Source organism: Microvirga brassicacearum (genome assembly GCF_008757455.1).
GTDB lineage: Bacteria > Pseudomonadota > Alphaproteobacteria > Rhizobiales > Beijerinckiaceae > Microvirga > Microvirga brassicacearum.
The window spans coordinates 1-111,936 of record NZ_VCMV01000002.1; the positions used below are offsets into that span (position 1 = coordinate 1).

Consider the following 111,936-nt stretch of genomic DNA (forward strand, 5'->3'; position numbering starts at 1 on the left):
CGTTTGAACCTTCAGGGCATTGAGATAGGCGGAGGCCCACCAGGAGACATCCTGCGCCTTCAGCGTCTTCATCATGCCCGACCAGCGGTTGATGCGCTCCTCCAGGCTCATGTGGAGAGCGACGTTGATGGCCTCGGCCACCTCGAACTTGTCGTTGGGATTGACGATCAGCGCGTCGGTGAGCTGCTGCGCGGCTCCGGCGAACTTTGAGAGGATCAGCACGCCCGGATCGGCGGGGTCCTGGGCGGCCACGTATTCCTTCGCAACCAGGTTCATGCCGTCACGGATCGGCGTGACCAGACCGACTTTCGCCAGGCGATAAAGCCCCGCCAGAACCGGCCGTGGGTAGGTGCTCGTCACATAGTGGATCGGCACCCATCCGGGTTCGCCCAGCGACCCGTTGATCCGTCCCAGCGTATCGTTCACGGCGCGGCTGAGGGTGGCGTATTCGGGGACTTCGCTTCGGCTCGTCGGCGCGATCTGCAGATAGGTGACGCGGCCGCGCTGATCCGGATTGCTCACCAGAAACCGTTCGAAGGATTCCATGCGCTCGGGGATGCCCTTGGAATAATCGAGCCGGTCGACCCCGATGATGAGCTGGCGCGAGCCGAGGCTCGCCATGGTCTGTCGCACCAGCCGATGGGTGCTGGACCGCTCGGCCGCCGCCTCAAATCGCGCAAGATCGATCCCGATCGGAAACCCCTTGATCCGTGTGCGGCGCTCTCCGAGTTCGAGCATATCGCCTTTGACGATGCTCGCGCCGACTTCCTGAAGCAGGCCACGCCTGACATTGTCCGCATCGCGCTCCGTGTGCACGCCCACGAGATCGTAGGACATGACCGCGCGCAGCAACTGCGTGCTGCCGGGGAGGGTGGCGAAGACCTCCGGCGCTGGCCAGGGAATGTGGTGAAAATAGCCGATCCGATTCGTGATCCCCAGCGCGCGCAATTCCGCCGCCAGGGGGATCAGGTGATAATCGTGAACCCAGATGAGGTCGTCGGGTCGGACAAGGCGCGCGAGCGCTGCCGCAAAGGTCCGATTGACCCGCAGATATCCGGCGTAATCGGAGCGCGAGAAATCGGCGAGCCCGATCCGGTAATGCATGGTGGGCCATAGGGCCCGGTTGGCGAAACCGCTGTAATATTCCTGGCGATCAATGGAGGTGAGGTCCATCAGGGCGTATTGTATCCGCCCCTTATCGACGATCCGCGGATGGGTTGCCGGTTGCGCCGCCACTTTGCCGCTCCACCCGAACCAGAGGCCCGGATAGGCCTCAAAGGCCTCGCGCAGGGCGACCGCCAATCCCCCAGCGACTCCTTTGGAATCCGGGACGGCTACGCGATTGGAAACGACCACCAGTCGTGACAATGACATTCTCCTTTCTGCTCCGTTGGTTTCAACCCAGCGCAGCAAAGGCGAAGGCCGGACGGAACCGAGCGGAGTTCATCGGGACCGGGGACGCGTGGGTGTTCCATGGGAGGCGCTAACCTCCGCGTGAGTCGGCTCCTTCACAAATCAATGGCCGCACACCCGAATGCAATTGCCTCGGTATTCCGCCGGCCCGGATTGCGCAGCAATCAGTGCGCTGCCGGGCAATCCCGCAGCCAAGGCGTCGGTGGTAGCGATTGCAATGAAAAGACGCATGTCATCTCAAAATAGAACAGCCGAGCCCAAACGACAATGTTCCGCCTCGTTATTCGAGGTGAGATATAACGTTCAAGAATGTCCGCGGCAGGATCCGGGACGGCACGGAAGCCGTCCCGGAGAGAACCTGTCGGATCAGATGCCCCAATAATACGGGGTCTTCCAGTAATCGTGAAGCTCGCGCTCCCGATCGCGATCCGACCAGCGATAGTCATCCTCGCGATAGAAGGTGGGCGCACCACGGAGCTGGTCTTCGGTGATATCCGTGCGATAGCCGCCGAGCGAGGGATCGTAGTCAAGCTTGTTCCAAGGGATCGTGTGTTCCTCTTCGCCGATCCCGAGGAAACCGCCGAACGACATGACCGCGTAGGTGACCCGGCCGCTCATCTTCTCGATCATGAGACGCCTGATCGAGCCGATATGCTCGCCATTGGGGCCATAGACGCTTGTACCCTCGACGCGATCGCTTCCGATCATGGGATCGCCCGTCATCACTCCCGGAGCACTATGTGTCATGGTTCTATCTCTCCTTCTCTGTCGCTCACCACATCTCCGCCGCGTGTGAGGCAGCGGCGCCGCAGGCTTGCCGGATCAACGTCACGCCGATACGCCGGTTCCAGGCAAGGCCGGGCCGTTCCGGCGCCGGCTGGCGAGTTCGCGTGCAGTGCGGTAGAAATTCGCGCTTGATAATCGCGGCCGTCGCACGGGCGGCACCATACGGGAATGCCGGCTGGCGGAGAGGTTGAGCGATGAGCGGGGCGACCGAAGACGATCTCATCGACTGGGTGCTGCAATACGCGACCGCGCATGACGAGCTCGATTCGCTGCTCTCGGGGCTGAGCGAACGCCTGCTGGAAGCGGATTTTCCGCTGTTGCGCGCAAGCATCTCGCTTCCGACCATCGATCCAAGCGCGCGCGCCGTCGCCCATGTGTGGTGGCGCGGCAAGGGTGTGGCGACCGAGCATTTGCCGCATACGCAGCAACAGGCCGAGCGGTTCCAGCGCAGCGTCATCTTCGACTTGCAAAGTCGGAATATCACCATGGCGCGCTTCCGGCTCGATGCGGGAGAAGGCGTGTCGCAGTTCGACCTCCTGCACGAGATGAAGTCCGAGGGTGCGACGGATTACCTGTTGCGGCTGGTGCCTTTTGGCGGCGAGCAGGTGGCGCTCAGCGGCGTCGCGCTTTCGGTCGCAACCGACCAGGAAGGCGGGTTCACCGACACACAATGCAACCTGGTCAACCGCATTGTTCCCGCGCTGGGGCTCGCGGCCTATCGCATCAGCATCGCGCGGATCGCCGCGGATGCCTTGAGCGTCTATCTGGGCCCGCAAACGGGGCGCCGTGTGCTGGCGGGCAAGATCCGGCGCGGCGAGGGCGAGCGGATCGCGGCTGCCATTCTCAACGCGGATCTCAAAGGCTTTACCAATCTGACGGAGCGCGAAGATGCACTGCAGGTGGTCGGATGGCTGAACGAGCATTTCGAGGCGATCGGCAACGCGGTGACCGAGCGCGGCGGCGAGATTCTCAAGTTCATGGGCGACGGCCTGTTGGCGGTGTTTCCGGTGAGCGACCCCGATGCGCGTCCCTGCCTCATCTGCGAACAGGCGCTGCAGGCGGCCCAGGAGGCGATCGCCGCAAACGCCGAACTCAATCGTATGCGAATCGCCAGGGGCGAACCTGATCTGGATGTGGATGTGGTGCTGCATTTCGGGGAAGTGGTCTACGGCAATGTGGGCGCGACGCGCAGGCTCGATTTCACGGTGATCGGACGCGCCGTGAACGAGACGAGCCGCATGGAACCGCTCTGTGATCTGCTCGACGTGAACCTTGTGATGTCGGAGGCGTTCGCGCAGCGCTGCAGCCGGAGGACCGTGGAGGCGGGCACGTTTCAACTCCGCGGGATCGCGGGCGACCGCCTCATTTATCGCGTAGCGTGAAACGAAGCCCCGACCGGAATTGGCATCGAGGAGAGGCGTGGATGGGACGGCGCAAGCTCTGGCGGTGGCTGGTCGCGACGGCGATCGTGCTGGCGTCGATTTATCTCCTCGTCGCGTATCTGCTGTTGCCGAGGCTCTGGCTCCATTACGAGCACCAGCCTGATCTGGCGCAGCGGCCGATGGTCACCCGGACACCGCAGGACATCCCGGGAGATCCGATCAATGTGGGACTCGTCGGATCGAAGGAGGATGTGATCCGTTCATTCGCGGCCGCGAAGTGGGATCCGGCCGACGCCATCACGTTGCGCAGCAGCGTCGAGATCGGAGCCAGCGTTCTCCTGGATCGCCCATATCTGGAAGCACCCGTCAGCACGCTGTTGTTCGAGGGCCGGCGGCAGGATCTCGCATTCGAGATGCCGGTAGGCGACAGCGCCGACCGCCGCCATCACATCCGGCTCTGGCTGGTGCTTCAAAGCGGCGCCGAAGGAAGGCCCGTATGGCTCGGCTCGGCGAGTTTCGATCAAGGCGTCGGCCTGAGCCACGACACCGGGCAGATCACCCATCATATTGCGCCCGACGTGGATGCCGACCGGGATCTTGTGATCCGTGACCTCTCGAACGCCGGAATGCTCGTGTCGACCTATCAAGTGTCGGGCGTCGGGCCCACAGTGAATGGTCATAACGGTGGCGGTGATCGCTATTATACCGACGGCGAGGTGACGATTGGCGTCATCAGCCCGAATGCCAGTCTGGTGAGCGCCCCGCCGACGATGCTGTCCAATCCCGCCGCTACAATTTTCAAGCAGAACGTCTGGTCGCTCGGGCTGAAGCTGCGGGATCTTTTGCGAGGGCCGAACGCGAAGTGAAGGGTGACTCGACGCGCGTTCTATCCCGCCTTGTCGGATGCAAGCGACTTGTTGCGTTCGGCGTGATGGGTGTCCAAGGTCCCGAACTGAGTCATCACGTATACGAGCACGCTCGACGTCCAGCCGAACGTGAACAAGCCAGACACGGCGATGATTGGCCCGAGCTGGCGCCAGCTCGGAGGCAACCTCACGACCCCCTCGCCAAGCGTCGTGTAGGTTTCAGCCGCAAAGAAGGCGGCCGATGAGAGATCCGGAATGAGGTTGAGCCAATAAATCGGCAGCGCCCATACCACCACCTCGATCAGATGCACGGCGACCAGTTGGGCAACGACGGTGCCGAAGAGGAGATTGACGCGCCAATGGGGCGTCGCCGTCGTCACATGCACCCATCGCCCTGAAAAATATCGCGAGATCCGCCGGATGCCGGCCCCGTGAATGAAGACGACCACCACCAGAATGGCGACGCCGAGCACGACCTGGAACAGATCGAGCGACGTATAGACCACCTCGACGGGCAGTTGGGCTAATGGATCGGGCGGGATCATATTGTCCTAATCTCTTGGCTCCACCCGCACCCGATGTGCCGCCCTCCATTCTGCGCCGGACGGGCACTTGAGGATCGGCCACGAAGCGACGCGCCATTCTGTGCAGTTCTGCTGGCTGGCAAGTGTCTGACGTCTTGATGAAGTTTTCGTTGACGGCTCCCGTCAAGGAGGGCGATCGCCGGCCGGCGGCGTGCTTTTCCTTGCCACGATTGAAGCGTAAACTCCGCGCGCATTCCGAACACCGGGGAGGTTATCATGTTCCCTCGTACAGCGTGTGGAGTGACCGGTCTCGACCGGGCGGTGATCGGGGCGGTTGTCATCGCGAGCGTGTGTGTGATCGCGAAGCCCGCTCTTGGACAGGGGCCCGCTCCTGGACAGGAGAGCGCACCCAAGACCGAGGTGGCCCCGTTCCACCATGGCCTTCACGCTGCCCCTTCGGCAGCACCGACCGCTTATGAGGACGCCACTCCGCCGCTGTTCGAGAATCTGGGGCGGCACGGCTGGAAGGTGACGACCCGCACCCCCGAGGCGCAGGCCTTTTTTGATCAGGGCCTTCGCCTTGCCTACGGTTTCAATCACGGCGAGGCACGACGGGCTTTCCGGCAGGCGCAGCGGCTCGATCCGTCCTGCGCCATGTGCTTCTGGGGTGAAGCGTTCGTGCTCGGGCCCAACATCAACGTGCCGATGGATCCGGCCGCGAATGCGCCCGCGCTTGCGGCCCTCCGACAGGCCGAGGCGCTTGCAGGGAACGCCACCGACAAGGAACAGGCGTTGATCGCAGCGCTGGCGAAGCGCTACGCGGCCGATCCTAGTGCGGAGAGGGCGGCGCTCGACAAGGCTTGGGCGGATGCCCTGGGCGAAGTCGCCAAGCGGTTCCCGGACGATATCGAACTTGCCGTGCTTCACGCCGAGGCGATGATGGACACGCAGCCGTGGGATTATTGGGAGGATGGTGGCAGACGGGCGAAGGGCCACGCCCAGGAGATCGTCGCCGAACTCGAGCGCGCGATGACGCAAAACCCGGAACACCCGGGCGCCATTCACCTCTATATCCACGCCGTCGAGGCATCCGATCGGCCTGAACGGGCACAGCCCGGGGCCGACAGGCTTGCGGCATTGATACCCGGCGCCGGTCATATCGTGCACATGCCGAGCCATATCTATTACCGGGTCGGGCGCTATCTCGATGCGCTCGAAGCCAACAAGGCGGCGGTGGCGGCGGACGAATCCTATATCGCGACGGTCGGTCCGACCGGGCCCTATCCGCTCGCCTATTATCCGCACAACGTGCACTTCCTGCTCGCAACCGCACAACTGGCGGGGGATTCAAAGACCGCGCTGGAAGCGGCCGCCAAGCTGCAACGCATCGTGACGGCGGATGCTGCGAATGCCGTCCCGATGGTCCAACCCGATATGGCGGCGCCGTATTGGGCGAATGCGATGTTCGGGACGCCGGACACCGTCCTGTCGCTCCCGGCTCCGGACAATGCACCCACCTACGTCAAGGCCATGCGCCACTACGCGCGCGGAGCCGCGCTCGTCTCGAAAGGGCGGACGGATGAGGTGCAGGCGGAGATTTCCGCGATCGAGTCCCTTGCCAGCGCCGAGGATCTCGCCAAGGCTGCCGCTGCCGGCATTCCCGGCCCGGAGGTGCTGACGATCGCGCGCGAGGTCCTGACCGGTCGGATGGCGATGGCGCGGGGCGATCCGGGCGCGGCGATCCCCGCCTTCGAACGGGCTGCCGTTCTGCAGGAATCTCTCGCCTACATGGAGCCGCCCTACTGGTATTATCCGGTGCGGCAATCTCTCGGGGCCGCACTGCTCATGACCGGGCGGCTCGACGAGGCCGAGCAGGCTTTCCAGGCAGCGCTGAAGCGGGCCCCCAATAGCGGCTGGGCATTGTTCGGGCTGATGGAGGTCGCCAAGGCGCGCGGCGACACCGCAGGCCGGCAGGAGGCGGAGGCTCTTCTGACCAAAGTGTGGATCGGCGACCGCAGCGTCCTCGATCTGAAGCGATTCTGACGGGGGCTCCGGTCCGAGGGGACAGGTGATGTACGTCGTGATCCGGAAGTTCAACAACATGCGGTCGGTAGCCGAGGCCGCCCGCCGTGCGGAGAGCGGGATCGGCCAGGTGCTGAAGGCCGCTCCCGGCTTCCGGGGGTATTACGTTTTCGATGGCGGTGGCGGGGTCGGCGGCTCCGTCACGTTCTTCGAGGACAGGCAGACGGCCATCGATGCCAACGAGAAAGCGATGGTCTGGCTGAAAGCAAGCCTTGCCGATCTCATCGATGGGGAGCCGGAAATCACCCTCGGCGAGGTGTTGGTCGCCATGACCCCTGAGGGGTGATCGAGGCTTCCGTCCGCTCCAACATCGTCTCCACGCAAAGACGGGTCGATATGTTCGGCGCGCTGATGCATGATGCGCTCACCAGCTTGAGTGTTGTCCCAGAGCACGATGCCGAAAAATCTGAAGCGGTTCTCGGGTGACATCATGCTCCAGGCGATGGAGACCCCGGCACGATGACCGATTACCCCCCTCTCACCCTCCATGTTCCCGAACCCGCCGTCCGGCCCGGTGGTCATCCGGATTTTTCGAACGTCCCGATCCCTGAGGCGGGCTCCGTGGACCGCCCCGAGGTGGATGCGGACCCGGCCAGCATGCGCAAGCTCGCCTATTCGATCATCCGGGTCTTGAACCGCGACGGAGAGGCGGTGGGTCCCTGGGCCGGCAGCCTGAGCGACGACGAGCTTCTTCAGGGCCTACGGGACATGATGACCCTGCGCGCCTTCGATGCGCGCATGCAGATGGCGCAGAGGCAGGGCAAGACCTCGTTCTACATGCAGCATATGGGCGAAGAAGGCGTCAGTTGCGCCTTTCAAAAGGCATTGCTGCCGGGCGACATGAACTTTCCGACTTATCGGCAGGCCGGGCTGCTGATTGCTTCGGGTTATCCGCTCGTCGACATGATGTGCCAGATCTATTCCAACGAACGCGATCCGCTGAAGGGCCGGCAATTGCCGGTTCTGTATTCGGCAAAGGAGAACGGCTTCTTCTCGATTTCCGGCAATCTTGCGACCCAGTATATTCAGGCGGTCGGGTGGGCGATGGCCTCGGCGATCAAGAACGACACCAAGATCGCCGCCGCCTGGATCGGCGACGGGTCCACGGCCGAATCCGATTTTCACGCCGCGCTCGTTTTCGCCTCCACCTACAAGGCGCCGGTGGTGCTGAACATCGTCAACAATCAATGGGCGATCTCGACTTTTCAGGGCATCGCGCGCGGCGGGTCGGGCACGTTCGCGGCGCGCGGTCTCGGTTTCGGGCTGCCGGCCCTGCGCGTCGACGGCAATGATTTTCTCGCCGTGCACGCAGTCGCCAAATGGGCGGCCGAGCGGGCGCGGCGCAATCTCGGCGCCACCATGATCGAATACGTGACCTACCGCGTCGGGGCCCATTCGAGTTCCGACGATCCATCCGCCTATCGCCCCAAGACCGAATCCGACGCCTGGCCGCTCGGCGATCCGATCATCCGTCTCAAGAACCATCTCATCGTGCGCGGCGTCTGGTCCGAGGAGCGTCACAAGCAATCCGAGGCCGAAGTGCTCGACACGGTGATCACCGCCCAGAAGGAAGCCGAGCGGCACGGCACGCTGCATGCGGGCGGCAGGCCGTCGGCGCGAGACATGTTCGAGGGCGTCTATGCCGAGATGCCACCGCATCTGCGCCGGCAGCGTCAGCAGGCGGGAGTCTGAGGATGCCGCGCAAGACGATGATCGAGGCCATCCGCGATGGCATGGACGTGATGATGGAGCGCGACGACAATGTCGTGGTGTTCGGCGAAGACGTGGGTTTCTTCGGTGGCGTCTTTCGCGCCACGCAAGGGTTGCAGGCGAAGTACGGAAAAAGCCGCTGTTTCGATGCGCCGATCAGCGAACTCGGGATTGTCGGTTCGGCCGTCGGCATGGCAGCTTATGGCCTTCGCCCCTGCGTCGAGATCCAGTTCGCCGATTACATGTATCCGGCCTATGACCAGATCGTCTCCGAGGCGGCGCGCATGCGCTATCGTTCGAACGGCCAGTTCACCTGTCCCATGGTGGTGCGGATGCCGACGGGCGGCGGGATTTTCGGGGGGCAGACGCACAGCCAAAGCCCCGAAGCGCTCTTCACGCACGTGGCCGGTTTGAAGACGGTCATGCCCTCCAACCCGAGCGACGCGAAGGGCTTGTTGATCTCCGCCATCGAGGATCCCGATCCCGTCATCTTTCTCGAACCCAAGCGCCTCTATAACGGCCCTTTCGATGGTCATCATGAACGGCCGGTGACGCCATGGTCGAAACACGAACTCGGCGAAGTTGCCGACGGCTATTACACGATTCCTCTCGGCAAGGCGGCCATTCGGCGCGTGGGTTCGGCCATCACGGTGCTTGCCTACGGCACCATGGTTTATGTCGCTGAAGCCGCTGCGAACGAGACCGGAATCGACGCGGAGATCATCGATCTGCGTTCACTCGTGCCGCTCGACATCGAGGCCATCGAGGCATCCGTGCGCAAGACCGGTCGATGCATCGTCGTGCATGAAGCGACGCTGACATCGGGCTTTGGCGCGGAGTTGTCGGCCCTCGTGCAGGAAACATGTTTCTACCACCTCGAAGCGCCGGTCGCCCGCGTGGCGGGCTGGGACACGCCTTATCCCCACGCACAGGAATGGGACTACTTCCCCGGTCCGTCCCGCGTGGGTCAGGCACTGCTGAATGCGATGGAGCCGTGATGTGGCCGAACATGTGATCAGACTTCCTGACGTTGGCGAAGGTGTTGCCGAGGCTGAACTTGTCGAGTGGCACGTGAAGGTCGGCGACCTCGTGCGCGAGGACGCGATTCTCGGCGCAGTGATGACCGACAAGGCAACGGTGGAAATCCCGTCGCCGGTCGAAGGCAAGGTGCTGTGGCTGGGCGCCAATGTCGGCGACGTCGTCGCGGTCGGCTCGAATCTCGTTCGCCTGGATGTGGTTGGGGAGGAGGGGGAGGGCGCCGCCGTCGCGCCCGCGCCCGCAGCCGTGCCTTCGCCCAAGCCCAAGATTGTTGCAACAGCGCCTGAACCGGCTCCAGTTGCACCACCGGCTCCTGCCACCGAGCGCGCCGCGCCGAGCAGACCGCCATTGCGGCAAGCCCTCGGCGGTGGGGCCCCGCGGGCCGAGGGTGAGAAGCCTCTCGCCGCGCCGGCTGTGCGCCTTCGGGCGCGCGAGGCCGGCATCGACCTGCGTCAGGTTGTGGGCACAGGCCCTGCGGGCCGCATCACCCACGAAGACCTCGATGCGGTTTTCGCCAAAGGTCCTGAAGGTGCGCGAGTGCATGTTCGACAGGCGCGGACCGCGGTGGAGGACATCAAGGTCGTCGGCATGCGTCGCCGCATCGCCGAGAAGATGTCGGCGGCAAGGAGCATTCCCCACATCACCTATGTGGAAGAGATCGACGTCACAGCCGTCGAGGAACTTCGCGCAGCGCTCAACGCAGGCAAGCGCCAGGACCAACCACGGTTATCCTTCCTGCCGTTTCTGATGCGCGCGATGGTTCGCGCCATCGACGAGCAGCCGAATCTCAATGCGCATTTCGACGACGAGGCGGGGATCATCCATCAGCACGCGGGTGTGCATATCGGCATTGCGGCGCAGACACCCACGGGGCTGATGGTACCGGTGGTCAAGCACGCCGAAGCGCTCGACCTCTGGGGAATGGGCGCGGAACTGAACCGGCTCGCCGAAGCCGCTAAAGCCGGCGTCGCAACACGCGAGGAGCTTACCGGTTCGACCATCACCATCACGTCGCTCGGCGCGATGGGCGGTGTGGTGACGACGCCGATCATCAACCACCCGGAGGTCGCCATCGTCGGCGTCAACAAGATGATGACGCGGCCCGTTTGGGATGGCGCGACTTTCATCCCGCGGAAGATGATGAACCTGTCGTCGAGCTTCGACCACCGGGTCATCGATGGCTGGGATGCGGCGGTCTTCATTCAACGCATCAAGACACTGCTCGAAACTCCCGCCATGATCTTCATCGAAAGCTGATCCCATGAAAGAGATCTCCTGCAAGCTTCTGGTGATCGGCGCCGGGCCGGGCGGATATACCTGCGCGATCCGGGCGGGCCAGCTCGGATTCGATACAGTCATCGTGGAGGCGAAGAAGGCGGGCGGCACCTGCCTTAATGTCGGCTGCATTCCATCGAAGGCGCTGATTCATGCCGCCGAGGAATTCGACGCCCTCGCGCATATGGTCAATGGCGGCAGCCCGCTTGGGATTTCCGCGCAAAGCCCGACCCTCGACCTCGCGAAGACCATCGCGTGGAAGGACGGCATCGTCGGGCGCCTCAACAGCGGCGTCGCCGGATTGCTCAAGAAGGCCGGCGTCAAGGTCATCGTCGGCTGGGCGACATTTCGTGACGGCAAGACGGTGGAAGTGGCGACGGAACTCGGGCCGCAGGTAGTGCGCGCCGAACAGGTGGTCATCGCGACCGGCTCGGAAGCCGTCACGTTGCCGTTCCTGCCTTTCGGCGAACGGGTCATCTCCTCAACCGGTGCATTGGCGCTGACGGAGGTCCCTGAAAAGCTCGTGGTGGTGGGCGGCGGCTATATTGGCCTCGAACTCGGAACGGCATTTGCGAAGATGGGCTCCAAGGTGACGGTGGCCGAGGCGCAATCTCGGATTCTGCCGCAATACGACGCCGAGCTGACCCGGCCCGTCTCGAAGCGGCTGCGTGAACTCGGCATCGAGGTTCTGACCGGCGCCAAGGCCAAGGGATTGAAGCGCGACGGTCTTTCTGTCGAGACCGAGGCGGGGAACGAAACGACGCTTGCGGCGGATAAGATCCTCGTGACTGTCGGGCGTCGACCCTTGACTGCGGGCTGGGGGCTTGAGGACATCGATCTGACCATGGACGGTCCGTTCATCCGCATCGACGAGCAATGCCGCACCTCGATGCGCGGCGTCTTTGCCATCGGCGACGTGACGGGCGAGCCGATGCTGGCCCACCGGGCGATGGCGCAGGGCGAGATGGTGGCCGAGATCATCGCCGGCAAGAAACGCATCTGGGACAAGATCAGCATTCCGGCCGTGTGCTTCACCGATCCCGAAATCGTCACCGTGGGGCTGTCGCCGGATGAGGCGCGGGCGACGGGGATTGAAATCACCACCGGGCAGTTTCCATTCCAGGCCAATGGCCGCGCCATGACATTGGGCAACGAGTCAGGGTTCATCCGCGTCGTCGCCCGGGCGGACAACCATGTGCTGTTGGGACTTCAGGGCGTAGGCGCGGGCGTCGCCGAACTGTCGGCGGCTTTCAGCCTGGCGCTGGAAATGGGCGCTCGGTTGGAGGACGTGGCCGCGACGATTCACGCCCATCCGACCCAAAGCGAAGCTTTTCTCGAAGCAGCGCTCGGTGCGCTCGGCCACGCGATTCACATTTGAGGCGGTGCCTCGGAGCAATGTCCTTCCGCGTGGGTGGAAATTCCGGATTAGTCGGCCGCAAAACCGTGCTGAACGGGGGAAATGCGTCCTCCGGCTGGTTCCGCGATCCGCGAATTCTTGTAGACATGGTGGGGAGCAGGTTGCGTATCGCTCGAAGCGCCCCGCCGCGGCGATTGAAGTGCCCACGGCGCGGGCGTTTCTTCTTGGACCGAGTGTTGGCAGGGGCCGGTCACCGGCTGGATTGCCGCTGTGCTTGCCCCCGGCAGCGATAGCCGACGAAGCATTGGCCGCTATCGGCGGTAGGCACCCAGGCCGGCTCCGTCGTCTCGCCCCGCCCGCAAAACCCGCTGCCGCTCACATAGCGATCGTAGGTGTAAGGCCCGGTATTCAACACCACGCCACCACCTGCCTTCACGAGGGCGCTGGCTTGGGCGCAATTCATCGCCGTGGTGATCGGTCGATTTTGCGCGCCGACGCCGGTCGAAACCAGCATCGCCAGAAGAATCCAGATTGTTTTCATCGCTTCTCACGCACCGTGCCGTGGCGGGCTTGCCGCCGTTTATTCTAGGGCTCGATCCGGCGAAGTGGATACGCTGCCGCCGCTTGAATGCCGCGGCAGCGCTCGAGATCAGGATTTCACGAAGGCGAGCAGGTCGGCGTTGAGTTGATCCTTGTGCGTGTCGGTCAGCCCGTGAGGGGCGCCGGGATAGTTTTTCAGCGTGGCGTTCGGCACCAGCTTCAAAGACTTGTGGGCCGAGGCAGCGATCGGCACGATCTGGTCGTCGTCGCCGTGGATGATCAGCGTCGGAATATCGAATTTCTTCAGGTCTTCGGTGAAGTCCGTCTCCGAGAACGCCTTGATGCAATCGAGTTGGTTCTTGTGGCCCGATTGCAGTCCCTGAAACCAGAACGCATCCCTCATGCCCTGGGTCGCCTTGTTGTTGGGACGATTGGCGTTGAAGAAGGCAGCGCTGACGTCCTGGTAGAATTGCGAACGGTCGGCGATGACGCCGGCGCGGATTCCGTCGAAGGCCGCAATCGGCTGACCCTCCGGATTGGTTTCCGTCTTGACCATCAGCGGCGGCACCGCCGAAACCAGCGCCGCCTTGGCCAGACGCTTGGTCCCGTGGCGACCGATATAGCGTGCGACTTCGCCGCCGCCGGTCGAGAAGCCGATCAGCACGGCGTCTTTCAGGTCGAGGGTTTCGAACAGCATCGCGAGATCATCCGCGTAGGTATCCATGTCGTTGCCGTGCCACGGCTGACTCGACCTTCCATGTCCGCGACGGTCATGCGCGATGGCGCGATAGCCGTTCGATGCCAAATGAAGCATCTGCGCTTCCCAGCTATCGGCATTGAGCGGCCAGCCGTGGCTGAACACGACCGGCTGTCCGGTGCCCCAATCCTTGTAATAGATTTCCGTGCCGTCCCGGGTGGTGAAAGTGCTCATGCGATGGCTTCCTTCTGTAGCATCTGGTGAATCGGAGTTGCGCGCGATTGCTGCCGGCACGGATCAGGCTCTGCCGATCAAAACTCCTCGATGCGATGCGGGTAACGATCGAACCGCAAAGATCGGTTTTAAACAAACACGATCCGATCTGCCGACCATTGCGTGACAGACGCGTGACGGTGCCAGCGTGGTGCGCGCAAGACAATCGGTGGGAATGCGATGATGATTTTGCGCTGATGCAATGAAAGCCCCGTAGCAAGCAGCGGTCAGCGTCCTATCTTGAGATCAACGCGCGGGCGGTGTTGCCCAGCGAAGGAAGTTCGCCATGCAGAACGGCATCCATCACGTCACGGCCATCGCGGGTCCGGCCCATCGCAACCTCAATTTTTACACCCGGGCGCTCGGACTTCGCCTCGTCAAGAAAACTGTCAATTTCGACGACCCGAGCACTTACCATCTCTATTACGGAGACGAGGCGGGCCAGCCCGGCACCATTCTGACGTTTTTCCCGTGGGAGCACGCTGCGCCGGGTCGAGTCGGTATCGGCGAGACGCAGGAGACGATGTTTCGTATCCCCGAGAGTGCGGTCGGCTTCTGGACGCACCGCTTCCTCGAGAAGGGCGTGCCGCATGAGGCGCCGGAGAAACGGTTCGGCGAGACGGTGCTCACCTTCAAGGATCCGGATGGGATGAGGCTGGCGCTGGTGGCGGTGCCCGGCATCGAAGGGGAGTCGGCCTGGAACGGCGGCGACGTTCCGGTGGAACACGCCATCCGTGGCCTCCACGGCGTTTCGCTGCTGGTGGCCGATGCGGCTCCCACAGGCGCGATCCTCACGAATGTCCTCGGATTCAAGGAGATCGCGCGCGATGGCTCGGTGGTTCGCTTCAAAGCGGATGGCACCGCCGTTGGCGGGATCGTCGACGTGCGGGGGGCGGGCGGTTTTCTTGCAGGGCGGTCCGGCGCCGGCACCGTGCATCACATTGCGTTCCGCGCCAAAGATGACGCGGCGCAGGCCGCAATGGTCGCGAAGCTTGCGCGGGATCACGGCATTACGGCGACGGAACAGAAGAACCGCGACTACTTCCGCGCCGTCTATTTCCGTGAGCCGGGTGGGTTGTTGTTCGAGATCGCCACCGACGATCCGGGCTTTGCTATCGATGAGCCGGCGACCTCGCTGGGAGCATCCCTGAAGCTTCCACGCTTCCTGGAGCCGCGCCGAAAAGACATCGAGGCCATTCTTCCGGCGCTACCCTGATGGTCCGACCGTCCCGCTGCCGATCAGCGGGACGGTCGCCTTGCCGCGTTTCAATTGGTGGCGAAGCAGTAGAACAGACCTGCGCCGCCGGTCCCTTTCAGCGCATCCTGGCTGCAGCCGCCGCGCGAGGGATGGGACGAGTTCCACGATTTTGCCGACGGTTGTTCGCCGGTGCCCATGCGGTCGTGATGGCCCATCATGACCGCGCCCTCGGTGCCGCTCTTCGTCCAGTTGCCACAGGTTTGATCCTGGGCTCCGGCAAAAGCGGTCCCGTCCGGTTGCGAGCCTGTCAGGATGTCGTGAGTATTGGGCGTGTCGCCGCCGCCTTTCACCACCTCACCTTTCTCGGTGAGCGCGGTCTGCTTGCTGATGGCGTTGGTGCCGTGGAGCTCCGCCACGTCCTTCGCAATCACGACGCCCTTGGCGTTCTGCCAGGGTCCCGTGCCAATCCGGTCGCGCGCATTGACGGCGGTCGCGCCGCCCACACTTTGAGTCGAGAGATAGGCGCGCCAGGTCTTCGTACCGGCGCCTGCTGCCTGTGCGAGCGTCTGACAGTGACGATCGGCTCCCTCGAGCCCACCGAGATCGGCACCTTTGCCGGATCCGACGCTGGTGACGAAGAACGTCATGTTGGCTGGCGCGGCTGTCTGTTGGGCGGAGGCGGGCAGCGGCAACAGGGAAATCATCCCGATCGAGGCGCCCAACATAAGCATGCGAGTCATTCTCACTTCACCCTCCCGATAATTGCTGTGTGTTGAAACGCAAAACCAGACAGGTTGCAGCCTAGTTGAAGGGGAAGCGGGAGGTGATTGAAAACTTTGTGATCAGGAACTTCGTCCCGACCGGGATCGGCTAAGGTCGGGGCGCCTCGTCAGCGGGTGTTGTGCCGCAACCCCGCGGTCGTGAATCCGCCATCGACGCTGATGGTCTGGCCGGTGACGTAGCTCGCCTTGGAGCCATCGAGAAGAAAGATCGCCGCGCCGGCGATCTCGGCTGGCTGGCCGTAGCGGTTGAGGGGCACGGCGCGCAACCATTCGGCGCGCGACTCCGCCGTGTGCATCTCACGCACCAGCGGCGTCTCAATGGGGCCGGGTGCGACCGCATTGACGCGGATTCCCGCCGCGGCGAGTTCCACGGCCATGACCTGGGTCATGTTGATCACGCCGGCTTTGGATGAGCCGTAAGCGACGCGCCCTGAATTGCCGCGTATTCCGGACACGGAGGCCATGTTGACGATCGACCCGCCGCCATGCGCCTGCATGTGGCGCGCAACCTCGCGGGAGACGATGAAGCTGCCGATCAGATTGACCTCAAGGATCTTCCGGAACAAGGCCGCGCTCGTATCCATCGCCGGAATATCGCTTCCGATGCCGGCGGAATTCACCAGGCCGGTGATCGGCCCGAATTCTTCGGCACAGCGCGCGATGGTCCGCGCAACGGCCTCCTCGTCGGCGACGTCCAGTGTCTCGTAACGGACCCGGTCCGGTGCTTGGCGAAAGGAATCCCGGCATCGATCGAGACTTTGTGGGTCGCGATCGGCGATGATCGCGCGCCAGCCTTCGTTGAGCGCGGCCTCGACAATGGCCAGACCGATGCCGGAAGCGCCGCCCGTGACCAGAATTGTCTGCTGTTCCGACATGATGGTGCTTCCCTTATTGTCCGGTGGATTGTTGGGCTGGCACTTCCGCGCCCTTGGCTTCGAGCGGCAGGCAGCCCCGAGCCTCGAGCTCTGCCCGTACGGCCAGCTTGGTGATTTTGCCGTAGCCCGATTTCGGCAGGGCGTCCCAGAAGAAGACCCGTTTGGGCAGCTTGTAGCGGGAAACCTTGCCGTCCATCCACGTGAGAAGATCCCGCTCGTCCAGCCGCGCATCGGGCCGCAACACGCAGACGGCGATGCCGACTTCGCCCCAGGTTCGGTCCGGCACGCCGAGGATCGCGACCTCGGCCACCGCCGGGTGCGTGAGCATCTTCTCCTCGATTTCGCGCGGATAGACGTTGGAGCCGCCGGAGATATACATGTCGGAGGCGCGGCCGGTGATGTAGAGAAAGCCTTCCTCGTCCATGTGACCGAGATCGCCGGTGCGAAACCAGCCGTCCCGGAAAGCTTTCGCGTTGGCCTCGGGGTTGTCGTAATAGCCGGCAAACACCGCCGGACCGCAGACGCATATCTCGCCGGTCTCATCGGGCTGCAATTCGCGCCCCGCATTATCCTGAATCGAGACCTGCATTCCCGTGCGCTCAAACCCGCAGGTGCCGATCTTCACCGCGTCGCCGTCCTCTGGGTCGTGAAGTGCTGCGGGAAGCACCGTGATGTTGCCGGTGACTTCGCCGAGGCCGAAATACTGCACCAGCACTTTCCCCAATTTCTTCAGCGCGTGTTTCTGATCCTCCCGGTACATCGGCGCGCCGGCATAGATGACGTAGCGCAGGGACGAATGATCGTGCGCATCGACGGAGGGATGTTCAGTCAGCAGCTTCACGATCGTCGGCACGGTGAACATGTTGGTGATGCGCCAGCGCTCCACGAGCGCCCAAACCTCGTCGGCATCGAACCGGTCGCTCGTGAGCAGGACCGTCTTCACCCCGCGCGCCGTCTGCACCAGTTGATGAACGCCGGCGCCGTGGGAAAGCGGGGCAACCACCAGAGACGCATCCGCCTGGGTGGTGCCCGGCATGAGATCGCAGAGGTGGCTGGTGATGACGAAAGCAAGCTGCCCGTGTGTGAGGATCGCCGCCTTAGGCCGGCCCGTCGTGCCGGAGGTAAAGAAGAACCAACAGGGATCGTCGTGTTCCACCGGCGCGACCGCGACGGATTCTCCGAGGTGGCGCTCCACCAGCGCCTCGTAATCGTCGCCGAAGGCGGACGGCCCGATCGAGATCACCAACCGGAGGTCGGGCACGGCTTCACGCACCGCGGCGGCGTGCTCCGGAAAATCGTGCTGGCATATCATGACGGAAGCACCGCTCGCGGAGGCGAGATAGGCGACTTCGCCCGGCGTCTGGCGGAAATTCGTCGGCACCCACACCGCGCCGAGCCGGAAGCACGCGAACATCGACTCGAACATCTGGTTGCAATTTTTGGATTGAACCAGCACCCGGTCGCCTTTCGCGACCCCGCGTTCGGCCAGCGCCGACGCCATTGCGTCGATGCGGCGGTCGAGTTCGGCCCAGGTCCAGGTCGAGTCGCCCCACACAAATGCAATTTCCTGGCCGTATCGGCGGGCGGCCTGACGGACCAGATGCGAGAGGTTCATGACCCGCTTGGGAATGACGTTCATGATCTCGCCCCTGCATGCATGTCCAAATCCGTGGGTCGCGGAACAAACATTTTTCGCAACTTTTCCTCGATGCGCGCGACTTCGCGCTGCAGATGACGGGCCAATTCCGGCTGACGCTCGGGGCCGACGCGACTATCGATGGCCGCAAGGCTGAGGGCGCCCGCAATCCTGCCGTCGGGAAATCGGAACACGGCCCCGACCCCCCAGGAACTCGCGACGATCCGGCCTGGATTGAGCGCAAATCCACGCTGACGGGTTTTGGCGACGTCCTGGCGGATCTGATCCGCGCCATAGGCGGGATAGTGCGTCGTCATGACGGTGCGGTTGGCTGCCAGCACCGCTTCCATTTCCTCATCCGGCAATGCGGAGAGGATCGCAAGCGAGCCGGCGCCGATGCCGAGGGGATGTTGCAGACCGGCCTGCAGAGCGTGCGTGCGGACCGGGTAGGTGCCTTCCTCGCGATAGAGGCAGACCGAGAAGTTGTCCCGGCGCACCGAAAGGAAACTCGAATCCATCGTTGCCTCGGAGAGCGCGCGCAGGCTCTCCATGGAGAGTTCGAGCAATCCGTGCCGCCGCGAGGCGAGGACGCCGAGCACGAAGGCTTCGTCGCCAAGATAGTAACGGCGGGATCGCGGATCCTGCTCGACGAGGCGAGCGCGCATCAACGCCACCAGCAGCCGTCTCGCGGTCGGCTTGTTGAGACCGCTTTCCTCGACGATTTCGCTGAGGGCCAGGCCGTTCTCAGCGTCGCGCCCGACGAGTGCCAGCAGTCGCAAAGCGCGATCGACGCTCTGGGACCCCGAAAGCTCGCTGATGGAGGGCAGCTTGCCGTGCATGAATCGTCTCAACAGAGGTCCAGAATACGGACCGGTCTCGAATGCGTAACGCAGGCTAGTTGGACCGGCGCCGTATTGCAATGGATCGACGAGTGTGTATCCTCCCAGCTGTCCGCGATCAGAAAAATCTATAATGTGGACCTTCATCCTCTCCGATTCGTCGGGGACGTGAAGTCGGTGGAGGAAGCGAAACCACGGCGGCGTCACTCGCCCTGATGGCCGTCTGTTGCGGCCGGCGAGCGCTGGCGTCATGTTCGCCTTCCAGCGGAACTGGCGGGTCGTGCGGGTTCGCGCACGGCAAAATTTCTGAAAGAGTGCCGCTTGAAAAGCGACAGGCTGGATCTCGTCCAGCAGTGGCGTAACCACCGCCACAACCCGGAGACCAGGATACATGGCTGCTGGAATTGATGATCTCGCCCCGCTGTCCAGCGCGATCGAGCCTGACATGATCCGGACGGGCTCGCGCCTGCTCAGGCCTGTCGAGGCCATATCGGCGCTGCTCCTGTCGATCATCATCGTTCTTCTGCTGATGGGCGTGACATCGCGCTACGTCTTCTCGATCCCCGTCGTGTGGATCGACGAAGTGGCGTCGATCTGCTTCTTGTGGCTCGCCATGCTGGGCTCCGCCATTGCCCTCGACCGCAACGAACATCTTCGGCTCACCATCTTCCTGGGAATGTTCCCAAAAAACCTTCAGGGTTTCGTCCAGACGCTCGCGCTTCTCCTGATCGCCACCTTCCTGCTCGTCATGATGGAGCCCTCGGTCGATTATGTCATGGAGGAATGGTTCGTCACCTCGGCGGCCCTGAACATCCCGAACAGTTTCCGGGTTTCGGCAATCGCCTTCGGCATCTTCCTGATGTTCGCCATTGTCGTCTCCTACGCGATCCGCACCTCGACCGTGCGGGATCTCGTGATGAGCACTGCGTTGCTTGCCGCCATCGGAGCCCTATGCTGGCTCCTGTCTCCCACCCTGCTCGGCTGGGGCAATTACAACATCCTGATCTTCCTCGTCGGGTTCGTGGTCGTGTGCCTCGTCCTCGGTGTTCCGATCGCGTTCTGCTTCGGCGTCGGCACCATGTGCTTCCTCGCCTTCGCGACACATGTCCCGATCTTCGTCATGATCGGGCGCATGGATGAGGGGATGTCGAGCATCATCCTGCTATCGGTCCCGATCTTCGTGATGCTCGGCTGCGTGCTCGATGCGACCGGCATGGGCAAGGCGATCGTCGATTTCATGGCCTCGATGCTCGGTCACGTGCGCGCCGGCATGTCCTACGTTCTTCTCGGCTCGCTTTTCCTCGTGTCGGGCATTTCCGGTTCCAAGGTCTCCGACATGGCAACCGTCGCACCGGCGCTCTTCCCCGAAATGAAACGGCGCGGGCATAAGCCGAAGGAGATGATCGCGCTCCTGTCGACCGGGGCCGCCATGGCCGATACGGTGCCGCCGAGCATCGTTCTGATCGTGCTTGGCTCGGTCGCCGGGGTCTCGATCGCAGGCCTCTTCACCAGCGGCTTCGTGGTCGCCATGGTGCTGCTTGCAGCGCTGGCGGTTCTCGCGCGCTGGAAAGCCGGCAGCGAGGATCTCACAGGCGTGCGCCGTGCCTCGTTTCGGGTCATCCGCAATGCCGCGCTCATCGCAGCGCCTGCCCTCGTCCTGCCCTTCATCATCCGCAGCGCGGTGGGCGGCGGCGTCGCGACGGCCACCGAGGTGTCGACGATCGCGGTGCTCTATTCCATCGTCATCGGCATTGTCCTCTATGGCGGAATTTCCTGGCGGAAATTCTACGCGATGCTCGTCGAGACGGCGGCGCTCAGCGGCGCCATCCTGATGATCCTCGGCACCGCGCTCGCCATGGCATGGGCGCTGACCCAGACGGGTTTCGCCCAACAGCTCGCGACCCTGATGATCAACATGCCGGGCGGCTGGATCAGCTACATGGCGGTCACCATCGTGGTCTTCATGACGCTGGGCTGCGTTCTGGAAGGATTGCCGGCGATCGTTCTGATGGCGCCGATCATGTTTCCCATCGCCAAGAACCTCGGCATCAATGACATTCACTATTCCATGGTGGTCGTGACGGCGATGAATATCGGCCTGATGACGCCGCCCATCGGAATTGGCTTCTACATCGCGTGCAAGATCGGCAACGTGTCGCCCGACGAGGCCATGGGAGCGATCTGGCCTTATCTTCTGGCGCTGATCGTGGGCCTCATCTTTATCGCGGCGATCCCTGCGATTTCGACAGCCTTTGTGTGATAGGAAGGGCAAACCGCGTCGCGGGCTCAGCCCGAGACGATAAACCTTGATCGCGCTGGGAGCGTGGGCAAGGATGGGCGCACTTCGGCAGCGACGCAGGTTGCCAGGAATTCAAGAGACGTTCTGGCGGCGATGGCGGAAGCGCACATACGACGGCAGGAGAAAAACAAACCATGGGAGAGAAACAGATGAAGATTTCACGTCGGTCGATGCTTCAGGTCACCGCGTCCGCGGCACTGGTCAGCGGGTTCGGCGCTCGCGCGCAGACGGCTGAGTTCACCTACAAATACGCCAACAACCTGCCGGCCGCGCACCCGATGAACCTGCGCGCCACCGAAGCTGCGGAAAAGATCAAGAAGGAGACTGGTGGCCGGGTCGTCATCCAGATCTTCCCCAACAACCAGCTCGGCTCCGACACCGACATGCTGAGTCAGGTTCGCTCGGGCGGCGTCGAATTTTTTACGCTCTCGCCGCTCATCCTGTCCACGCTCGTGCCGAACGCGTCGCTCAGCGGCATCGGGTTCGCATTCCCCAATTACGACGCGGTCTGGAAGGCGATGGACGGGGAACTCGGGGCCTATGTTCGCGGCCAGATCGGCAAGGCCAACCTCGTCGTCATGGACAAGATCTGGGATAACGGGTTCCGCCAGATCACGAGCTCCAACAAGCCGATTCAGACGCCGGCCGACCTCAAGGGCTTCAAGATCCGCGTGCCCGTCAGTCCGCTCTGGACGTCCATGTTCACCGCCTTCGAATCCGCTCCGGCCAGCATCAACTTTGCGGAAGTCTACACCGCGTTGCAGACGAAAGTGGTGGACGGACAGGAAAACCCGCTCGCCATCATCTCCACGGCAAAACTCTTCGAGGTGCAGAAATACTGCTCGATGACGAACCACATGTGGGACGGATTCTGGTTCCTCGCCAACCGTCGTGCGTGGGAACGCCTGCCGGAAGATCTCCGCGCCATCGTCGCCCGGAACCTCAACGAGGCGGGCGTCGCCGAGCGCGCCGACGTGGCGAAGCTCAATGCGGGGCTGAAGGACGAGTTGGTCGCCAAGGGAATGATCTTCAACGAGCCGCAAGCCGCCCCGTTCCGCGAGGCATTGCGCAAGGCCGGTTTCTATGCGGACTGGAAGAAGAAGTACGGCGACGAAGCCTGGGCCATTCTCGAGAAGGCCGTCGGCAGCTCCTTGAGCTGACCAACCCCGCCCTCCCGGCGATGCGGCGTGCGGCTGCATCGCCGGGACGACCTCTGCGCCGTGGGCCGGCAGAGATCTAGGACACGATATGGTCGATCGACTGAAGGGGAAAACCGGCATCGTTTTCGGCGCGGGTTCCTCGGGACCTGGCTGGGGCAACGGCAAGGCCGCGGCGGTGGCCTATGCCCGCGAAGGCGCACAGGTCGCCTGCATCGACCTTGTGGCCGCGGCGGCGCAGGAGACCGCGGATATCATCGCCGGGGAGGGCGGCGTCGCCATCGCGATTGCGGCTGATGTGACTGATACGGGATTGGTCGCCAACGCGGTCAAGGAGTGCGTGGCCAGGTTCGGTCGCGTCGATATCCTGCACAACAATGTCGGTGTCACGCATATGGGCGGACCCATTGAATTGTCCGACGAACAGTTCGAAGCATCGCTCGCCCTGAACATCGGCCCGATCTATCGCACGGCGAAGGCCGTGATCCCGCACATGCTGGAACAGGGCGGCGGCGCCATCGTCAATATCTCGTCGCTCGCCGCCATTCGCTGGACCGGCTATCCCTATTTTGCCTATTACGCCACGAAAGCAGCGGTCAATCAGGCGACCGTAGCGCTTGCAATGCAATATGCGCGGCAGGGCATCCGTGCCAATTGCATCATGCCGGGGCTTATCGATACGCCGCTGATCTACAAGCAGATCTCAGGGCAGTATGCGTCTGTGGAAGAGATGGTGGCCGCCCGCAACGCGGCGGTTCCGGTCGGCCGGATGGGAACCGCATGGGACGTCGCCCACGCGGCGGTGTTTCTCGCCTCCGATGAGGCCCAGTTCGTGACCGGCATATGCCTGCCTGTCGATGGCGGTCAAAGTTGCGCGGTGGCGGAGTTTCGCTGAAATCGGAGCGCACGGGCGCTAAGGAGAACAGAATGGCATTCGCCACCACGAGCGATGGCGTGAAACTCTTCTATGAGAGCGCCGGCCAGGGGACGCCGATCGTCTTCGTCCACGAGTTCGGCGGCAATCATTGGAGCTGGGAACCGCAACTGAACTATTTCTCCCGGCGCCAGCGATGCGTGACATACGCAGCGCGCGGATATGCGCCCTCGGACATTCCCGATGATGTGGAGAAATATTCGCAAGCACGCGCCGCCGCCGACATCGTCGCCGTGATGGATGCGGCGGGGCTCGGCAAGGCTCATCTCGTCGGTCTCTCCATGGGCGCGTTCGCGTGCCTTCACGCCGCCATGCGATTCCCTGAGCGGGTTCTGTCGGCCGTTGTTGCCGGGATCGGCTACGGATCGGAGAAAAAACACGAAGCGTATTTCCGCGCCAACGCACAACAGGTCGCCGACGCCATTCAGCAACGCGGCGCGGAGAGCTTCGCCAAGACCTATGCGGAGAGCGCTTCGCGCGTGCAGTTTCAGGACAAGGATCCGCGCGGCTGGGCTCTTTTCGCGGAGCGGCTTTCACGCCATTCGAGCCTCGGTGCGGCCAACACCATGCGAGGTGTCCAGATGCGCAGACCCTCGCTCTACGATCTCGAAGCCGAATTGTCAGCGCTCGCTGCACCATTGCTGGTCGTATGCGGCGACGAGGACGATCACAGTCTTCTGCCGGGCATTTTCCTGAAACGCGTCGTGCCGCGTTCGGGTCTGTCGGTGTTGCCGAAATCCGGCCACACCCTCAACCTTGAAGAACCCGAGATGTTCAACCGCCTCGTCGCCGAGTTCATCGCGCAGGTCGAAGCCGGGCGCTGGGGGCCGCGCGACCCGCGTTCCAACCCGGCCGAGATCATGCGCGCGGATTGAACGGACGGAGGGGGATTGTGAGGCAAATTCGTCACCCAGGTCCGGTCGCGGCAACACGCACGAGCGCGATTGCCGATGCGCCGATTCACCTTCGCTTCACGCTTCAACCGGGCGATAGGGTGGATGCGGGGATTGCCAAGGGGTTCGCCGCCGCCGGCTGTCTTGGCGGAGTCGTCGCCTTCGATTCAGGCAGTTGCGATCCGTTTCAATTCGTCATCCCAGCCGTCTCGCGCGATGGCGCCCATGCGGCGTGGTACAGCGACGTCTTCTCGCCCGAGGGGGCGGTGGAGATGAAGCAATGCGTCGGGATCGTGGGCGATCGGGACGGCAAACCCTTCCTCCATTGTCATGGCATGTGGCAGACATCGGATGGTTTGCGGATGGGCCACATGCTCGCGCCAACTTGCGTCGTGGCTCAACCCATTGTCGTGACGGGGCTCGGGTTCGCGCACGCGACTTTCAGCGCCACCTATGACGCGGAGACGCATTTTACGCTGTTCGAGCCTGTGGCTGCGGGCGCGCAAGCTCCCAGCCCGCCGACTTCCTCACTGCTCGTCAGGGTGAGACCCAACGAAGACGTGTGCCTCGCGCTCGAGTCGCTCTGCACCTCTCATGGGATCGCGAGCGCGAACGTCTTCGGGATCGGCAGCCTGAACGAGGTGTATTTCGCCGACGGGCGGCAAATGCACTCCCACGCCACCGAGCTTCTCATCCGTCAAGGACGTGTGACGAGCGTGGATGGCGCGCCGCGCGCCCGTCTCGAGATCGCGGTGGTCGACATGGAAGGGAACATCAGCGAGGGCGAGATCCGGCGCGGCGACAATCCGGTCTGCGTCACCTTCGAACTGGTGATTGAGCCGCTCGCGCTTTTTCCCTGAAGCGCCTGTCCCCGAAGGCGCTTGCGAACCTTCCGCCCGCCGGAAACGGTCCGCCCAGAAGCTTTGCCGAACGCGCATAGGTCATATGCACTGACCTTTATTCCGCAATGCAGCAAATGCTGTAGGATGGCTGCCAAGAATAAGAACTGGAAGCGCTCGGGATCCTCGTGTCCAACACGCCAGGAGAAACCCAATGTCCATCGCCAACCCGGTCGCAGCGCATTTCGAAGCGCCTGCTGCCTCTCCTCGTCCGGCATTTTCGCTGCTTCGGCGATTCATCGCCGGCATCGCGGATGCGATCAGCGTCGCCAACCAGCGCAGGGCCCATCGCGAGATCGGCCGCTTCGTGGCGCGCAACGGCGGCCTGCTCACCGATGACGTCGAGCGCCAGATCGGCAACCGCTTCGGTCAGGGCTGAACCGCCGTCCGTCTCCGCCTAAGATACTCCCCCGCACGGCTCGTCACCAAGACCAGGCTCCTCCATGTTGATGTCCATCCTTATGAACAGGGTTCGCGCGTGGCTCGCGTATCGCGAAACGGTCTTTCAGCTTGAGCGCCTGGACGAACGTGACCTGTCGGATCTCGGCATCGGTCGTCGTGATATCAGGCGCCTCGCCCGCGAGGCGACAAAAGCCGCCCGGGGCAAGCCGGGCAAGGCTGTCGGCAAAATAGCGACCCAGGAATCCTGAGACGCGCGCCGTTTATCGGCCGAGGTTCTGCATCTGCGCGGCGGCATAGCGCGTGCCGGCAGCAGAGCCCGGCGGGATGATGGTGTCGATGCGCGCCAAGTCCCCGGCGGTGAGCGTCACCTGCAGCGCACCCACATTCTCGTCGAGATAGCGGCGCCGTTTTGTTCCGGGAATCGGCACGATGTCGTCGCCCTGCGCCAAAACCCAGGCGAGCGCGAGTTGCGCCGGCGTGCAGCCCTTGTCTTTCGCCATGGCTCCGATTTCGCGCACCAGATCGAGATTTTTCTGGAAATTCTCACCCTGGAAACGCGGCGTCGTGCGGCGATAATCGCCTTCCTCGAGATCATCGATGCTTTTGATTTGCCCGGTGAGGAAGCCCCGTCCGAGGGGAGAGTAGGGCACGAAGCCGATCCCGAGTTCCCGCACGGTCGGCAAGAGCTCGTCTTCCGGATCGCGGCTCCAGAGCGAATACTCCGTCTGCAACGCCGCGATGGGATGGACCGCATGTGCCCGGCGAATGGTCTGCGGCCCGGCCTCGGAGAGGCCCAGATGCCGCACCTTGCCTTCGCGCACGAGATCCGCCATCGCCCCAACGGTATCCTCGATGGGCGTATTGGGATCGACCCGATGCTGGTAATAGAGGTCGATGGTCTCGATCCCGAGCCGCTGCAAGCTCGCCTCGCACGCCCGCCGGACATAAGTCGGCGTGCCGTCGATCCCCAGATGCGTGCCATCCGGCGCGCGCACATTGCCGAATTTGGTGGCGATGGTGACTGCATCGCGCTTCCCGCGAATAGCACGGCCGACGAGTTCTTCGTTGCGGCCGACACCATACATATCGGCCGTATCCAGAAACGTCACGCCGAGATCGATCGCCCGATGCAACGTGGCAATCGCCTCGTCCTCGTCGCGCCCCCCATAAAAATCCGACATGCCCATGCAGCCGAGGCCGATCGCGGAGACTTCGAGATTTCCAAGGTGGCGTCGTTGCATGGTCAAACTCCTGCGTGCGTTCATATCGCGGCGGACATCGCTACCGTCGGTCAACAGAACTGGGGCTCAAGCGGATGAAGTCGAGCCCCCGCTTCGACGCTTCCGCCGAAGGCAGCAGAATTCTTGGCCAGATAGGGCGGGAGTTGAATTTTACAGGCTCCGGCCGAAATCATACTCGTCAAGCGGGTGAGGTTCGGCTCCCCACGTGGGCTGCTTCGCGTTCGGGAGGGGAGGACACCGTTACATGGTTTTCTCGCGATCGAGCAGAATTCTGATTCTCATCGTTCTTTTATCCGGCTGTGACTTCCCGCGGGATGCTGCGGGATCGCTTGATCGAATCCGCTCGACGGGGGTGGTCCGCATCGGTTTCAGCCAGCGTGAGCCTTGGGTCATCAAGGCGAGTGGCGAGGTTGGGGGGATCGAGCCGCGCCTGATCCGCGCTTGGGCTGCAAAGCTTGGCGCGCGCATCGAGTGGGTCGAAGGCGCCGAGACTGTCCTGATTGACGCGTTGCATCACCGCCAACTCGACGTCGCAATCGGCGGCTTCGTGGACGACTCGCCGTGGGAAAAGCACGTCGGCATGAGCCAACCCTTTGCGCATGCGGCAGTCGTCATTGCCAAGCCGCGCGATGGGAATGGCCAATCGCCCACGCAAAATGCGGCAGGGCAGATCGTGGGCTACCCTGGGACCCGCCCCGACTTCGCCGGGCTCGTTGCTGATGCGGGCGCGATACCGATCCTCGCGCAGGGGCAGCGGCCTGGCGCCGTCGCCGCTTACGACTTCGAGCTCGATCGGACCGGCCTTCAATCCGCGGGTACTATCCTCTCGCGAGAACGCCATGTGATGACCGTGGCCCCCGGGGAGAATGCGCTGCTGCTCTCGCTCGATCGGTTTCTGGCATCCGCTGCCGATCAGGCTCTCGTCGGAGGAAGCGGCCTGTGAAGCCAGTCGATCCCTTCGAGTTTCCGCCGGAGCAGATGGCGGCCTACAAGCGGGCACGGCGGCTCGAATATTTCACGCTGGTCTATATCGGCTCGGCTGCGCTGTTTCTCTACCTCACGATGGGAAATTCGCAGGCGATGCGCACGAGTTGGCTCGAGGACATGATCAGTCTCGTGCCGGCGCTGGCATTCCTGATCACGACCCGCGTCGCCAGATTGCCTGCCCGGTCTGGCTTTCCCTACGGCTTCCACTCGGCAATCTCAATCGGCCATCTCACCGCCTCGCTCGCGCTTTTGGTCATGGGTCTTTTTCTCCTCGGCGAGGCTGTCCTCACGCTTGCCACCGGCGAGCGGCCCAGCATCGGCGGGTTCACTATTTTTGGCCACACCGTCTGGGCCGGCTGGCCGATGCTCGCGGCTCTCGCCTACACGGGAATTCCTTCGTTTTTTCTCGGGCGGGCCAAAGCCCGACTGGCGCCGCAGATCAACGACAAGATTCTGCACGCCGACGCCGATATGATGAAGGCCGATTGGATGTTCGAATGCGCGACGGCGATCGGCGTGGTTGGAATCGGATTTGGCTTCTGGTGGATGGACGGAGCGGCTGCGGCCATCGTCTCAGCCAACATCGTGCGCGATGGAATCGTCAACCTGTCTGCCGCCGTCGCGGATCTGATCGACGAGGCGCCGCGAAAGACAACGGATCGCACACAGGTTGAACCTGTGCCGCAGGAGCTCGCCCGTTATCTCGAGTCCTTTCCCTGGGTCGAAAAAGCCGAGGTGAGGATGCGGGACGAAGGGCATGTTCTCGTCGGCGAGGCATTCATCGTGCCCCGCAGGACAGACGATCTCGTCGACAAGATCGCCGACCTGACCGAAAAAGCGAAGTCCTACCACTGGCGCATTCGCGACCTCGTGGTGATGCCGGTGACACATGCCGAATTGAGCGGAATCGATAAGGGCATGAAGTCGAATTCAGCGCCTCACGCGGGCCTGGACCCCGCGACATTCAGATGATTTCGCGCACAGTATCCGAGGCAATCGTCAGCGCGATCCGGCCGGCATTGGGCGTACCGCTCGCCAGCGATTGAGCGAGCTTGGCCGCTTGCTTGAGCGTCACCTTGGGCGGCATCGGCGGCTCGTGCGGGTCAACGAGCGCTTCGACCAGGACTGGCCCCGGTGTGGCGAGCGCCTGTCGCAGAACTTCGCTGCAGCTTGCCGGATCATCGATCCTGAAGCTCGCCACCCCGAAGCCCTCCGCCACGGTCGCAAAATCGATCGGCTGAAGGTCGCAGACATATTCCGGGTTTCCGAGGAAGACCATCTGTTCCCATTTGATCTGGCCAAGCGTGTTGTTCTTGATGACGATGATTTTCACGTCGAGTTTGTACTTCACGGCCGTTGCCAGTTCGCAGATCAGCATCGACAGGCCGCCGTCGCCGATGAAGCAGACGGCCTGTCGGCCGGGATAAGCGATCGCCGCAGCATTGGCATACGGCAAGGCGCAGGCCATGGTCGCGAGATTGCCCGAGCACGAGAACATCATGCTGCCCCTTATGTCGATATGGCGCGCGGCCCACGTCGTGATCGTTCCGGAATCGGTCGCGATGATCGCGTCATCGGAGAGAAGCTTGTTCAGTTCGTGCGCAACCACCTGCGGCTTCATTGGCATGTCGGTGCGCGTGCCCCGTTCTGTCATCAGCGCGCGCCATTCCTGCATTCCCGCCTGCGCCGTCTCCAGGAACGAGCGATCCTGATGATAATCGAGCTTTGGCAGGAGCATCTGGAGCACGCGGGCGGCAGCGCCGACGAGCGCCGCATCGACCGGGTAGCGTAGTGAAACCCGTTTTGCGTCGAGTTCGATCTGGACGCACTTCGCCTTGCCGGGCTTGGGATAATACTCGATATACGGAAAGCTCGAGCCGATGATGAGCAGCGTATCGCAGCCTTCCAGCGCCTCCTGGGATGGTGTTGTGCCGAGCAGGCCGATGCCGCCGGTCGTGGAAGGATGATCGTCGGGCAGAACGCCTTTGCCGAGGAGCGGCTTTATCACCGGCGCGCCGAGCCGTTCGGCAATCGCTTCGACCTCCACCCGCGCTCCGAGCGCGCCACGTCCGGCCAGGACCGCAATCTTGCGTCCTTCGTTCAGGATCGCGGCTGCGCGAGCGAGCTGATCGTCCGTCGGCACATGCGCGCCCTCCGCCATCAGATCGGAGATATGGTGGGCGACATTGCGCTCCGAACGGCTGTCGGATTTCAAAGACTGCGACTGGAGGTCGACCGGCATGGTGACATGCGCAACGCCCCGGTAGGCCAGTGCGGTTCGACATGCCAGCCCGACGGAGTTCTCCACGTGGGTCGGGCTCATGATGCGCGTGTTGTAGACGCAGACATCCGCGAACAACTTGTCGAGTTCGACATCCTGCTGCGTGTGCGTGTTGATCAGGTCATGGAATTGCAATCCGGTGATCGCGAGCACCGGCTGACCGTCGAGCTTGGCGTCATAGAGACCGTTGAGCAGGTGGATACCGCCGGGACCGGAGGTCGCGAGGCAGACGCCGAGCCGGCCCGTCCACTTGGCATACGCACAGGCCATGAACGCGGCCGCTTCCTCGTGCCGGACTTGCACGAAGCGGATCCTGTCCTGTTTCTGCCGCAGCGACTCAATGATGCCGTTGATGCCGTCGCCGGGAATGCCGAAGATCGTGTCGACGCCCCAATCCATCAGAGTGTCGACGAGAACGTCGGATGCGGTGGTGGCCATCGGTATCGTCCTCGTCCATGTGCCGACCGGTGTGCCTGTCAGGTCCGAGTCCTCAGGGAATCGTTGTGACGCAAGGCACCGGTTCAACAAACGCCGACGGCTGAACGTTCCAGGCCGATTCCGCTACGGCCGAGTTCCCAACAATGCCGCCCCGGCGGAAGCGCATGGGAGATCGAAATCAGAGATGCGCCTGGTGTAGCTTTATGGCGAGCCGGGCTGTCAGCGCCCGACCGACCTCTTCAATGCGGACAACGCGCTCCGCTCGCGGCTCAGCATATGAGGGCAGGGCGCAAGCGGTGAAGCTGAGATCGGCCTAAACGCCCTCACACCCCAGCCGCTTCAATGTCTCATCGACCCAGGGCTTGGAAACACGGCCTTCCTGGGTCGCCGCCATGATCTTTGCCTCAGCGTCCTGCTTGGCGCACGCGTCTCGGTAGACCTTCGTGGTGTCGTCGAAGGGCACGCAGAGCAGGCCATCGTCGTCGCCAAGAATCAAATCGCCGGGTTCGACGACCATGCCGTCAATTGCGATTGGAACGTTGATTTCGCCGGGTCCGTCCTTGTAAGGGCCACGATGCGTGACGCCCGCAGCGAAGACCGGAAATTTTCCGATACGGATGGCGCCGTAGTCGCGCACGGCGCCGTTGATCACAATTCCGCTCAAGCCGATTTTCTCCGCATGAGCGAGCATGAGTTCGCCGATGATCGCATTGGTCAGGTCGCCGCCGGCATCCACCACGATGACGTCGCCCGGTTCGGCGATTTGCAGGGCCTTGTGGACCATCAGATTATCGCCGGGGCGGGTGCGCACCGTCAGGGCCGGTCCTGCAAGAATGCCTTCGGCGTGAAGTGGACGCAGCCGTGGCCCAGCAGCCGTGATGCGCGACATGACATCGCTTACGTTCGCGACGGGCAGCTCCCTAAACTGACGCACAACCTCTGCGCCGACCTTGCGGCTGCGCGGCAGAACTCTGAATCCGATGGTCACTCTATTCCTCCTCTTTGGCATGAAATAATGTTGGCGCGGGGCCGCGGTTACAAAGCGGCGCGCTTCGCGATCGTTATCCCGCGGCGTATGTGGCGGCCTGGAATTGTGGGTTCGCGACGCTTCTGAGATCGGGCCCATCACCGTCAAGGACACTGATGATGTGGTGCGCGGCGGTCTCCGCCATCGCCCGGATGGCTCCCTTCGCGGCACCCCCCGTGTGCGGCGTCACGATGATGTTGGGCAGCGCCCACAGGGGATTGTCTTTCGCAGGGGGTTCCGTCGCGAAGCTATCGAGGCCGGCGCCTGCGATGATTCCCGTCCGCAAAGCCTCGACCAGCGCTATTTCGTCCACGATGCCTCCGCGTGCGGTATTCACGAAAAACGATGTCGGCTGCATGCGGGCAAGACGCTCGGCGTTGATCAAGTGACGCGTTTCGTCCGTCAGCGGGCAATGCAGGCTGACGATGTCCGAGGTCGCCAAGACTGCGTCGAGGTCGGTTTCCCGCTGCACGCCCGCCGGTAGTTCGGTGGTGTAGGGATCGAAGACGACGACGCTCATGCCGAGGGCCCGGGCAATGGTTGCAACTTCTTTGCCAATGGCGCCGAACCCAACGAGGCCCAGCTTCGCGCCACAAAGATCCCTGCCGATGTAGCTCGCCTTTGGCCACGCGCCGCCTTTCACCGCACGATCAAGCGGAACAATGTCCTTCAAGAGTGCGATCGAAAGCGCGATGGTGTGCTCAGCAACCGAGCGTGCGTTGGCGCCCAAGGCGCGAAGGACCGGAATCCCTCGCCGGGCGGCTGCGGCGAGATCGATATTGTCGACCCCGGTGCCATGCTTGGCGATGACCCTCAGGCGCGGCGATGCGCCGATGACCGCCTCGTCGACCTTTCCCTGACGGACAATGAGCCCCTCGATCTGAAGGTCTGCCGCGAGCTTGGCGATGGCGTCCGAAGAGGCGTAAGGCTCACAATAATGGGTCTCGAGGTTGTGCATCTTCAGAGTTGCGACGGCTTCTTCCGCCAGGGCTGATCCGGTGACCAGCACCGCGCGTGCAGGCCCCGGCTGCGCGTCGTGTTTCGGCTGAAATTCCCCAGGTCGAGTTCCCAGCACTTTTTTCTCCCACGTCAAACATATGCGGCGCGGACCAATCGTCGGCCCGATTCGCTGAACAAACAAAAAGGAGCCGTGCGACGAAATCTTCGTGCGTCGCGGCATGCTTTGACAGAAGCACATTTCTCTAGTATTTCATAGTAAGAAATGCCGTTACATAGAGTGAAACGCATGGCGAGAGCCGCGCTTGACATCGAGGCGAGAGAAGGCGGAGGCGTCATTGCCGTCGAACGCGCTTTGGCTGTGCTCGACGTATTCACGGTGGGTGACCAGTCGCTAGCGCTGGCGGAACTCGCGCGACGAGTCGCGCTCTCCAAACCGACCGTATTGAGGCTCGCAAAATCACTCGCGCGAAGCGGTTATTTGGTTCGGAACGACGACACCACCTGGCGTCTCGGACCGAAGCTCGCCCGATTGGGAATGCTGTACCAGAGCGGCTTTCAGATCGGTGATTATGTCCAGCCGCTTCTTCGACGCCTTAGCCAGGCGACCGGGGAGAGTGCAGCCTTCTACGTGCGTGAAGCCGACATGCGCGTCTGCCTGTTTCGCGTCGACTCACCGCAATCGATCGGGCACCACGCGCGAACCGGAGACATGCTGCCGCTCAACCGTGGCGCCCCCGGACACGTCCTGCTCGCTTTTGGCGGGCAACAAGGCGATCTCTATGAAAAGATCCGCCAAGACTTCGCCTATGCGACGTATGGCGAGCGCGATCCGGAAGTCAGCAGTCTCGCATGTCCGGTGTTTCGCATCGGCCAGCAACTCGTCGGCGTGCTCGCTGTCACCGGCCCCACGAGCCGGTTCGATGAAGCGGCCGTGGCGCGGCATCTGGAACCGTTGAAAACAATCGCCAATGAACTCACGCGTCAGCTCGGCGGAAAGACCGACAACCAGAATTCGACCCACAGGCCGCCAATCGACGCGCGCAGAGCGCCAGCCTGAGGGCGAATAGCCAGATCGTAATGATCGAGAAGGAGAGGAAACAGTGTTGAAGATTCTAAAAACGCTTTGCATCGGCGCACTTGCTGCGACCGTCACCGCGGGCACGGCTCAGGCTGAATGGCCCAAGGACCGTCCGATCGAAATCATCGTGGCATTCGCGCCGGGCGGGAGCACCGATGTGATGGCGCGCGCCATGCAGCCATATCTCGAGAAGGAGCTTGGCGCGAAGATCGTGATCATCAACAAGCCCGGTGCGTCGGGTGAGATCGCATATACACAGCTCTCGCAAGCAAAGCCGGACGGCTACACGTTCTCTTTCATCAACACGCCCGGCTATCTGTCGATGCAGGTTCAGCGCAAGCTGCGTTACGACCCGAAAAGCATTCAGGCGGTGGCGCGCATCGTTGACGATCCGACCGCCTTCGTCGTTCGCGAAGATGCGCCGTTCAAGTCTCTGAAGGAACTGGTTGCCCATGCCAAGGCCAACCCGAAAGCTGTCTCGGTCGGCAGCTCGGGCGTCGGCACCGACGATCATCTCGCGACGATCCTGCTGGAGCAGGCGGCCGGCGTGTCGCTGACCCACGTGCCGTTTCCAGGAGCAGGCGAGACAAGAACCGCACTTCTCGGCAATCACATCACGGTCGGTGGCTTGAATGTCAGCGAATTCGCGGGTGGTGACACGACGAATATCCGACCCCTCGTGCAATTTAGCGACAAGCGGGCGGCAGAAGCCCCCAATGTTCCGACGGCGCAAGAGCAGGGCTTCGATGTCGTCATGAGCTCCGAGCGCGGCCTTGCAGCCCACCGCGATGTTCCAGCCGATATCCGCACGAAGTTTTCGGACGCGGTGAAGCGCGTCGTCGATGATCCGCAGTTCAAAGAGCAGGCCAAGAAGCTTGCCTTGCCGCTGGCGTATCTGTCGGGCGAAGATTGGGAAAAGCAGATGCCCAAGCGCCTGCAATCCTTCCAGGAAATCTGGAACAAGACACCCTGGGTGCAATGATGGCTGTCCGCTCGACGTTCGGGCGGACCGGTAACCACCCTGACATTCTCGCGGGTCTGGTTTTCATCGTCGTGGGAGCGCTCGGCCTGTGGGCCGGGCGCGACCTGAGGGTGGGAGCGGCGGCAATGATGGGGCCGGGTTACCTTCCGCTGATTATTTCCTCGCTGATCGTTTTTATCGGTCTCATCGTGACCATCATGGGACTCGTGCGCGACAACGAGCGCCTGGACGTCATACGGCTTCGTCCTCTTCTGATCATCCTCGTGGCGGTCGCTGGATTCGCCTATGCGGCAGAATCGCTGGGCTTCATCCTCGCGGCAATCTGGCTGATCGGCGTCGGCAGCATGGCGGATCGCGAGACGCGTCTGCGCGAGGTTGCTGCCTCCATCGTGGTGCTGACGACCTTTGGCATCCTCGTTTTTATTGTGGGACTTGGTGTCCAGATGAAGTTGGGACCGTTCTGATGGAGTTTCTCGATTCCCTCATCCTTGGGTTTAGCACGGCTGCCACCCCGACCAATCTTCTTTTCTGCCTGATGGGTGCTCTGCTTGGGACACTCATCGGCGTGCTCCCGGGCATCGGCCCGACCGCGACCCTCGCAATCCTCCTGCCGATCACGTTCTTCCTGCCGCCCTTGGCCGCGCTGATCATGCTCGCGGGCATTTTCTACGGCGCGCAGTACGGCGGTTCGACGACGGCTATCCTGGTGAATTTGCCTGGCGAGGCATCCTCTGTCGTCACGGCCATCGACGGTTATCAAATGGCAAAGCAGGGCAGGGCAGGGGCGGCTCTCGCCGTCGCGGCTCTGGGATCGTTCTTTGCAGGCACGGTCTCGACGCTCGGGCTTGCCATTGCCGGGCCGGCGCTTGCCACGCTTGCCCTATCGTTCGGTCCTGCCGAGTATTTCTCGCTGACGATTTTTGGCCTGCTCTGCGCAACTGTGCTGGCGAGCGGCTCGGTCATCAAGGCCATTGCGATGATCTGCATCGGCCTGCTTCTCGGAATGGTCGGCACGGACGTCAATAGCGGCTCGGAGCGGCTCACATTCGGTGCAACCGAGCTCTTTGACGGTGTTGAGTTTGTCGTCATCGCCGTTGGCTTGTTCGGAATTGCCGAAATCATCGTCAATCTCGAGACGCCTGAATTGCGTGGTTTGATCGCGGCGAAAATCAGCCGCCTCTGGCCCACCCGCGATGACTTTCGGAGGGCGTGGCCCGCGGTCCTTCGCGGCACCGGGCTTGGAACCTTCCTAGGCATTCTTCCCGGAGGTGGCGCGACGCTCAGCGCGTTCAGCGCCTACACGCTCGAGAAGAAAGTTTCCCGCGACCCGCGCAGGTTCGGCAAAGGCGCAATCGAAGGTGTCGCAGGGCCGGAGGCTGCGAACAATGCCGGTGCTCAATCGTCGTTCATCCCTCTCCTGACGCTCGGAATTCCATCGAACGCGGTCATGGCCATGTTGCTCGGAGCCATGACGATCCACGGCATTACTCCGGGTCCGGCGGTGATTCAAAATCAACCGGAACTCTTCTGGGGTCTGGTCGCCAGCATGTGGATCGGCAACGCCATGTTGCTCGTCATCAATCTGCCCCTCATCGGATTGTGGGTGCGCCTGCTGACGGTGCCGTATCGGCTTCTCTATCCGGCTATTCTCCTGTTCTGCTGTGTCGGCGTCTACAGCGTGAGCAATCGTGCGTTTGACGTTGCGCTGGCTGTCGGCTTTGGCTTTCTGGGTTATCTCTTCCGCAAGGCAAAATGTGAGCCGGGCCCGTTATTGCTCGGATTCGTCCTTGGCCCGCTCCTGGAGACGAACCTGCGACGAGCCCTGTTGATCTCGCAGGGAGATCCGAGCGTCTTCATTCAAAGACCGATCAGCCTTGCGCTCCTCGTCGCGGCACTCGGATTGCTCGTCCTGATGGTCGTGCCAGCCGTCCGCAAAACGCGCGAAGAAGCGTTTGTCGACGAGGAATCGTAAAGCACCCGGCGAATGTTCGGCACGATCGTTATGTCGCTGAGCGCTCAGGCTATGTCGGAGCCCTCAGAAATCACATGCTGGGTCCTGAGGCGGGCGGTTCGATTTTGTTCACGCCAGGCGTCATGAATTCCTCAAGCACTCTGTCCATTGGCGCGGTGGCCTCGTGATGGCGAACGGATGGCATGGGGTCCGCGCGGCGTTGTCGGAAGCCAACTATCGCACCTTCACGATCGGCAACGCCTTTTCGCTTATCGGCACATGGGTTCAGCGGCTTGCCCTCGGCTGGGTCGTATGGGAACTCACGCGATCGGGAGCGTGGCTCGGTGCGGTCGCCTTCGCCGACCTCTTCCCCATGGTCTTCGTCACGCCCTTTGCGGGCGCCCTGGCCGATCGTGTAGACAGGCTTCGGGTCACAAGGATCAGTCAGGCGTTGCTGATGGCTCAGGCTGGCCTGCTGGCCGTTTTCAGCGCGCTCGGCATGCTCTCGCCGGAGTTGATCCTGGCGCTTGCTTTGGTCGGCGGTGTGATAACGGCGTTCAACCAACCGTTCAGGATGGCGCTTCTCCCCAGCCTAGTCGATCGCTCCCACCTCGTCAGTGCCGTGGCGGTCAATTCCATCGTGTTCAATACGGCACGGTTCATCGGACCGGCGATTGCGGGCCTTGCCATTGCGTGGGGAAGTGTAACCCTTGCGTTCGTCCTCAACTTCGTCACCTTTGCGGCCTTCTCGGTGGCCCTCGCGCGAATTCGCCTCGTGAGAATCGAGCAGCTGCCCTCTGCGAATCCCGGTTTGATGAAATCCGTCGTGGAAGGTTGCCGCTATGCCGCCCGACATGCCGGCCTTGGCGCCATGCTTTTGACCTTGGCCGTGATCTCGCTATGCATTCGTCCGGTCCTCGAGCTGATGCCGAGCTACGCCGGCTTGTTCGACTCGGACGCGATGAAATTTGCCGTCATGACCTCCGTCATCGGCCTTGGATCCTTGATCGGCGCAATCCGCTTAAGCCGGTTGAACAACCCTCGCATTCTTGCCAGAATGGCGCTTTCCAACGGCCTGCTCATGGGCGCGGCTCTGCTGGTGGCCGCAGGCACGCAGTACGAATGGCTGGCTCTCGTCGCCCTGCTCGCATTAGGCTACGGCATGGTCGTGAGCGGGATCGCCAATCAAACGGTGATCCAGCTTGTCGTGCCGGATCACCTGCGAGGCCGCGTTCTCTCGCTCCACAGCATGATCTTCCGCGGCGCACCGGCGCTTGGGGCACTTGCAATCGGAGCTGCGTCCGATTTCATGAGCCTGCGCTGGCCGCTCGCAGTTGGGGCAGTCCTGACTTTTGTCTTCAGCGCTCTCGTCTATGGTCGTCGAACGACGGTTTTGAAGAGCCTGGATCTATGATCGGAGATTTGCCAGCATGACCTCGTCCCAGTCACAACTCGATGCCGCTGGTTCCCCGGCCGATCAGAACGCGGCAGCGCCTCCCGCGCCGGCGGCCCGCACGTTGCCTCCGCGACGGCTTCGTCGGATTCTCTCGCTGGACGATTTTGAAACCGCGGCGCGCCGCCACCTCCCGCGCCCGATATTTGGCTACGTGTCCGGTGCTTCGGAAACGAATGCGTCGCTTCGCGATAATCGCGCTGCATTCGCCGAATTCGGCTTCGTTCCGCGCGTGCTCGTCGACGTGTCGCAACGGACGCAGGAGACGACCTTGTTCGGCAAAACCTATGCGGCCCCATTTGGAATCGCTCCGATGGGGATCAGCGCGCTTTCGGCGTATCGCGGCGATATCGTGCTGGCCCGCGCCGCAAGTCACGCGAACATTCCGATGGTGATGAGCGGCTCCTCTCTCATTCGCCTGGAAGAAGTCGCACAAGAGAGCGCGACCGCTTGGTTTCAGGCTTATGTGCCGGGCGAGCCGGAACGCATCCTGGCCCTCGTCGAACGCGTGGAGCGAGCAGGATTCGATACACTCGTCCTGACCGTCGACACCGCCGTATTGGCTAATCGCGAGAACAATGTCCGAAATGGCTTCTCCACACCGCTGCGGCCCAGTCTTCGCCTCGCCTGGGATGGCATCGCGCGACCAAACTGGACCGTAAACACCTTTCTGCGCACGTTATTGAAGCACGGCATGCCACATTTCGAGAATTCCTACGCGACACGAGGAGCGCCGATCATGGCTCGGAACGTCTTGCGGGATTTCGGCGCGAAGGATCACCTCAACTGGAAGCACCTTGAACTTATTCGAAATCGCTGGAAGGGGCGGCTGGTGGTGAAGGGGATTATGGCGAAGGAGGATGCCCGCATTGCTCGCGATGCCGGAGCCGACGGCCTCATCATCTCGAACCATGGCGGACGGCAGCTCGATGGAGCCGTTTCACCGTTGCGCGTGCTGCCGGGGATCGTGGATGCTGTAGCGGGATCGATTCCCGTGATGATGGACGGCGGCATCCGGCGCGGCTCGGATGTGCTGAAGGCCATTGCACTCGGCGCCAAGTTCGTCTTTGTCGGCCGCCCATTTATCTACGCGGCGGCGATTGGCGCCGAGGCCGGGATCAGCCATGCGATCACCATCTTGTCCGATGAGATCAACCGCAACATGGCGCTGCTCGGCATGACCTCGCTCGACGAGCTGCGTCGAGATCGCCTTATCCCGCTCGCCAGGTCGAATGGTCTCGAAGGGGCCTGAACGCCGGCCGCCAACGACTCGGGCGATTGCCGCCCGCGCTTGCTCTGGAAGCTCCTCAGCGGCGGTCGAGTCGAAACTTGTTGTCGTCGCCGCGCGCGAGGGTCATGCGGTATTCGAACCGGTCGGGGCGATAGAAGAGATCCACATAATAGACCGCCCGGTCGCTGTCATAAAAAACGCGGCGTAGCTTCAGAAGCGGGCTGGCGGGCTGGACGCCAAGTCGCTGCGCCGTCACATCGTCCGCGAGGGTGGCGGTGATGGTTTGGTTGACGTTGACGATCATCGTTCCCGAGCGTGTGATCAGGTCGATGAGCGGGACCGTCGCGAGATCGTCCTGGCTGATGGTCCGTCCGATTGTCTCGAGCACGTAGGTGGTGGAAAGCGAGAACGGTGCTCCATCGAGGCTTCGCACGCGAACCGCCCGCTGCACGATCTCGCGCGGTGCGAGCGCCATTTCGGTCGCCACCAGATCCGGCGCCTCCACGAAGCCGAATTCGAAGACCGTGACGGTGGTCTGGCGGCCGATGATCGACAGGTTGGCCATCAGACCCTCAATTCCCGCGACGATCGGCGCACCGCCGACTTGCGGCACCGCGCGGGGCGATACCTGCGTCCCCCGTCCGCGGGCGCGGGCCACCAAGCCCTCATCCGAGAGTTCGTCCAGCGCACGACGTGCGGTGATGCGGCTCACGCGGTAGCGTTCCATCAACTCCGCTTCGCTCGGCAGCGTCTCTCCGACCTGATAGGTGCCGTTCATGATTCCCTCTCGGAGAATCACATAGATGCGATGATAAAGCGGGATCGGCGACCGGTCGGCCCCGAACGGGGTTTCCGCGAGAGCCTGAACTTCCGTCAATTTTGCCGCCGCTCCGCCCTTGCGTGCGTTCGAGGAAGTCATCGCTGGGGTCCTTTGCGGTCGTCCGTCGGCCGGGCATTGGCAGGCGGGCCGGGATGGTCGCTCTCCCCGTATTGGCCGATCTCATGCCTGCGGGGCAAGCGGCCAGTCGCCTGAGGCCACAAGTGCTTTCGTTCCAAGCGGGATAGATGCGCCGTCTCGTCCCGGGCGCGGCCTTCAAACGTCACGCTATAGCATTTAAAACACAGCATTTCGTCGCGAACCACTCCAAAGACCGCTTTACAAGCGTCTAAAGATATATCTTTATGATATTTGAGCCGCCGCACAAGACATTTGCGATCGCGTCTCCGCTTCCAGATGATGGAAGATTGCGCGCAACAGGAGTCCGGATGGATATGAGGGACTTGCCGATCTCCTCTCCATTTCGGATCGCCCAGACGGTCGTTCCTGCGATCGCCCTCGCATTTTCTCCACGCGGCGTAACTTTCGACAACGAGAACGATCAGGGAGATTGACGGTGGAGCTTTCGAACAAGACGGCCCGGGAACTCTTCGAGGACATCAAGGCAAAGCCGGTCCGCCCCCGTTTTGGATTCGGGCGAAAACCGATCCTCATCAACATTGATCTGCAGAAAGCCTACACCAGCGTCGGCGAGTTCGTGAGTTCCTACGAAACCGACCCCCTGCAGCTCGACCATGTGAACCACCTTGCCGATCTCGCGCGCGCCAACGGCATTCCCGTGGTGTGGACCTATGTGGCCTACATGCAATCGGGCGAGGATTGCGGCGTATGGGGCACGCGAACCAACACGCCGGATTCTCTCCAGAACATCAAGGTCGGGTCGCGTCGCGCCGAGTTCGATGATCGGCTGAAGATCGATCCCGTCGGCGACATCATCATCAACAAGCGCATGGCCTCGGCATTTCACGAGACCAACCTGCAATCCCTGATGGTCTGGCACCAATGCGATACCGTGGTTCTGACCGGCGGGTCGACTTCTGGATGCGTGCGCGCCACCGTGGTCGATGCGATCTCCCGGGGCTATCGCGTGATCGTTCCCGAGGAATGCGTCGCGGACAAGCACGAGAGCCCGCATTTTGCCAACCTCTACGACATCGCCATCAAGTATGGCGATGTGGTTCCGGTCGCCGACGTGATCGCCCATTTCCGTTCCTATCAGCGCGCAGCGTGAGGGCGTGATGTCGAACGATCCCGGTCTCTACGATTACATCCCCTACAACCGCCGGCCCAGGATCACGTGGCCGAACGGCGCGAAGATCGCGGTGTGGGTTGCGCCCAATATCGAGTTCTACGAATTCACACCGCCCCCGAACCCGCAGCGCACGCCGTGGGCACGGCCTCTGCCCGACGTGCTGGCTTATTCGCACCGCGACTACGGCAACCGCGTCGGTTGGTGGCGGATGATGGAGGCGATGGATGATGCCGGCTTCCGCGGCTCCGTTTCGCTGAATGTTGCGTTGTGCGACCATCATCCCGAAATCATCGAGGCCTGCGCGAAGCGCGATTGGGAGTTCTTCTCCCATGGCATCTACAACACGCGCTACACCTACGGCATGAGTCCCGATCAGGAACGGGCGATCATCGAGGACTCGATCGAGACGATCCGCAAATGGACCGGGCAGAAGCTCTCCGGCTGGCTTGCGCCGGCCTTGTCCAACAACACCTGGACGATGGATCTGCTCGCCGAATACGGCGTCGATTATACCTGCGATCTCTTTCACGACGATCAGCCGATGCCCGTGAACGTGAAGTCGGGCCGTCTCATCAGCATGCCTTACTCGCTCGAGATGAACGACGTGATCGTCTACAACACGAACCTCTATTCGCCGCGCCATTATGGCGAAGCGATCAAGCGCCAGTTCGACCAGCTGCGGGAGGAGGGCGAAACGTCCGGCACGGTGATGTGCATTCCGCTTCATCCCTATCTCGTCGGGCAGCCGCACCGCATCGATCCCTTCGCGGAGGCGCTGCGATACATCGCGCAGCATGACGACGTCTGGCTCGCAACAGGCCGCGAGATCGCCGAGCATTTCTACGCACATTCCTATGATCCGATGGTCAAGGCCATCGAAGCCGTCCGAGCCTGAGGGAGAAACACATCATGCCTCTCGCCGACGACTACCTGAAATACCCGGCCCGCCGCCACGGCATGGATCATGACCGCTACCAGTGGTCGCACCTCTTCGATCGCAAGAAGGTGGTGTGGCCGAACGGAGCCAGGATCGCCCTGTGGGTGATGCCGGCGCTGCAATGGTTCCCGATCGACATGACGGGCAAGCCGTTCCGCGCGCCCGGCGGGCTCACCATGCCGTTCCCCGATTACCGGCATTACACGAACCGCGATTACGGCAACCGCGTCGGCATCTATCGCATCCTGAAAGTGTTGAGGGATCGCGGCCTGCCGGCCTCGATCGCGGTCAACGGCATCATTGCGGAGCGCTATCCGCTGCTTCTCAAGGACCTTGTTGAAGCGGGGCACGAGATCGTCGGGCACGGCCTCGACATGGAACACGTCCATCACAGCGGGTTGTCGGACGCGGCGGAGGAAGACCTCGTGTCGCGCACCCTCGCGCTTCTGCGCGACGCCTCGGGACAGGCCGTTACCGGTTGGCTCTCGCCCGGTCGCGCGCAATCCCACGCGACGCCCGACATCCTGTCGCGGAATGGCGTCACTTACGCGTGCGACTGGGCGAACGACGATCTGCCCTACGAGATGAAAACTTCCGGCAATCCGATTTTCGCAATGCCGCACGCTTTCGAGACGGATGACCGCACGGTCATGATGGACTTTCACCACAGCGAGGATTCCTGGGCGCAGCAGGTCAAGGATCGCTTCGATGTGCTCTATCGCGAGACGGATCGTTACGGCGGTCGAGTCATGAGCATTCCGCTTCACGCGTGGGTCTCGGGCGTTCCTTACCGCGTCGGATATCTGCGTGAAGTGCTGGATTACATTCTTGGGCACGAGGGCGTGTGGACCGCAACGGGCGCGGATATTCTCATGGCCTTCCGTGCGCAGGCTTGAATCCCCCGGTCAGGTATGAAAGGCGCCACGATGGCACGTGAAGAGAGCGCAAGGACCGGCACCGCTCGCAAGGCGATGTTCGACAAGATCTGGGATCGCCACGTGATCGTTGCGCGCGACCAAGGTCCGTCTCTGATCTATATCGACCGCGACATCATTCACGAAGGCTCCTTCCACGCATTTGCCGACATGAAGCGTCGCGGCCTCACCGTGCGCAAGCCACGCCAGATGTTCGGCACGCCGGACCATTATGTTCCAACCTCCGGGCGCAGCATCGGCGACGCGGCGACGCCCGAAATCGCGCGGATGATCAGCCAGTTCGACAAAAACATGCAATGGGGCGGCATCCGCAATTTCGGCCTTCGCGATCCGCGCCAGGGCATCGTGCACGTCGTCGGGCCGGAGCAGGGGATCACGTTGCCGGGCCTCACCATCGTCTGCAGCGACAGCCACACCTCGACTCATGGGGCGCTCGGCGCCATCGCATTCGGCATCGGACAATCCGAGAATGCGCATGTGATGGCGACGCAGACCTTGTGGCAGGCGCGCCCCAGGACGATGCGCATCACCATTGACGGTACGCTCGCGAAGGGCGTGCATTCCAAGGATGTGATTCTCGCCATCATCGGAAAGATCGGCGCAGGCGGCGCCGGTGGCCACGCGATCGAATATGCCGGACAGGCGATCCGCGCCATGTCGATCGAGCAGCGGCTGACGATCTGCAACATGTCGATCGAGGCGGCGGCGCGCTGCGGCATGGTCGCGCCGGACGACACGACGTTCGAGTATCTGCATGGCCGCCCCTTTGCGCCCTCCGAAGCTGACTGGGACGACGCCGTTGCGTATTGGCGGACGCTGCCGAGCGAGGCCGATGCGGTCTTCGACAGTGAGGTCGAGCTCGATGGCGGCGCGATCGAGCCGATGGTGACCTGGGGAACCAGCCCGCAGGATACGCTGCCGATCACCGGGTTTGTGCCTGATCCGGCGGCGCAGACCGATGCGGCGCATCGGGAGATGGTTGCGGCGGCCTTGCGTTACATGGGTCTCGAGCCCGGCACGGCGCTTGCTGACGTTCCGATTGATCGTGTTTTCATCGGCTCCTGCACCAACAGCCGCCTTGAGGACCTGCGCGCCGCGGCCGCTGTCCTGAAGGGGCGCAAGGCTGTCGTGCCGGCGATGGTGGTGCCCGGATCGACGGGCGTGAAGCTTGCAGCCGAGGCCGAGGGGATCGACAGGATTTTCCGCGATGCCGGTTTCGAATGGCGCGAATCGGGCTGCTCCATGTGCGCCGCCATGAACGGCGATTTCGTGAAGCCGCAGGAACGCTGCGCATCGACCTCGAACCGAAATTTCGTCGGCCGGCAGGGTCCCGGCGCGCGCACCCATCTCATGAGCCCTGCCATGGCCGCCGCCGCGGCCGTGACCGGCAGGCTCACCGATGTCCGCCGGATGATGAGCTGACGGGAGACGCATGATGCAGGCTTTCATCAAGGAAACGGCTTTGGCGGCGCCGATTCCCGGACGCAATGTCGACACAGATCAAATCATCCCTGCGCGCTTCCTGAAAGCGGACCGCTCTGCGGGATATGGCCCGTTCCTGTTCCACGATTTGCGCTTTACGCCGGATGGCACCGAGCGCGAGGACTTCGTTCTCAACCAGGAGCCTCACCGGCAGGCGCGCATCCTCGTGACGGACGAGAATTTCGGCTGCGGGTCGTCGCGCGAAGGCGCCGTTTATGCATTGTGCGACTACGGCATCAAGGCGTTGATCGGGCCGAGTTTCGGCGACATTTTCTATAACAACGCGCTCAAGAACGGTCTCATTCCGGTGCGGCTTCCGGAGGAGGTCGTAGCAGGGCTTCGTCGCGAACTTCTGACCGGGCCCGAACGCGGCATTACCATCGATCTCGAGGCCGAGCGCGTGACCTTTCCGGACGGAACCGAGCATGCGCTCGCCATCGACCCGTTCTGGCGCGAATGCATCATGAAAGGAGTCGACGAGGTCGAGCTGACGCTTGGCTACATGCCCCAAATCCGCGACTTCGAAGATCGGTATCTCTCAGAAATGAGATGGATCAACAGGTGAGGCCAGCTCACCGATTCTGGCCGTTATACGCAGCGGCTCAACTTCAAGCAGGACCTTTCAGTTCAGGGAAAAACGAGCAATGTCACATAACGATTCGAAATCTTTCACGCTTAGCCGCCGCAATCTTCTGAAAGCGGGCGCCGCGACTGCATTTGCCGGTACGATCGCTGCTCCGACGGTGCTGCGCGCCCAGGCAGCGACGATCAAGGTCGGCGTACTGGAGCCGCTGACGGGCAACCTTGCCTATAACGGCACGCAGGCACGCGCCGGCGCCCAGTTCGCCATCGACGCCATCAACGCCGCGGGCGGTATCAAGAGCATGGGCGGCGCCAAGCTGGAAGCCGTGGTGGCGGACGCGCAGTCGCGACCGGATGTTGCGGCCGCTGCCGTCGACACGCTCGCTCAGGCCGGCGTCGTCGCCTTTATCGGCTGTCAGGCAAGCGCGCTCGGCCTTGCAAGTTCGCAGGCGGCTGCCCGCTACAATCTCGCTCAGGTCTTCGATGTAGGCACCGCCGAGCAGGTCGTCGAGCGCGGACTCAAGAACGTCTTCCGCTTCACGCCTGGTGTGAACAAATGCACCTCGACCGCGCTCGATAATCTCAAGCTTCTCAACCAGAATGCCGGAAACGTCGTGAAGACCGCGGCCATCGTCTACGAGGACGGGCCGTTCGGCTCCAACATGGCAAAGCTCCTGAACGAGAGACTGCCGCAGATCGGCATTCAGGTGGTGGAGAGCATCGGCCACCCGACGCCCCAGCGCGACTTCACCAACATCGTGCTGCGCCTGAAGGCGGCGAAGCCCGACATGATCATCCCGTCGAACTACATCAACGAGTACACGCTCTTCGCGATGGGCCTGCGTCAGCAGCGGCTCGAGGCGAAGGCGATCTACTCGATCCTCGGCGGCGCGGCATCGAACATCAAGTTTGTCCGCGAACATAACGAAGCCGCGCAATATGTGATGGATTGCAACCATTGGTACGATCCCCGCAAGCCGGAATCGCAGGCGCTGGCCAAGACGGCGGCAGCCGCGAAGCTCGATATGACCTACGACATCATGGTGGCCTATGCGTGCATTCAGCTCATCGCGGATTCGCTTGAGCGGTCGGCCTCCAACGACCGCGAGAAGATGATCGAGGCGCTGTCCACGTCGACCTATAGCGGATCGATCATGCCATACGGCCCGACCAAGTTCGTCAATGGCAACAATGAAGCGGCGCAGCCGGTGAACACGCAGATCCGCGGCGAAAAGATCGAGCTGGTCTTCCCGAAGGAATATGCAACGGCCGAAGCCGTATTCCCGATCCCGGCGCGCGGCTGAGCGGCGCCCGTCCGTTAATCCTACGGGCGCGTTCGCGCGCCCGTAGCCCCGCAAACGAAAGAGCGGCGCCATGTCTTCCCTTATTTTGCCCGCCATACTGGGTGGCCTGACGACCGGGGCGATCTACGCCCTGATCGCTCTCGGCCTGACCCTGATCTATGGTGTTTTGCACATCATCAATTTTGCGCATGGCAGCCTGCTCATGCTGGCGCTCTACGGGGTGTACTTCCTCCACCTGTTCTTCGGCCTTGATCCATACCTGGCAATTCCGATCGTCGTTCCGCTCTTCTTCCTCCTGGGCTACGGAATTCAGCGCGGCATCATCGCTCCCTTCAGCGGCGGCAAGGAGCAGAACGTGCTGCTCGTCACGCTGGCACTCTCGATGATCATCGACAACCTCGCGCTGTATTTCTGGACCTCCAACACCCGCACCATCTCGCTGCCCTACGCCTATGAGATGGTCGAGATCGGGCCCGCATTCATTCCGTTGCCCAGGGTGATCGCATTCTTTGCGTCCATGCTTTGCGCCCTGATCCTCTGGCTCGTGATAAGCCGTACGCGGATCGGCAAGGCGATCCGCGCCGTCGCCGTCGAGAGACGGGGCGCCGAACTCGTCGGCATCGACGTCCAGAACACCTACGCGGTGTGTTTCGGCATCGGAACCGCGTGTGTGGCGGTCGCGGCCTGTCTTCTCATCCCGACCTTCTATGTCACGCCCCAGGTCGGCTACGCCTTCGTGCTGATCGCCTTCACCACCGTGGTGCTGGGCGGCATGGGGAGTTTCCTTGGCGCCCTCGTGAGCGGTCTCCTGCTCGGCGTGATTGAAGCACTCTGCGGCCTCTTCCTCGGCGAAAGCCTCGGTCAGATCGGTATCTTCCTGGCCTTCATCCTCATCCTTCTGTTTCGGCCATCTGGCCTGTTTGGACGGCGCGCGGCATGAAACATACATCGCTCGGCGAGTGGCTGCTCTATGGCGCGATATGCGCCTATCTGCTGCTGATCTACCTGCTCCCGTCGCAGGCCTGGCTCGGGTTCACCATCAATGCGCTGATCGTCACGATCCTCAGCGTCGCCTGGAACCTGCTCGGCGGCTTCGGCGGCCAGATGTCCTTCGGACACGCGGCCTTGTTCGGCACCGGGGCCTATGTCACCGCGATCCTGCAGGTCAAGCTTGGGGTCAACCCCTGGCTTGCCGCGGGTCTGGCGGTGGTCGCGGCAACCCTGGTCGCCGGTTTCATTGGCGCCCTGTCGTTTCGCTACGGTCTCAGGGGTTCGTATTTTGCGCTCGTCACGCTCGCTTTTGCCGAGGTGCTGCGCATCCTTGCCAGCTCCTTCGCGTTCACGGGTGGCGGGCAGGGCATCCTCGTGCCCTACAAGGCCGGCTTGGCAAATTTCCAGTTCGCGGACCGCATCACGACCTACACCCTGGTGCTGGTGATGGTAGCCGTCGCGATGCTCATCACCGTCGCGGTTCAACGTTCTCGCTTCGGCGCTTATCTCATTGCCATTCGCGAGAATGAAGAGGCGGCAAAAGCGCTCGGCATCGACACCTTCCGCACCAAGGTTCTCGCCATGATGCTGTCCGGCGCGATCGGCGGCGCGGCCGGCGTCGCCTACCTGCAGACCTATCTCTTCATCGATGCGCCCATCGCCTACGGTTCGACGATGTCGATCGAGGCGCTTCTTGGGCCGATCATCGGCGGTGCGGGAACGATCTGGGGACCCGTTGTCGGAACGTTGAGCCTGCATCTGTTGGGTGAAGGCGCGAAGCACCTCGTGAGTGGAGCGCCCGGCCTCAACCTTGTCCTCTACGGCGTCCTGCTGCTGGTCATTCTTCGGTACCTGCCCGACGGCATTGTCGGGTTCGCTCGGGGCATCGGCCGGACGGGACAAGCCGCTGCGGTATCCGTCAAGGAGGCGCAGTGATGTTGACGGTCGAAAACGTCACCAAGAGGTATGGCGGCCTCGTTGCCGTCAATGACGCGTCGCTGAAAGTGCAGGAAGGCCGCATCGTTGCGCTCATCGGGCCTAATGGCGCGGGTAAGACCACCCTGTTCGCCATGATCGGCGGTTTCGTGCGCCCGGACATGGGGGAAATCAGGTTTCGAGACCAGGACATCACGGGGCATGCCCCGCATGCGATCTGCCGTCTTGGCCTCACGCGCACGTTCCAGATCGTTCAGCCCTTCGCGGGTCTGAGCGTGCTCGAGAACATCGCCGTCGGGGCGCATCTGCGCCACAAGAGCCGGGCTGATGCGCTGGAGCGGGCTGCCATGATCGGCGAGCAGGTCGGCATGGGCCGGATGCTCGAGCAATCGGCGCAATCGCTCACGGTGGCGGGCCGCAAGCGTCTCGAACTCGCGCGAGCGTTGGCGACGGAAGCAAAGCTTCTGCTTCTCGACGAGGTGATGGCCGGTCTCATTCCTAGCGAGATCGTCGAGATCGTCGCGACGATCCGCAAGATCCGCGATTCCGGTGTCACCATCCTGCTCATCGAGCATGTCATGCAGGCGGTCATGAGTCTTTCGGAGGAAGCATATGTGCTCAATCAGGGTCGGATGATTGCGCATGGGACGCCGCAGCAACTCGTTGCCGACCCGACGGTGATCGAAGCCTATCTCGGCCATGGCGCCGCCGACCGCCTGCAACAGGAGGGCGCCCATGCTTGAGATTTCCGGCATCAAGGCGGGCTACGGCCCCGTCAATGTCCTGCAAGGCATCACCATGTCGATCGCCGACGGTGAGATCGTTGCCGTGCTGGGATCGAACGGGGTCGGCAAATCGACCCTCAACAATGTCGTCAGCGGCATCATCAAGCCACGCGAGGGCAAGATCCGTTTTGAAGACAACGACATTACCGGGCACCCGCCGCGCTCCATCGTGGAAGTGGGCATTTCCCAGGTTCCGGAAGGGCGTCGGGTCTTTCCAAATCTCAGCGTGAAGGAAAATCTCGAGCTCGGCGCCTTCCGCCGCGCGCGGGAACGCATGCGCGCCAATTTCGAGCGCATTTGCGACATCTTCCCGCGCCTGCGGGAGCGGCTGGACCAGCTCGCCGGCACGCTTTCAGGAGGCGAGCAGCAGATGCTCGCCATCGGCCGCGGACTGATGGCGGAGCCGAAGCTCCTGATCCTCGACGAGCCGTCGCTGGGCCTTTCACCGATCATGGTGGAGGAGATGTTCAATCTCGTCCAACGGATCAACAGAGAGGGTCTGGCGATTCTTCTGGTCGAGCAGAACGTGGTGCAGTCGCTTGGTGTTGCCACCCGCGCCTATGTGCTGGAGCAGGGTCGCTTTGCGCTCGAAGGATCGGCCGCGGACATGCTCGCCGACCCACGCCTGCGCCAAACCTATCTGGGACTTTGATATTGCGGATGCCGGCGTTTGCGCGCTGACCTTCCGATTTGAACAGGAACACATCGATGTCGACAAGGACCACCACCAAATTGCGCCAATTGCTGGCCCGCCCCGGTTCGATCATGGCGCCCGGGGTGGTCGATCCGCTTTTCGCGCGTCTCGTCGCCAAGCACAATTTCGAGGCGATGTACATGACGGGCGCAGGGACTTCCGCCTCGCGCCTTGGCATGCCGGATGTGGGCCTGCTCACCCTGACCGAAATGGTCGACAATGCCGCGCGCATCGCGGCGGTGAGCGACATTCCCCTCATCGCCGATGCGGATAACGGTTATGGCGGACCGCTCAACGTTCGCCGCACCGTGCAGCTCTATGAGCGGGCCGGGGTCGCGGCGATCCATCTGGAGGATCAGGTGCTGCCGAAACGCTGCGGCCATCTTGCCGGCAAGCAGTTGATTTCGTCGCAGGAGATGGTGGCGAAGATCAAGGCGGCGACCGACGCACGCACCGATGCGGATTTCGTACTGATCGCCCGCACCGACGCGTTGGCGCTGGACGGTCTTGAGGCTGCGTTCGAACGCGCCGAGCTCTACCGCGAGGCGGGCGCCGACATTCTCTTCATCGAATCGCCCGGCATGGAGCACCTGAAGGCCATTCCGGAGCGCCTGCAATTCCCGACGCTCTACAATATGGCGACGAGCGGCAAGACGCCGTTCCTGAAGAAGTCGGAAATCGAACAACTGGGCTTCAAGCTCATCATCTATCCGAACTGGCTGATGCTGGCGGCGATCCGCGCTGCCGATGAAGTGCTCACGACGCTGCGCGAGGAAGAAACCATCGCCAGCATCGCGCCGAATGTTCCGTCGTTCCAGGAATTCTTCGACCTCGTCGGGATGCAGGAGGTGCGGGAGTTGGAGGAGCGCTACGGCGTGCCCGAGGCGGGTCGCGCCGGCTACTGAACCGACCGGCGCCTGCGGGCGCTTCGCGGAGAGCCTTTCCCCTTAATTCAATTGTTCGCGGAAGAAGACCATGACAGTGCGGCCGGCCAGAGAAGGCAAATTCGAGTTCAGCGTTCCCGTCGTCATCGTCGGCGCCGGTTCGTGCGGCCTGGTTGCGGCGCTTGCTGCCCGCGATTCAGGCGCTGAGGTTCTCGTTCTTGAACGGGACGCGAACCCAACGGGGAGCACGTCGCTCTCCGCCGGTCTCATCCCGGCGGCCGGCACACGCTTTCAGCGCGAGAAGGGAATCGACGACAGTCCCGAGATTTTCGCCGCCGACCTGAGCGCGAAGGCGAAGGGAAAAAGCGATCCTGCCATCGTCAAGGCGGTGGCGGAAGCCTCCGGCCAGACCATCGACTGGCTCGCAGACCGGCACGGCGTCGAGCTGCATCTCGTCGAAGGCTTCTACTATCCCGGCCATTCGCGCCTGCGCATGCACGGTCCGAAAAACCAGACCGGCGCGGAGCTCGAGCAATCGCTTCTCGCCGCGGCCGAGTGCGCGGACATCGATATCATCACCGGCGCCTCCGTCGAGGATCTCTATGCGAAGGACGACGGCACGATCGTCGGTGTCGGCTTCCGACGCCCGAACGGGGAGGTCGAGACGGTCGGTTGCGACGCGCTCGTCCTCGCCTGCAACGGGTTTGGCGGCAATCGCGCCATGGTGGCGAAGTTCATTCCCGAGATGGCCGAGGCCGAATATTGCGGGCACGCCTCCAATACCGGCGATGCGATGAACTGGGGCGAGGCTCTCGGTGTCGAGCTGGCCGATATGGGCAGTTATCAGGGACATGGCTCCGTCGCCTATCCGCATGGCCTGCCGCTGACCTGGGCCGTCATGACGCAAGGCGGCATTCAGGTGAATCTCAACGGCGAGCGTTTTGCCAACGAGATGCGCGGCTATTCGGAGCACGCCGAGGAAGTGATCAAACAGCCCGGCCATCTCGCCTGGAACATCTATGACGAGCGCTGCGAGAAACCTGCGCTCGCTTTCCACGATTACCGGGAGATCATCAAACTCGGCGCGATCAAACGGGCCGAGACAATCGATGAGCTGGCGGCGCTCACCGATCTTCCGGTTCAGGCGCTCAAGCGCACGATGGACGAGGTGAAGAGCTACGGCGCTGGAGACAAACCCGATCCGCTGGGTCGCGACTTCACCAAGCAGCCGCCACTCTCCGCGCCCTATCTGGCGGCGAAGGTCAATGGCGCCCTTTTCCACACGCAGGGCGGCCTCGTCATCGACACCGAGACGCGAGTGTTGAAGGCGGACGGAACGCCGCTGCCGAACCTGTTTGCCGGCGGCGGCGCCGCCCGCGGCCTCTCCGGGCCATCATCCTGGGGTTACGTGTCGGGAAACGGCCTTCTGTCGGCGACGGTCCTCGGGCGACTTGCAGGCCTCGCTGCTGCGCGCCTTCTCACGACGTCAATCTGACACCACCACGACATTCAGGAGAATGAGATGAAGCGCGTTCTGGTGATTGTTCCCTTTGCGATGAGCGAGGAGGAACTGGGGCGACGGAAAGAGCAGCTCAAGGCCGTGAAGCTCGGCGCCGATATCGAATTCCATTTCCAACCGGTGCGGGTCGGACCGGCAAACTACACCAGCCAGCATGATTTCACGTTGGCGGATTTCTCGATTCTCGATGCCGGGCTCGACGCGGAGAAGGATGGCTTCGACGCCGTGTGCATCGACACGATGAGCGATTCCGGAATGTCCGCGTTGCGCTCGGTGCTCACCATACCGGTAATCGGACCGGGCCGTCACGCCATGCTCACTGCGTTGATGCTCGGCGAGACGTTCTCGATCCTCGTCATGTGGGACCGCTGGAAGCCGCTCTATGCGAAGACGCTGGGGGAGCTCGGATTGCGGGAGAAATGCGCCTCGATCCGCTCCATCGGCGTACGTCCCGATAACAAGAACCTGCTGGTCGGCAAGGAGGACGACGTCTTTCCCAAACTTCTCGAGGCCGCGCAAAGCTGCATCGACGAGGACGGCGCCGAAGTGATTATCCTCGGCTCCACGACGATGCATCAGGCGCACGCCTATCTGGCGACCCGCCTGAGTGTGCCGGTGATCAATCCCGGCCCGCTGACATACCGCCTCGCCGAGACGGCGCTGAAACTCAATCTCAGCCACAGCCGCGCGACCTATCCGGCGCCATTGGTGCCGAAGACCGACATGATCCGCGCCATCGGCGAAGCCGGCGCTGCTGCAGCCAAGGGAGCATAAGAATGGCCAGGATTTTGGTGATCGTCCCTTTCGCCCTCGATGCAGACGGTGTGGCCAATCGCGAAAAGCAGCAGCAATACGTGCAGCTCGACGCGGAGACGGAGCTGACATACCGCCCCGTGACGGCCGGACCGACCTCGTTCATGAGCCCGCATGACTGGACGCTGATGGATCTTGCGATCTTCGAGGCGGGAATGAGCGCGGAAGCGGATGGGTTCGACGCCGTCTGCATCGATACGATGAGCGATTCCGGGATGGCACCCTTGCGGTCTGTCCTGAACATCCCGGTGATTTCGCCCGGCAAGGCCTCGATGCTCTATGCGCTGACACTGGGCTCCAAATTCTCGATCCTCGCCCAATGGGAGCCGGCTCTGCCGCGCTACCGGAAGGCCATTCGCGAATACGGATTCGAGAAGCAATGTGCATCCGTGCGCTCCTTCGACCAGCCGCCGGATTTCTCGTCGCTGCTCGACGGCAAGGAAGACAAGGTGTTTCCGCGAATGCTCGCGGTCGCCAAACGTTGCATCGAAGAGGACGGCGCGGACGTGATCTGCCTCGGCTCGACGACCATGCATCAGGCGGCGGAATTCCTCGCAAGGGAATTGCCGGTGCCCGTGATCAATCCGGGTCCGCTGACCTACAAGCTTGCCGAGACTTTCCTGGCGCTCGGCCTGAAGCCGGGCCGTGCCGCCTATCCGGAGCCGGTGATGCTGAAGGCCGACGTGATCCATGCGATGATGGCAGGCGGCGCCCGCGCGGAAGAGAAAGCATGATGGGATCCGAGTCGATCAGGAGTGTCGCGGTCGTCGGCTGCGGAACAGTGGGAGCGAGCTGGGCCGCTCTTTTTCTCGCCGGCGGCTATGATGTCGTGGCGACAGACCCCGCGCCGGAAGCGGAAAGAAAGCTGAGAGGCTTCATCGATCGCGCAAGGCCGCAACTTGCGACTCTCGGCCTCAACGGCAGGGGTAGTCTGACCTTCGTGGACAATCTGGAGGCTGCCGTTTCCACGGCCGATTTCGTTCAGGAGAATGCGCCCGAGAACGAGGCTTTCAAGCGGGCTCTTCTGGCACGCATCGATCAAGCGGCTCGTCCCGATGCCATCGTGGCGATCAGCACCTCGGCGCTGCTCCGCAGTCGGATCGTTGCCGATTGCGAACATCCTGAACGGCATATCGTGGCCCATCCGTTCAATCCACCGCACCTCCTGCCGCTGGTCGAAATCGTCGGCGAGGACGATGCGGTGATCGCGCGGGCGTGCGCCTTCTACCGCTCGCTTCGACGCAAGCCGGTCGTGCTCAAGAAGGAAGTCCCCGGCCATATCGCCAATCGGCTCTCATCCGCGCTCTATCGCGAGGCGGTCTATCTCGTGGAGCAGGGGATCGCGAGCGTTGCGGATATCGATGCTGCGATCAGCGAGGGGCCGGGTCTGCGCTGGTCCATCATGGGTCCGCACATGACCTATCATCTCGGTGGCGGGGAGGGCGGCATCGCCCATTATCTCGAACATCTTGGGCCGAGCCAGGAGCGGCGCTGGGCATCGCTCGGGGAGCCCCGTCTCACCGAGGATGTAAAAGGCGCCATCGTGTCGGGCGTCGAAGCGGAAGCGGGCGGACGTTCGATCGCGGATCTTGAAGCCCAACGGGATCATCTCCTCGTCGAGATCCTCCGGCTCAAGAACAAGGCCTCGTCATGACCGGTGCGGTCATCATCACCGTGGCGCCCAACGGCGCCCGTCGCCTCAAGCGCGACCATCCGCGGATCCCGCTGACGATGGCGGAGATCGGTCGAGATGCGGCGCAATGCGTCGAAGCGGGCGCTGCGATGATCCATGTTCATGTGCGTGACGCCGAGGGTGCTCATATCCTCGACGCGGATGCATACCGCGATTCCACGCGCGAAATCCGCGCTCAGGTGGGTGCTGCGCCCATCGTTCAGATCACCACGGAATCCGTGGGACGATACGCTCCGCGGCAGCAGATGGAAGTCGTCGAGCAGGTGCGGCCGGAAGCGGTTTCGATCGCTTTGCGGGAGCTGATGCCTGAACCGGGTGCCGAGCGGGAGGGGAGCGCGTTCCTGCACCGCCTCGCAGGCGGCGAATGCCTCGTGCAGCACATCCTCTACGATTCCGGCGACGTGATGCGTTTTCAGGATCTGGTTGCCGAGGGGGCCATTCCGCCGAGCCATGCGAGCGTTCTCTTCGTCCTGGGTCGCTATACCGCCGGACAGCAATCGGATCCTCGCGACCTCCTGCCTTTCCTTGATGCTTGGCGCCTGGATCTGCCGTGGATTACCTGCGCCTTCGGGAAGCGTGAGGCCGCTTGTGTGATTTCGGCTGCCGCGATGGGCGGGCACGCCCGGGTCGGCTTTGAAAACAATCTTCATATGCCGGATGGCGAGATGGCGCCGGATAACGCCGCCTTGGTGAGATGTGTCGTGGTCGGAACGTCAGCGATCGGATTGCGCCCGGCTTCGCCGGACGAGGCGCGTCAGGTCTTGAGCAAGCCGTGATTTTCGCCACCGACTGGCGGCCGACAGCCTCGGAGGGCGGTACAGATAACGGGGCGGCGCGGCCGCCCCGCGGTTGCGTGGCTCACTCCGCGGGCGTCATCCGGGCGGCTGGTCCCGCGGCCACGGACGCGCCGGGGCGGAAGACGAAATAGGCGAAGAGAAGCATCGCGCCGAGCACGATGAGCGATGCGACGGCGGCAATCGGGTCCGCGGCGGTGTAGCCGAGATGGATCGCCGCAACCGCTATTGTCAGAACCACGGTGCCGATTGACCATAGGCTGACCTGGATCAACGCAAGCCGGCTCGTGTCGAGCCTTGGGCGACGCTCATAATAGATCCCGAACAGGAACAGCGACACCCACCCGAGCAAGTTCAGATGAGCGTGGGCCGGCATGATGGAGTGGTCCTGGGACGCGGCCATGCCGATACCCATCGCCATGCCGACGATAACGAAGAGAACGGCGAGCCCGAAGCTGAGTGATGACGCAGTCATATGGAAGTTCCCCTGGTTGTTTTTGATGGGCCGACAAGCAGGCGACTTTTACCGCTTTCGTGTTGGTTTGTCTTTTCGATGTCGAGACCACCAAGGCCTAATCCGAAGGTGGTTTCACCCGAGCCGCTTGCAGACGCGGCTCGAGTGCCGACGCGATGGGAGAAGGCACGGCTGTCTCGTGCTATGATTTCTCCTATGGCCGGTCTCAGCCGATCCGTAAGGCAGCTTTGCCGACCGACACGTGCTCATCTGGCCTGCAGATCCGCGCGCGCGGCGGGTCTCGGAGGCTCGACCCTCGCAGCCCGTGAACCGTGAAGGGAGGCAATGATATGTCGGCAGAAAACGACGGAATCCACACCGACTTCTCCGAGGGAATGAGCTACGGCGAATATCTTCGTCTGGATACGCTGCTTTCGGCACAGGCCCCTTTGTCGGGCGAGCATGACGAACTGCTCTTCATCGTCATCCATCAGGTGATGGAGCTTTGGCTCAAGCTCCTGAACCGGGAGCTCGACAAGGCGCTGGGACATGTGCGGGCCGATCAATTGCAGCCGGCGTTCAAGTGCCTGGCCCGCATCAATCGGATTCAAGAGCAATTGATCCAGGCATGGACGGTGCTCTCGACAATGACGCCGTCCGATTATCTCCGGTTCAGACCGTCCCTCGGCCGCTCCTCGGGCTTTCAATCCTGGCAATACCGGCTCGTTGAATTCAAGCTGGGGGCCAAGGACGCGGCAAAGATTGCGCCGCACCGGCACCGCAGCGAGATCACCGATCAGTTGGAAGCGGCTTACCGGGCACCCAGCCTTTACGACGAGTCGCTGCGCCTGCTGGCTGCGCGGGGATACCAAATCCCACGGGCTATCCTCGACCGTGATGTCACAAGCCCGTATGTCGCGGATCCGAGTGTCGAGGCGGCCTGGGAGGAGATCTACCGGCATTCGGACGAGCATTTCGATCTCTACGAGCTCGCCGAGGAACTCGTCGACCTCGAGGATGCCTTCCAGCAATGGCGGTTCAGACACATGAAAACCGTCGAGCGCATCATCGGAATGCGGCGCGGCACAGGCGGCAGCTCGGGCGTCGCGTATCTTCGTGGCGCGCTCGAGCAGTCTTTCTTCCCGGAACTCTGGTCGGTCCGGACCAAGCTTTAACGGGACGAAATGCGATGCTTGATCTGCGCTCCCATTTTTCAAGGTTTCTGAACGCCGAACCGGGGCGTCTCCACTTTGCGGCGCACAGTCATCATCCCTGGCCGGATGTGACGCGGGACGCACATCTGCGGGCTTGGGATGACGCTGCCAGTCTCATCGACGGCAAATGGGAGTACATCCTTGGTCCCGTCCTGCAGGAGTTTCGGACACATGTCGCGCGACAGCTCAACCTTCCTGATCCGAAGACGATCGCCGTCGCGCCCAATACACACGAATTCGTCAAGCGCATTCTCTCGTGTTTTCCGGCGCAGCGATCGGTCCGCGTTCTGACCACGGACAGCGAGTTTCACTCCTTCAGCCGCCAGATTGCGCGCCTTGAAGAAGAGGGTCTCGTGATGGTCACGCGCGTGCCCGTCGAGCCGTTCGCAAGTTTTGAAGATCGCTTCCTTTCAGCCGCGCAGGCCGGCCACGATCTGGTCTTCGCCAGCCAGGTCTTCTTCAATTCCGGCTTTGCCATGGATATTGAAAGGCTGACGGAAACATCCGCGGATGCGATGATCGTCATCGACGGGTACCACGGGTTTATGGCGCGGCCGACGGATCTAAACGCCCTGTCCGATCGTGTGTTTTACCTCGCTGGCGGCTATAAATATGCCATGTCGGGCGAGGGCGCCTGCTTCATGCATTGCCCACCCGACTGGGGGCCGCGGCCGAGGGATACCGGCTGGTATGCCGCCTTCGGTGATCTATCAAACACGCAAAAGGACCAGGTTGGCTACAGCGGCGATGGCTGGAGATTCATGGGATCGACCTTCGATCCCTCCGGGCTCTATCGGTTCAACGCTGTCATGCGGTGGCTCGCCGAGAAGGAAATCGCCGTTGAGGCGATCCACGACCATGCCCGGTCGTTGCAACGGCATTTCCTCCAGCTTGTCGCTGGGCGCTCCGGTTTTGAGCCCGAGACCACCAAACTGCCTCCCGAAGCGCTACGCGGCAACTTCCTGAGCTTCGAGCGGCCGGACGCTCGGGAAATTCACCAACTCCTGACGGAGCAACAGGTCGTTACGGACACAAGAGGCAACCGCCTCCGGTTCGGGTTCGGCATTTACCACACGCTCGAGGAAGCGGCCGAACTCGCCCGGCGCCTCTACCCATCCGGAGGCCGAGCCTTCCTGTCGCCGCGTGAATGAACGCCAACCGTTCATTCGACCGGAGCCCGATGTGCGGAGGGAAAAGTGTAATAATTTCAAATGGCTGGGGGACAAGGACTCGAACCTTGACTAGCGGAGTCAGAGTCCGCTGTTCTACCATTAAACTATCCCCCACCGGGTCTGTCGCGAAGGCTTCGACTGGCCCGAAGAATGCTCGATTCGGGCAGTGAAGGACGGCGCAGTCCGTGGATGGCGGTCAGATAGGGGGTTTTTGGATCGCGGTCAACCGTTCCGGGGCGAGGCGCCGGTCAAATCGCGACAGCTTCGTCCCTCCGGCGGGTTCATTGATTGTTCAACTTAATCGGGTCAACATCCCTCATGAGAAGCCGGGCTGGATTCGGCCAGGCAGGAGATCGAGATCATGAGTTTAGGTCGATGGGTTCTCGGTGCCGTGGCCGGTGCCGTTTTGGGCGCAGCTGGCGCCCAGGCGGCGCCCTTGCCGCTCGTGCCGATGGACGGCCAACGCTCCGTGCAGACGGTGCAGTTCTTTTTTGATGACGAGCCGCCGCCGGTCTACTACGACCCGCCGCCGCGGCCATACTATCGCGACTATTATCCGCCGCCGCGGCGCGATTATTACCCGCCGCCGCCTCGCGCCTATTACGCGCCGCCCCCCGGCCGCTACGCGCCCCCGCCGCGTTACGCCCAGCCGCGCCAGCCGCCGCGCAACAACCAGGTCGCTCCGCAGCAGCTTTATACCAAGGGCCAGGTCCGCGCCTGGAACCGGGCCAACGGTTTCTGAGGCTGGCGCTACGCCGTGCCTAGTCGTCGAGAGCGCCGCCTTCGGGCGGCGTTTCCATCTTGATTTCGGCCCTCAGCGCGGCCTCCTCCTCGGCGTCATAGGCATCGGAGGCCATCCGTTCGTAGCGATCGAGCGCCCCTTGCAGGATGTAGGCGGCGGCCATCTTGTCGACCGCTTCGGCCCGCTTGGCCCGGGATGCGTCCGCGTCGAGCAGCGTGCGCGTCACCGCGACGGTGGAAAGGCGCTCGTCCCAGAATATGACCGGCAGGGGGATTAGGGGATTGAGGTTGCGCACGAAGGCCCGCGTCGCCTGCGAGCGTGGTCCCTCGGTTCCGTCCATGTTCAACGGCAGGCCGACCACGAGGCCGCCCACGTCGTAGCGCTTGACCAGAACCTTGATCTGCTCGACGTCGGGGGTGAACTTGACGCGCCGGATGGTCTCAAGCGGGGTGGCGATCCGCCGTTCGACATCCGACAGCGCGAGCCCGATTGTCTTCGTGCCCAGATCGATCCCCATGAGGCGGGCGCGGGGCGCAAGACCCTCGATGAAGGCGGCCAATTCCGTATCGTTGACGTTCACCGATTTTCCTTCGCGTGATCTTTGAGATGCGGGTGGTTATAGCCAATTTCGGTTCGATGCCCTAGCTCAACGGCGACAGCACAGCGAGGACGCCATGAAGATCACCTGGTTCGGACATTCCGCGTTCCGGCTCGATTTTGCCGACAAGGTCGTGTTGATCGATCCGTTTTTCACCGGCAATCCGGCTTTCGAGGGCAGTGTCGAAAAAGCGGCCGAGGGCGTCACGCACATCCTTATCACCCACGGGCATGGCGATCATGTGGGCGATTCCCTCAACATCGCGAGGGCAACCGGCGCAACGATCGTCGCCAATGCGGATCTTGCCGGCTGGCTCGGTTCACAGGGTCTCACGGTCGATCCGATGAATACCGGCGGCACGACGGATCAGGGCGGCTTTACCGTGACGCTGGTGCGGGCCGATCATTCGGCCGCGCTGGTGGAAATGGGCGCCAACGCCCCCGTGGGCAGCGCCAACGGCGTAATCGTCAAGGCGCCGGGGGAGCCGACGGTCTATCACATGGGCGATACCGATATTTTCGGCGATATGGGGCTGATTGCCGAGATCCACCAGCCAGACGTGGTAATCGTGCCGATCGGAGACCGGTTCACCATGGGCCCGGAGGTCGCGGCGCTCGCAGTCCGGCGCTACTTCAAGGTCAAAGCCGCGATCCCGTGCCATTACGGGTCGTATTCCGTGCTCGAACCCAATGCGGACAGGTTCGTGGCGGCGCTTGACGGCAGCGGGATCCAGGTCGTCGTGCCGCACAAGACCGTCGGCCTGCGCATCTGACATTGCGGCTGGTGGGGGCTGGGTGCTATAGCCCGCGCAACATTCAAGAAGGGTTTGGCGATCCATGTCGGTCGATCAGAAAACGGTTCGGCGCATCGCGCATCTGGCGCGTATCGCGGTGACGGATGACGAGGTCCCGCATCTGCAGGGCGAACTCAACGCGATCCTGTCCTTCGTCGAGCAGCTCAACGAGGTTGATGTGGAGGGCGTGGAGCCGATGACGTCCGTCACGCCGATGGTCATGCGCAAACGGCAGGATGGCGTCACGGACGGCTTCTGCCCTGAGAAAATCCTCCTCAATGCGCCGGCCACCGAGGACAATTTCTTCCTCGTGCCCAAGGTCGTGGAATAAGACACAGCCGTGATGCCGGCCGCCGAAATGCCGGATCGCGCCACCAATGAACTCTCAGCACCATCCCGGGTGCTCGCGGCACCCGAGATGACGAGGACCGAACGTCGTGACCGAACTCACCCATCTGACCCTCGCCGAGGCCCGTGACGGGCTGAAGGCGAGGCGCTTCTCCGCCACCGAACTGGCGAAGGCCCATATCGCCGCCGTCGAGAAGGCGAGGGCGCTCAACGCCTATGTGCTGGAGACGCCCGAGAAGGCCCTCGCCATGGCGGCGGCATCGGATGAAAAGATTGGCCGGGGAGAGGGTGGGGCGCTCGAGGGCATTCCGCTCGGCATCAAGGACTTGTTCTGCACCGAAGGCGTGGTCTCGACCGCCGGCTCGAACATTCTCAAGACCTTCAATCCGCCTTACGAATCCACCGTTACCCGCAACCTGTGGAACGACGGCGCGGTGATGCTCGGCAAGCTCAACATGGACGAATTCGCCATGGGCTCGTCGAACGAGACGAGCGCGTTTGGTCCCGTGGTGTCCCCCTGGCGGCGCGAAGGCTCGAATGTGGGCGCCGGCGGTGCGGGCATGATCGAGGGCACGCATCTGGTGCCGGGCGGTTCTTCCGGGGGCTCCGCATCGGCGGTCGCGGCGCATCTTTGCCTGGGCGCCACGGCGACCGATACCGGCGGCTCGATCCGTCAGCCGGCCGCCTTCACCGGCACGGTGGGCATCAAGCCGACCTACGGACGCTGCTCGCGCTGGGGCACGGTGGCGTTTGCGTCTTCGCTCGATCAGGCCGGTCCGATTACGCGCACGGTGCGGGATTCCGCCATCATGCTGCGCTCTATGGCGGGATTGGATCCGAAGGACACCACCTGTTCGGATCTCCCGGTGCCCGATTTCGAGGCCGCGGTCTCACGCGGCGTGAAGGGTCTGAAAATCGGCATCCCGAAGGAATATCGGGTCGACGGCATGTCGCCGGAGATCGAGAAATTGTGGGCGCAAGGCACGGAATGGCTTCGCGCCGCCGGGGCCGAGATCGTCGAGGTCTCGCTGCCGCACACGAAATACGCGCTGCCGGCCTATTACATCGTCGCCCCGGCGGAAGCCTCGTCCAATCTTGCCCGCTACGACGGTGTCCGCTACGGCGTCCGTGTACCGGGCCGGGATATCGCCGAAATGTACGAGAACACCCGCGCTCAGGGGTTCGGGCGCGAGGTCAAGCGCCGGATCATGATCGGCACCTATGTGCTGTCGGCCGGCTATTATGACGCCTATTATGTGCGGGCTCAGAAAATCCGCACGCTCATCAAACAGGATTTCGAGACCGTCTATGCGCAGGGCGTCCACGCGATCCTGACGCCGGCCACCCCGTCGGCCGCCTTCGGCATCGGCGAGAAGGGCGCGGCCGATCCGGTCGAGATGTATCTGAACGACATCTTCACCGTCACCGTGAACATGGCTGGCCTTCCCGGCATCGCGGTGCCGGCCGGGCTCGACTCCCAGGGATTGCCGCTCGGGCTGCAGCTCATCGGCCGGGCCTTCGACGAGGAAACGCTTTTTGCCGCCGGGCAGGTGATCGAGGACGCGGCCGGGCGCATCAAGCTGCCTGAGCCCTGGTGGGCGGGGGCATGACGCCTCCGGTCATTCCCGTCTCTATCTGGCTGCTCGCTGCCTTCGACCCCGTTCTCATCGCCATTGCGGTCATCCTGGGGTGGAAGGCGGATCAGTTCGGAAAAGTCTTCATTGCGGCGATTGCCGCTCTAGGCGGCTCGGTTCTGGTCTCCTGGGCGATCACGGCGGTTGGGCTGCCTTGGATGGCCCCCGTCGGCGGCACCAATCCTACCTTGCTTCCGGTCAGAACCGTGGCGGCCCTGGTCTGGGCCACCGTTGCCTATCTCGGGCGACGTCTTTCGCGCGCCTGAGACCGTGAGGCAATCGCGATAGTTCGGCCACTGCCGAAGCATCCCGGTTCCGGATTCGTTTAAACCTGTCGCGTTCCAACCAGACAGGTAATCAAGCATGACAACGAGATCCGCCGAGAAGCCGACCTATGCGATCGAGCTTATCCTTTTGGTCGTCCTGGCGTCTCTTTGGGGCGCCTCCTACACCTTCATCAAGATCGGCGTCGAGACGATCCCGCCCATCACGCTGATCGCGGCGCGCACGCTCATTGCAGGCGGCGTGCTCTGGCTCGTCATGCTGCTGCGGGGCATCAGCCTTCCCCGGGATCGGGCGACCTGGGGGAGGTTCTTTGTCCAAGCATGCCTGAACAGTGTCATTCCTTTCACGCTGATCGCCTGGGCTGAACAATCCATCGATGCGGGTGTCGCCGTCATCCTCAACTCCATGACGCCGGTCTTCACTTTTCTCATCACGATGGTCTGGTCGCGGCATGAACCGACGAGCTTTCGTCGGTTTGCCGGCGTGCTGGTCGGAATGGCGGGCACCTGCTTCGTCGTCGGGATGCAGGCCACGCACCAGATCGGGCAGGAACTCGCGGCCCAGCTCGCCGTGGTCCTGGCGACGATCTGCTATGCGGGAGCCGCGATTTTTGGCCGAAACTTCAAGGATCTCGATCCGATGGCGCCCGCTGCCGGGTCGCTCATCTGCGGGGCCGTCATGCTCGTTCCTCTCAGCCTCACGGTCGACCGGCCTTGGACATTGTCGCCATCGATGCCATCGATTCTGGCGCTGGTCGGGCTCGCGATTTTCTCCACGTCGATCGCCTTTGTGATCTACTTCCGTCTCATCAGGACCCTTGGTTCCGTGAGCACGACGGCGCAAGGATATCTCCGGGCGCCCATCGGGGTCGCGATCGGCGCACTTTATCTGGGCGAGAGGCTGGAGATCTCCGCCTTGACAGGCCTCGCGCTGATTCTCGCGGGCGTCGGACTGATGACGATCCCGGGACGAAAAAGCGCTCCGGCTTTGCGCCCGGCTTAAGGTCGCCAGAATGCCAAAGGGACCGGCCGAAGTCGGACCCTTTGTGTGGATTCTGCCTTGTCCCGCGATTATTGCGGAGCAGGGGTCGCAGGTGCCGCGGGAGCGGCAGGTGCCGGGGATGTCGGAGCAGGGCGCGTCGGCGTGGCCGGAGCGCTCGGATTCGGCGTCGGAGTCGCAGGAGCGGTCTCCGTCTGAGGCGCGGTGCTGCCCGTGGTCGACACGTCGCGCGACCCGCCATCGTAGAACAGGAACGCGAGAAGCCCGAGGGCAACAACAAGTCCGCCGATCAGATAGGCAAGAGTGTTGGAACTGCGTCCTTCGCTTTCATAAACGTTGGTCTCGCGATTGTAGACGTTCGGATCGCGGTCCATGGGATCTACTGCCATTGTGAGCTCCTTGATCGGTTTTACACAGGCACAACGTTCAATTTCCCGTGGGGTTTCATCGAGGCTTGGCAATTTGCCTGATCGGGTGTGGATAAGTTCCAGACGACCTTGGCCGAGGTGCCGTTTATTCTGAACCATTGTTCAGATGGAAGGGGGTTGACCCGGGCGGGCTATGGCTCTTACTCCGGGCAGGAAACGGCAGATATAAAGGCGCGAGGCGGCATGAACGCTCCAGTCAACCCGAAGAAACTCATCAAGGGCGCGACAGGCGATTGGGAAATCGTCCTCGGGTTGGAAATCCACGCCCAGGTGAATTCCGAAGCGAAGCTGTTTTCGGGCGCCTCGACGGAATTCGGCGGCGATCCCAACAGCCACGTTTCTCTGGTCGATGCCGCCATGCCGGGAATGCTGCCGGTGATCAACGAGGAATGCGTTCGCCAGGCGATCCGTACCGGGCTTGGCCTCAAGGCCGAGGTCAACCTGCGCAGCACCTTCGACCGGAAGAACTATTTCTACCCGGACCTGCCGCAGGGCTATCAGATCAGCCAGTACAAGAGCCCGATCATCGGTGAGGGCGAGGTCATCGTCGACGTCAGCGAGAGCGAGACGATCACCGTGCGGATCGAGCGGCTGCATCTGGAGCAGGATGCGGGCAAGTCGATCCACGACCTTCATCCCACCATGAGCTTCGTCGACCTCAACCGGTCGGGCGTGGCGCTGATGGAAATCGTGTCGAAGCCCGATATGCGCTCGTCCGAGGAGGCCAAAGCCTTCGTGACGAAGCTGCGCACCATCGTGCGTTATCTCGGCACCTGCGACGGCGACATGGAGAAGGGCAACCTGCGCGCCGACGTGAACGTCTCAGTGCGCCGCCCCGGCGAGCCGCTTGGCACGCGCTGCGAGATCAAGAACGTCAACTCCATCCGCTTCATCGGTCAGGCGATCGAATACGAGGCCCGGCGCCAGATCGGCATCATCGAGGACGGCGGTACCATCGATCAGGAGACACGCCTGTTCGATCCCGGCAAGGGCGAGACCCGCTCCATGCGTTCCAAGGAAGAGGCGCACGATTACCGCTATTTCCCCGATCCCGACCTGCTGCCGCTCGAGTTCGACCAGGCCTATGTGGACGATCTTGCGCAGCACCTGCCGGAACTGCCCGACGCCAAGAAAGCGCGCTTCATCGCCGCCTACGGCCTGACCCCGTACGATGCAGGCGTGCTGGTGGCCGAGCGTTCCTCCGCCGATTTCTTCGAGGACGTCGCCAAGGGGCGCGACGGCAAGGCGGCGGCGAATTGGGTCATTAACGAACTGTTCGGACGCCTCAACAAGCAGAGCCAGGATATCTCGGCCTCGCCGGTTTCCGCCGATCAACTCGGCGGCATCGTCGATCTGATCGCCGAGGGCGTGATCTCCGGCAAGATCGCCAAGGACCTGTTCGAGATCGTCTACACGGAAGGCGGCGATCCGCGCCAGATCGTGGAAAGCCGTGGCATGAAACAGGTCACGGATACGGGTGCGATCGAGAAGGCGATCGATGAGATCATCGCATCCAACCCCGACAAGGTCGAACAGGCCAAAGCCAAGCCGACGCTGCTTGGATGGTTCGTCGGACAGGTCATGAAATCGACCGGCGGCAAGGCCAATCCGCAGGCGGTCAACGAACTTCTCAAAGCAAAGCTCGGTATCGAGTGAACCGGAGCAAGGCATGAACGACGGCGGCGTCATGACGATGGACGATCTGCGGCTGCGCCCGGCGACGGATGATGATGCGCAGGATCTGTTCGGCTTGCTCTCCCTGTGCTTTGCCGATTATCCGGGCTGCTACGTCGATCCTCATGAGGACCTGCCGGATCTGCGTGCGCCTGGACGCGCCTTTGCCGGCTCGGGCGGCGCATTCTGGGTCCTGGACGATGAACGCGGGCGCGTCTGCGCCTGCGTGGCGGTCGACTTTCCCGAGCGCGGCGTGGCCGAACTGCACCGGCTCTATGTGCGGCCGGACCAGCGCCGGCGCGGGCTTGGCGGCAGGCTCGTGGCGCATGTGGAGCGTTTTGCCCGCCAAGGCGGCGCCCGGCATCTCTTCTTCTGGTCCGACACGCGCTTCGAGGCGGCCCACCGGCTCTACCAGCGCGTCGGCTACCGGCTCGTTCCCGGCGAGCGCCCGCTCGGTGACATTTCCAACAGCATGGAAGTCCGGTTCGAACGGGACCTGTGATCGTCAGGGGATCTCGTAGACCGAAAACTCGTCCTGCATGCCGCGAAGGGCTGTGCGCCGTTGCGTCGGATGAAGGCCGCGACGCTCCATCAACTCGGATGTGACCGGGTCCTCCACCACGGCACCGGTGGCGAAAATCGCATGGGACATGGCAAGATTTTGCACCCGCGAGGCGATGTTCACCGTCTGGCCGAAATAATCCTGCCGATCATTGAGCATCACCGCGAGACACGGCCCCTCGTGTATGCCGATCTTGAGCAGCAGGTCCTCGCGGCCCCGCGTTTCATTGAGCTTCTGCATCTCCTCGCGCATCCGCAATGCTGCGGCGACGGCGCGATCGGGTGTCGGGAAGGTCGCCATCACGGCATCGCCGATGGTTTTGACCACCGCGCCAGCCTCAGCGCCGACGATGTCGTGCAAGACCCGGAAATGCTCCTTCACCAAGTCATAGGCGGCGAGATCGCCGACGCGCTCATAGAGCTGGGTCGAACCTTTCAGGTCGGTGAACAGGAAGGTCAGGCTCGTGATCTTCAGGCGCTGATCGATATCGAGCGTGTCGGTGCGATAGAGATCGCGAAAGGTCTGGTTGGACAGCAGCCGGTTGGCGGTGAGGAAAGGCCTCCGCCGCCCCAGCATATCATGCAAAGCGGTGCCGGCGATCCAGACCGCCGGCAGCACGCGCCGCGTCGTCCGGTTGTCGAGCGTCAGGCGCAGCGGGCCGGGTCGCAATTCGACCGTCTGATGCTGGGGATGCGCATCGTTGAACACGACCGACAAATTCTGCCGTTCTTTCGTCGGCTCGCCCTTGACGTCGATGAACTGCGCCGAATGCGTGATCGGCTCGAAGACGATGACGAATTCCGCCGGGAGCTGAAGCGACAGGGACGCGCGCTCGCCCGCCGGCAACTCCATCGCGTCGAGGACGATCTCCTCGACGATCTCGTCGAAATTCTCCGGCATGTCGACGCCCGAGCCCCAGAAGAACTGCCGGTCGTAATCCCACATCGACATCGTATCCGGGTCGTGTCCGGCGATCTTGCGGATTCGTGGCGTCACCGTGAAGGTGACCTCCACCATCTCGTCCAACGTCGGCTCGTAGCCTGCGCCACAGAGCGCGCAGCTATAGGAGGGTTGCTGGATCGTCTTGAGACTTGCGCCCGCATCCAGTACGCCGCCGCATCCGGGACACAGCACATTCCACGACATCTCGAAAATTCCGAGCCGGGCCGCGTGCAGGAAGGCCGCAATCGTCCGCTCTTCGTCGAGCCCTTCTCTTGCGGCAAAGGCGAGCACGTTGATGCGGTTGAGCGCGCTGTCCGGCGCGTCTCGAACAAGGCGCTCGATGGCATCGACGGTGCGGACGTCGGCAGATTGGCGCAGGATGGCGAACAGCGACAGATGTTCGGTCATAGGCCACCTTTCGGGGGCAGAGATGCCACGTCAAACCGGGCGCCGTCCGCGCGTCAATTCAGCGGCAGGTCCATCGCATAGGTGAAGAAGTGGGCGATTTATGGTCCGCGCGGCGGATCTTCAGGCGACGCCGAACGCATCGGCGTACCGGTTCGCCACCCGGGTCTGCCAGAGGCAGAGGACCGGCGTGACCACCAACTCGATGAAGAGGCCGCCGATCATGAACAGGGAGGGCAGGCCGGTGAAGGCGAAGGCGGTCAGGCGCGCCAACCCGCCGATTACCACCAGCAGGGTAAGAAGACGAAAACGGTTGGTGTGGAGTTCGATGCTCGGCAGGGTGCTCCAGAACAGGATGCCGACGCCAAGGAGCAGGCCGGAGAGGAAGCGGAAATGGCTCTCGGCCGAGATGCTGACGGTATCGCCGGTGAGCGCCTGTCCGAACAGCACGCCATAAAGCCCGACCGCGACCGGCAGCAGCGCGACCAGCCCCACCACCTGCTGCAAGCGCCGGCGTTCCTGTTGCATCCGCGTCATGGCGTTCTCCCTGCTGAGATTTTGATCCTTTTGGTCGGGAGATCAACCCGCGCGGGCTTAACCCGCCTCTGGACAGCTTGCTCTTTTGAGGATGTACGTATATGCGTACATATAAATCGGGGACCTGAACGCATGTCTTATGTCACATTTACCGAATTGCGCGCCAGCATGGCGAAGCACTTCGACCGGGTAGAGGCGGACCGCACCGAACTCGTGGTCACGCGCCAGAACCACGAACCTGTCGTGGTGATGCCGCTGGCCGAACTGGAGGGGCTGCGAGAGAGCCTTCATCTGCTCAGCACGCCCGCCAACGCCGAGCAACTTCGACAGGCGATTGCGGAACTCGATGCCGGCGGCGGCCGCGAGCGACGCCTGATCGAGGAATGAAGCTCGTTTTTGCGTCGTTGGCTTGGGCCGATTACTTGTTCTGGCAGGAGAACGATCCGCCCATCCATCGGCGGGTCAATGCCCTGATCAAGGATGCGACCCGTTCACCCTTCAGCGGCATCGGCAAGCCCGAGCCACTTGCCGGGAACCTCAAAGGCTGGTGGTCGCGGCGGATCACCCGCGAACACCGGCTGGTCTATCGCCTGACAGGCACCGGTCCGGATCAGGCGATTGAAATCGCCATGTGCCGCTTCCATTACGGCGCATGAACTTCCCTCCGATAAATCATCCGAAAGCTCATCCATGATAGACCTACAAATCCGCGATGCCGAAGCCGCCGACCTCGAGGCGATCATCCGCCTTCATGAGGAGGATGAACTCGGCGGGCGCGGCGATGCGTGGACCGCCGAGAACCGGGACGCTTACGAGAAAGCCTTCACGGCGATCGACCGGAGCCCGGATAATCGCCTTTTCGTGGCGCTTCAGGACGGGGAGGTCGTCGGCACGTTCCAACTCACCTTCATTCCCAACCTGACGGGACGGGGAGCGCTGCGGACCAAGGTCGAGAGCGTGAAGGTGAAGCGCAGCAAACGCTCGCTCGGCATCGGCGCCCGGATGATGGATTTCGCCGCCGACGCAGCCCGCGCGCGCGGCGCCAGCCTGCTTGAGCTGACGTCCCAGAAATCGCGCAAGGACGCTCACCGGTTCTATGAGCGGATCGGGTACTCGTCATCGCATGAAGGCTTCAAGAGGAAACTCTAGACGAACCGGCTCAGGGGCCGCCGCCTGCCTCAGGCCTTGGCCGCCTTGAGGCGGGTGTTGCACTGGCTCCAGAATTTCGGCCACTTCAAGCCGGCCTCGACTTTGCCGCCGGTCTTTGCGGCTTTCCATTCGGCGCTGCACTTGGTCATGCGGTCGCGCGCGGCCATCTGTGCGGCGCTCGGCTCCTTCTTGGGCTTCATTTCGGTGGCCGCATGAGCCGACAAGGCGAACGAAAGTGCCAATGCGCAGGCCAAGGTGGAGACGAGAAGGCGTTTGGTCATAGAGAAATCCCCCAACGCGTCTGGTTGAATCGACGCTCCTCAATCTTCATATGAAACAATGAAACACACAAGGCGGCAGGCGCCAGCGGGCGCTCTGTCCACCGCATTTGATTTCACGGCGCGGATTTCCGAAGCGGAGCGTGATTTGAGGACGTGGGGGGTGCCATGGCGGATGGTTTGGCCTACGCTTGCGGCACACGTCCCCCACCAGCCGAGGAGAGGTATGCTATGGCGGCTTCCGCCCAACAACCGATTGATCTCTATTACTGGCCGACCCCGAATGGATGGAAGATCTCCATCATGCTCGAGGAAGCGGGCCTGCCGTACAAGGTCCACCCGGTCAATATCGGCAAGGGCGATCAGTTCAAGCCTGAATTCCTCGAGATCTCGCCCAACAACAAGATGCCGGCGATCGTCGACCCGCAGGGACCGGACGGAAAACCGATCTCGATCTTTGAATCCGGCGCGATCCTGCAATATCTCGGGCGCAAGACGGGCCAATTCTATCCGGCGGATGAGCGCAAGCGCATCGAGGTGGACCAGTGGTTGTTCTGGCAGATGGGCGGCTTCGGCCCGATGCTCGGCCAGACGCATCACTTCCGCATCTACGCGCCCGAACAGGTGCCGTATGCGATCGAACGCTACACCAACGAAACCAACCGGCTTTATGGCGTGCTCGACAAGCAACTGGCCAAGCGGCCATACGTCGCCGGCGATTACTCGATCGCCGACATGGCAATCGTTCCCTGGGCAAAGCTATGGGAGCGGCAGGGCCAGAACATTGACGATTTTCCCCATGTGAAACGCTGGCTCGAGGCGGTCCTGAACCGGCCCGCTGTCCGGCGGGGCATCGAAGTCGGCGCGGAGGATCGCGGCGCCAACGATATGCAGGACCCGGCGGTGCAGGCTATCCTGTTCGGCCAGAAAGCGCGGTAGCGGATCTGACGCTCAATTCGCGCGACGCCACGTCTGCGTGCGGCAGATCAGGCCGGCGAGCACGCAGCCCGACACTTTCATCGCGTCGCCGTCAAACGTGGCCTTGCCCGCATAGATCTTGCCATCCCTGAAATTGTAGAGTTGGCCCGTATAGCCGCCTCTCGCCGGCCTGACGTCCCACATCATCTCCAAGCCGACGAGGTTTCGTCCGCGCTTGGCCGGGTCGGGGTTGTTCACATCTTTCGTTTCGCCGACGACCGAGACGATCCTGCCGCAATGCGCGGCCCCGCATCTGCTGACGCGGACGCGGGTTCTCCCGCTTTGGCTGACATAGGTGCCGCTTGGATCAAACGATTGTTGCGCCGGGGCCGAGGTCGCGAACAAGATCGCGCCGAGTGCCATTATGGTTGCGAACCTCATGACCTCCTCCCGCGCGTCGCCTTTCCTTGGTCTGCCGAGGAAAACGATCGGGAAGCAAAGGGTTTCCCCGGCAAATCCGGGGCATGATCGGCAAGGCGGTATCTCCCCTGAGTTCGCAGATGCGAAAAGGCGCTTGAGGGCAGGGGGGTGCGCGGCTATAAGCGCGCCACCTTTCCATTTTCCTTCTCAAGAGTGAGTTTCATGGCCACCGAGCGCACGTTTTCCATCATCAAGCCTGACGCGACCGAGCGGAACCTGACCGGCGCCGTCAATGCCGTCATCGAGAAAGCCGGCCTGCGCATCGTGGCGCAGAAGCGTATCCTCATGAACCGCCGCGAAGCCGAGACATTCTATGCGGTCCACAAGGAACGTCCGTTCTTCGGCGAACTGGTCGATTTCATGATCTCGGCGCCGGTCGTCGTGCAGGTCCTCGAAGGCGACAACGCGGTCGTGAAGTATCGCGAGATCATGGGCGCGACGAACCCGGAAAGCGCCGCCGAGGGCACCATCCGCAAGCTCTACGCCAAGTCGATCGGCGAAAATTCCGTCCACGGTTCGGACAGCCAGGAGAACGCAAAGCTGGAAATCGCCCAGTTCTTCTCCGGCAACGAGATCGTCGGCTGACGCTTTCCGTCATTGCCGTCCAAGGGCCGCCCACCGAGGCGGCCCTTTTTCGTTGGAGCAGCGCTTACGCCGGCCGGTTCGGAATGGTGAGGCCGCGCTGGACGGCCGGTCGTGCGAGGCCTCGTTCCAGCCATGCGGGCACGTGCCTGAGGCTGTCGAAATCCACCAACTCGCGGGCCTCGTAGAAGCCGACGAGGTTGCGCACCCAGCCGAGCAGCGAGATGTCGGCGATGGAGTAATCCGCGCCCATGATCCATTCCCGCCCGTTGAGCCGGGTTTCGAGAACGCCGAGCAGGCGCTTCGATTCCGCGCGATAACGCTCGAGCGGGCGCTTGTCCTCGATCTCACGTCCGGCGAATTTGTGGAAATAGCCGAGTTGCCCGAACATCGGCCCGACGCCGCCCATCTGAAAGAAGACCCATTGGATGGTCTGATAGCGCTCCGTGGCTTTCGCGGGCAGGAGCTTTCCAGTCTTCTCGGCGAGGTAGAGGAGGATGGCACCCGACTCGAAGAGCGCCAGCGGCGCGCTGTCCGGCCCGTTGGGATCGATGATGGCGGGGATCTTGCCGTTGGGGTTCAACGACAGGAATTCCGGCGTCCAACTCTCGTTCTTGCCGATTTCGACGAAATGCGGCTCGTAAGGGAGCCCGATCTCCTCCAGCATGATGGAGACCTTGACGCCGTTCGGCGTCGGCGCGGAATAGAGCTGGAGGCGATTGGGATGCTGGGCCGGCCAGCGCGTCGTGATCGGGAAAGCGGAGAGGTCGGGCATAACGCAATTCTCGTTGTTGAGCGGACTTGGGTTGTGAGCGGACGTGCCGCGCGGTCTTAGCATGTATTCCAAATCTTAAGCGTCTTGTCAGGTTGACCTTGACGGGTGCCGGTGAGGCTATTCTTAAATGCGACTGTACCGTCGCATCATGGAGTTCCGATGAGAACCGCCCTTCGCACGCTGCTGGCCGCTGCTGCCGTCGCCGTGTCCGCTACCGCCGTCCTCGCCTCCGCGTCCAATACGCCGATCAACTACCAGCCCGATCCGGCGCTCAAGACGGAAAGCCTCAGCCAGTTGCGGGCTCGCGTGAGCCAGGCCTGCGGCGTGACCCAGGCCAGGCTCCTGAATGTCAGCGAGGCCTCCCTGTCGCGCAAATGCGATTGCTATGCGGGCCAGACGCTTCGCGCCATGAGCGCCGAGGAAGTGCAAGCCTATCGCGATACGGGTGTTTTCAACGATTCCACGCGCGGCAAAGCGCTGGCATCGCTCGATTCCTGCAAATTGCAACGGCCGGCGATGTAGCCTCCGGCCAGTTCGCGCGAGCTAGCCCGGCGACCGCAACGACCCCGCAGCGCTCCATCCTTCCGAGAAGACAACCCGGCCATTCTCAAGCCGGGCGTCGCCGTCGCAGATCATGCGCAAAGCCTGCGGATAGAGCCGATGCTCCTGCGCCAGCACGCGCACTGCCAGGTCCGCCGCGGTATCGCCGGGCACGACCGGGATCGCCGCCTGCGCAATGATGGGGCCGGCATCGAGTTCCGGCACCACGAAATGCACCGTGCAGCCATGGATGAGGACGCCGGCGTCGAGCGCCCGCTGGTGGGTGTTGGTGCCGCGAAACAGCGGCAGCAGCGACGGATGAATGTTGACCATCCGTCCCGACCAGCGTTCCACGAACTCGCTCGTCAGCACGCGCATGAAACCGGCGAGGCAGATCAGGTCGATATCACGCGCAACAAGCGCCTCGTGGAGCGCGGCATCGAAGCTCGCGCGATCCGCATAAGCCGTGTGATCGATGGCAAAAGCCTCGATGCCTTCGTCCCGCGCACGCGCCAGACCGCCGGCATCAGGCCGGTTGGACAGCACCAGCGCGATCTCGCCGGGAAAACCCGGCGCCCGCGCTGCCTCCATGAGCGACACGCTGTTGGAGCCGCGGCCCGAGATCAGGATGGCAATGCGCCGACGGGTCATGAGAGCTTGAGATGCCCTGACGTGCGCACCTGCTCGCCGTCGTCATGCGCAATGGTTTTGCCAATGCGCACAGGGTTTTCGCCGGCATTGCGGAGATCCTGCATGACGTTCTCGGCACGGTCGGCCGCCGCCACGACGATCATCCCGATGCCGCAATTGAACGTGCGCAGCATCTCCGCCTCGGCAACGCCGCCGGTGCGAGCAAGCCAGCCGAAAACCGCCGGTACAGGGATGGCGTCGAGATCGAGGAGCACACCGACGCCGTCGGGCAGAACGCGCGGGATGTTATCGGGGAACCCGCCGCCGGTGATGTGAGCCAGCGCCTTGATGCCGTCGCCGGCTTTCAGGGCGGCAAGCAGCGGTTTTACATAGATGCGGGTCGGATCGAGGAGCGCCTCGCCGAGGCTGCGGCCGGGCGCGAAGGGCGCCGGCGCATTCCAGGCGAGGCCGGAGGCCTCGACGATGCGCCGCACGAGGGAAAAGCCGTTGGAATGGACGCCGGAGGAGGGCAGGCCAATCAGGACGTCGCCCGCAGCCACGGCTTTCGGCAGCAGCGTGCCGCGTTCGGCGGCGCCGACTGCAAAACCGGCCAGATCATAATCGCCGCGCGCGTAGAGCCCCGGCATCTCGGCCGTCTCTCCGCCCACGAGAGCGCAGCCGGCCTGAATGCAGCCATCCGCGATGCCCCGGACGATGGCGACGCCGATTTCCGGTGTGAGCTTGCCGGTGGCGAAGTAATCGAGGAAGAACAGCGGCTCGGCGCCCTGGACGATAATATCGTTGACGCACATCGCCACCAGATCGACACCGATGGTGTGGTGAATGCCGGTATCGATGGCGATCTTCACCTTGGTGCCGACCCCGTCATTGGCCGCCACCAGAATTGGATCGGTAAAGCCCGCTGCCTTGAGATCGAACAACCCGCCGAAGCCGCCGATTTCGGCATCGGCACCCGGCCGCCGCGTGGCGCGCACCAGCGGTTTGATCTCATCGACCATGGCGTTGCCCGCATCGATATCGACGCCCGCTTGCGCGTAGGTCAGGCCGTTCGGCAAATCTTTCGTCATCCGCTCACCCCGTCTCAAGCGCGGGGAGTAGGACGAGCGGTGGCCGGAGGCAAGGGAAACTCGGATTTTTTGTGCATCCCGGCGCAAGAGACCGTTCCCCGCGTGCCTGCCGCAGGGGCAACGTTGCGCTCACCGCCCGGAGCCGCCATTTACCCCGCACCATGACCATTCCCAACCTTATCACCATCGCCCGGCTCATCATGGTCCCGATCGTCATCGTGATGATCCTGCAGGGGCGGTGGGTGGCGGCCTTCGCCGTCTTCGTGCTGGCGGGGCTCTCCGACGCGGTCGACGGGTTCATCGCACGGCAATTCAACATGAGAAGCGAGTTCGGCGCGCATCTCGACCCCATTGCCGACAAGGCGCTTCTGGTGTCGATTTATGTGACCCTGGCCATCGTCGGCTCGGTTCCGGCCTGGCTTGCCATCGTGGTCGTGGCGCGGGACATGATGATCGTTGCCGCCATCATGCTGTCCTGGGTCATGAGCCGCCCGGTGGAGATCAAGCCGCTCTTCATCAGCAAGCTCAGCACGGCGGCGCAGATCTGTTTTGCGGCGTTCGCCCTTGCGGTGAAGGCCTTCGGGGCGGACTTCGAGGGTTTCGGCGATGCGGCGGCGGTTGTTGTCGCAGCCTTGACCGTCGCATCGGCCGGTGCCTATCTCGGGGGCTGGCTCCGGCACATGGCGGCCTGAGCCTAAATTTTTTCGCAATGGTGGGACGATGACGCTCCAACGGCAGGTGATTTTCTGGATCTTGACGCTTGCGGTCACCGTGCTGCTGCTTGCTATTTTTCGGGCCGTCTTGCTGCCCTTCGTCGCAGGCTTTGCGCTCGCCTATATGCTGGACCCCTTGGCGGACCGGCTTCAGCGGACCGGGATCGGGCGGTTGGGCGCCAGCCTCATCATCCTCATCCTGTTCGTCCTCGTCTTCATCGTCGCCCTGATGGTGATCGTGCCGCTGCTCGGCCAGCAGCTCGGGGAGTTCGTCGACCGGCTTCCGAGCTACGTGGCGCGCCTGCAGCAATTGGCGGTGGAGCAGGGCGGCCCGCTCATCGATCGTCTCGGCGGCGCCAATGCCCTCTCGGACATTCAAAAATCCGTCGGGAACCTCATGTCGCAGGGCATTGCCTGGATGGGCACCTTCCTGCAGGGCCTCTGGTCCGGCGGACAGGCGCTCCTCGGGATCTTTTCCCTGCTCGTGGTCACCCCGGTGGTGGCCTTCTACATGCTGGTCGATTGGGACCGGATGGTCTCCACCGTCGATTCCTGGATGCCCATGCGAAATCGAGACACGATCCGGGCCATCGCCCGGGACATCGACCGGGCAATTGCCGGTTTCGTTCGTGGCCAGGCTTTGGTGTGCCTGATCCTCGGCACGTTTTACGCGGTCGCGCTGACGCTGCTCGGCCTGAACTTCGGTGCCATGATCGGCATGACGTCGGGCATTCTGAGCTTCATTCCTTATGTGGGGTCGCTGACCGGGTTGATCCTCTCCATGGGCGTCGCCATCGTGCAGTTCTGGCCCGACTGGACGCTGATCGTCGCGACGCTCGGCATCTTCGTGTTCGGCCAGTTCGTCGAAGGCAATATTCTGTCGCCTAAACTCGTCGGCGAAAGCGTCGGGCTGCACCCGGTCTGGCTGATGTTCGCCCTTTTGGCTTTCGGCTCGCTCTTCGGCTTCGTGGGGCTGCTGATGGCGGTGCCGCTGGCGGCCGCCATTGGGGTGATCGCTCGCTTCGCGCTACAGCAATATCTCACCAGCCCGCTCTATCGCGGGACCGAGCCGGTCATCATCACGCCGAAGGTCGATCTCGATGCGTGAGACGCCGAGGCAACTCACGTTCGATCTCCCCCTCGATCCCCGCTTCGGACGCGAGGATTTTCTCGTCTCGCCGTCGAACGAGCAGGCTTATGCCCGGATCGAGAGCTGGCCCGCCTGGAATGACACCGTGCTGCTGCTCAACGGTCCGCGCGGCAGCGGTAAAAGCCATCTGGCGGCGATCTGGGCCGCAGCCGCCCATGCCTGGACGGTCGACGCCTTCGAGATCGTATCCGAAAAGGTGCCCCACCTGATCTCCAACGGCGCGCTCGCGATCGAGGATATCGATCGGGCGGATCGGGACGAGGCGGCCTTGTTTCACCTGCTCAATCTGGCGCGCGAGAAACGGGCCTTTGTGCTGCTGACCTGCGAGAAATCTCCCGACAATTGGGGCCTGCGCACGGCCGATCTGCTGTCCCGGCTGCGGCTTGCGCCCAGCGTGTCGATCGGCGCGCCGGACGACGCGCTGCTGAAAGCCGTCCTGGTAAAGCTTTTTGTCGACCGGCAACTCGTGGTCGATACCAGCGTTGTGGATTATATCGCCCTCAGGATCGAACGCTCGCTCGCCAAGGCCGACGAGTTCGTGACAATTCTCGACAAGGAGGCCTTGAGCCGGGGCCGTCGCGTATCGCGCGCGATGGCGGCCGAAATTCTCGGTGCTTCTCAGGAAATGGATGAGATCGAGTGAAGCCCCTAGCGCCCCGCCGTCGTGAAACCGTCACGAAGTCCCCACCAAAACGGACGTCGTCGAAAGTCACGACGGAGAACGAAGTGCGCAACAGCCTGGTCCTGGACGAAACCGAAATCGTCAGCGAAACCCCGGCGCCGAAGGCTCCGCCGGATATCGAGTTTGACGGCGCGGTCCTGCGCCAGTTTCCGCAGCGCTTCATCAACCGCGAATTGTCGTGGCTGCAATTCAACCGGCGGGTTCTGGAGGAAGCCGCGAACCGGAATCATCCGTTGCTCGAGCAACTGCGCTTCCTGTCGATTTCCGCCGGCAATCTCGACGAGTTCTTCATGGTTCGCGTCGCCGGCCTGCGCGGTCAGGTGCGGTCGGGGATTGCTGCCCCGTCTCAGGACGGACTGACCCCGCAGGAGCAATTGAGCCTCATCGGCGCGGCGGTCTCGAAGCTCGCATCCGACCAGCAACGGCGCTGGCGCGAATTGAAGGAGAGCCTGCTCGAGGAGGGCATCGTCCTCGTCGAGGGCGCCACCGGCCTGACCAAACCGGAATCGTCCTGGCTCGAGGATTACTTCCTCAACCACGTCTTCCCGCTGCTGACGCCGCTTGCGGTCGATCCGGCCCATCCATTCCCGTTCATTCCAAACCTCGGCGCCTCGATCGCGCTCAAGCTGGCGCGCCAGAGCGACGGCAAGGTGCTGAACGCGCTGATCCGCCTGCCGTCCAGGGCAGACCGCTTCATCCGGCTGCCGGATTTCGCCGAAACCGGCGCCACGCGATTTATCGGGCTCGAGCAGGTCATCGCGCTTTATACGAGCCGCCTTTTCCCCGGCTACGATATGCAGGGTCAGGGCGCATTCCGGGTCATCCGCGACAGCGATCTGGAAATCGAGGAAGAGGCCGAGGATCTCGTGCGCCTGTTCGAGACCGCTCTCAAGCAGCGCCGGCGCGGCAGCGTCATCCGGCTTGAGGTCGAGGCCGGGATGCCGGAAGACTTGCGCCTGTTCGTGGCCGAGGAACTCGAAATCTCAGGCGACGAAATGTTCGTCGGCGAAGGGATGCTCGGTCTCCACGAGCTCTCGCACCTCGTGGCGCTCGACCGGCCGGACTTGAAGTTCAAGCCCTATAACGCGCGATTTCCGGAGCGGATCAGGGAGCATAGCGGAGATTGCTTCGCGGCCATCCGCGAGAAGGACCTCATCGTCCACCACCCCTATGAGTCGTTCGACGCCGTGGTCCAGTTTCTCCGGCAGGCGGCGCGCGATCCGAACGTGGTCGCCATCAAGCAGACGCTCTACCGCACGTCCTCGGAATCGCCCATCGTCGCGGCGCTGGCCGAGGCGGCGGAAGCCGGCAAGGCGGTAACCGCTCTGGTGGAACTCAAGGCCCGTTTCGACGAGGAGGCCAATATCCGCTGGGCGCGCGATCTGGAACGCGCAGGCGCTCAGGTGGTGTTCGGTTTCATCGAGCTGAAGACGCACGCCAAGTTGTCGATGATCGTGCGGCGCGAGGGCGGACAGCTCATCACCTATTGTCATGTGGGCACCGGCAATTACCACCCGATCACCGCGCGTATCTATACCGACCTGTCGTTCTTCACCGCCGATCCGGTGATCGGGCGCGATGTCGGGCGCATCTTCAACTACATCACCGGTTACGCCGAACCGGCCGCGCTGGAGCGGATGGCGGTGTCGCCGCTGACGCTCAAGAAACGCCTCCTCCAGCACATCGGCGAGGAGGTCGCGAACGCCAAGGCGGGCCAGCCGGCGGCGATCTGGTGCAAGTGCAATTCCCTCGTCGATCCCGTCATCATCGATGCGCTGTACGATGCCAGCGCGGCAGGCGTGCAGGTCGATCTCATCGTGCGCGGCATCTGCTGCCTGCGCCCCGGCATCAAGGGCCTGTCCGAGAATATCCGCGTGAAATCCATCGTCGGGCGGTTTCTCGAACACACCCGCATCTATGCGTTCGGAAACGGCAAGAGCCTGCCGAACCCGAAGGCGCATGTGTATATATCCTCCGCCGACCTGATGTCGCGCAATCTCGACCGGCGGGTGGAAGCCCTCCTGCCGATCCTCAACCCGACCGTGCACCAGCAGGTGCTCGACCAGATCATGCTCGCGAACCTGCTCGACAACGAACAGAGCTGGACGGTGTTGTCGGACGGCACCAGCCAGCGGATCACGTTGGCGAAGGGCGAGGAGCCTTTCAACGCCCACAGGTATTTCATGACCAATCCGAGCTTGTCGGGTCGCGGCAAGTCGCTCAAGACGTCCAGCCCGAAAGCGCTGGCCAAACGCGGGCAGCGCTGAGATGCACCTTCTCAACCGACGCGAAGCACAGGGCCGCCTCAAAGTCGGGCAGCCGATGGCGATCATCGATATCGGCTCGAACTCCGTGCGCCTCGTCGCCTATGAGGGCCTCGTGCGGTCATTGACGCCGATCTACAACGAGAAAGTTCTTTGCGGCCTCGGCCGTCACGTGGCGACGACAGGACGGCTCGACGACGAGGCAACCGGGCGCGCGCTGCGCGCATTGGCGCGCTTCCGCGTTCTCTGCCGGACCATGAACGTTTCGGACGTGTTCGTGCTGGCGACAGCGGCCGCGCGCGACGCAACGAACGGCGCCGCATTTCTCGAGGCCGCATCAAAGGCCTGCGGACAGGAGATCGCACTTCTGTCCGGCGCCGAGGAGGCGCGGCTTTCCGCCCTCGGTGTGCTGTCCGGCTTCTACGCGCCGGACGGGCTGGTGGGTGATATGGGCGGCGGCAGCCTCGAACTGGTCGATGTCAGCCGCGAGAGCGTCGGCGAGGGCGTCACCATGCCGCTCGGCGGACTCGCCCTGCAGGACATGAGCGGCGGCTCGCTGAAGAAAGCGCAGAAGATCATTCGCTCGGCGCTCGAACGGGCGCCCGAATATCTCGAGCATCTGCACGGGCGAACCTTCTATGCCGTGGGCGGCACGTGGCGCGCCTTGGCCCGGCTTCATCAGGCGGCGACGGATTATCCGCTGCATGTGATGCACGCCTACACGATCGATCCGCGCGACAGTCTCGACTTCCTGCATCTCGTCGAGGAGGTGGACAGCAAGACGCTGAAGGATATCGAAAGTATCTCCGAGGCGCGCCGGCCGCTGCTTGCCTATGGAGCCATCCTGCTCGAAGAGATCATCCGGCTCGGCCAGCCGAAGGAGATCGCGATCTCCGCTTATGGCGTGCGTGAGGGCGTACTCTACCAAAAGCTCGACCCGGCCACGCAGAAGCGCGATCCGCTGCTCTCGGCAACGGAGGACCTCAACCTGTTGCGATCCCGTTCGCCGGCGCACGGGGAGGAATTGTGGGCCTGGACGAGCCAGTTCATCGATTCCGTCGGCCTTCCGGAGACCGAAGCCGAACGCCGCCTGCGGCACGCCGCCTGCCTCCTTGCCGATATCGGCTGGCGCGCCCATCCCGATTACCGCGGCGAGCAGAGCCTCAACCTGATCGCCTACGGGGCCTTTGCGGGCCTCGATCATCCCGGCCGCGCCTATCTGGCGCTGGCGATCTTTTTCCGGCACGAGGGCTTGTCGCCCGACAAGGTCGGATCGCGCATCAAGTCCCTCGCCGGTCCGCGCTTGATGGAACGCGCACGCCTGCTCGCCGCGTTGATGCGGGTTGCCTACCCGGTTTCGGTCGCGATGGAAGGCGTGTTGCCCCGGACGCCGTTGTTCCTGCGCGACCGGAACGTCGTGCTGCAGCTGCCGCAGGCGATGGCGGAGCTTGCCAATGAGAGGCTGCTGGGGCGGATGCGGGCGCTCGGGAAACTGACGAATCTGGAGCCGTTGATCGAGATCGTTTAGAGCCTGATCCGGCGAAGTGGATACCGGTTCGCCGACGACTCTAGGTCTGTCCCAGATCAAACGACACGGAATCGGGCACAGCGCGAACCTTTACGCGGCCCCGCTCCAGCACCAGCCCGAACTTTCCGTTCTTCAGCGCCAGCGCCTTTTGCCCGAACAATTCGTGGCGCCAGCCTTTCAGCGAGGGCACGTTTGCGGCGTCGCTCTCGGCGATGGCCTCGAGTTCGTCGACGGTGGCAATGATCTTGGGCGCCACGCCTTCTTCCTCTGCGACGGCCTTCAAGAGAACCTTCAGCAACTCGACCACGGCGCCGGCGGCGCCCCGGCCGCGCGTGCGTTCGAGCACCGGCACGGTCGCGGGATCGCGGGCGAGGCCGCGTTCGACGGCCTCCAGGATGTCGCCGCCCGTGCGGGAGCGCTCGAAGCCGTTGGGGATCGAGCGCAGGCGACCGAGCGCCTCGACCGTGCGGGGGGCCGAGACGGCGAGGTCCACGAGGGCGTCGTCCTTGAGGATGCGGCCCCGCGGGACGTCGCGGCTTTGCGCCTCGCGCTCGCGCCAGGAGGCGATCTCCATGAGGACCGCAACCTCTTTCGGCTTGCGCAGACGGCCGACGAGCCGCCGCCACGCGTTCTCGGGATCCGCCTGATATGTCTCGGGGGCGGTCAGGACCGCCATCTCCTCGCTCAGCCAGGCAAGGCGGCCGCTCTTTTCAAGCTGCTGCAGCAATTCCTGGTAGACGGTCACGAGATACGTCACGTCGGAGAGCGCGTAGGTCAGTTGCGCATCGGTCAGGGGCCGGCGCGACCAATCGGTGAAGCGCGAGGATTTGTCGACGCGGGCTTTCGCCAGGTCGTTGACAAGCTGCTCATAGGAAACCGAATCGCCGTAGCCGCAGACCATGGCGGCGATCTGGGTGTCGAAGAGAGGCGCGGGGACCAGTTGGCCCAGGTTCCAGACGATTTCCAGGTCCTGCCGGGCGGAATGGAACACTTTCGTGACATTCGGATCGGCCATCAACGCCATGAAGGGATCGAGGGAGATGTCGTCGGCGAGGGGATCGATCAGGAAAGCGTCGGCCGCATCCGGCCCCGCCATCTGGATCAGGCAAAGCTTGGGATAATAGGTGGTCTCGCGCAGGAATTCCGTATCGACCGTCACGAATGGATGGGCGGCAAGGCGGGCACAGGCAGCCGCGAGGGCATCGGTAGTGGTGATCAGGTCCATGGAAAAGGCTTTTAACCGAAGCCGCGCGATCCCGCGACCTGTCTTTTGGATCCGCAGATCCCTCTTAGGGGGAATTTATTGCCGTCCGGATCGCGATGAGTTTGGGTCGAATTGGTCCAAATTCATAAAACGTGATCGACTCCAATAACCTGGAGCATGGCGTCAATTCTGCATCATGCTCTAGGCAGCGCCCAGCGCACCCGCGCGGCTTCGCGAATTCCCTACCGGGAGATCGGGGACAGGCACCACCTGCCCCTCCTGCAGTGTAATCACCCGGTCGGCGGCGCGGATGGTGTCGGGCCGGTGGGCGATGACCACACGGGTGATCTTCAGCTTCGCCAGCGCATGGTTCACCTCCCGCTCCTTGTCGAGGTCGAGGTTTGATGTGCCTTCGTCCATGAACAGGATGCGCGGCCGGCGGTAGAGCGCCCGGGCGAGCAGGACCCGTTGACGCTGGCCGCCCGAAAGGGTCGTGCCCGTGTCGCCCACGAGTGTATTGTAGTTCATCGGCATCGCCATGATCTCGCCGTCGATGCCCGCGGTCGTCGCGCATTCGCGCATCCAGTCGAGGTCGGGCCTTGCGTCGAAGAAGCTGATGTTCTCGGCGAGACTGCCCGACAGCATGTGATCTTCCTGCATCACGACGCCGATCTGGGCGCGGAAGGATTGGAGGCCGAAATGGCCGAGCGGGATGCCATCGACCAGCACGCTTCCCGTCTTTGGGCTGAAGAGCCCGAGCATCAGCTTGAGCAACGTGGTCTTGCCGCCGCCCGAGGGGCCGGTGATGGCGACGAATTCGCCGCTCTCGACGCGAAATGCGATCTCCGACAGGATCTCAGGCTCGGTCGCGGCGTAGCGAAAGGAAACGTCCTTCAGCTCGATCGTGCCCTGCAGTTCCCTCGCGATCAGCCGCTTCTCGTCGTAGCCTGCTTCCTTCTCGGTCAGGGCGATATCGGACAGACGGGACACATAGAGATCCAGCATCCTGTACTGGATCGCCATCTCGATCAGCGCCGTTGCTTTTTCGAGAAACTGTGTCTTGTAGGACATGAACGCATAGAGCATGCCGACGCTCATTGCGCCCGACATGGCCGCACGCGCGCCGAGATAGACGACGAGCACGTTCTCCAGCCCGTAGAGCAACTGGTTCGCCGTCCTGAAACCGATATTCAGGCGGTTTTGACGGATGGCCTTGCTGATCGCGTTCGCATGCCTGTTCTGCCACAAAGCCTCGCGGTCGCTCTCCGCACCGAAGATCTTGATGCTCTGGATCGCCCGTGCGGTCTCGATGAAGGTGGTGCTTTCCTTCGCCTGCGCTTCAATCATCTCTTCCTGCGATTGCCGGAGGGCGCGGTAGAAGATCGCACGGATGAGCGCGTAGAGCAGGAGCGCACCGAGGACGACGAGCGACAGTGACGGGCTGTAGATGAGAATCATGACCAGCGTCAGGATTGCCATTCCGCCATCGACAAGCGCGCCGATCAGACCTTGGGAAAACAGATTTTGGATCGGCGTCGTCGCGCCAAATCGCGAGATGATGTCGCCGGTGTGGCGCTTTTCGAACCAATCCAGCGGCAGGCGCACAAGGTGGTTGAAAAGGCCGGCGCTCATCTGGAAATTGAGCGCGCTGCCGAGAAACAGCAGGACCTGCGCACGCAGCCAGTTGGCGGCTGCGTTGATGATCAGCAGAAGGGTGAAACCGACCGCGAGCGCGGTCAGAAGTCCGGAATCGCCCTTCATGATCGCGTCGTCGACCACGAGTTGCATGTAGAACGGGCTTGCCAGGACGACGATCTGCATGACGATCGAGAGCACGAGAGCCTGTGCGAGCGCCCGGCGGGTTCCGGTGAGCTTTGCCCAGAACGTGGAGAGAGGCAGTCGCGCGGCGGCCTTCTTGATCTCGAAGGTTTCCGTGGGCGTCAATTCCAGCGCGATGCCGGTGAAGTGCCGTCCCGATTCCGCAAGCGTATAAGTGCGAATGCCGGAGGCCGGGTCGTGGACGACGATGCTGCGGCCTCTCATCTCTTTCAGAACCACGAAGTGGTTCATATCCCAGTGCAGGATGCAGGGCGTCTTGATGTCCTTGAGCTGGGTGGGTTCAAGGCGCAATCCGCGTCCCATCATGCCGATCTGCTGCGCGATCGTCAGCACATCCTTGAGGGTGGTGCCCTTCAGGGAAATCGAGAATTGGCGCCGCAAGCCAATGAGGTCGATCTCGTGCCCGTGATAGGTCGCCACCATGGCAAGGCACGCCAGGCCGCATTCCGCGGCCTCGGATTGCAGAATCATCGGGAGGCGGGGCCCGCCGAGAAAGTGGACCTTGTCGAGGACGCTCACATGCGACCCCGGAGGCTGAAAAGCGGCTCGAAGAGCCATGCCATCAGGGAGCGCTCCTCGAGCACGATATCGGCCTGAAGCGACATGTCGGGCTGCAGCGGCACATCACGCCCAAAAGCCCTCATCGCCTGGTCCTTCAACCGCACGGTGACGCGATAGGCCGGCTCCTTGAGCGCGACCTTTCCGAAGAGTTCGTCCGGGGCAAGGATCGCCTGCGAAACGGTCTCGACCATCCCGTCCTTGCTGCCGAAGCTCTGATAGGGAAATGCGTCGATCATCAGCCGCACCCGCTGGCCCGGCTCCACGAAGCCGATCGCCCGGCTCGGGACGAACAGTTCAGCCCGAAGTTCCGCGCCATCCGGCACGAGCGTGAGGAGGGGGCGGTTCGGATCGACTGCCTGACCCGGGCCGACCTGAAGCGCCGTGACGAGGCCGGCCACGGGCGCCCGGATCACCTGCGCGCCCCGCGCCTCGATTTCGCTCCGCTCCCGCTCGCGATCGGCAAGGTCGAGGCGTCGCTGTGACAAACGCTCGCGGGCCTGAACGGGAAGGCCGTCGCGCTGCAACCGCGCCTGCTGCAATTCGCGCCCGTTGGTGGCAAGCTCCTCATCGAGCTCGGCCAGATCCTGGCGGGTCGCCCGCACGGTCTCTTCCTGAACCTGCAAGGCGAGCTTCGTGACACTTCCTTTCTGGTAGAGCTGGAACAGCGTTTCGCGGCGCTCCTCGGCGGCGCCGGCCCGCTCCACCTGCAAGGCGCGCTGGGCGGCGATGGCGTCCCGCTGGGCGAGCACGCTCTCGATGGTGGCATCGAGCCGCACGATTTCATTGGCGACGCGGGCCGGGTCCGCCGCGATCTGCTCGCGGATGAGGCGTGTCTGCGCGTCGAGGCTTGCCAGCAGGGTGGCCCCCAGCGTTCCGCCGCCCTCCAGTCCCTGCTGCGAATCGATGGTGAAGAGAGGATCCCCGACGCGAACCCGGTCGCCCTCCCGGACTCTGAGCATCGTCACGACGCCGTGGCGCCGCGCCGATACGCGCGCGACGCCCTCGGTCGAGACCAGTGCGCCGATGGCGGTTTCCTTGCGGGCATATCCGGCGGTTGAGACGAAAACGACGATGAGAAGCGTTGCGGCGACGAGAAACGATCCGAGAAGGCGCCACGAGAGCGGTGCGGTGGGGACCGCCGCAGCCGAATTCTCGGCGCCGTCGAGGGCCTGCGGACGAAAAAAGCTCTGGTTCAAGAAAGCGCAGCCTTAACGATAATGGGCAATAAGCAACTATGTTGCATATTCTGAGGCGTGGCAAGGCGCCGCCAAGCTCCCGGCTCGATCGAAAGCTTGGCGCCAATCGATGTCAGCTCTTTCTCGCCCGGGCCGAGGCCGGCAGCGAAATGGCGGGGCTGGCTGGACGGAGCCCTCAGGCTTGCGACCGCATGGTGGATTTAGCCCTTCCGCCTTGACATCCCCCGGCGGCCATGAATGTTGCCCGGACATTGCTCCGATCAGGTTCATTCAGCAGGCTCCCATGTCCTCCGCCTCTCCCATGTCCGCCCCTTCCACGCCCATGCACCGCTACCGCTCCCATACCTGCGGCGCGCTCCGGGAATCCGATGTGGGCGGGATCGCCCGCCTGTCGGGCTGGTGCCACCGCATCCGGGACCATGGCGGCGTGCTGTTCATCGACCTGCGCGATCATTACGGCATGACCCAGTGCGTCGTGGATCCGGATTCGCCCGCCTTCAAGCTCGCCGAAACCGCCCGTTCCGAGTGGGTGATCCGCGTCGACGGCAAGGTGCGCAAACGTCCGGCCGGAACCGAAAACCCGGATCTCCCCTCCGGCATGATCGAGCTCTACATCACGGAGATCGAGGTGCTGGGTCCGGCGGACGAGCTGCCGATGCCGGTTTTCGGCGATCAGGAATACCCGGAGGAGACGCGTCTCCGTTACCGCTATCTCGATCTGCGCCGTGACAAGCTGCACCAGAACATCATCAAGCGTGGCGCCATCATCGACGGCATTCGCCGCCGCATGAAGGAAAGCGCCTTCTTCGAGTTCACGACACCGATTCTCACCGCCTCGTCGCCGGAGGGTGCGCGCGACTTCCTGGTGCCGTCGCGGCTCCATGCGGGCCAGTTCTACGCGTTGCCGCAGGCGCCGCAGCAGTTCAAGCAGCTCATCATGATCTCCGGTTTCGACCGGTATTTCCAGATCGCGCCCTGCTTCCGCGACGAAGACCCGCGCGCCGACCGCCTGCCGGGCGAATTCTACCAGATCGACGTGGAGATGAGCTTCGTCACCCAGGAAGACGTGTTCCAGACCATGGAGCCGGTCATCCGCGACACCTTCCGCGAATTCGCCGACGGCAAGCCGGTGACGGACGTGTTTCCGCGCATCAAGTATTTCGACGCGCTGTTGAAATACGGCACCGACAAGCCGGATCTGCGCAACCCGCTGATCATCGCCGATGTGTCGGATGAGTTTTCGCGTGAGGAAGTCACCTTCAACGCCTTCAAGAACGTCATCAGGTCGGGCGGCGTCGTGCGCGCCATTCCGGCGACTGGCGCCGCCTCGCAGCCGCGCTCGTTCTTCGACAAGCTCAACGAATGGGCGCGCACGGAAGGCGCGCCCGGCCTCGGCTATGTGGTGTTCGAGGAAGAGGGCGGAAAGATCATCGGCAAGGGCCCGATCGCCAAGTTCATCCCCGACGAGGTGCAAGCCGCAATCCGCCAGAAGGCTGGCCTCAAGGCCGGCGACGCGGTGTTCTTCTCCGCAGGAACCGAGGATAAAGCCGCCTCGCTTGCGGGCAAGGCGCGCGTGCGCATCGGCGACGAACTCGGCCTTGGCGACAAGAACCAGTTCGCCTTCGCGTGGATCGTCGACTTCCCGCAATACGAGTGGAACGAGGACGAGAAGAAGATCGACTTCTCGCACAACCCGTTCTCGATGCCGGCGATCGAGCCTGAGGAGTTCCTCAAGCTCACCGACGCCGACAAGGATCGCATCCTCAAGCTGACCGCCTACCAATACGATATGGTCTGCAACGGCTTCGAGCTCGCCTCCGGCGCCATCCGCAACCATCGCCCCGACATCATGAAAAAGGCGTTCGGGATCGCCGGCTATGACGAGCAGACGCTGGAGGACAAATTCGGCGGCATGTATCGCGCGTTCCATTACGGCGCGCCGCCCCACGGCGGTATGGCGGCGGGCATCGACCGCATCGTCATGCTGCTTTGCGGCGCGGTGAACCTGCGCGAGATCACCCTGTTCCCGATGAACCAGCGGGCCGAAGACCTCTTGCTCGGCGCGCCATCCGAGGTCTCGCCCAAGCAGCTTCGCGAATTGCACATTCGTCTGAACCTGCAGGAGAAATGATCCCGGCCACTGCCATCGTGGTGACATTCGACAGCGCGCACGCGCTGCCGGATTGTCTCGACGCTTTGCAGGCCGAAAGCGTGCCGACCGTCGTGGTCGACAATGCGTCGCTCGACGATACCGTGAGTATAGCGGAAGAGCGAGGCGTTCAGGTTGTCCGCAACCTGCGCAACGAAGGCTATGGCCGCGCCAACAATATCGGCGCGCGCGCGGCGAAAACCGAGTTCCTGCTCGTCGTCAATCCGGACGTGATCCTCGAACGGGGTGCTGTCGCGGCGCTGCTCCACGCCGCGGGACGCTATCCCGATGCGGGTTTGTTCGCGCCGCAGATCGTCGAGCCGAGTGGGCGGGTGTTTTTCCAACCTCGATCGCTTCTCGCACCGTATCTGACCAATCCGCCCGGCAAGCTCGCGCTCCCGGAAGGCGAATCGTGCGCGCCGTTCTTCTCCGGCGCGTGCTTTCTCGTCCGGCGCGAACTTTTCCTGCGGCTCGGCGGCTTCGACGAAAGTATCTTCCTGTTCTATGAGGATAACGATCTCTGCCGCCGGATCGCCGACAGCGGTTCGTCGCTCGTCTATGTGCCGCAGGCGATCGTCCGGCATGGGCGCGGACGGTCGAGCGGACCGAAACCGGGGCGCGTCTTCAAAGCCCGTTGGCATCAGGCGTGGTCGCGCGCCTATGTGAGCCGCAAATATGGGTTGCCGACGCCGGCTCCGGGCATGTTTCTCATCAATGCCCTCAAGACAATTGGCGTCGCATTGTCGTTCCGCCGTTCCCTGATCGAGCGCTATGCCGGTTCGGCGGCCGGCGCTTGGGCGTTTCTTCGCGGGCGCACGGCCTTGGGCCATGAGGGCCTGACATGAGGAAATCGGTTCTCCTTGGTAGGGTCCCCACCGTCAGCGTGGCGATGGAGCAGGACACGAACAACTTCACGCTGCTGCGCCTGGCCCTGGCGCTCGCCGTCGTCGTCTCCCATGCGTTCAGCGTCACCACCGGGCGGGTCGACGACGAACCGCTGGCCCTGCTGACGGGATTTACTCTCGGCGAGCATGCGGTCAACGGCTTTTTTGCCATCTCGGGTTTCCTCGTCACCATGAGCTTCGACCGCCGGGGCTGGTGGGATTATGTGATTGCGCGGACCTTGCGCATCGCGCCGGGCCTGATTGTCGCGACACTGGTGGTGGCGCTCCTGCTCGGGAGCCTCATGACGGCGCTCCCCGCGGCCGCCTATTTGCAAAGCGAGGGCGTGTGGCGCTTCATTATCGCGACGCTCACCACCTACAAGAGCAACATCGCGCTTCCTGGGGTTTTCACCGAGAACCCCTTCCGCTTCCCGATGGGGACGGTGTGGACGCTGAAATACGAGGTGCTCTGCTACGCGGCTGTCCTCGGGATCGGTATCGTTGGATTCCTGCGCTGGCGCTGGGCCGCCGTCGCTCTCGTCGCCGGCCTTGCTGCAGCCCTGCTAGCCCTCGACCTCTTCAACCCGGCCGCCCCCAAGGGGGTCGAGACCGCGATCCGCCTGCCGCTGATCTTTGCATTCGGCGGCGCGCTCTACGTGCTGCGCGATACGGTTCGGCTGTCGGCAATCGTGGTGCTGACATTCGCTACCGCCACGTGGCTCTCGAGCGACACGTTCCTGTACAAGACGCTGCTTTTCACCGGCACCGCCTATGCGATGCTCTGGCTTGCCCTGTCGCCCGCCTTGACGCGGTGGCATTTCGAACCGCGGCAGGATCTCTCCTACGGCACCTATCTTTACGGCTGGCCGATCCAGCAGGCGCTGCACGCGGCTCTGCCCGCCGTCGCGCCGCTGGTCCTGCTCGGACCCGCCTTGGCGCTCACGCTCGCGGTCGCGGCCCTCTCCTGGCTGGCGGTCGAGAAGCCGGCGCTGGCGTTGAAGGCGAAGGCCCTGGGGCGCCGAACGCTCAAGACGATTGAGCCCGCAGCACCCTGACGGCGGCGACCAGTTCCTTGATCCTGTCGCTCTGCAGCAGCGGGATGAGCGTCCCGATGCGCTCGCGCGGCAGGTCCCACCAGCGGGCCTCGAGCAAGGCCGCGACGGTCTCCTCATCGAAGCGATAGCGGATGATCTTGGCCGGGTTGCCGCCGACGATGGCGTAGGGCGGCACGTCCCGCGTGATCAGCGCATGAGCGGCGATGACGGCGCCGTTGCCGATGGTCACGCCGGACAGGATCGTCGCGCCCGAGCCGAGCCACACGTCATGCCCTATGGTCACGTTGCCGCGAGAGCCGTGATAATCGCGAGTCTCCGGCGCCGAGGGCCAGAGGCCGGGGAGGGCGGAGAACGGGTAGGTCGTTCCCCAGTCGGTGCGGTGATTCCCGCCGAGGAGGATTTCCACCTTGTCGGCAATCGAGCAATAGCGCCCGATCGTGAGCTTCTTGCCGGATTCCGGGAAACGCACCTTCGGACGACCGTAGCTGAACGCCCCGATCTCAAAGCCGTAGCGCTGCGCGAGGTCCGCGAGGTGCAGGTCGGTCTGGTTATGCGGATTGCGCCAGTTCTTCAGGCGGTGACGAATGCCCATGGGTCAGCGCCTACTGGTCGAACGACGTTGACGACAGGGGGCCGGGCGCGCACAAGGACACCTGACGAACAAACACTGACAGTTGGCGTGAGGAGCGTTTGGGATGGCTGATAACATCTCGCAGGATCTAAAGCAGGGAGCGCTCTTCTACCACCGCTATCCGCGTCCGGGAAAGCTCGAGATCCAGCCGACGAAGCCGCTCGGCAACCAGCGCGACCTCGCGCTCGCCTATTCCCCGGGCGTTGCCGCACCGTGCGAAGCCATTGCGGCCGATCCGGCGGAAGCCGCAAATCTGACGTCGCGCCAGAACCTGGTCGCTGTCATCACCAACGGCACCGCGGTGCTCGGCCTCGGCGACATCGGCCCGCTGGCGTCAAAACCGGTGATGGAGGGCAAGGCGGTCCTGTTCAAGAAATTCTCCGGCATCGACGTGTTCGATATCGAGATCGCCGAGAAGAACGTTGACAGGCTGGTGGATGTGATCGCGGCGCTCGAGCCGACCTTTGGCGGCATCAATCTGGAAGACATCAAGGCTCCGGAATGCTTCGAGGTCGAAGAACGCCTGAAAAGCCGCATGGACATTCCGGTCTTCCACGACGACCAGCACGGCACCGCGATCATCGTCGGCGCCGCGGTGACGAACGCGCTTGAACTTGCCGGCAAGCGCATCGAGGACGTGAAGATCGTGACCTCGGGCGCCGGCGCCGCAGCGCTCGCCTGCCTCAACCTGCTCGTCTCGCTCGGCGCCAAGCGTGAAAACATCTGGGTGTCGGATATCGAGGGCGTCGTCCATGATGGGCGCAACGAACTCATGGATCGGTGGAAATCGGTCTATGCCCAGAAGACCGATGCGCGGACGCTCGCCGATATCATGCCGGATGCGGATGTGTTCCTCGGCGTCTCCGCCGGCGGCGTCCTGAAGCCGGAATTCCTAGCGAAGATGGCGCCCAATCCGCTCATCATGGCGCTGGCGAACCCCTATCCGGAAATCATGCCCGAAGAGGCCGAGGCCGCGCGTCCGGACGCGATGATCTGCACGGGCCGCTCGGACTTTCCGAACCAGGTCAACAACGTCCTGTGTTTCCCGTACATCTTCCGGGGCGCGCTCGATGTGGGCGCGACGACGATCAACGAGGAGATGAAGGCTGCGGCCGTCAAAGCCATCGCCGGCCTCGCGCGCGAAGCGCCATCCGAAGTGGTGGCGCGCGCCTATGGCGGCGAGGCGCATCCATTCGGCAAGAAATCGTTGATTCCAAGTCCATTCGATCCGCGCCTGATCCTGCGCATCGCTCCGGCGGTCGCGAAGGCCGCGATGGATTCCGGCGTCGCCAAGACGCCCCTGGAAGACCTTGAGGCCTACGCGGATTCGCTGGGACGTTTCGTATTCCGTTCCGGCTTCATCATGAAGCCGCTTTTCTCCAAGGCGAAGGCCAACCCGAAGCGGGTGATCTACGCCGAAGGCGAAGATGAGCGCGTGCTCCGCGCGGTGCAGGTCATCGTCGAGGAAGGCATCGCGCAGCCGATCCTCATCGGCCGACCGAATGTGGTCGAAGCCCGCATCAAGCGTTACGGCCTGTCGATGGAGATCGGCCGGCATTTCGCGCTGGTCAATCCCGAGGACGATCCGCGCTATCGCGATTACGTCGCGACCTATGTGGAAGCCGCGGGCCGCAAGGGCATCACGCCCGATGCCGCGAAGACCCTGGTGCGCACCAACTCGACGGTCATCGGTGCGCTCGCGGTGCGGCGCGGCGATGCGGATGCGCTGATCTGCGGTTTGGAGGGACGGTTCGAGTCGCGCCTGAAGCACATCAAGGACATTATCGGGCTCTCGCCGGGCGTACGCGAGATGGCGGCGCTCTCCCTCGTCATCACCTCGAAGGGCGCGTATTTTCTCGCTGATACGCATGTGCAGCCGGATCCGAACGCCGAGGAAATCGCCGACATGACGATTGCCTGCGCCAGCCACGTGCGGCGCTTCGGACTCGAACCCAAGATCGCGCTGCTGTCGCACGCGGATTTCGGCGCTGCCAACACCCGCTCGGCCCGCAAGATGCGCGATGCGCTGGCGCTCATTCAGGAACGTGCACCCGAACTCGAAGTCGACGGTGAGATGCAGGCGGATGCAGCCCTGTCGGAAATGATCCGCGAACGGGTCAACCCGAATTCGCGGCTCAAGGGCGAGGCCAACATCCTCATCATGCCCAATCTCGACGCCGCCAATATCGCGTTTCAGTTCACCCGGATTCTGGCCGATTCACTGCCCGTCGGCCCGATCCTCATCGGCCCGGCAAAGCCCGCCCACGTGCTCACCCCCTCGGTGACAGCGCGGGGAATCGTCAATCTGACGGCGATCGCGGTGGTCGAGGCTCAGGCGGCCGAAGAGGATGCAGACGCGGCGTTGGCGGAACGCGTGGTTTGACGCCGAACCGTCGCCGCATTGCTATTCGGCGACGGCCGTCACATCGAGCTTTTCCAGTGCCGCTTTCGGATCCGAGAGCGACAGGATCTCGACGATGCCAAGTCCTGACGCGTCCTTGGCGCGGGCATTGATGATCAGCCGCCCCGGTTTGGCGACAAAGCGCGCGATGGCGCGACTGATGGTGGTCGCCTGCTCCGAATGGCCGATCAGCGATGGCACCACGAACGCTGCTCCGGCGCCATAGGTCTGACGCAGCTTGTCCGGGGTCGTTTTCTCTTCCCTGGCGGTTTTTGCAAGGAAGCGCTCGAACAATCCGCGATTCTCCAGCGTGACATCGAGCGCCTTTGCTTTCGCGCCCATCAGCGCCACGGTGGCGATCGCCTCGTCCGCATCGAAGATTTCCTTCGAGACGCTGCCGAAAAGGCCCGTGAGCGATATGGTCGCCATGTCCTTGCCCTGCAACGACAGTTCCGTCACGGCGATCTCGTTGGCTGCCTCGTTCCAGCGTCCCGCAAAGGCGAAAGACAGATCGAGGTCCCGGTAGCCGAGCGCCCGCAACTCCTTCACGCCGTCTTCCTTGCTGTCTTCAGGGAGTGTGACGGCAAAGTTCTGCACCGCCCATCGCAGATTTGTCGGCACGTTGTTAACCGGCTGATCGGCCGTGAACTCGACTTCCTTCACCGTGGAGCTGAGCTTTGTTGTCCGGCCGCCATTGCCGTTCACGGATGTGTCGAGAGCGATCCCCGATAGCTTCAGTGTCCCGAGCGTCGGCGCGAGGCTGCGCGCATCCACGGCCTCGAACGCATCCAGCGACTTGCCCTGGAGCTTTTTCAGCCCTTCGAGCGTGGGCGCTATGGAGAATCCGGTGAGACTGGCGCTGGCAAGAGAGAACCTTCCGCTCTGGTCGTTGAACTCGAGCCCTTCGATCCGCACCTCCGCGGGCCGCGATCCCGGCCCCGAATAGCTCATGCGGGCGATTTTCGCGCTGGGTCCTGGACTTGGGCGGGTCCGTTTCATTTCAAAGCCGGTCGCCTCCACGTGAGCGATATCGAAAGCGCCGAAGAAATCCGCCGTGGTGGCGATGAGGCGGCTCTGCTCGTCAGCCGTCATCTCGTCCTTGCCGGCGAGTTCCGCAAACAGCGTCGTGGCGCCGAGCCACGATTCCGAAATCGTGCGCGCCATGAAATCCCGGCCGGAGATCCGGGCGATTTTGAACTGCACGCCTTCCTTGCCGTCCACCAGATCGACGTTGTCGATCGAGAACGCGCCATGGATCTTCACCAGCGGGTTGGGGCCGGCGGCCGCTCGCGTTTCATAGAGACGTGCGAGCGCCGGCAGCTCCAGATCGCTGACGGAGGTGCGACCGTAGCTGAAATTGGCCTGATCCCGGCCTTCAGTGGTTTCGGCGCCCGCCGTATCGGCGGTGGCCTCCGCAACCCTGCCACGGACGACGTCTCTGAAAACGACGTTCTTGTAGGTGATCGTCTGAGTTTGAGGACCGATCGTTCGGGTCGATTTCAGGCTGGGCGCCACGACCTGCTTGGCGCTGATGCGCGCCAACCGCGTTTCGAGGGGCTCGCTGGACGTGCTCGCCAAAAGGGCATCGAGATCGGCGCGGGACGAGGCAAGGCCCGAAATCTCGATTCGCGCGGCCTCGTAGGTCGATCCGCCGGAGGTAAAGCGCACATTCTCCAGCGTGACGCTCTCGGCGCTTTGCGCAAATGCCGCATTCCAGAGCGGCACCTTCACGGAGCCGACCGTCACCTGGGGGCCGTTGCGGTCGAGCGCGAGATTGCTCACGATCGCCGGTTCAAAGCGCAGAACGGCGGCGCCAGCGAACAGGGCCAAGGCACAAAGCGCGGGCCGGTAAAGACGCCTCATGAAAGCTCCTCTAATGGTGGCGGCGGGAGCTGGCGCTCTGCAAACGAGCGGCGATACGGGCGTTAAGGTCTACAGCGCGAACGACGTCCCGCACCCGCATGAGGCCGTGGCGTGCGGATTCTCGATCTTGAACGACTGGCCCATTAGATCGTCGACGAAATCGATGACGGAGCCTTCGATGTACTGGATCGAGATCTCGTCCACGAGGACCGTCGCGCCATCCTTTTCGACCACGAGGTCGTCGTTCTGCCGTGTCCGGTCCACATCGAACGCATATTGAAACCCCGAGCAGCCGCCTCCGTTGACGCTGATTCTGAGCATCGAGCCGTCGGGTTCGCTTGCCATGATCTCGTTGATCCGGCGGGCGGCGCGTTCGGTAAGGGTGATGTCACTCATGGTCGATCCGGTCCTGGGTTGAGACGTTATCTTGGACAACGTCCCTTCAGCAAGGTAAGTGCCGAGGACGGAAGCTTCAACCCGGGGATAGCACGTGCGGCCCTTTGGCGAACGATGGCGAGCGCCCTATGCCTGCGACCCTCAGGCGAGCCGCGGCCGGCTCCATCCTGAGGCTGCCTCCCCGACGCGGAGCGAATTCCAGCGCGATCGGGACCGGATCATCCATTCGTCGGCCTTCCGCCGCCTCAAGCACAAGACGCAGGTCTTCGTCTATCACGAGGGCGATCATTTTCGCACCCGGCTGACCCACACCATCGAGGTGAGCCAGATTGCCCGCGCGCTCGCCCGCTCGCTGGGGCTGGACGAGGATCTGGCCGAGGCGCTGGCGCTCTCGCACGACCTTGGCCACACGCCGTTCGGGCACACCGGTGAGGACGTGCTGGAAGCCCGCATGGCCGCGTTCGGCGGCTTCGATCACAACGCCCAGGCCCTGCGGATCGTCACTCGGCTGGAGCGCCGCTACGCCGCCTTTGACGGCCTCAACCTGACCTGGGAAACCCTGGAAGGGCTGGTGAAGCATAACGGGCCGCTTCTCGATGCGGCCGGCAATCCCACCTCGCGCTATGCGAAAAGCGGCGTGCCGCTGGCAATCCTGGAATACAACGCCTTGCAGGACCTCGAGCTTGCGACCCATGCGGGCGGTGAGGCGCAGGCAGCCGCCGTCGCCGACGACATCGCCTACAATGCCCACGATATCGATGACGGGCTCAGGGCAGGGCTGTTCGATATCGAGGCTCTGCGCGAGGTCGCTTTTCTCGACGACATCTTGAGGGAAATCGACGGTCTTTATCCCGGCCTCGACCTCTCGCGCCGCATCCACGAGCTTGTCCGCCGCGTCATTACCCGGTTCGTAGAGGACGTGGTGAACGAGGGGGACCGCCGGCTGGCGGCTTTGGCACCCGCGAGTGCCGGTGCGATCAGGGGAGCCGCCAAGCCCGCTATCTGCTTCTCGACGGTGATGCAGGCGGCCGATGCGGCGGTCAAGGGTTTCCTCTATCCCCACATGTACCGTCATCCCCATGTGATGGCGGTGCGGCATGACGCGGATGCCATCCTCAACGATCTCTTCGCACGCTTCATGGCCGAGCCGGAATCGATGCCGGCAGAGTGGCAAACAGATCTCCCGCGGGACGACGAGCCGCGGCTGGCGCGCCGCGTGGCGGATTACATCGCGGGAATGACGGACCGCTATGCCATCCTCGAACACCAGCGCCTGTTTGACGTGACGCCGGACTTGCGTTAGGCGCGCCAAAGCGTTGAAGGGCCGGAAGGCCTATCGAGATTGAGATTATGAACATCTTCGGGCTGTTTGAGAAACGTGTGGCGGATGCTCTTGGCCGTTTGGCCGAGGCGGGCAAGATCCCGGCCGGGCTCGATGTGAGCCGCGTGGTCGTCGAACCGCCGCGCGACACGTCTCACGGCGACCTCGCCACCAACGCCGCCATGGTGCTGGCCAAGGAAGCGCGCATGAACCCGCGTGCGCTCGCCGAATTGATCGTCGCCGATCTCGGCCAGGATCCCCGCGTCGTGAAGGCGGAGATCGCCGGACCGGGCTTCATCAATCTCAAGCTGAAACCGCATGTGCTGCACGAGATCCTGCGCGCCGCCGTGGTCGATACCGACGGCTTTGGCCGCAGCGGGCAGGGCGCGGGAGTCGCGGTGAATGTGGAATTCGTCTCCGCCAATCCGACCGGCCCCATGCATGTGGGCCACGGCCGCGGCGCCGTGTTCGGCGATGCGCTGTCCGAGCTGCTGGCCTTTGCCGGCCACAAGGTGAGCCGCGAATATTACATCAACGATGCCGGCGCACAGGTGGACGTCCTCGCGCGCTCGGCTTTCCTGCGCTACCGGGAAGCGCTGGGCGAGGATATCGGCACCATTCCCGAAGGCCTTTACCCGGGCGATTATCTCGTTCCGGTGGGTGAAAAGCTGGCGCGCGACCACGGCGCGGCCTGGCGCGACAAGCCGGAGGCCGAATGGCTTCCGCTGGTGCGAAATATCGCCATCGATTCCATGATGGACATGATCCGCGAGGATCTGGCGGCCCTGAACATCCATCACGACGTCTTTTTTTCCGAGCGTTCGCTGCAGGAAAACAACGGCGGCGAGGTGGCGAGAACCATCGCCGACCTGCGGGCGCGCGACCTGGTCTATATGGGTCGCCTGCCGCCCCCCAAGGGCCAGAAGGACGAGGATTGGGAGGACCGTGAGCAGCTGTTGTTCCGCGCCACCGCGTTCGGCGACGAGGTTGATCGGCCGCTTCTGAAGTCGGACGGCTCCTTTACTTATTTCGCCTCCGACATCGCCTATCACCACTCGAAATTCTCACGCGGCTTCGCCTCGATGATCGACGTGTGGGGGGCCGATCACGGCGGTTACGTCAAGCGCATGCAGGCGGCGGTAAAGGCCGTGACCGCAAATCAGGGCGATCTCGACGTCAAGCTTTGCCAGCTGGTGAAGCTTCTGCGCGGTGGCGAGCCGGTGAAAATGTCGAAGCGTTCCGGCGACTTCGTGACCTTGCGTGAAGTAGTGGATGAGGTCGGGCGGGATGCCGTCCGCTTCATGATGCTGTTTCGCAAGAACGACGCGACGCTCGATTTCGACCTCGCCAAGGTGGTCGAGCAGTCGAAGGACAACCCCGTTTTCTACGTCCAGTATGCCCATGCCCGCTGCGCGTCTGTGCTGCGCCAGGCGGGGGAGGTTTTCCCCGGAGTGGACTTTTCGGGCGAAGCCTTGTCGGCTGCGGATCTCTCGGTTCTGAGCGACGAGGCCGAAATGGACGTGATCCACCGGATCGCCCAATATCCCCGGATGATCGAGGCGGCGGCAGGCTCGCACGAGCCTCATCGTGCGGCATTCTACCTCTATGACCTCGCCAGCGCCTTCCATTCTTTGTGGAATAAGGGCAAAGACTTGCCGCAATTACGCTTTGTTAATCAAAGTGATGAAGATTCAACGAAAGCGAGACTCGCTCTTGTGTATGCCCTCAAGGGCGTCCTGGCGTCTGGTCTCGCTATCCTGGGCGTTACGGCTCCCGACGAAATGCGTTAGACAACTGGAAACACGGTATCGTTTCTGGTCTATTGCGCCGGAAAGCCGTTTACGTCGTGCCGACGCAGCATCGCTGATGCGCGTCGGATTACCGGAGGTCCGGCGCTATGAGCGGAACACAGAAGCCCCATTTTGCGGTTGATCTCAACGAGATCGAGCGTCAACTCGCGCAGGCCCAATCTGCCGCGCCAACACCATCCTCGTCAGGCGGGCGTCACGACCCGCTGGCCGATCTGGCCCGCATCGGCGGGCAGGATGATCCCTTCGAGGCCCTGCTCGCCAACGAGCCGCCCCGCGGCCGTGCGCCGCAGCAGGAGCGGCGCGATCCGCTCTTTGCCGTGCGTGGCGAGGCGGCGCGCGATCCCTATGCCCGGCGCGCATCGGATCCCGCGCCCTTCGATTTCGAAGACGAGCCGCATCAGGGCGTGCAGCACGCCGGCCAATCCTACGGCTACCAGCAACCTGCGGCGGCGGAACCCGCCCACGATCAGCACGCCTACGATCAGGGCGGCTACAGCCAAGATTATTACGGCAATGGCGATCAAGCCGCCCATTACGATGAGGCAGCCTATCAGCCGCCACCGCGTGGCCGGTCGCGGAAGGCCGTGCTGGCATTGGGCGCCGTGCTCGGGGTGGTCCTGATCGGATCGGCGGGTGCCTTCATGTTCAGCGGCGGATCCGCTGCGATCACCGGCGGAGAGCCGCCTCTTATCACCGCCAGCAACGAGCCGATCAAGGTCGCGCCGCAAAATCCGGGCGGCGTGGAAATTCCCAACCAGAACAAGCAGATCTACGAGCGCGCTCAGAGCGGCGCGACCAAGGTGGTCAGCAATTCGGAGCAGCCGGTGGACGTCAAGCAGGCCGTTCGCATGAATGGCGTCGCCGACGCGACCGGCTCGGCCGGACCCGCACCGCACGCCACTAACGGCCTGAACCTGGGCGAGCCCCGCAAGGTCCGCACGATCTCGATCAAGCCCGACGGCACCCTGGCGCGCCCCGAGCCCGAAACCAAGGTGGCGGCGGTCGCCGCCCCTCCGGCGATGACCTTGCCGGCAGCGAGCCAACCGGCCCCGGCTCCCGCTCCGGCCGCCGTCGCTCCAGCCCCCGCGCCGAAACCTGCCGCCGCGACGCCCGCCGCCGCGACACCCGCGGCCAAGCCCGCTCCGGTCGCCGCCGCCGAGACACCGGCGCCTGCGGCCGCCCCTCAGCGGGTTGCCTCGATCCAGCCGACGGCGCCAGCCGCGACGGCTCCCGCTGAGGCTGCCCTCGGTGGGTTTTCGGTCCAGCTCGCGGTTCGCGGCTCCGAGAAGGACGCTCAACTGGCCTTTGCCCAGTTCCAGAAGAAATATGCGGAGCTGGCGGATCAGTCGCCGATCATCCGCAAGGCCGAGGTCAACGGAAACACGATCTTCCGTGTTCGCGCCGGCCCGATGTCGCGGGACGACGCCTCGCAGCTTTGCTCAGCCGTGCAAGGGCAGGGCGGCCAGTGCTTCGTGGCGAAGAACTAGGCGCCACGACCAAGACTTTCTTGACCCTGCGTGGCAGGGGACGTAAGGCGCGGGGATGACCACCCGCGCCTTTATTGCCGGATGCTCCGGCCTTGCCCTCACGCCCGACGAGATCGCCTTCTACCGGGAGGCATCGCCGTGGGGCTTCATCCTTTTCAAGCGCAACATCGCCGATCCAGCGCAAGCGACCGCTTTGTGCGAGGCGCTTCGCGAGGCAGTCGGATGGGACGCACCGATCCTCGTCGATCAGGAAGGTGGACGGGTGCAGCGGATGGGGCCGCCCCATTGGCCCAAATATCCGTCGGGCCGAACCTATGGCGTTCTGCACGCCAATGATCCACTCGTTCAGCGGGAAGTCACCCGGCTCGGCGCGCGTCTCATGGCACACGATCTGCGGGCGGTCGGCATCAACGTGGATTGCATGCCGGTTCTCGATGTTCCGACCGCCGGCGCCCACGATGTGATCGGCGATCGCGCCTACGGCCGTACTCCCGCGCAGGTGGCGATCCTGGGCCGGGCTGCCGCCGAGGGCTTGCTCGCCGGGGGCGTGCTGCCGGTGATCAAGCACATGCCCGGCCACGGCCGCGCCGGGTCGGATAGTCATCTGGCGCTTCCCATCGTGGACGCCTCTCGCGAGGCGCTGGAGCGGCACGATTTCGCGCCGTTCCGAATGCTGACCGACATGCCGATCGCGATGACGGCGCATGTGGTCTATACCGCGCTCGATCCCGACCATCCGGCGACCACCTCCCGGATCGTCATGGACGACATTGTCCGCGGCTATCTCGCCTATGACGGTCTCGTGGTGACGGACGACCTCTCCATGAAGGCGTTGTCGGGCACATTCAGCCAAAAGACCGAGGCGGCCTTTGCCGCCGGCTGCGACATGGCGCTCCACTGCAATGGGGTGATGGACGAGATGATTGCGGTCGCCGGGGCCGCCCCGGCCTTGGCCGGCGAGGCCCTGCGGCGAGCCGACGCGGCACTCCAGCGCATCCGGCACGAGCCGGAACCGCTCGATCCTGTGGACGCCCGCGCCAGGCTTGACGCCGCGCTTGCGATGGTCGCCTAAGGGGCCGAAGCTGCGAATCGGCTGATTGGTATGATGGATTGATGGCGAACGCCTTGCCCTTTGAGGATGCCGACCGCGTTGAGCGCGCCGACGGCGAACCTGCCCTCCTGGTCGATGTCGACGGGTTCGAGGGACCGCTCGACCTGCTGCTGGAGCTTGCGCGCCGTCAGAAGGTCGATCTCCACCGCATCTCGATTCTGGCGCTGGCCGAGCAATACATCACCTTCATCGAGGCCGCCCGCCGCATGCGGCTGGAGCTGGCGGCCGATTATCTGGTCATGGCGGCCTGGCTCGCCTATCTCAAATCCCGCCTGCTGCTGCCCGAGCCGCCCAAGGGCGAGGAGCCGAGCGCCGAGGACCTTGCGACCGCACTCGCCCTGCGCCTGCGCCGGCTCGAAGCCATCCGCGAAGCGGCCAAGAAGCTGGGCGAACGGAACTGGCTCGGGCGGGACGTGTTTGCCCGCGGAGCGCCCGAAGCCGTGGTCATCCACAAGGATTCCCACTTTCAGGCGACTCTCTACGATTTGCTGGCCGCCTATGCGCGTCAGCGGCAGAAGCAATTCAACAGCCGGGTCCAACTTCACGTCCGGAATGTCTGGACCCTGGCAGAAGCGCGCGAGGCTCTCGAACGGCTTGTCGGGCATCTCAACGATTGGACGAACCTCGACACTTATCTAGTCGAGTTCATGGTCGAGCCTTCCATGCGCCCGACCATCCTCGCATCGACCCTCTCCGCCACGCTCGAAATGGTGCGCGAGGGCAAGCTGAGCGTCCGGCAGGACAAGGCGTTCGCGCCGGTCTGGGTCAAGGTGGTGGCCGAACCCGTGGACGCAGGAGCCTGAAATGGACAGCATGACCGACGACAGGGTCGAGAACGCGATCTCCGAGGATCAAACGAGCCCGGATCGCGGCGAAGCCCTGCGCATCGCGGAGGCTCTCCTGTTCGCCTCGGCCGAGCCATTCACCGTCGAGGAACTTGCCGGCCGCCTGCCGGAAGGCACCGATGTGGGGGCGATTCTCGACGAGCTTTCGGCGCAATATGCGGGGCGGGGCGTCAACCTCGTGCGCGTTTCGGGACGCTGGGCGTTTCGCACCGCCAGCGACCTCTCATTCGTGTTGGCCCGCGATGTGGTCGAGCAGAAAAAGCTCTCTCGCGCCGCCATGGAGACGCTGGCGATCGTCGCCTATCACCAACCGGTGACCCGCGCCGAAATCGAGGAGATCCGCGGCGTCGCGACGTCGAAGGGCACGCTCGATCTGCTGCTCGAGACCGGCTGGGTGCGCCTGCGCGGCCGTAGGCGAGCACCGGGACGGCCGGTGACCTATGGCACTACGCCCGAATTTCTCGATCATTTCGGCCTCGATGCCATCGACGACCTGCCGGGCCTCGAAGAGCTCAAAGGCTCGGGATTCATGGAAGGCCGCGTGCCGTCCGATCTCTCGGTGCCGATCCCGTCCGACGACAATACCCTGCGCGAGGACGAGGACCCGCTCGAGCAGGATGATCTCTTCGAACCCATGGAACTGGGGGACGGAGACGAATGAATTCGGCCGCCCCTGAGAGGGGGAAGGATCGGTTTCGCTTGCCGCGCTGGGGCCAGCGGGGCACGGCCGGCGCCTCGATTCCCGCCCAACTGACCTTCGAGCACATCGTCATGAGGTTTGGCGAGACCGATGTCCTCGATGACGTTTCGCTGACCATCGAGCCGGGCGAGGTTGTCTGTCTGCTCGGTCATTCAGGCTGCGGCAAAACCACTCTCCTGCGCATCGCCGCCGGGGTCGAAACGCCGAGTGCGGGCCGGGTGCTGATCGATGGCCAGCAGGCGAGCGGGCCGGGCGGGTTCGTCGAGCCGGAGCGGCGCGGCATCGGCCTGATGTTCCAGGATTACGCCCTGTTTCCGCATATGAGCGTGCAGCAGAATGTGATGTTCGGGCTCACCGGATTATCCGCGAGCGAAGCCGCCGTCGCCGCCCGGCGCGCGCTCTCGCGGGTGGGGCTCGAGCGTTACGCGGACGAGTATCCGCACACGCTCTCGGGCGGCGAGCAGCAGCGTGTGGCGCTGGCGCGTTCCATCGCGCCGCGCCCGGGCGTCCTCTTGATGGACGAGCCGTTTTCAAATCTCGACAAGCGGATGCGGGACGCCGTTCGCGACGAAACTGTTGCAATCCTGCGGGAAACGGGCGCTACGACCATCGTTGTGACGCACGATCCCGAAGAGGCGATGCGCATCGCCGACCGGATCGTGCTGATGCGAGCGGGCCGGATCATCCAGCAGGGTTCGTCCGAGGAACTTTATTCCTCGCCCGCCAACCTGTTCGCGGCGCGCTTCTTCTGCGATTTCAACGAGGTCCCGGGGGAAATCCGAAACGGCCGCGCCTCGTGCCCCGTCGGCGTGTTTGCGGCCCCCGGCCTTCCGGACGGACCGGCGGTCGTCTGCATTCGTCCGCAGGGCCTCAGACTGAAGGCGGCGGGGTTCTGCCTTCCGGGTCGTGTCGTGTCCCGCCGCTTCCTCGGGGAGGTCGATCTCGTATATATCGACGTCGAGGGCGTCGATCGTCCTCTACAGGGCCGCGTTCACGATTCGGCCGGCCTGAAGGAGGGTCAGGACGTGGGGATCGACATCGACCCGAAGGATGTCCTTGTTTTCGCCGCGACGGATCCCTAGGTTGGCCCAACGTTCGTAAAATTCAAACGCCGCGCCCGGGAGGCGCAGGAGGTTGTCATGGGTGGTGCTAGCATCTGGCACTGGATCGTCGTCGGTCTGATCGTCGTCCTGCTTTTCGGACGCGGCAAGATCTCCGACATGATGGGTGATGTCGCGAAGGGCATCAAGGCGTTCAAGAAGGGCATGGCCGACGAGGACGCGCCGGAGAAAACTCCCGCCGCCAGCGAACCGGTCCGCACGATCGATCATCAAACGCCGTCCGCCGCGACCACGACCAACGCGACGTCGGACCACAAGGTCGGCTGATCACCGGCGACTGACGTTCTTAAAACCAAAGGCAAGGTCGGGACCGCTTCATGTTGGACATGAGCTGGGGTGAGGTGATGGTGATCGGCGCCGTTGCGTTGATTGTCATCGGCCCGAAGGATCTGCCGAAGGCATTGCGCACCGTTGGCAACATGACCTCGAAGATTCGTCGTATGGCGGCGGAGTTCCAGGGGCAGTTCAACGAGGCAATGCGCGAAGCTGAGCTGGACGACGTCAAGAAGCAGCTCCAGGGGATGAACGATTCCGTGTCGTCGATCCACAAGGGCAGCCTGAATCCGATTCAGACGATCCGCGACGAGCTGAAGGGCGCGATCGAGGCGCCGGCTGGCTCGCTGGACAAAACCGCCGCGGAGACGGCGACCGAGGCCGCGGCGCAGGGGCGTGGTGAGGCCCATCCGGTGGCGCCGATCGAGCAGCCGGTCTCCCTGCCTGATCCCTCTGTTCCTCCGGTCGTCGATCCGCTGGAATCCTTTGCCTCGACATTGACCCATGAGGCCGAGACCCACCGGGCCGAGGCGCTTTCCGACGAACTCGCAATCGAACCGCAACATCCCCCCGAGACCCGCCAAACGGCCGCGCCCGAGCCCGTGATGCCCTCAGTGAAACCGGACGCAAAAGCCGAATGAGCGACCCGATTGTTGAAGAGGACGAGGTCGAAGCGTCACGCGCGCCCCTCATCCAGCACCTGACCGAGCTGCGCTCGCGCCTGATCAAGGCTCTGGTGGCGTTCGTGCTGATGTTCTTCGTGTGTTTCGCCGGCGCCAAGATCATCTACAACATCCTGGTCTGGCCCTACGTGGTCGCGGTCGGCTCGCCTGAAAAGGCCCATCTGGTCTATACGCACGGACTCGAATATCTCTTCACCCAGATCCAGGTTGCGGCCTTCGGAGCCGGTTTCCTCGCCTTCCCGGTGATTGCCGGCCAGATCTACAAATTCGTGGCGCCCGGCCTCTACAAGAACGAGCGCCGCGCCTTCCTGCCTTATCTGGTCGCCACGCCCGTGCTCTTCGCGGTGGGCGCATCGGTGGTCTATTTCATCGCCATGCCGCTTCTGATGCGGTTTTCCGTCGGCATGCAGCAGCTTGCGACCGAGTCCAGCCCGGCGATCGAGTTCCTGCCGAAGGTCAGCGAGTACCTGTCGCTCATCATGACCCTGATCTTTGCGTTCGGCGTCTGCTTTCAGCTGCCGGTGGTTTTGACCCTGCTGGCACGGGCCGGCATCATCGATTCGCAATTCCTCAAGGAAAAGCGCCGCTATGCGGTCGTGGTGGTGTTCATTCTGGCCGCCGTCCTGACCCCGCCGGACGTCATCAGCCAGTTCGCGCTTGCGGTGCCAACGTTGCTTCTTTACGAGGCATCCATCATCTCCGTCCGCATGGTCGAGAGGAAGCGTGCGGAAGCCGAGGCCGCGCGCGCGGCAGCCGGATAGGCCTCAACCCCCTTTTCCGTCGGCCGCCAACCTTGGCATTCTTTAAGCGAGGTGGTCATGTTGTCGGCGACAGGACCGCGTCTTTGTGAGCACGGTTCCGTCCCATGCATGACATCCGTTTCATCCGCGACAATCCGCAAAGGTTCGACCAGGGCCTCGGCAAACGGGGATTGGAGCCGCTGTCCGCGCAGCTGATCGCCCTCGACGATCGCCGCAAGCGTGCGATTTCCAGCCTGCAGGCCGCCACCGAGAGCCGCAACGCCCTCTCGAAGGAGATCGGCCAGGCCAAGGCGAAGAAGGACGAGGCGCGCGCGCAGGAACTGATGGCGCAGGTCTCGGCGCTCAAAGAGAGCATTCCGCAGCTCGAGCAGGAAGAGCACGCGGCCGAGAAGGAACTTCACGACGCGCTCGCAGCCATCCCCAACCTGCCGAAGGACGACGTGCCTCTGGGCGCGGACGAACACGGCAACGTGGAGCGCCATCGGTTCGGCAACCCGAGGAACCTCGCAGCCGCCAAGCAGCATTTCGAGATCGGCGAGGATCTTCGCATGATGGATTTCGAGACGGCGGCGAAAATGTCCGGCTCGCGTTTCGTCGTGCTGAAGAAAGGGCTGGCGCGGCTGGAACGCGCGCTCGGCCAGTTCATGATCGACCTGCACACCAACGAGCATGGCTATACGGAGATCAGCCCGCCGTTGCTGGTGCGCGACGACGCCATGTTCGGTACGGCGCAATTGCCGAAATTTGCCGACGATCAATTTGCTGCAAGTAAACAGATCTCCGAAGCTGAGCGCATGATTGCTGCGACGCGAGTCGCTCGAAGCAACTTTCTGGAGATGTTGCAAAGCTCAGATAAAGTTGATGCCAAAGAAGCGCTGGAACGTACGAACGTTCTCGAATTGCTTACCGGAATTCCTGAGTTTGAAAAACTTTGGCTCATCCCTACGGCCGAAGTCCCGCTCACCAATCTCGTGCGCGAGTCGATCCTCACCGACGAAGAACTTCCCCTGCGCTTTACCGCGCTCACGCCCTCCTTTCGCGCCGAGGCTGGCTCTGCCGGACGCGATACGCGCGGCATGATCCGGCAGCATCAATTCACCAAATGCGAGCTTGTCTCGATCACCACGCCCGAAACGTCGGCGGCCGAGCATGAACGGATGCTGGAAAGCGCCGAGAACGTGCTGAAGAAGCTTGACCTGCCGTTCCGCACCATGACGCTCTGCACGGGCGATATGGGCTTTGCCTCCATCAAGACCTACGACATCGAAGTCTGGTTGCCGGGGCAGGGGATGTATCGTGAGATTTCGAGCTGCTCGGTGTGCGGAGATTTTCAGGCACGGCGCATGAACGCGCGCTATCGGGCGGCGGGCGACAAGAGCCCGCGTTTCGTCCACACGCTCAACGGCTCGGGCCTTGCGGTCGGACGCACGCTGGTGGCGGTCCTCGAAAATTACCAGAACGAGGATGGCAGCGTCACAATCCCTTCCGCGTTGCAGTCTTACATGGGCGGCATCACCCGCATCGAACGACAGGATTGACATGCGCATTCTCTGCACCAACGACGATGGCATTCACGCTCCTGGCCTGGAAACGCTGGAGGCCATTGCCCGCGCCTTGTCCGACGACGTCTGGGTGGTCGCTCCCGAGACCGACCAGAGCGGCGTGTCGCACTCGCTCTCGCTCAACGATCCCCTCCGCCTGCGCGAAATCTCGGACCGGCATTTCGCCGTGAAGGGCACGCCGACCGATTGCGTCATCATGGGCGTGCGCCACCTGATGCGCGAGACGAAGCCCGACCTGATCCTCTCCGGGGTCAATCGCGGCCAGAATGTCGCCGAGGATGTGAGCTATTCGGGCACGGTCGCGGGCGCCATCGAGGGCACGCTCCTCGGTGTCCCGTCGATCGCCCTGTCGCAAGCCTACAGCGCCAGCAGCCGCAAGGATCTCAAGTGGCAATGCGCCGAGCATCACGGTCCCAAGGTGGTGCGCAAGATCCTGGAGGCCGGGATCGACAAGGGCATTCTGGTCAACGTCAACTTTCCCGATTGCGAGCCCGATGACGTGGAAGGCTCCGCCGTCGTCAATCAGGGGGTGCGCACGCAGGAGCTCCTCAAGCTCGACGAGCGGGCGGACGGGCGCGGCAATCCCTATTACTGGATCGGTTTCGAGCGGCGTCCCTTCACGCCCGGCAACGGCACGGATCTGTGGGCCATCGCCAACCGCCGCATCGCCATCACGCCCCTGCGCCTCGATATGACGGATGAGCCAACGCTGACGCGTTACGCGCAATTGTTCGATTGAGCGAGGCGTCATTCCGGGGCCGCGCAGCGGAACCCGGAACGTATAAGCGCTAACGATGCAGATGGAGGCGCGAGGGGGCATTACGATCCTCCCGGCGTCAGCGCGTCTGGGTTCCGGGCTCGCGCCAAGGCGCGCCCCGGAATGACGGGTGGGGCGCTAGGCAGGACCTAAAGAAGGTTGCACTTGCCGATTGCCTCAGGATGGACGAAAAACCAATCATCATGACGGCTAAAATTCCGCGAGCGAACCAGATGAATTTCCCGTTCGACGCGGATGACCCTGCCCATGACGATGCTGAGGACGAGGCGGTGGGCGTCGCCTCGTTCATCCTCTCCTTACGCGCACGCGGCATTCGGGATATCGCGCTGTTGCGCGCGATGGAGCTGGTGCCGCGGGAGGTTTTCGCGCCGCGCCGCTTCACCGATCTGTCGCGCACCGACGTGGCGCTGCCGCTGCCCTGCGGCCAGACGATGACGGCGCCTCGAACGGTTGCCACGATGCTGCTGGCCCTCGGCATCCAGCCGGGGCAACGTGTGCTCGAGATCGGCACCGGAAGCGGCTACGTCACCGCCTTGCTGGCAAGGCTCGGCGCCGAGGTGGTGTCGGTGGAGCGCTTCAATACCCTTGCGGAAAGCGCCCTGCAGCACCTGAAGATCGTCGAGGTCGCCAATGCGCGCATCGAGACCGGGGACGGATTGGCGACCCGACCGCGCGAGCGTTTCGACCGTATTCTCCTGAACGGAGCCTTCGCCGACGTACCGGCCTCGCTCCTGTCGCTGCTGGGTCCCGGCGGTCGGGTCGTCGGGGCGCTGACCGGTGAAGGCCTGCCACGGCTCGTGAAAGTCGATCGGCTGGAGGATGGCGAATTCCGTCAGGAATTCGGCGCCAACCTGCGGCTGTCCTCGCTGCTGCCGGGCGCCGCGACGACCCTGTAACGAACGCTGGCGGTAGCCATCATGCTCCGGCTTTGTCGCGCGCCGAAAAAATCCGCGTAACGTTACGACAAAGTTTTGTGCAGCAACGGTTGCTTAACCTGAATCTGTTTTTAATCACATCATCGAGTTGCGTTGTGGTTGGGGTGGATTATGCGTCAGCGTGTGGGTTCGGGGCATTGGGTCGCGGTATCGCGGATCGCTCTGGTGAGCTTGATCGGAAGTGCGGCTGCAGCCTGTAGTTCTGATACCATGCGGTTTGCGGACACGCCGTTTTCCAATCCTTTCGCGAGCAGCGGAAGAATGGAAGCGAGCAGCGTGCAAGCGAGCCAGCCCGCGCAGCCTCCGATGCAGCCGATGCAGACCGCCTCGGTGCAGTCTCAGGCATTGCCGCCGATCCAGTCGCCATCCCGCGCCAATGGCGGGACGCAGATCACGGTGACGAGCAACGACAGCCTCACGATGATTTCCCAGCGCTACGGCGTTCCGGCGAGCGCCATCCTGGCCGCGAACGGCATGCAGAACGCCAATCAGATTTCCCCCGGCACCCGCCTGACGATTCCGGCGCAGGGCGGGACGGCCCCGATGCAGATCGCCGCCGCTCCGGCGCGCACGGCGCCTGCCCCTGCAGCTCCCGCCGCACAGCCGAAATTCCGCCTCGTCGACGCGTCCAAGAACAAGGCGCCGGTCGAGGTCGCAGAGGCTCCCAAGCGCACCCGTCCGGGCATGGCGACGACGGAGCCGGTCAAGACCGCCGCCGCATCGAGCGAGCCGCTGGTTTCCGCGCCGACGCCGGTCGTGCCGCAGAAGGTCGCGGCTCTTCCCGAGGCCCAGCCGGTCAAGGCTGCGCCTGCGGCACCCCCGGCCACCGCCAAGGCTCCGGTTGCCGATCCGGACCAGACCGCGAGCGTGTCGAACGATAATGCGGCGGGTGATTTCCGCTGGCCGGCCCGCGGCCGCGTCATCGCCGGTTTCGGCGCCAATGGCGGCAATGAAGGCATCAATATCGCGGTGCCCGAAGGGACCCCTGTGAAGGCCACCGAGGCCGGAACGGTCACCTATGCGGGCAGCGAGGTGAAAGGATACGGCAATCTGGTGCTGATCCGTCACGAGAACGGTTTCGTTTCGGCCTACGCCCATAACGGTTCGCTCAGCGTGAAGCGCGGTGAGGCGGTGAAGCGCGGCCAGGTCATCGCGACCTCGGGCCAGACCGGCAACGTGACCTCGCCGCAACTCCACTTCGAGATCCGAAAAGGGGCGACCCCGGTCGACCCGATGAAACATCTCGGCGGCTGAACGCGCATCATTTGGTTTTACCGATCCGCCTCCAACGGGGCAGATCGCACGAGGGGACGGCGGGCTCAGCCGCCGTCCCTTTTTCGTATTGGACACCTCCACATTCGCAAACCTGCCGTCATGGCCGGGCTTGACCCGGCCACCCACGACTTCGCGACGATGGCAAACAAGGCGTGGGTGCCCGGGTCAAGCCCGGGCATGACGGTGGAGTTGTAGATCCGGCGGGGGCAAAGGATTGTTGGCGGGTCAGATCGCCTTGCCCATCCGCCCGGCCAGATCCTGGATGAACTGCCACGCCGTGCGCCCGGACCGCGCGCCACGGGTCGTTGCCCATTCGAGGGCCTCCGCGCGCGTGGTATCGCGATCGACGTCGAGGCCGATATGGGCCACATAGGCGAAGACCATATCGAGATACTCGTCCTGGCTGCATTTGTGGAAGCCGAGCCAGAGGCCGAACCGGTCCGACAGGGACACCTTTTCCTCGACCGCTTCGCCGGGATTGATCGCCGTCGAGCGTTCGTTGTCCATCATGTCGCGCGGCATCAGGTGACGGCGGTTCGAGGTGGCGTAGAAGATCACGTTGTCGGGCCGTCCCTCGATACCGCCTTCGAGCACCGCTTTCAGGGACTTGTAGGAGGTGTCATCCGAATCGAAGGAGAGATCGTCGCAGAAGATGATGAAGCGGTGCGGGTCGGCGCGGAGCAGGCCCATCAGGTCCGGCAACGTCTCGATGTCCTCCCGGTGGATCTCGATCAGCTTCAGCGGACGCTCATCCCGCTCCCGCAGGTGATTGATTTCCGCGTGGACGGCCTTGACCAGCGACGACTTGCCCATGCCCCGGGCGCCCCACAGGAGCGCATTGTTGGCGGGCAGGCCCCTGGCGAAGCGCTGGGTGTTCTCGGACAGGATGTCCCGCACCCGGTCGATTCCCCGCAGCAGGCTCATCTCGACGCGGTTCACCTTCGGCACCGGCGCGAGCCGGCGCCCGGCCGCGTGCCACACGAAGGCGTCGGCGCTGGTGAAATTGGCATCGAGCCTTGCGGGCGGGGCGATCCGCTCCAGAGCGTCGGCGATGCGTTGGAAAAGCGCCAGAGTTTCGGGAGAAACAGGGGAGGAGGGCGGCGTGGAGGATGCGTGGGACATGGGTGCTCGAATGGCTGAATGCCGTGTTTAGCGTAACTGCCGGGGAGGGTCCATGCAGAGCTCCTTTGGAAAAGCCCGCAACTTCATTGATTTCGTGAGGTCGATCGGTATAGTCCGCCACGTTTCAACCCCCATTTGGCGCGGGTGGGCAGCGTCACGCCCGCCACGCGCCATCATCCATGGAGAGCCACTTGTTCATTTCGCCCGCTTACGCTCAAGGGTTTCTCGGTGGGGATGGGGCGACTTCGCTCATCACGAATCTCGTCCCGTTTATCCTCATTTTCGTCATCATGTGGTTCCTCATCATCCGTCCGCAGCAGAAGCGGGTGCGCGAGCATCAGGAGATGATCAAGAACGTGCGTCGCGGCGACACGATCGTCACCACGGGCGGCATCATCGGCAAGGTGACCAAGGTCATCGACGGCACGCCGGATATCGACGTGGAAATCGCCAACGGCGTCAACGTCAAGGTGGCCCGCGCCAT

At 63.2% G+C, this 111,936-nt stretch carries 110 protein-coding genes, 1 tRNA gene and 1 pseudogene (1 of these 112 only partly in view); 80 read left to right on the top strand and 32 right to left on the bottom strand.

The genetic code is table 11. From position 1 onward, the window contains the following. On the bottom strand, positions 1–1,368 hold a 1,368-nt coding region (gene otsA, locus FEZ63_RS00570; protein WP_150941880.1), incomplete at its 3' end, for an alpha,alpha-trehalose-phosphate synthase (UDP-forming). A gap of 411 nt (positions 1,369–1,779) precedes the next feature. Continuing rightward, positions 1,780–2,160, bottom strand: a complete 381-nt coding sequence (locus FEZ63_RS00575) for a PRC-barrel domain-containing protein (protein WP_150941697.1) — start codon at positions 2,158–2,160, stop codon at positions 1,780–1,782. A 233-nt stretch (positions 2,161–2,393) separates the two neighbouring features. On the opposite strand from FEZ63_RS00575, the gene FEZ63_RS00580 reads away from it, so the two are divergent. Both FEZ63_RS00580 and FEZ63_RS00585 read left to right on the top strand, forming a co-directional pair. Beyond that, positions 2,394–3,581: an adenylate/guanylate cyclase domain-containing protein gene (locus tag FEZ63_RS00580; RefSeq protein WP_150941698.1), complete on the top strand. Its 1,188-nt coding sequence runs from the start codon at positions 2,394–2,396 to the stop codon at positions 3,579–3,581. Positions 3,582–3,622: 41 nt separating this feature from the next. Further along, entirely contained in the window at positions 3,623–4,447 is an 825-nt protein-coding gene (locus FEZ63_RS00585) for an LssY C-terminal domain-containing protein (protein WP_150941699.1), read from the top strand. A 20-nt stretch (positions 4,448–4,467) separates the two neighbouring features. Here FEZ63_RS00585 and FEZ63_RS00590 read toward each other — a convergent pair whose 3' ends face one another. Then, positions 4,468–4,992: an ion channel gene (locus tag FEZ63_RS00590; RefSeq protein WP_150941700.1), complete on the bottom strand. Its 525-nt coding sequence runs from the start codon at positions 4,990–4,992 to the stop codon at positions 4,468–4,470. Positions 4,993–5,247: 255 nt separating this feature from the next. Between FEZ63_RS00590 and FEZ63_RS00595 the strand changes: the two genes are divergently transcribed. The 6 genes from FEZ63_RS00595 to lpdA all read left to right on the top strand — a co-directional run bounded on the left by FEZ63_RS00595 (position 5,248) and on the right by lpdA (position 12,454). Further along, on the top strand, positions 5,248–7,014 hold the full coding sequence (locus FEZ63_RS00595; protein ID WP_150941701.1) for a tetratricopeptide repeat protein: 1,767 nt from the start codon (positions 5,248–5,250) through the stop codon (positions 7,012–7,014). A 28-nt stretch (positions 7,015–7,042) separates the two neighbouring features. Continuing rightward, positions 7,043–7,339: a hypothetical protein gene (locus FEZ63_RS00600; RefSeq protein WP_150941702.1), complete on the top strand. Its 297-nt coding sequence runs from the start codon at positions 7,043–7,045 to the stop codon at positions 7,337–7,339. Between the two features lie 173 nt (positions 7,340–7,512). After that, entirely contained in the window at positions 7,513–8,745 is a 1,233-nt protein-coding gene (locus FEZ63_RS00605; protein ID WP_150941703.1) for a 3-methyl-2-oxobutanoate dehydrogenase (2-methylpropanoyl-transferring) subunit alpha, read from the top strand. A gap of 2 nt (positions 8,746–8,747) precedes the next feature. Then, a complete protein-coding gene (locus FEZ63_RS00610; protein WP_150941704.1) occupies positions 8,748–9,761 on the top strand; it encodes an alpha-ketoacid dehydrogenase subunit beta in 1,014 nt (337 codons plus the stop codon). Position 9,762: 1 nt separating this feature from the next. Continuing rightward, positions 9,763–11,058, top strand: coding sequence for a dihydrolipoamide acetyltransferase family protein (locus FEZ63_RS00615; RefSeq protein WP_150941705.1), 1,296 nt, complete (start codon positions 9,763–9,765; stop codon positions 11,056–11,058). Between the two features lie 4 nt (positions 11,059–11,062). Continuing rightward, entirely contained in the window at positions 11,063–12,454 is a 1,392-nt protein-coding gene (lpdA, locus tag FEZ63_RS00620; RefSeq protein WP_150941706.1) for a dihydrolipoyl dehydrogenase, read from the top strand. A 229-nt stretch (positions 12,455–12,683) separates the two neighbouring features. On the opposite strand, the gene FEZ63_RS00625 is transcribed toward lpdA, so the two are convergent. Both FEZ63_RS00625 and FEZ63_RS00630 read right to left on the bottom strand, forming a co-directional pair. Beyond that, positions 12,684–12,974 (bottom strand): hypothetical protein, encoded by a 291-nt coding sequence (locus FEZ63_RS00625; RefSeq protein ID WP_150941707.1) that lies wholly within the window; start codon positions 12,972–12,974, stop codon positions 12,684–12,686. 108 nt (positions 12,975–13,082) lie between these two features. Then, positions 13,083–13,955 (bottom strand): annotated as a pseudogene (locus tag FEZ63_RS00630) (alpha/beta fold hydrolase); the annotation flags it as partial. 274 nt (positions 13,956–14,229) lie between these two features. On the opposite strand from FEZ63_RS00630, the gene FEZ63_RS00635 reads away from it, so the two are divergent. Continuing rightward, entirely contained in the window at positions 14,230–15,159 is a 930-nt protein-coding gene (locus FEZ63_RS00635; protein ID WP_150941709.1) for a ring-cleaving dioxygenase, read from the top strand. A 50-nt stretch (positions 15,160–15,209) separates the two neighbouring features. Here the strand turns inward: FEZ63_RS00635 and FEZ63_RS00640 are convergent, their stop codons facing one another. The 4 genes from FEZ63_RS00640 to FEZ63_RS00655 all read right to left on the bottom strand — a co-directional run bounded on the left by FEZ63_RS00640 (position 15,210) and on the right by FEZ63_RS00655 (position 19,273). Continuing rightward, positions 15,210–15,845: a hypothetical protein gene (locus FEZ63_RS00640; protein ID WP_244622586.1), complete on the bottom strand. Its 636-nt coding sequence runs from the start codon at positions 15,843–15,845 to the stop codon at positions 15,210–15,212. A gap of 185 nt (positions 15,846–16,030) precedes the next feature. After that, the gene (locus tag FEZ63_RS00645) at positions 16,031–16,798 is read right to left on the bottom strand and encodes an SDR family NAD(P)-dependent oxidoreductase (RefSeq protein WP_150941711.1); all 768 of its coding nucleotides are present in this window, start codon (positions 16,796–16,798) and stop codon (positions 16,031–16,033) included. Between the two features lie 13 nt (positions 16,799–16,811). Further along, a complete protein-coding gene (locus tag FEZ63_RS00650; RefSeq protein WP_150941712.1) occupies positions 16,812–18,437 on the bottom strand; it encodes an acyl-CoA synthetase in 1,626 nt (541 codons plus the stop codon). After that, entirely contained in the window at positions 18,434–19,273 is an 840-nt protein-coding gene (locus FEZ63_RS00655; RefSeq protein WP_150941713.1) for an IclR family transcriptional regulator, read from the bottom strand. Before FEZ63_RS00655 ends, FEZ63_RS00650 begins: the two co-directional genes overlap by 4 nt. Before the next feature lie 445 nt (positions 19,274–19,718). Between FEZ63_RS00655 and FEZ63_RS00660 the strand changes: the two genes are divergently transcribed. The 7 genes from FEZ63_RS00660 (at position 19,719) to FEZ63_RS26120 (ending at position 26,105) form a co-directional block, all read left to right on the top strand. Beyond that, positions 19,719–21,533, top strand: a complete 1,815-nt coding sequence (locus tag FEZ63_RS00660; protein ID WP_244622587.1) for a TRAP transporter large permease — start codon at positions 19,719–19,721, stop codon at positions 21,531–21,533. Between the two features lie 188 nt (positions 21,534–21,721). Then, positions 21,722–22,732, top strand: a complete 1,011-nt coding sequence (locus tag FEZ63_RS00665; RefSeq protein WP_150941715.1) for a TRAP transporter substrate-binding protein — start codon at positions 21,722–21,724, stop codon at positions 22,730–22,732. Positions 22,733–22,820: 88 nt separating this feature from the next. Then, entirely contained in the window at positions 22,821–23,624 is an 804-nt protein-coding gene (locus tag FEZ63_RS00670; protein ID WP_150941716.1) for an SDR family NAD(P)-dependent oxidoreductase, read from the top strand. A 32-nt stretch (positions 23,625–23,656) separates the two neighbouring features. Further along, positions 23,657–24,538, top strand: coding sequence for an alpha/beta fold hydrolase (locus tag FEZ63_RS00675; protein ID WP_150941717.1), 882 nt, complete (start codon positions 23,657–23,659; stop codon positions 24,536–24,538). A 17-nt stretch (positions 24,539–24,555) separates the two neighbouring features. Continuing rightward, a complete protein-coding gene (locus tag FEZ63_RS00680; RefSeq protein WP_150941718.1) occupies positions 24,556–25,416 on the top strand; it encodes a PCC domain-containing protein in 861 nt (286 codons plus the stop codon). A gap of 193 nt (positions 25,417–25,609) precedes the next feature. Continuing rightward, positions 25,610–25,834 carry a hypothetical protein gene (locus tag FEZ63_RS00685; RefSeq protein WP_150941719.1) on the top strand — a complete coding sequence of 75 codons (225 nt, stop codon included), beginning with the start codon at positions 25,610–25,612 and terminating at the stop codon, positions 25,832–25,834. Between the two features lie 64 nt (positions 25,835–25,898). Continuing rightward, entirely contained in the window at positions 25,899–26,105 is a 207-nt protein-coding gene (locus FEZ63_RS26120) for a DUF1127 domain-containing protein (protein ID WP_420846243.1), read from the top strand. 12 nt (positions 26,106–26,117) lie between these two features. Here the strand turns inward: FEZ63_RS26120 and FEZ63_RS00695 are convergent, their stop codons facing one another. Beyond that, a complete protein-coding gene (locus FEZ63_RS00695; protein WP_150941720.1) occupies positions 26,118–27,098 on the bottom strand; it encodes an aldo/keto reductase in 981 nt (326 codons plus the stop codon). Between the two features lie 244 nt (positions 27,099–27,342). On the opposite strand from FEZ63_RS00695, the gene FEZ63_RS00700 reads away from it, so the two are divergent. Beyond that, positions 27,343–28,041: a transporter substrate-binding domain-containing protein gene (locus tag FEZ63_RS00700; RefSeq protein ID WP_150941721.1), complete on the top strand. Its 699-nt coding sequence runs from the start codon at positions 27,343–27,345 to the stop codon at positions 28,039–28,041. Continuing rightward, a complete protein-coding gene (locus FEZ63_RS00705) occupies positions 28,038–29,057 on the top strand; it encodes a cation diffusion facilitator family transporter (RefSeq protein WP_150941722.1) in 1,020 nt (339 codons plus the stop codon). Before FEZ63_RS00700 ends, FEZ63_RS00705 begins: the two co-directional genes overlap by 4 nt. On the opposite strand, the gene FEZ63_RS00710 is transcribed toward FEZ63_RS00705, so the two are convergent. The 3 genes from FEZ63_RS00710 to FEZ63_RS00720 form a co-directional block, all read right to left on the bottom strand. Continuing rightward, positions 29,050–30,804, bottom strand: a complete 1,755-nt coding sequence (locus tag FEZ63_RS00710) for a thiamine pyrophosphate-dependent enzyme (protein WP_150941723.1) — start codon at positions 30,802–30,804, stop codon at positions 29,050–29,052. The genes FEZ63_RS00705 and FEZ63_RS00710 overlap by 8 nt on opposite strands. A 313-nt stretch (positions 30,805–31,117) precedes the next feature. Beyond that, on the bottom strand, positions 31,118–31,792 hold the full coding sequence (locus FEZ63_RS00715) for an RraA family protein (protein WP_150941724.1): 675 nt from the start codon (positions 31,790–31,792) through the stop codon (positions 31,118–31,120). A 73-nt stretch (positions 31,793–31,865) separates the two neighbouring features. Next, on the bottom strand, positions 31,866–32,906 hold the full coding sequence (locus FEZ63_RS00720; RefSeq protein ID WP_244622580.1) for a hydroxyacid dehydrogenase: 1,041 nt from the start codon (positions 32,904–32,906) through the stop codon (positions 31,866–31,868). A gap of 171 nt (positions 32,907–33,077) precedes the next feature. Here FEZ63_RS00720 and FEZ63_RS00725 point away from each other — a divergent pair, with 171 nt between their 5' ends. From FEZ63_RS00725 to FEZ63_RS00750, 6 genes are all read left to right on the top strand, one after another. Further along, positions 33,078–33,848: an IclR family transcriptional regulator gene (locus FEZ63_RS00725; RefSeq protein WP_150941725.1), complete on the top strand. Its 771-nt coding sequence runs from the start codon at positions 33,078–33,080 to the stop codon at positions 33,846–33,848. Positions 33,849–33,891: 43 nt separating this feature from the next. Further along, a complete protein-coding gene (locus FEZ63_RS00730; protein ID WP_150941726.1) occupies positions 33,892–34,851 on the top strand; it encodes a tripartite tricarboxylate transporter substrate binding protein in 960 nt (319 codons plus the stop codon). Continuing rightward, positions 34,848–35,315 carry a tripartite tricarboxylate transporter TctB family protein gene (locus FEZ63_RS00735; RefSeq protein ID WP_244622581.1) on the top strand — a complete coding sequence of 156 codons (468 nt, stop codon included), beginning with the start codon at positions 34,848–34,850 and terminating at the stop codon, positions 35,313–35,315. The genes FEZ63_RS00730 and FEZ63_RS00735 overlap by 4 nt, the downstream gene beginning before the upstream one ends. Continuing rightward, positions 35,315–36,823 (top strand): tripartite tricarboxylate transporter permease, encoded by a 1,509-nt coding sequence (locus FEZ63_RS00740; protein WP_150941727.1) that lies wholly within the window; start codon positions 35,315–35,317, stop codon positions 36,821–36,823. The genes FEZ63_RS00735 and FEZ63_RS00740 overlap by 1 nt, the downstream gene beginning before the upstream one ends. Before the next feature lie 166 nt (positions 36,824–36,989). Further along, complete coding sequence (locus FEZ63_RS00745) at positions 36,990–38,216, top strand: MFS transporter (protein ID WP_150941728.1); 1,227 nt, start codon at positions 36,990–36,992, stop codon at positions 38,214–38,216. 16 nt (positions 38,217–38,232) lie between these two features. After that, entirely contained in the window at positions 38,233–39,507 is a 1,275-nt protein-coding gene (locus FEZ63_RS00750) for an alpha-hydroxy acid oxidase (RefSeq protein WP_150941729.1), read from the top strand. Between the two features lie 55 nt (positions 39,508–39,562). On the opposite strand, the gene FEZ63_RS00755 is transcribed toward FEZ63_RS00750, so the two are convergent. After that, positions 39,563–40,405, bottom strand: a complete 843-nt coding sequence (locus tag FEZ63_RS00755; RefSeq protein WP_150941730.1) for a GntR family transcriptional regulator — start codon at positions 40,403–40,405, stop codon at positions 39,563–39,565. 475 nt (positions 40,406–40,880) lie between these two features. Between FEZ63_RS00755 and FEZ63_RS00760 the strand changes: the two genes are divergently transcribed. The 16 genes from FEZ63_RS00760 (at position 40,881) to FEZ63_RS00835 (ending at position 55,906) form a co-directional block, all read left to right on the top strand. Further along, a complete protein-coding gene (locus FEZ63_RS00760; protein ID WP_150941731.1) occupies positions 40,881–41,555 on the top strand; it encodes an isochorismatase family protein in 675 nt (224 codons plus the stop codon). 7 nt (positions 41,556–41,562) lie between these two features. Further along, positions 41,563–42,471: a polysaccharide deacetylase family protein gene (locus tag FEZ63_RS00765; RefSeq protein ID WP_150941732.1), complete on the top strand. Its 909-nt coding sequence runs from the start codon at positions 41,563–41,565 to the stop codon at positions 42,469–42,471. A 14-nt stretch (positions 42,472–42,485) separates the two neighbouring features. Next, positions 42,486–43,409, top strand: a complete 924-nt coding sequence (locus FEZ63_RS00770; protein ID WP_150941733.1) for a polysaccharide deacetylase family protein — start codon at positions 42,486–42,488, stop codon at positions 43,407–43,409. 30 nt (positions 43,410–43,439) lie between these two features. Continuing rightward, on the top strand, positions 43,440–44,870 hold the full coding sequence (leuC, locus tag FEZ63_RS00775; protein ID WP_150941734.1) for a 3-isopropylmalate dehydratase large subunit: 1,431 nt from the start codon (positions 43,440–43,442) through the stop codon (positions 44,868–44,870). A 10-nt stretch (positions 44,871–44,880) separates the two neighbouring features. Next, positions 44,881–45,495, top strand: a complete 615-nt coding sequence (gene leuD, locus FEZ63_RS00780) for a 3-isopropylmalate dehydratase small subunit (protein WP_201274052.1) — start codon at positions 44,881–44,883, stop codon at positions 45,493–45,495. A 79-nt stretch (positions 45,496–45,574) separates the two neighbouring features. Next, a complete protein-coding gene (locus FEZ63_RS00785) occupies positions 45,575–46,816 on the top strand; it encodes an ABC transporter substrate-binding protein (RefSeq protein WP_150941735.1) in 1,242 nt (413 codons plus the stop codon). A gap of 70 nt (positions 46,817–46,886) precedes the next feature. Next, a complete protein-coding gene (locus tag FEZ63_RS00790; RefSeq protein ID WP_150941736.1) occupies positions 46,887–47,756 on the top strand; it encodes a branched-chain amino acid ABC transporter permease in 870 nt (289 codons plus the stop codon). Continuing rightward, positions 47,753–48,742: a branched-chain amino acid ABC transporter permease gene (locus FEZ63_RS00795; RefSeq protein WP_150941737.1), complete on the top strand. Its 990-nt coding sequence runs from the start codon at positions 47,753–47,755 to the stop codon at positions 48,740–48,742. The genes FEZ63_RS00790 and FEZ63_RS00795 overlap by 4 nt, the downstream gene beginning before the upstream one ends. Beyond that, positions 48,742–49,485 carry an ABC transporter ATP-binding protein gene (locus FEZ63_RS00800; protein WP_150941738.1) on the top strand — a complete coding sequence of 248 codons (744 nt, stop codon included), beginning with the start codon at positions 48,742–48,744 and terminating at the stop codon, positions 49,483–49,485. Before FEZ63_RS00795 ends, FEZ63_RS00800 begins: the two co-directional genes overlap by 1 nt. Continuing rightward, positions 49,478–50,179, top strand: coding sequence for an ABC transporter ATP-binding protein (locus FEZ63_RS00805; protein ID WP_150941739.1), 702 nt, complete (start codon positions 49,478–49,480; stop codon positions 50,177–50,179). The genes FEZ63_RS00800 and FEZ63_RS00805 overlap by 8 nt, the downstream gene beginning before the upstream one ends. Before the next feature lie 56 nt (positions 50,180–50,235). Next, a complete protein-coding gene (locus FEZ63_RS00810) occupies positions 50,236–51,126 on the top strand; it encodes an isocitrate lyase/PEP mutase family protein (RefSeq protein WP_150941740.1) in 891 nt (296 codons plus the stop codon). A gap of 70 nt (positions 51,127–51,196) precedes the next feature. Further along, positions 51,197–52,600: an FAD-dependent oxidoreductase gene (locus FEZ63_RS00815; protein WP_150941741.1), complete on the top strand. Its 1,404-nt coding sequence runs from the start codon at positions 51,197–51,199 to the stop codon at positions 52,598–52,600. A 27-nt stretch (positions 52,601–52,627) separates the two neighbouring features. Then, positions 52,628–53,398, top strand: coding sequence for an aspartate/glutamate racemase family protein (locus tag FEZ63_RS00820; protein WP_150941742.1), 771 nt, complete (start codon positions 52,628–52,630; stop codon positions 53,396–53,398). A gap of 2 nt (positions 53,399–53,400) precedes the next feature. After that, positions 53,401–54,171, top strand: coding sequence for an aspartate/glutamate racemase family protein (locus FEZ63_RS00825; protein WP_150941743.1), 771 nt, complete (start codon positions 53,401–53,403; stop codon positions 54,169–54,171). Then, on the top strand, positions 54,168–55,091 hold the full coding sequence (locus FEZ63_RS00830) for a 3-hydroxyacyl-CoA dehydrogenase NAD-binding domain-containing protein (protein ID WP_150941744.1): 924 nt from the start codon (positions 54,168–54,170) through the stop codon (positions 55,089–55,091). The genes FEZ63_RS00825 and FEZ63_RS00830 overlap by 4 nt, the downstream gene beginning before the upstream one ends. Then, a complete protein-coding gene (locus FEZ63_RS00835) occupies positions 55,088–55,906 on the top strand; it encodes a beta-keto acid cleavage family enzyme (RefSeq protein ID WP_150941745.1) in 819 nt (272 codons plus the stop codon). The genes FEZ63_RS00830 and FEZ63_RS00835 overlap by 4 nt, the downstream gene beginning before the upstream one ends. 82 nt (positions 55,907–55,988) lie before the next feature. Here the strand turns inward: FEZ63_RS00835 and FEZ63_RS00840 are convergent, their stop codons facing one another. Next, complete coding sequence (locus tag FEZ63_RS00840) at positions 55,989–56,399, bottom strand: hypothetical protein (protein ID WP_150941746.1); 411 nt, start codon at positions 56,397–56,399, stop codon at positions 55,989–55,991. Between the two features lie 329 nt (positions 56,400–56,728). Here FEZ63_RS00840 and kynA point away from each other — a divergent pair, with 329 nt between their 5' ends. Next, positions 56,729–57,553 (top strand): tryptophan 2,3-dioxygenase, encoded by an 825-nt coding sequence (kynA, locus tag FEZ63_RS00845; RefSeq protein ID WP_150941747.1) that lies wholly within the window; start codon positions 56,729–56,731, stop codon positions 57,551–57,553. Between the two features lie 14 nt (positions 57,554–57,567). Then, positions 57,568–58,743 (top strand): aminotransferase class V-fold PLP-dependent enzyme, encoded by a 1,176-nt coding sequence (locus FEZ63_RS00850; RefSeq protein ID WP_150941748.1) that lies wholly within the window; start codon positions 57,568–57,570, stop codon positions 58,741–58,743. Positions 58,744–58,804: 61 nt separating this feature from the next. Here FEZ63_RS00850 and FEZ63_RS00855 read toward each other — a convergent pair. Continuing rightward, positions 58,805–58,878: transfer RNA gene (locus FEZ63_RS00855), tRNA-Gln, on the bottom strand. A 247-nt stretch (positions 58,879–59,125) separates the two neighbouring features. On the opposite strand from FEZ63_RS00855, the gene FEZ63_RS00860 reads away from it, so the two are divergent. Then, on the top strand, positions 59,126–59,506 hold the full coding sequence (locus FEZ63_RS00860) for a hypothetical protein (RefSeq protein WP_150941749.1): 381 nt from the start codon (positions 59,126–59,128) through the stop codon (positions 59,504–59,506). A gap of 19 nt (positions 59,507–59,525) precedes the next feature. Here the strand turns inward: FEZ63_RS00860 and ruvX are convergent, their stop codons facing one another. Continuing rightward, on the bottom strand, positions 59,526–60,023 hold the full coding sequence (ruvX, locus tag FEZ63_RS00865; RefSeq protein WP_244622588.1) for a Holliday junction resolvase RuvX: 498 nt from the start codon (positions 60,021–60,023) through the stop codon (positions 59,526–59,528). Positions 60,024–60,180: 157 nt separating this feature from the next. Here ruvX and FEZ63_RS00870 point away from each other — a divergent pair, with 157 nt between their 5' ends. The 5 genes from FEZ63_RS00870 to FEZ63_RS00890 all read left to right on the top strand — a co-directional run bounded on the left by FEZ63_RS00870 (position 60,181) and on the right by FEZ63_RS00890 (position 64,166). Continuing rightward, entirely contained in the window at positions 60,181–60,876 is a 696-nt protein-coding gene (locus FEZ63_RS00870) for a metal-dependent hydrolase (protein WP_150941750.1), read from the top strand. 64 nt (positions 60,877–60,940) lie between these two features. Continuing rightward, positions 60,941–61,228, top strand: a complete 288-nt coding sequence (gatC, locus tag FEZ63_RS00875) for an Asp-tRNA(Asn)/Glu-tRNA(Gln) amidotransferase subunit GatC (protein ID WP_150941751.1) — start codon at positions 60,941–60,943, stop codon at positions 61,226–61,228. A 106-nt stretch (positions 61,229–61,334) separates the two neighbouring features. Then, on the top strand, positions 61,335–62,855 hold the full coding sequence (gatA, locus tag FEZ63_RS00880) for an Asp-tRNA(Asn)/Glu-tRNA(Gln) amidotransferase subunit GatA (protein WP_150941752.1): 1,521 nt from the start codon (positions 61,335–61,337) through the stop codon (positions 62,853–62,855). Beyond that, on the top strand, positions 62,852–63,145 hold the full coding sequence (locus FEZ63_RS00885) for a hypothetical protein (protein ID WP_150941753.1): 294 nt from the start codon (positions 62,852–62,854) through the stop codon (positions 63,143–63,145). The genes gatA and FEZ63_RS00885 overlap by 4 nt, the downstream gene beginning before the upstream one ends. 97 nt (positions 63,146–63,242) lie before the next feature. Beyond that, positions 63,243–64,166 carry a DMT family transporter gene (locus FEZ63_RS00890; protein ID WP_150941754.1) on the top strand — a complete coding sequence of 308 codons (924 nt, stop codon included), beginning with the start codon at positions 63,243–63,245 and terminating at the stop codon, positions 64,164–64,166. Between the two features lie 68 nt (positions 64,167–64,234). Here the strand turns inward: FEZ63_RS00890 and FEZ63_RS00895 are convergent, their stop codons facing one another. Then, positions 64,235–64,552 carry a hypothetical protein gene (locus tag FEZ63_RS00895; RefSeq protein WP_201274053.1) on the bottom strand — a complete coding sequence of 106 codons (318 nt, stop codon included), beginning with the start codon at positions 64,550–64,552 and terminating at the stop codon, positions 64,235–64,237. Positions 64,553–64,774: 222 nt separating this feature from the next. Here FEZ63_RS00895 and gatB point away from each other — a divergent pair, with 222 nt between their 5' ends. Together gatB and FEZ63_RS00905 are read left to right on the top strand one after the other, a co-directional pair. Beyond that, the gene (gene gatB, locus FEZ63_RS00900) at positions 64,775–66,247 is read left to right on the top strand and encodes an Asp-tRNA(Asn)/Glu-tRNA(Gln) amidotransferase subunit GatB (protein WP_150941755.1); all 1,473 of its coding nucleotides are present in this window, start codon (positions 64,775–64,777) and stop codon (positions 66,245–66,247) included. Between the two features lie 13 nt (positions 66,248–66,260). Continuing rightward, positions 66,261–66,767, top strand: a complete 507-nt coding sequence (locus FEZ63_RS00905; protein ID WP_150941756.1) for a GNAT family N-acetyltransferase — start codon at positions 66,261–66,263, stop codon at positions 66,765–66,767. Positions 66,768–66,770: 3 nt separating this feature from the next. On the opposite strand, the gene FEZ63_RS00910 is transcribed toward FEZ63_RS00905, so the two are convergent. Together FEZ63_RS00910 and FEZ63_RS00915 are read right to left on the bottom strand one after the other, a co-directional pair. Next, entirely contained in the window at positions 66,771–68,177 is a 1,407-nt protein-coding gene (locus FEZ63_RS00910) for an adenylate/guanylate cyclase domain-containing protein (protein WP_150941757.1), read from the bottom strand. Positions 68,178–68,297: 120 nt separating this feature from the next. Further along, positions 68,298–68,702 carry a DUF4345 domain-containing protein gene (locus tag FEZ63_RS00915; RefSeq protein WP_150941887.1) on the bottom strand — a complete coding sequence of 135 codons (405 nt, stop codon included), beginning with the start codon at positions 68,700–68,702 and terminating at the stop codon, positions 68,298–68,300. Between the two features lie 141 nt (positions 68,703–68,843). Here FEZ63_RS00915 and FEZ63_RS00920 point away from each other — a divergent pair, with 141 nt between their 5' ends. From FEZ63_RS00920 to FEZ63_RS00930, 3 genes are read left to right on the top strand one after another with little or no spacing between them, the layout of a single operon-like run. Further along, the gene (locus FEZ63_RS00920) at positions 68,844–69,098 is read left to right on the top strand and encodes a type II toxin-antitoxin system Phd/YefM family antitoxin (protein WP_150941758.1); all 255 of its coding nucleotides are present in this window, start codon (positions 68,844–68,846) and stop codon (positions 69,096–69,098) included. Continuing rightward, a complete protein-coding gene (locus tag FEZ63_RS00925; protein WP_150941759.1) occupies positions 69,095–69,367 on the top strand; it encodes a Txe/YoeB family addiction module toxin in 273 nt (90 codons plus the stop codon). The genes FEZ63_RS00920 and FEZ63_RS00925 overlap by 4 nt, the downstream gene beginning before the upstream one ends. A gap of 34 nt (positions 69,368–69,401) precedes the next feature. After that, positions 69,402–69,860 (top strand): GNAT family N-acetyltransferase, encoded by a 459-nt coding sequence (locus FEZ63_RS00930; RefSeq protein WP_150941760.1) that lies wholly within the window; start codon positions 69,402–69,404, stop codon positions 69,858–69,860. Between the two features lie 29 nt (positions 69,861–69,889). On the opposite strand, the gene FEZ63_RS00935 is transcribed toward FEZ63_RS00930, so the two are convergent. Continuing rightward, positions 69,890–70,141 carry a hypothetical protein gene (locus FEZ63_RS00935; protein ID WP_150941761.1) on the bottom strand — a complete coding sequence of 84 codons (252 nt, stop codon included), beginning with the start codon at positions 70,139–70,141 and terminating at the stop codon, positions 69,890–69,892. Between the two features lie 228 nt (positions 70,142–70,369). Between FEZ63_RS00935 and FEZ63_RS00940 the strand changes: the two genes are divergently transcribed. Next, positions 70,370–71,077: a glutathione S-transferase N-terminal domain-containing protein gene (locus FEZ63_RS00940; protein WP_150941762.1), complete on the top strand. Its 708-nt coding sequence runs from the start codon at positions 70,370–70,372 to the stop codon at positions 71,075–71,077. A 12-nt stretch (positions 71,078–71,089) separates the two neighbouring features. On the opposite strand, the gene FEZ63_RS00945 is transcribed toward FEZ63_RS00940, so the two are convergent. Then, a complete protein-coding gene (locus FEZ63_RS00945; RefSeq protein ID WP_150941763.1) occupies positions 71,090–71,497 on the bottom strand; it encodes a DUF2147 domain-containing protein in 408 nt (135 codons plus the stop codon). Between the two features lie 201 nt (positions 71,498–71,698). Between FEZ63_RS00945 and ndk the strand changes: the two genes are divergently transcribed. After that, complete coding sequence (gene ndk, locus FEZ63_RS00950) at positions 71,699–72,121, top strand: nucleoside-diphosphate kinase (protein ID WP_150941764.1); 423 nt, start codon at positions 71,699–71,701, stop codon at positions 72,119–72,121. Positions 72,122–72,185: 64 nt separating this feature from the next. Here ndk and FEZ63_RS00955 read toward each other — a convergent pair whose 3' ends face one another. Further along, positions 72,186–72,893 carry a glutathione S-transferase N-terminal domain-containing protein gene (locus FEZ63_RS00955; protein WP_150941765.1) on the bottom strand — a complete coding sequence of 236 codons (708 nt, stop codon included), beginning with the start codon at positions 72,891–72,893 and terminating at the stop codon, positions 72,186–72,188. A gap of 159 nt (positions 72,894–73,052) precedes the next feature. On the opposite strand from FEZ63_RS00955, the gene FEZ63_RS00960 reads away from it, so the two are divergent. Beyond that, positions 73,053–73,415: a hypothetical protein gene (locus FEZ63_RS00960; RefSeq protein WP_150941766.1), complete on the top strand. Its 363-nt coding sequence runs from the start codon at positions 73,053–73,055 to the stop codon at positions 73,413–73,415. Positions 73,416–73,436: 21 nt separating this feature from the next. Here FEZ63_RS00960 and purN read toward each other — a convergent pair whose 3' ends face one another. Continuing rightward, positions 73,437–74,084 carry a phosphoribosylglycinamide formyltransferase gene (gene purN, locus FEZ63_RS00965; protein ID WP_150941767.1) on the bottom strand — a complete coding sequence of 216 codons (648 nt, stop codon included), beginning with the start codon at positions 74,082–74,084 and terminating at the stop codon, positions 73,437–73,439. Then, positions 74,081–75,151 (bottom strand): phosphoribosylformylglycinamidine cyclo-ligase, encoded by a 1,071-nt coding sequence (gene purM / locus FEZ63_RS00970; RefSeq protein ID WP_150941768.1) that lies wholly within the window; start codon positions 75,149–75,151, stop codon positions 74,081–74,083. The genes purN and purM overlap by 4 nt, the downstream gene beginning before the upstream one ends. Positions 75,152–75,312: 161 nt before the next feature. On the opposite strand from purM, the gene FEZ63_RS00975 reads away from it, so the two are divergent. The 5 genes from FEZ63_RS00975 (at position 75,313) to ppx (ending at position 81,488) form a co-directional block, all read left to right on the top strand. Beyond that, positions 75,313–75,843, top strand: coding sequence for a CDP-alcohol phosphatidyltransferase family protein (locus tag FEZ63_RS00975; protein WP_150941769.1), 531 nt, complete (start codon positions 75,313–75,315; stop codon positions 75,841–75,843). 28 nt (positions 75,844–75,871) lie between these two features. Beyond that, the gene (locus tag FEZ63_RS00980) at positions 75,872–76,972 is read left to right on the top strand and encodes an AI-2E family transporter (protein WP_150941770.1); all 1,101 of its coding nucleotides are present in this window, start codon (positions 75,872–75,874) and stop codon (positions 76,970–76,972) included. Further along, the gene (locus FEZ63_RS00985; RefSeq protein WP_150941771.1) at positions 76,965–77,657 is read left to right on the top strand and encodes a P-loop NTPase family protein; all 693 of its coding nucleotides are present in this window, start codon (positions 76,965–76,967) and stop codon (positions 77,655–77,657) included. The genes FEZ63_RS00980 and FEZ63_RS00985 overlap by 8 nt, the downstream gene beginning before the upstream one ends. A gap of 116 nt (positions 77,658–77,773) precedes the next feature. Continuing rightward, entirely contained in the window at positions 77,774–79,963 is a 2,190-nt protein-coding gene (locus FEZ63_RS00990; protein WP_420846244.1) for an RNA degradosome polyphosphate kinase, read from the top strand. Between the two features lies 1 nt (position 79,964). After that, complete coding sequence (gene ppx, locus FEZ63_RS00995) at positions 79,965–81,488, top strand: exopolyphosphatase (RefSeq protein WP_150941773.1); 1,524 nt, start codon at positions 79,965–79,967, stop codon at positions 81,486–81,488. Positions 81,489–81,528: 40 nt separating this feature from the next. Here the strand turns inward: ppx and rnd are convergent, their stop codons facing one another. From rnd to FEZ63_RS01010, 3 genes are all read right to left on the bottom strand, one after another. After that, entirely contained in the window at positions 81,529–82,713 is a 1,185-nt protein-coding gene (gene rnd, locus FEZ63_RS01000; RefSeq protein WP_150941774.1) for a ribonuclease D, read from the bottom strand. Between the two features lie 180 nt (positions 82,714–82,893). After that, a complete protein-coding gene (locus tag FEZ63_RS01005; protein WP_201274054.1) occupies positions 82,894–85,050 on the bottom strand; it encodes a peptidase domain-containing ABC transporter in 2,157 nt (718 codons plus the stop codon). Continuing rightward, the gene (locus tag FEZ63_RS01010; protein ID WP_150941776.1) at positions 85,047–86,288 is read right to left on the bottom strand and encodes a beta-barrel domain-containing protein; all 1,242 of its coding nucleotides are present in this window, start codon (positions 86,286–86,288) and stop codon (positions 85,047–85,049) included. The genes FEZ63_RS01005 and FEZ63_RS01010 overlap by 4 nt, the downstream gene beginning before the upstream one ends. Positions 86,289–86,610: 322 nt before the next feature. Here FEZ63_RS01010 and aspS point away from each other — a divergent pair, with 322 nt between their 5' ends. Genes aspS through FEZ63_RS01025 form a run of 3 tightly spaced genes read left to right on the top strand, consistent with a single transcriptional unit; the run spans position 86,611 to position 90,376 of the window. Beyond that, positions 86,611–88,419, top strand: coding sequence for an aspartate--tRNA ligase (gene aspS / locus FEZ63_RS01015; RefSeq protein ID WP_150941888.1), 1,809 nt, complete (start codon positions 86,611–86,613; stop codon positions 88,417–88,419). Then, positions 88,416–89,282: a glycosyltransferase family 2 protein gene (locus FEZ63_RS01020; RefSeq protein WP_150941777.1), complete on the top strand. Its 867-nt coding sequence runs from the start codon at positions 88,416–88,418 to the stop codon at positions 89,280–89,282. Before aspS ends, FEZ63_RS01020 begins: the two co-directional genes overlap by 4 nt. Further along, entirely contained in the window at positions 89,279–90,376 is a 1,098-nt protein-coding gene (locus FEZ63_RS01025; RefSeq protein WP_150941778.1) for an acyltransferase family protein, read from the top strand. The genes FEZ63_RS01020 and FEZ63_RS01025 overlap by 4 nt, the downstream gene beginning before the upstream one ends. On the opposite strand, the gene FEZ63_RS01030 is transcribed toward FEZ63_RS01025, so the two are convergent. After that, positions 90,348–90,968, bottom strand: coding sequence for a CatB-related O-acetyltransferase (locus tag FEZ63_RS01030; protein ID WP_150941779.1), 621 nt, complete (start codon positions 90,966–90,968; stop codon positions 90,348–90,350). The genes FEZ63_RS01025 and FEZ63_RS01030 overlap by 29 nt on opposite strands. Positions 90,969–91,071: 103 nt before the next feature. Here FEZ63_RS01030 and FEZ63_RS01035 point away from each other — a divergent pair, with 103 nt between their 5' ends. Then, positions 91,072–93,390, top strand: a complete 2,319-nt coding sequence (locus FEZ63_RS01035) for an NADP-dependent malic enzyme (protein ID WP_150941780.1) — start codon at positions 91,072–91,074, stop codon at positions 93,388–93,390. Positions 93,391–93,411: 21 nt separating this feature from the next. On the opposite strand, the gene FEZ63_RS01040 is transcribed toward FEZ63_RS01035, so the two are convergent. Next, positions 93,412–95,271 (bottom strand): hypothetical protein, encoded by a 1,860-nt coding sequence (locus tag FEZ63_RS01040; protein WP_150941781.1) that lies wholly within the window; start codon positions 95,269–95,271, stop codon positions 93,412–93,414. Between the two features lie 69 nt (positions 95,272–95,340). Continuing rightward, positions 95,341–95,667 carry an iron-sulfur cluster insertion protein ErpA gene (erpA, locus tag FEZ63_RS01045; RefSeq protein ID WP_150941782.1) on the bottom strand — a complete coding sequence of 109 codons (327 nt, stop codon included), beginning with the start codon at positions 95,665–95,667 and terminating at the stop codon, positions 95,341–95,343. Between the two features lie 94 nt (positions 95,668–95,761). Between erpA and FEZ63_RS01050 the strand changes: the two genes are divergently transcribed. From FEZ63_RS01050 to FEZ63_RS01115, 14 genes are all read left to right on the top strand, one after another. Further along, complete coding sequence (locus FEZ63_RS01050; RefSeq protein ID WP_150941783.1) at positions 95,762–96,970, top strand: deoxyguanosinetriphosphate triphosphohydrolase; 1,209 nt, start codon at positions 95,762–95,764, stop codon at positions 96,968–96,970. Positions 96,971–97,017: 47 nt separating this feature from the next. Continuing rightward, positions 97,018–98,778, top strand: coding sequence for an arginine--tRNA ligase (gene argS, locus FEZ63_RS01055; RefSeq protein WP_150941784.1), 1,761 nt, complete (start codon positions 97,018–97,020; stop codon positions 98,776–98,778). A 107-nt stretch (positions 98,779–98,885) separates the two neighbouring features. Further along, positions 98,886–100,286, top strand: coding sequence for an SPOR domain-containing protein (locus FEZ63_RS01060; protein ID WP_150941785.1), 1,401 nt, complete (start codon positions 98,886–98,888; stop codon positions 100,284–100,286). A gap of 55 nt (positions 100,287–100,341) precedes the next feature. Further along, complete coding sequence (gene nagZ, locus FEZ63_RS01065; protein WP_150941786.1) at positions 100,342–101,358, top strand: beta-N-acetylhexosaminidase; 1,017 nt, start codon at positions 100,342–100,344, stop codon at positions 101,356–101,358. A 41-nt stretch (positions 101,359–101,399) separates the two neighbouring features. Continuing rightward, positions 101,400–102,200 carry a segregation and condensation protein A gene (locus FEZ63_RS01070; RefSeq protein ID WP_150941787.1) on the top strand — a complete coding sequence of 267 codons (801 nt, stop codon included), beginning with the start codon at positions 101,400–101,402 and terminating at the stop codon, positions 102,198–102,200. A gap of 1 nt (position 102,201) precedes the next feature. Then, on the top strand, positions 102,202–102,903 hold the full coding sequence (scpB, locus tag FEZ63_RS01075; protein ID WP_150941788.1) for an SMC-Scp complex subunit ScpB: 702 nt from the start codon (positions 102,202–102,204) through the stop codon (positions 102,901–102,903). After that, positions 102,900–104,024 carry an ABC transporter ATP-binding protein gene (locus FEZ63_RS01080; protein WP_150941789.1) on the top strand — a complete coding sequence of 375 codons (1,125 nt, stop codon included), beginning with the start codon at positions 102,900–102,902 and terminating at the stop codon, positions 104,022–104,024. The genes scpB and FEZ63_RS01080 overlap by 4 nt, the downstream gene beginning before the upstream one ends. 57 nt (positions 104,025–104,081) lie before the next feature. After that, positions 104,082–104,330: a twin-arginine translocase TatA/TatE family subunit gene (locus tag FEZ63_RS01085; RefSeq protein ID WP_150941790.1), complete on the top strand. Its 249-nt coding sequence runs from the start codon at positions 104,082–104,084 to the stop codon at positions 104,328–104,330. 50 nt (positions 104,331–104,380) lie between these two features. Continuing rightward, on the top strand, positions 104,381–104,977 hold the full coding sequence (gene tatB / locus FEZ63_RS01090; RefSeq protein WP_150941791.1) for a Sec-independent protein translocase protein TatB: 597 nt from the start codon (positions 104,381–104,383) through the stop codon (positions 104,975–104,977). Beyond that, positions 104,974–105,780 (top strand): twin-arginine translocase subunit TatC, encoded by an 807-nt coding sequence (gene tatC, locus FEZ63_RS01095; RefSeq protein ID WP_150941792.1) that lies wholly within the window; start codon positions 104,974–104,976, stop codon positions 105,778–105,780. The genes tatB and tatC overlap by 4 nt, the downstream gene beginning before the upstream one ends. Before the next feature lie 104 nt (positions 105,781–105,884). After that, positions 105,885–107,318 carry a serine--tRNA ligase gene (gene serS, locus FEZ63_RS01100; protein ID WP_150941793.1) on the top strand — a complete coding sequence of 478 codons (1,434 nt, stop codon included), beginning with the start codon at positions 105,885–105,887 and terminating at the stop codon, positions 107,316–107,318. A 1-nt stretch (position 107,319) separates the two neighbouring features. After that, a complete protein-coding gene (gene surE / locus FEZ63_RS01105; protein ID WP_150941794.1) occupies positions 107,320–108,081 on the top strand; it encodes a 5'/3'-nucleotidase SurE in 762 nt (253 codons plus the stop codon). Between the two features lie 251 nt (positions 108,082–108,332). Next, on the top strand, positions 108,333–109,016 hold the full coding sequence (locus FEZ63_RS01110; RefSeq protein ID WP_150941889.1) for a protein-L-isoaspartate O-methyltransferase family protein: 684 nt from the start codon (positions 108,333–108,335) through the stop codon (positions 109,014–109,016). 300 nt (positions 109,017–109,316) lie between these two features. Then, the gene (locus FEZ63_RS01115; RefSeq protein WP_244622582.1) at positions 109,317–110,309 is read left to right on the top strand and encodes a LysM peptidoglycan-binding domain-containing M23 family metallopeptidase; all 993 of its coding nucleotides are present in this window, start codon (positions 109,317–109,319) and stop codon (positions 110,307–110,309) included. Positions 110,310–110,555: 246 nt separating this feature from the next. Here FEZ63_RS01115 and FEZ63_RS01120 read toward each other — a convergent pair whose 3' ends face one another. After that, on the bottom strand, positions 110,556–111,452 hold the full coding sequence (locus FEZ63_RS01120) for an ATP-binding protein (RefSeq protein WP_150941796.1): 897 nt from the start codon (positions 111,450–111,452) through the stop codon (positions 110,556–110,558). A gap of 191 nt (positions 111,453–111,643) precedes the next feature. Here FEZ63_RS01120 and yajC point away from each other — a divergent pair, with 191 nt between their 5' ends. Next, a protein-coding gene (gene yajC / locus FEZ63_RS01125; RefSeq protein ID WP_244622583.1) for a preprotein translocase subunit YajC crosses the window boundary here: on the top strand, positions 111,644–111,936 show its 5' portion. Its footprint extends 43 nt past the window's final position; the window shows 293 of its 336 coding nt (coding positions 1–293); its start codon is at positions 111,644–111,646; the stop codon falls past the right edge of the window.

Excerpts from the sequence above, each read along its gene's own strand:
- FEZ63_RS00820 (WP_150941742.1), top strand. The coding sequence starts at position 52,628 with ATGAAGCGCGTTCTGGTGATTGTTCCCTTTGCGATGAGCGAGGAGGAA.
- FEZ63_RS00835 (WP_150941745.1), top strand. The coding sequence starts at position 55,088 with ATGACCGGTGCGGTCATCATCACCGTGGCGCCCAACGGCGCCCGTCGC.
- FEZ63_RS00580 (WP_150941698.1), top strand. The coding sequence starts at position 2,394 with ATGAGCGGGGCGACCGAAGACGATCTCATCGACTGGGTGCTGCAATAC.
- kynA (WP_150941747.1), top strand. The coding sequence starts at position 56,729 with ATGTCGGCAGAAAACGACGGAATCCACACCGACTTCTCCGAGGGAATG.
- FEZ63_RS00860 (WP_150941749.1), top strand. The coding sequence starts at position 59,126 with ATGAGTTTAGGTCGATGGGTTCTCGGTGCCGTGGCCGGTGCCGTTTTG.
- FEZ63_RS26120 (WP_420846243.1), top strand. The coding sequence starts at position 25,899 with ATGTTGATGTCCATCCTTATGAACAGGGTTCGCGCGTGGCTCGCGTAT.
- purM (WP_150941768.1), bottom strand. The coding sequence starts at position 75,151 with ATGACGAAAGATTTGCCGAACGGCCTGACCTACGCGCAAGCGGGCGTC.
- FEZ63_RS00640 (WP_244622586.1), bottom strand. The coding sequence starts at position 15,845 with ATGATTTCCCTGTTGCCGCTGCCCGCCTCCGCCCAACAGACAGCCGCG.
- FEZ63_RS00955 (WP_150941765.1), bottom strand. The coding sequence starts at position 72,893 with ATGCCCGACCTCTCCGCTTTCCCGATCACGACGCGCTGGCCGGCCCAG.
- FEZ63_RS00765 (WP_150941732.1), top strand. The coding sequence starts at position 41,563 with ATGTCGAACGATCCCGGTCTCTACGATTACATCCCCTACAACCGCCGG.
- FEZ63_RS00770 (WP_150941733.1), top strand. The coding sequence starts at position 42,486 with ATGCCTCTCGCCGACGACTACCTGAAATACCCGGCCCGCCGCCACGGC.
- FEZ63_RS00890 (WP_150941754.1), top strand. The coding sequence starts at position 63,243 with ATGACAACGAGATCCGCCGAGAAGCCGACCTATGCGATCGAGCTTATC.
- FEZ63_RS00930 (WP_150941760.1), top strand. The coding sequence starts at position 69,402 with ATGATAGACCTACAAATCCGCGATGCCGAAGCCGCCGACCTCGAGGCG.
- FEZ63_RS00740 (WP_150941727.1), top strand. The coding sequence starts at position 35,315 with ATGGAGTTTCTCGATTCCCTCATCCTTGGGTTTAGCACGGCTGCCACC.
- FEZ63_RS00960 (WP_150941766.1), top strand. The coding sequence starts at position 73,053 with ATGAGAACCGCCCTTCGCACGCTGCTGGCCGCTGCTGCCGTCGCCGTG.
- lpdA (WP_150941706.1), top strand. The coding sequence starts at position 11,063 with ATGAAAGAGATCTCCTGCAAGCTTCTGGTGATCGGCGCCGGGCCGGGC.
- ndk (WP_150941764.1), top strand. The coding sequence starts at position 71,699 with ATGGCCACCGAGCGCACGTTTTCCATCATCAAGCCTGACGCGACCGAG.
- nagZ (WP_150941786.1), top strand. The coding sequence starts at position 100,342 with ATGACCACCCGCGCCTTTATTGCCGGATGCTCCGGCCTTGCCCTCACG.
- FEZ63_RS00625 (WP_150941707.1), bottom strand. The coding sequence starts at position 12,974 with ATGAAAACAATCTGGATTCTTCTGGCGATGCTGGTTTCGACCGGCGTC.
- FEZ63_RS00785 (WP_150941735.1), top strand. The coding sequence starts at position 45,575 with ATGTCACATAACGATTCGAAATCTTTCACGCTTAGCCGCCGCAATCTT.
- FEZ63_RS00725 (WP_150941725.1), top strand. The coding sequence starts at position 33,078 with ATGGCGAGAGCCGCGCTTGACATCGAGGCGAGAGAAGGCGGAGGCGTC.
- scpB (WP_150941788.1), top strand. The coding sequence starts at position 102,202 with ATGGACAGCATGACCGACGACAGGGTCGAGAACGCGATCTCCGAGGAT.
- FEZ63_RS00745 (WP_150941728.1), top strand. The coding sequence starts at position 36,990 with ATGGCGAACGGATGGCATGGGGTCCGCGCGGCGTTGTCGGAAGCCAAC.
- FEZ63_RS00810 (WP_150941740.1), top strand. The coding sequence starts at position 50,236 with ATGTCGACAAGGACCACCACCAAATTGCGCCAATTGCTGGCCCGCCCC.
- argS (WP_150941784.1), top strand. The coding sequence starts at position 97,018 with ATGAACATCTTCGGGCTGTTTGAGAAACGTGTGGCGGATGCTCTTGGC.
- FEZ63_RS01080 (WP_150941789.1), top strand. The coding sequence starts at position 102,900 with ATGAATTCGGCCGCCCCTGAGAGGGGGAAGGATCGGTTTCGCTTGCCG.
- FEZ63_RS00585 (WP_150941699.1), top strand. The coding sequence starts at position 3,623 with ATGGGACGGCGCAAGCTCTGGCGGTGGCTGGTCGCGACGGCGATCGTG.
- FEZ63_RS00600 (WP_150941702.1), top strand. The coding sequence starts at position 7,043 with ATGTACGTCGTGATCCGGAAGTTCAACAACATGCGGTCGGTAGCCGAG.
- FEZ63_RS00840 (WP_150941746.1), bottom strand. The coding sequence starts at position 56,399 with ATGACTGCGTCATCACTCAGCTTCGGGCTCGCCGTTCTCTTCGTTATC.
- aspS (WP_150941888.1), top strand. The coding sequence starts at position 86,611 with ATGCACCGCTACCGCTCCCATACCTGCGGCGCGCTCCGGGAATCCGAT.
- FEZ63_RS00605 (WP_150941703.1), top strand. The coding sequence starts at position 7,513 with ATGACCGATTACCCCCCTCTCACCCTCCATGTTCCCGAACCCGCCGTC.
- FEZ63_RS00935 (WP_150941761.1), bottom strand. The coding sequence starts at position 70,141 with ATGACCAAACGCCTTCTCGTCTCCACCTTGGCCTGCGCATTGGCACTT.
- FEZ63_RS00575 (WP_150941697.1), bottom strand. The coding sequence starts at position 2,160 with ATGACACATAGTGCTCCGGGAGTGATGACGGGCGATCCCATGATCGGA.
- FEZ63_RS00895 (WP_201274053.1), bottom strand. The coding sequence starts at position 64,552 with ATGGCAGTAGATCCCATGGACCGCGATCCGAACGTCTACAATCGCGAG.
- FEZ63_RS00910 (WP_150941757.1), bottom strand. The coding sequence starts at position 68,177 with ATGACCGAACATCTGTCGCTGTTCGCCATCCTGCGCCAATCTGCCGAC.
- FEZ63_RS01060 (WP_150941785.1), top strand. The coding sequence starts at position 98,886 with ATGAGCGGAACACAGAAGCCCCATTTTGCGGTTGATCTCAACGAGATC.
- FEZ63_RS00800 (WP_150941738.1), top strand. The coding sequence starts at position 48,742 with ATGTTGACGGTCGAAAACGTCACCAAGAGGTATGGCGGCCTCGTTGCC.
- FEZ63_RS01085 (WP_150941790.1), top strand. The coding sequence starts at position 104,082 with ATGGGTGGTGCTAGCATCTGGCACTGGATCGTCGTCGGTCTGATCGTC.
- FEZ63_RS01070 (WP_150941787.1), top strand. The coding sequence starts at position 101,400 with ATGGCGAACGCCTTGCCCTTTGAGGATGCCGACCGCGTTGAGCGCGCC.
- FEZ63_RS01020 (WP_150941777.1), top strand. The coding sequence starts at position 88,416 with ATGATCCCGGCCACTGCCATCGTGGTGACATTCGACAGCGCGCACGCG.
- FEZ63_RS00940 (WP_150941762.1), top strand. The coding sequence starts at position 70,370 with ATGGCGGCTTCCGCCCAACAACCGATTGATCTCTATTACTGGCCGACC.
- FEZ63_RS01040 (WP_150941781.1), bottom strand. The coding sequence starts at position 95,271 with ATGAGGCGTCTTTACCGGCCCGCGCTTTGTGCCTTGGCCCTGTTCGCT.
- FEZ63_RS00675 (WP_150941717.1), top strand. The coding sequence starts at position 23,657 with ATGGCATTCGCCACCACGAGCGATGGCGTGAAACTCTTCTATGAGAGC.
- FEZ63_RS00735 (WP_244622581.1), top strand. The coding sequence starts at position 34,848 with ATGATGGCTGTCCGCTCGACGTTCGGGCGGACCGGTAACCACCCTGAC.
- FEZ63_RS00670 (WP_150941716.1), top strand. The coding sequence starts at position 22,821 with ATGGTCGATCGACTGAAGGGGAAAACCGGCATCGTTTTCGGCGCGGGT.
- erpA (WP_150941782.1), bottom strand. The coding sequence starts at position 95,667 with ATGAGTGACATCACCCTTACCGAACGCGCCGCCCGCCGGATCAACGAG.
- ruvX (WP_244622588.1), bottom strand. The coding sequence starts at position 60,023 with ATGGGGATCGATCTGGGCACGAAGACAATCGGGCTCGCGCTGTCGGAT.
- FEZ63_RS00825 (WP_150941743.1), top strand. The coding sequence starts at position 53,401 with ATGGCCAGGATTTTGGTGATCGTCCCTTTCGCCCTCGATGCAGACGGT.
- FEZ63_RS01025 (WP_150941778.1), top strand. The coding sequence starts at position 89,279 with ATGAGGAAATCGGTTCTCCTTGGTAGGGTCCCCACCGTCAGCGTGGCG.
- FEZ63_RS00595 (WP_150941701.1), top strand. The coding sequence starts at position 5,248 with ATGTTCCCTCGTACAGCGTGTGGAGTGACCGGTCTCGACCGGGCGGTG.
- FEZ63_RS00660 (WP_244622587.1), top strand. The coding sequence starts at position 19,719 with ATGATCCGGACGGGCTCGCGCCTGCTCAGGCCTGTCGAGGCCATATCG.
- FEZ63_RS00985 (WP_150941771.1), top strand. The coding sequence starts at position 76,965 with ATGCGTGAGACGCCGAGGCAACTCACGTTCGATCTCCCCCTCGATCCC.
- FEZ63_RS00815 (WP_150941741.1), top strand. The coding sequence starts at position 51,197 with ATGACAGTGCGGCCGGCCAGAGAAGGCAAATTCGAGTTCAGCGTTCCC.
- gatB (WP_150941755.1), top strand. The coding sequence starts at position 64,775 with ATGAACGCTCCAGTCAACCCGAAGAAACTCATCAAGGGCGCGACAGGC.
- FEZ63_RS00750 (WP_150941729.1), top strand. The coding sequence starts at position 38,233 with ATGACCTCGTCCCAGTCACAACTCGATGCCGCTGGTTCCCCGGCCGAT.
- FEZ63_RS01120 (WP_150941796.1), bottom strand. The coding sequence starts at position 111,452 with ATGTCCCACGCATCCTCCACGCCGCCCTCCTCCCCTGTTTCTCCCGAA.
- FEZ63_RS00685 (WP_150941719.1), top strand. The coding sequence starts at position 25,610 with ATGTCCATCGCCAACCCGGTCGCAGCGCATTTCGAAGCGCCTGCTGCC.
- FEZ63_RS00695 (WP_150941720.1), bottom strand. The coding sequence starts at position 27,098 with ATGCAACGACGCCACCTTGGAAATCTCGAAGTCTCCGCGATCGGCCTC.
- FEZ63_RS00655 (WP_150941713.1), bottom strand. The coding sequence starts at position 19,273 with ATGCACGGCAAGCTGCCCTCCATCAGCGAGCTTTCGGGGTCCCAGAGC.
- FEZ63_RS00980 (WP_150941770.1), top strand. The coding sequence starts at position 75,872 with ATGACGCTCCAACGGCAGGTGATTTTCTGGATCTTGACGCTTGCGGTC.
- FEZ63_RS00590 (WP_150941700.1), bottom strand. The coding sequence starts at position 4,992 with ATGATCCCGCCCGATCCATTAGCCCAACTGCCCGTCGAGGTGGTCTAT.
- FEZ63_RS00700 (WP_150941721.1), top strand. The coding sequence starts at position 27,343 with ATGGTTTTCTCGCGATCGAGCAGAATTCTGATTCTCATCGTTCTTTTA.
- FEZ63_RS00710 (WP_150941723.1), bottom strand. The coding sequence starts at position 30,804 with ATGGCCACCACCGCATCCGACGTTCTCGTCGACACTCTGATGGATTGG.
- FEZ63_RS00850 (WP_150941748.1), top strand. The coding sequence starts at position 57,568 with ATGCTTGATCTGCGCTCCCATTTTTCAAGGTTTCTGAACGCCGAACCG.
- serS (WP_150941793.1), top strand. The coding sequence starts at position 105,885 with ATGCATGACATCCGTTTCATCCGCGACAATCCGCAAAGGTTCGACCAG.
- FEZ63_RS00915 (WP_150941887.1), bottom strand. The coding sequence starts at position 68,702 with ATGCAACAGGAACGCCGGCGCTTGCAGCAGGTGGTGGGGCTGGTCGCG.
- leuC (WP_150941734.1), top strand. The coding sequence starts at position 43,440 with ATGGCACGTGAAGAGAGCGCAAGGACCGGCACCGCTCGCAAGGCGATG.
- FEZ63_RS00805 (WP_150941739.1), top strand. The coding sequence starts at position 49,478 with ATGCTTGAGATTTCCGGCATCAAGGCGGGCTACGGCCCCGTCAATGTC.
- FEZ63_RS01110 (WP_150941889.1), top strand. The coding sequence starts at position 108,333 with ATGAATTTCCCGTTCGACGCGGATGACCCTGCCCATGACGATGCTGAG.
- FEZ63_RS00870 (WP_150941750.1), top strand. The coding sequence starts at position 60,181 with ATGAAGATCACCTGGTTCGGACATTCCGCGTTCCGGCTCGATTTTGCC.
- FEZ63_RS01115 (WP_244622582.1), top strand. The coding sequence starts at position 109,317 with ATGGAAGCGAGCAGCGTGCAAGCGAGCCAGCCCGCGCAGCCTCCGATG.
- tatC (WP_150941792.1), top strand. The coding sequence starts at position 104,974 with ATGAGCGACCCGATTGTTGAAGAGGACGAGGTCGAAGCGTCACGCGCG.
- purN (WP_150941767.1), bottom strand. The coding sequence starts at position 74,084 with ATGACCCGTCGGCGCATTGCCATCCTGATCTCGGGCCGCGGCTCCAAC.
- FEZ63_RS00975 (WP_150941769.1), top strand. The coding sequence starts at position 75,313 with ATGACCATTCCCAACCTTATCACCATCGCCCGGCTCATCATGGTCCCG.
- FEZ63_RS00920 (WP_150941758.1), top strand. The coding sequence starts at position 68,844 with ATGTCTTATGTCACATTTACCGAATTGCGCGCCAGCATGGCGAAGCAC.
- FEZ63_RS00885 (WP_150941753.1), top strand. The coding sequence starts at position 62,852 with ATGACGCCTCCGGTCATTCCCGTCTCTATCTGGCTGCTCGCTGCCTTC.
- FEZ63_RS00945 (WP_150941763.1), bottom strand. The coding sequence starts at position 71,497 with ATGAGGTTCGCAACCATAATGGCACTCGGCGCGATCTTGTTCGCGACC.
- tatB (WP_150941791.1), top strand. The coding sequence starts at position 104,381 with ATGTTGGACATGAGCTGGGGTGAGGTGATGGTGATCGGCGCCGTTGCG.
- FEZ63_RS00650 (WP_150941712.1), bottom strand. The coding sequence starts at position 18,437 with ATGAACGTCATTCCCAAGCGGGTCATGAACCTCTCGCATCTGGTCCGT.
- ppx (WP_150941773.1), top strand. The coding sequence starts at position 79,965 with ATGCACCTTCTCAACCGACGCGAAGCACAGGGCCGCCTCAAAGTCGGG.
- FEZ63_RS00905 (WP_150941756.1), top strand. The coding sequence starts at position 66,261 with ATGAACGACGGCGGCGTCATGACGATGGACGATCTGCGGCTGCGCCCG.
- FEZ63_RS00790 (WP_150941736.1), top strand. The coding sequence starts at position 46,887 with ATGTCTTCCCTTATTTTGCCCGCCATACTGGGTGGCCTGACGACCGGG.
- FEZ63_RS00665 (WP_150941715.1), top strand. The coding sequence starts at position 21,722 with ATGAAGATTTCACGTCGGTCGATGCTTCAGGTCACCGCGTCCGCGGCA.
- FEZ63_RS00645 (WP_150941711.1), bottom strand. The coding sequence starts at position 16,798 with ATGTCGGAACAGCAGACAATTCTGGTCACGGGCGGCGCTTCCGGCATC.
- FEZ63_RS01035 (WP_150941780.1), top strand. The coding sequence starts at position 91,072 with ATGGCTGATAACATCTCGCAGGATCTAAAGCAGGGAGCGCTCTTCTAC.
- FEZ63_RS00795 (WP_150941737.1), top strand. The coding sequence starts at position 47,753 with ATGAAACATACATCGCTCGGCGAGTGGCTGCTCTATGGCGCGATATGC.
- FEZ63_RS00635 (WP_150941709.1), top strand. The coding sequence starts at position 14,230 with ATGCAGAACGGCATCCATCACGTCACGGCCATCGCGGGTCCGGCCCAT.
- leuD (WP_201274052.1), top strand. The coding sequence starts at position 44,881 with ATGATGCAGGCTTTCATCAAGGAAACGGCTTTGGCGGCGCCGATTCCC.
- FEZ63_RS00610 (WP_150941704.1), top strand. The coding sequence starts at position 8,748 with ATGCCGCGCAAGACGATGATCGAGGCCATCCGCGATGGCATGGACGTG.
- FEZ63_RS00755 (WP_150941730.1), bottom strand. The coding sequence starts at position 40,405 with ATGACTTCCTCGAACGCACGCAAGGGCGGAGCGGCGGCAAAATTGACG.
- rnd (WP_150941774.1), bottom strand. The coding sequence starts at position 82,713 with ATGGACCTGATCACCACTACCGATGCCCTCGCGGCTGCCTGTGCCCGC.
- gatC (WP_150941751.1), top strand. The coding sequence starts at position 60,941 with ATGTCGGTCGATCAGAAAACGGTTCGGCGCATCGCGCATCTGGCGCGT.
- FEZ63_RS00830 (WP_150941744.1), top strand. The coding sequence starts at position 54,168 with ATGATGGGATCCGAGTCGATCAGGAGTGTCGCGGTCGTCGGCTGCGGA.
- FEZ63_RS00925 (WP_150941759.1), top strand. The coding sequence starts at position 69,095 with ATGAAGCTCGTTTTTGCGTCGTTGGCTTGGGCCGATTACTTGTTCTGG.
- FEZ63_RS01030 (WP_150941779.1), bottom strand. The coding sequence starts at position 90,968 with ATGGGCATTCGTCACCGCCTGAAGAACTGGCGCAATCCGCATAACCAG.
- surE (WP_150941794.1), top strand. The coding sequence starts at position 107,320 with ATGCGCATTCTCTGCACCAACGACGATGGCATTCACGCTCCTGGCCTG.